Consider the following 107,034-nt stretch of genomic DNA (forward strand, 5'->3'; position numbering starts at 1 on the left):
GGAGGCCCGCATGCCGGTGTTCCGGCTCCTCGAACCGCTCCACGCCGCCGGGCGACCGGAGGGGGGAGGGCCGAGCGGCCCTGCCTCAGCCTGCGCGACGCTCCCCCCGATCGGGGAGGCCCTTGCCACCGCCCGCCCGGGGCGCTACCCGCCTCCGCCCGCCCGGGGCGCTAGCCGCCTCCGCCTACTGGCGCGAGAACGCCTCCTGGTACAGCGCCGCGAGCTCGGGGGAGCTCTCGCCGCTGAGCCCGCACGTCAGGATCGTGTCGCCGTCGGCCGCGACCAGGTAGTCGACCCCGGTCTCGAAGACGATCGGCGCCCCGTCCACCGCGGTCTCCCTGCCCTGGGTGACCGTGACGCCGTCGCCGACCTCGCCCGCGTAGCGTTCGAGCACGTGCAGGGTCACGCTGCTCCCGTCGATCGAGCGGACCTCCGCCCGGAACGCGAGCTGAGCGGGGGCCAGCGCGGCGGCCGTCACCGGCGAGCACGCCGCCATCGGCCCGCCCGTGCTCGGCAGGATCAGCGTCGAGGTGCTGCCCCCGCCCACCCCGAGCGCGAAGGGCAGCAGGAGGGAGGCGGCGGCCCCGGCGCTCAGCGCGCCCACTCCCACGATCAGCCAGGGGGACCGGCGGCGGGAGTGCACCGTCCGCGCGCCCTCGCCGGTGGCGGCGGCGATCTGCTCGGCGAGCTCGTCGCGGTCGAGCGCGGGGAGGCTCCGCGCGGGGTCGACCGTGCGGAGGAGGCGGCGGACGTCCTCGTCGTCGGTTCCGGTCATCGGAGTCCCCCTTCGGGCGCGTGCGGGTCGATGGAGTCGTAGAGCTCGGCGAAGCGGCGCCGCGCGCGGTGCAGGCGGATCGAGACGGCGTTCACCGTGACTCCGAGGACCGCGGCGATCCCGCGGACGTCGAGCTCCTCCCACGCCCAGAGGCGCAGCAGCTCGGCGTCCTGCTCGCGCATCCGGGCGAGCACGAGGCGCACGGTCTCCTCGGCGCCCGAGGCCTCGCCCTCGTCGATCTGCACCTGGGGCGGATCGACGACCGCGATCCGCTGGGCGAGCATCACCTGGCGGCGCTGCATCCGCCGGGCGTTCTGCAGCTGGAGCCGGGCGACGCCGATCGCCCACGGCACAGGATCGTCCTCGGGGACGTCGGCGCTGCGGCGCCAGAGCACCGAGAGCGTCGCGGCGAGCACGTCGTCGGCGGTGGCGGAGTCGGTGCGCCGCCAGAGGTAGCGGCGGACGGGATCGGCGACCGCGGCGGCGACCGCGGCGAACCGGTCGGGACCCGCGAGGGGAGCTGGCATGTGCCTCATGCTCCCTCCTGTCCGGGATCGGCGCACATCTTTCACCGGCGCGCCGGGCGGGACTCCGCGCTCTCCCAGCAGCGCGGGCGCGCGGGTCGGCACTCAGCGCCTCGAGGCGCTCACGAACTCCAGCCACCCGGCCACGAACGGCTCGATGTCGTCCACCTCGTCCAGCGCGAGAGCGTCCAGATCGACTCCGCGGCACTCCAGCGTGAGGACGTGCCCCCGCACCCACGCGGCGGCGCGCACGGCCCCGGCTCCCTCCCAGACCTCGAAGGGCTCCGGAGCCCCGTCGACCGGGATCTCCGCGATCCGCGTGGGCGCGGGCAGCGCCTCCGGCTGCACGAACGAGACGGGCGCCTCCTCTCGGCAGCAGAGCAGCGCGACGTCGTGCCGCGGATCGCCGAGGGTCGTGCGGATCTCGACGGAGGGGCCCGCCCCGCCCGGCACCGCGTCGTCGGCGAGGAACGAGAGCCCCCGCGGGCCGCCGGTCAGCGCCCATTCCGCCAGCAGCCGCGGACCCCTCCAGCCCGAGACCGCCCAGAGCGGGAGGTCGCCGAACGACCCGCGGATCCGCGCGACCCGCTCGGCGAGGTGCGCGGAGAACTCGTCCTCGCCGAGACGCCGCGCTCCGTCCATGGCCCGATCGTAGGTCGGGTGCCGCGGCACGGCCAGACCCCTCGCTACTGTGATCCTCGACCCCCGCCTCCCTTCCCCGCCGAGGAGCCCCATGCCCATCTGGACCCTGCACGGAGACGGCCGCACCGTCGAGCCCGGCGCCGTCGTCGCCCCGGGCGAGCGGCTCGCCTGGCCGGCCACGATCGCCATCGGCATCCAGCACGTCGTCGCCATGTTCGGGGCGACGTTCCTCGTGCCCGTGCTCACCGGGTTCCCGGTCGCCACGACCCTGCTCTTCTCCGGAGTCGGGACGCTGCTGTTCCTCCTGATCACGCGCAACCGGCTCCCCAGCTACCTCGGCTCGAGCTTCGCGTTCATCGCACCCGTCACGGCCGCGACCGCTGTCGGAGGGACGGGGTCGGCGCTCGCCGGAGTCGTCGCCGTGGGCCTGCTCCTGGCCGCCGTCGGCGTCCTCGTGCAGGTCGTCGGCCTCGGCTGGATCGACAGGCTGATGCCCCCGGTCGTCGCCGGCGCGATCGTGGCCCTGATCGGGTTCAACCTGGCTCCGACCGCGTACCTCAGCTTCAAGCAGGCGCCGATCACCGGGACGATCACGCTCGCCGCGATCATCCTGTCGAGCGTGTTCCTCCGCGGCTTCCTCGGCCGCGTCTCGATCTTCCTCGGCGTGGTCATCGGCTACGTCGTCGCCCTGCTGCGGAACGAGATCGACTACTCCGCGGTCGGTGCGGCCGACTGGTTCGGCCTGCCGCCGTTCACCTTCCCCGACTTCGCCTCCGGATCCACGTGGTCGGGCATCGCGATGTTCCTGCCGGTCGTGCTCGTCCTCATCGCCGAGAACGTCGGACACGTCCGCGGCGTCGCGACGATGACCGACGCCTCCGCCAACGCCAGCACTGGCCGGGCGCTGATCGCGGACGGCGTGGCGACCACCCTCTCCGGCGCCTTCGGCGGCTCCGGCACCACGACCTACGGCGAGAACATCGGAGTGATGGCCGCCACCCGCGTGTACTCGACGGCCGCCTACTGGGTCGCCGGCGTCACCGCGATCCTGCTCAGCCTCTCTCCCAAGGTCGGCGCCGTCTTCAACTCGATCCCGGCCGGAGTCCTCGGCGGCGCGACCACGGCGCTCTACGGCCTCATCGGCGTGATCGGCATCAAGATCTGGATCGACAACCGCGTCGACTTCTCGCGCCCGGTCAACCAGTACACGGCCGCGGTCTCCCTCGTGATCGCGATCGCCGGCTTCTCGTTCTCCTCCGGCGGCTTCGAGCTCGGCGGCATCGTCCTCGGCGCCGGCGCCGCCCTCGTGATCTACCACCTCGGCAACGCCATCGCCCGCTGGCGCCGCACCGGCGCCGACGACGGCGGCCCGCTCCCCGCCATCGGCCAGCTCGGCGGCGACCCGCAGGACCGCTGACCGCGACCTGCACGCTCCCCGCGGCGTCCCGGCGTCCGCCGGAGCGGTCCCGGCACGCGCATCGGAGCGGTCTCGACGTCCGCACCGGAGTGGTCCGGCACGCACACCGGAGCTGTCGCGGCACGCACACCGGAGCGACGCACGCGTTTACCACGTTCGGGGCAGTCCGCAACCCGGTGCGCTCCCAGGCGGCTCCCGCCTAACGTCGAGCGTGACGACCGCAGCAGCGGAACGCCGCACACCGAGTGAGACAGCAAGGAGCACCACCGTGCCGCAGATCATCGAGACCGTCGACGTCAACGTCCCCGTGTCCGTCGCCTACAACCAGTGGACCCAGTTCGAGGAGTTCCCGCGCTTCCTCGACGAGGTCGAGTCGATCCAGCAGGTCACCGACACCCTCACCGTCTGGAAGGTGAAGGTCGGCCCCGTCGAGCGCGAGTTCGAGGCGAACATCACCGAGCAGCACCCCGACGAGCGCGTCGCGTGGAACAGCACCGGCGGCGAGACCGACCACGCGGGCGTCGTCACCTTCCACAAGCTCTCCGACACCGAGACCCGCGTCACCGTGCAGCTCGACTGGGAGCCCAAGGGCTTCCTCGAGACGCTCGGCTCGCTCGTCGGCGCCGGCAGCCACGCCGTGAATAAGGACCTGAACAACTTCAAGGAGTACATCGAGAAGCAGGGCACCCCCGACGGTGCCTGGCGCGGCGACGTCGAGGCCTGAGCCGTGACCGACGCAGCCGCCTCGTCCGAGGGCGAGAAGAAGGCGAACGGTCTCGGCGACGACGAGACCATCCCGCACTCCGAGGACGGGCTGGCGGTGGGGGTCTCCGGAGACTCGCACTTCAACCCCGAGGAGGACGCTCCTGCGGAGGAGCCCTCCGAGAGCTGACGCTCTCCTCCCGGGAGCCCGACCGCTCCCCTCCGCGAGATGCCACTTGTGCACGCGACACGCCGCGAGGCGTGCGCACAAGTGGCATCTCGCCGTTGAGCCCCTAGCGCCAGGCGCGCGAGTACTGCGGCGGCACCGGCAGGTCCGCGCCGAGCTCGTGCGCCATCCGCACCGGGGCGTTCGGGTCGCGCAGCAGCTCGCGGGCGAGCAGCACGACGTCGGCGTCGCCGTTCGCGACCACGCCCTCCGCCTGCTCGGCCGTGGTGATGAGTCCCACGGCGCCGACCAGCGCACCGGTCGCCTTCCGCAGGTCGCGCGCGAACGGCACCTGGTAGAGCGGCGCCACCGGGATGCTCGCGTGCACGAGTCCGCCGGTCGACACGTCGAAGAGGTCCACACCCTCGGCGCGCGCCCACTCCGAGACGGTGATCGTCTCCTCCAGCGTCCACCCGCCCTCGGCCCAGTCGGTCGCGGAGAAGCGGACGAGCAGCACGAGCTCCCCGATCTCGGCGCGGACCGCGCGGACCACCTCGAGCAGCAGGCGCGCCCGGTTCTCGAGCGAGCCGCCGTAGGAGTCCTCTCGAGTGTTCGAGAGCGGCGACAGGAACTGGTGGATCAGGTACCCGTGCGCGGCGTGCAGCTCGATCACGTCGAAGCCGGCGTCCGCGGCGCGGCGGGCGGAGTCGCGGAACGCCTCCACGAGGCCGGGCAGCTCGTCCGCGGCGAGCTCGCGCGGCTCCGCGTAGCCCTCGAACGCGACGGCCGAGGGAGCGACGGTCGGCCAGCCGCCGTCCTCCAGCGGCACGGATCCGCGTCCGCTCCACTCGCGGTAGGTCGACGCCTTCCGGCCGGCGTGGGCGAGCTGCACGCCCGCGAGCGCGCCCTGCCCGTGCACGAAGTCGACGATCGGGGCCCAGGCGTCGCGCTGCTCGTCGTTCCACAGCCCGGTGTCCCAGGGGCTGATCCGCCCCTCGGGGACGACGGCGGTGGCCTCCGCGATGACGACGCCCGATCCTCCGCGCGCGAGCCCGCCGAGGTGCACGAGGTGCCAGGGGGTGGGCACGCCGTCCTGCGCCTCCACCGAGTACTGGCACATCGGCGCCGCCCAGAGGCGGTTGCGGGCCGTCCTCGAGCGGAGGGTCAGCGGCTGGAACAAGGCGGTGTCGGTCATGTCTCTCCTGTCGTGCTTCCCCGCGAGATGCCACTTCGGTACGCGACACGCCGCGGAAGGCGTACGCAAGTGGCATCTCGCGGAGGGGGTCACGTGCTCCAACCGGGAGGAGAGCCCGGCTATGCCCGGATCAGCGCGGCCAGGTCGACCCGGGCGCGTCCTGCCAGACGGTGCTCGGCGGAGCCAGCGACTCCAGCTCCTCGAACAGCGCGTCGGGGATCTCGAGCGCGTCGTCGGCCACGAAGGAGTCGTAGTGCTCGGCGGAGGTGGCGCCGACGACCGTCGTCGTCACGCGGGGGTCGCGGGTCGAGAACTGCAGCGCGGCGGCGGCGAGCGGCACGCCCGCCCGGTCGCAGGCCGCTCCCATCGCCGCGACGGCGTCGACGATCTCCCGCGGCGCCGGCTGGTACGCGTAGGAGGCGACGGGCTCCGGCCAGCGCGCGAGCGCGCCTCCGCCGTAGACCGCCGCGTTGACCACGATCACGCCGCGGTCGACGGAGGCGTCGATCAGCTCCTCGGAGGAGCGGTCGACCAGCGTGAAGCGGTTGTGGGTGATCACCGCATCGAACAGGCCGGTGTCGACGTAGTGGCGCAGCATCGGTGCGGGTCCGCCCGAGATCCCGATCGAGAGGGCGACGCCCGCCTCCTTCATCGCGATGAGCGCACGGACCGGGCCGTCCTCGGCGAAGGCCTCGTCGTACGAGATGCGCTCCGGATCGTGCAGGTAGAGCAGCGGGAGGACGTCCATCCCGAGGCGCTCGCGGCTCTCGTCGAGGCTGCGGCGCATCCGTTCGGCCGAGTAGCTGCCGGTGCTCGGGTCGCGGTCGAGCTTGGTGACCACGGTGATCCCCTCGGGGACGCCGCCGCGGGCCTGCAGGGCCTCGCCGATCAGGCGCTCGCTGTGGCCGCCGGCGTACTCGTTGGAGGTGTCGACAACGGACACGGCGCGGGAGGAGGCGTCGGAGTCGAGGACGCGCTCGAGGGCCGGCACCCGGTCGAGGTCGGCGACGCGCTCGGGGCGCCAGGAGGTGCCGAGGGTCAGCCGGGTGACGGTGGCGCCGGACGGGCCGAAGGGCCGGAGGCGGGAGGACTGCGGAGTCATCCGCTCAGCCTGGCAGCGCAGGTGCCCTCTCCGCATCCGGCGGAGGATGAACGGTCAGTGGACGAGGGTGCTCAGCCGGACCACGCCGAAGCCCAGGAGTGTCGTGGCGAGCGTCCCGGCGTAGCGGTGGGCGACCAGAAGGCTGTCACGGAGCGGAGCGGCGCGGCCGCCTCCGAGGTCGACGACGTGACCTGCTCGACGGGATCCGTCCGCGGGGCCTTCCGCTGGGCTCGACGACCGGCGGCGGACCGGCCCGAGGCCACCCTGACGGCCGGGACGCGGGCCGGTGGTGCCGCCTAGGCTCGGCGCGTGACCGTCGAAACCGCCGCCGCCGACTCCTCCGCCCGCTCCGCCGTCCTCGACGCTCTCGCCACTCCGGCGCTGGTGCTCGACGAGGCGGTGCTCGACCGCGACATCGCCGCCGTCGCCGCGGCGGCCCGTGAGCGGGGCCTGGCGCTCCGCCCTCACGCCAAGACGCACAAGTCGCTCGAGATCGCCCGGCGCCAGCTCGCCGCGGGGGCCGTCGGGCTCACCGTCGCGACCGTGTCGGAGGCGGAGGTGTTCGCGGCGGGAGGCGTGCGCGACCTCTTCATCGCCTACCCGCTCTGGCTCGACGCCGAGCGCGCCGGCCGCCTCCGCCGCGTCCTCGCGAGCGCTCGAGTGCGGGTCGGCGTCGACTCGGCGGAGTCGGCCGAGCGCCTGGCCGCGGACCTGCCCGAGCGCGAGGGGCTCGAGGTCGTCGTCGAGATCGACTCCGGCCACCACCGCAGCGGCGTGCTCCCCGCCGAAGCCGGCCTGATCGCCGCGGCCGCCGTCTCGGCCGGACTCGACGTCGCCGGCGTCTTCACCTTCCCCGGCCACAGCTACGCGGCGGGCAACGGAGCGGCGGCCGCCCGCGACGAAGCCCGCGCGCTCGCCGAGGCGGTCGCGTCGCTCGCGGCGTCCGGAGTCGACGCCCGCGTCGTCAGCGGAGGGTCGACCCCCTCGGCCGCGTTCGCCGACTCCTCGGTGCTCACGGAGCTGCGCCCCGGAGTCTCGGCCCTCGGCGACGCCCAGCAGTGGGAGATCGGCACGATGGCGGCCGAGGACATCGCCGTCACCGTCCTCGCCACGATCGTGTCCCGCCGCGGCGACCACCTGATCGCCGACGCCGGCAGCAAGGTGCTCTCCTCCGATCGCGGCGCGGCCTCGAGCGGTTTCGGCCGCCTGCCGGAGCACCCGGAGGCGCGCATCCCGGTGCTCTCGGAGCACCACGCGACGATCACCGGGGTCGACCTTCCGCTCGGGACGCGCGTCCGGATCGCGCCGAATCACGTCTGCGTCGCGGTGAACCTGGCCGACGAGTACCACGTCCTCCTGCGCGACGGCGGCGGCGCCGTCTGGCCCGTCGACGCCCGCGGTCGGAACAGCTAGGCGATCCGCGAGCGCGGGATCCGCAGGCCGAGCAGCGCGCTCGCCGCGAGCAGCACGAAGGCGGAGGCGAAGGCGGCGGTCGGCGACGCGGCGTCGGCGAGAGCGCCCGCGAGCAGCGGCCCGATCACGCCGCCCAGGTCGGACGCGGCCTGGAACACCGAGACCGGCTTGCCGCCGCGCTCGCCCGCCGCGTCCCCGACCAGCGCGCCCGGGGCCGTGCCCATGAAGGCGGCCGCCGCTCCGTAGACGCAGAGCAGCACGACGAGCAGCCACAGCTCCGAGACGAAGGGCATCGCCAGCATCGCCACCGCCGCGACGGAGAAACCGCCGATCAGCGCCGGGCGCCGACCGACGGTGTCGACGAAGCGGCCGGCCGGAGCGAGCGCGATCGTCTGCACCACCGCGGCGATCGCGAAGGCGATGCCCGTCCAGGCGGGCTGCCCGCCCAGGCCCTCGACGACCAGCACGGGGACCAGCGTCGCGCGGACGCCCATCGCCGACCAGCCGAGGGCGAAGTTCGCCAGCACTGCGCTCTGGTAGCGGCGGTCGCGGGCCACGTCGCGCAGCGGCTTCGTCCGCACCGCGGCGGACGGCGCCGCGTCGCGCTCCGGCCGCTGCAGCAGGATCAGCCCGACGAGCCCCGCGATCGCGAGCGTGCCGGCGTAGAAGAAGAAGGGGGCCGTGAGCGAGATCGCCGTGAGCACGCCGCCCACCGCGGGCCCCGCCATGCCGCCGAGCAGGAAGCCGCCCTGGTAGAAGCCGATCGAGCGCCCGCGCCGCTCCGGGCTCGCGGTGCGCAGGAGGAGCGTCATCGCGGCGACGGAGAACATCGCGGAGCCGATGCCGCCGACTCCGCGCAGCAGCAGGAGGTGCGGGTAGTCGGAGGCGAAGCCGACGAGCGCCGAGGAGAGCGCGACGATCCCGATGCCGACGGCGAGCACGACCCGCTCGCCGAACCGGTCGACCAGCGGCCCCACGAACGGATTCGCGACCAGCCGCATCAGCGCGAACGCCGAGACGACCGCGCCGACGGCGGTGTAGTCGACGCCGAAGCTGCGCACGTAGGTCGGCAGCACCGGCACGACCACGCCGAACCCGAGCATCACGAAGAAGGCGACGACCCCCAGTACGAGCACGTCCCGCGGCAGCCGCTCGCTGTCTCGGGAACGCCAGGGGAATCGCACCTGTCGACGCTACCCCCTGCCGCGGGCCCCGCCCGACCCCGGAGGGGAACCCGCCGGGCAGCACGCCGGACGCGCCTGTCGGAGCCGGACCGCGCCGCGGCGCCGGTCGGCGAGCTCGGACCGGATACGGTCCTTCGGTCCGTTCCGGAGGAACCGGTGCACCGGGAGCGGACCGGGACGGGCCCTCGACCGACAGGAGACCCGTGAGACGCACCACAGCTGTGCCGGCCCTGCTGGCGGCCACGCTCCTCCTGACCGGGTGCGGGGAGCCGGGAGGCGTGCAGGAGGCCGCTCCCTGCGTCCCGCTCGAGCGCACGTGGAACGACGACGCGCCGGAACTCGATCCCGTTCTGCGTCCACCGTTCCGCGAAGCCCTCGAGGGCTTCGACGAACGCTCCTCGAACTCGATCGCGTCCGACGCTGCTCGTCTCGCCACCACGAATCCGTTCTCCGCGATCTCCGGGGATCGACGAGCGAGCGAGTACTTCTGGAACACCATGGACCTGATCGGCCGCGAGTGCGCCGAGGCGGGAGTCCCGCTGTCGTTCGACCACCACGGCGAGCAGCTGACCACGGGGAGCGGCGCCGACCACGGGCGCCCGCCCTGGGTGGTCGATGCGCCGTCTCAGCCGGCGAGCGGCACGATCGAGCCGATGATCCCGGAGTAGCTCGCGTAGTAGAGGACGCCGTCGCGGTGGAGGACGCCGCGGCCGGGGTAGCTCTCGTCCGGCCCGTCGGGTCCGTCGAGATAGCCGGGAACCGCGGCGTCGTCGGCGGTGAACCCGTCGGCGAGGAGCGCGTCGCTCCGCTCCGGCCACTCCGCGTCGGGGACCGCCAGCTGCCCGACCACGACCGAGACGTCGCCCTGGCCGGTCCACCGGCAGAGCACCCCGTCCTCGGCGATCTCCTGCACGACGGGGTAGTCGACGTCGTACGCCGTCGCCTCGGGCGCGAGGGCGAGACCGTCCTCGGCGAGCGACGACTCCTCCTCAGCGGTGAGCAGGTCCTCGCAGGGGAGCAGGGCGGTGGCCGGGGTCGCGGTGGGCAGCGGAGTCGCGCTGCCGGCGCTCGCGGTCGGCACGGCACTGCTCGTCGTCGGCGCGCTCGAGACCAGCGGTGGAGCGGTCGTCGGGGCCGTCCCCTCGCCGCCGCTCCCCGTGCAGCCGCTCAGCGCGAGCAGGCCCGCCGTGCAGGCGAGGAGCGCGCCCGCGCCTCTCGTGGTCGACGTCCGGATCATCGCGAGCCCCCTCGTCCCGGCGGCCGCGTCGCCGCCCCTCGATCCTCTCCTCCGCTCTCGCCGGCTGTCCACCGCCCCCGGGCCGGCGCCGAGGACTACCGCTTCGGCCCCGCGCCGATCGCCCAGACCCGCGGCGGCACAGTGCCGTTGACCGCGTGGTCGCCGACGATCCGCGCCTTGAACACCCACGGGTTGTGGCTCGCAGCGGTACGGGCGTTGCGCCAGTGCCGGTCGAGGTTCTTGCGGGTGCTCACCCCGGAGGCGCCGAGCGCGTCGAAGAGGTCGGAGGTCGCCCGGGTGGCCAGCTGCGTCAGCACGATCTGGGCCTGCGCCGTCTCGAGCTCGGCGAGGTCGTTCTGCCTCTCGTCCTCGAGCGGGTCGCCGTCGAGGGCCGCGTCGTGAGCCCGCTGCAGCGCGACCGCCGCGCGCTCCACGATCGCCGCTCCCGCGTAGGCGGCGGCCGAGACCTGCCCCACCACCTGCAGGATCTGCGGATCCGCCGCGAACGACTCGGCGTTCCCGTGCGAGAAGATCCGGGTCCGCGCCCGCACCTCGGCCGCGATCTCGCGCTCGGCCCCCGCGATCGAGCCCGCCAGCACGGCCAGCAGCACCGCCTGGTAGAACGCGGTCTGATAGCGGAACCGGGTCTCGAAGTCGATCACGTCCTCGGCCGCGACCACCGCCTCCGTGAAGGTGCTCGTCCCCGAGCCGGTGGTGCGCTGGCCGAAGCCGTCCCAGTCGTCGGCGTGCTCGACGCCCGCCTGGCGCGCGTCGACGATCGCGATCACCTTCTGGCCGGTGTCGGTGCGCTGGGCGAAGGTGTCGATCCAGTCGGCGAACACGCTGCCGGTGGAGTAGTACTTCGTGCCGGTCACGGTGAACCGCGTCGGGTCGCCCTCGACCGGAGCGACCTTCGTCAGCACGTCGCCGATCGAGACCGTGCCGATCTCGGTCCAGGCGTTGCCGCCGAGCTCGCCGTCGGCGAAGCGGCGGAGCCAGCGCTCGCGGGTCCCGTCTGTCGCGAGCAGCCGGTCCTCGACCAGGGCGAAGTGGCCGCGGAGCGCCTGCGGGAGGTTGGAGTCGGCGGCCGCCAGCTCCGTCAGCAGGCGGAACAGCTGGGGGAGGCTCGCGCCGGCCCCGCCGGACTCCAGCGGCACGCGCACCGCACCGAACCCTGCCTCCGCCAGCGCTCGGATCTGCGCGACCGGCAGCTCGCGCGCGCTCTCCCGCGCCGCCGCTCCCGCCGCGATCTCGGCGAACAGCGGCCGGAACCGCCCCGCCAGCTCCTCGTAGTCCACCTCGGGCACGGCCCGCAGATCGGTCGCGGTCATCGTCGGCTCCTGTTCCGCTGCGCCCACCCCGGGCGGCTCGTGCTCGACGATAGGGGAGGAGCCCGGTCCGCGGTCCGCCGGTGACCGGCCGTGACGCCCGGTGTCCCTCCGTGACGCCCGGTGTCCCTCCGTGACCTCCGGTGTCCCTCCGTGACGCCCGGATCGGGGAATGCCCCGCGCCCTGATCTGTTGGACCAGGGGATGTCCTCCACCACTCCCGTCCCCCCGTCCGACTCCCGCAGCGCCCTCGTCGTCGGCGCGACCGGCATCGGCGGCTCCGCCCTCGTCGACCTGCTCACCGAGCAGGGGTGGCCGGTGACCGCCCTCTCGCGCCGCCCGATCGACGCGCGCCCCGGCGTCACTCCGCTCGCCGCCGACCTGCGCTCCGCCGAGGACCTGGCCCGCGTGCTCGCCGACCAGCGCCCCACGCACGTCTTCTTCACCGCCTGGTCGCGCCAGGCGACGGAGGAGGAGAACATCGCGGTCAACGGCGGCATGGTCCGCGACCTCCTCGCCGCGCTCGCGCACGCTCCCGTCGAGCACGTCGCGCTGGTCACCGGCCTCAAGCACTACCTCGGCCCGTTCGAGGCGTACGGACAGGGCGCGATGCCCGACACCCCGTTCCACGAGGAGGAGGAGCGCCTGGACGCCCCGAACTTCTACTACGCGCAGGAGGACGAGCTCTTCGCCGCAGCCGAGCGCGCCGGGTTCACCTGGTCGGTGCACCGCTCGCACACGGTCATCGGGCACGCCGTCGGCAACGCGATGAACATGGGTCTGACCCTCGCGGTCGCGGCGTCGATCCACCGTGCCGAGGGCACCCCGTTCGTCTTCCCCGGCTCGCTCACGCAGTGGAACGGACTCACCGACATGACCGACGCGACGATCCTCGCCGAGCAGATGCTCTGGGCGTCGACGTCGGAGGCGGGCCGCGACCAGGCCTTCAACGTGGTCAACGGCGACGTCTTCCGCTGGCGCTGGATGTGGACCCGGATCGCGGAGCACTTCGGCGTCGAGCCGGTCGGCCCGGGGGAGGAGCCGCAGCCGCTCGAGCAGCAGATGGCCGGTGCCGAGCCCGTCTGGCGGCGCCTCGTCGACGAGCACGGGCTGATCGAGCCGGACCTCTCCCGGGTCGCCTCCTGGTGGCACACCGACGCCGACCTCGGCCGGAACCTCGAGGTCGTCACCGACATCGGCAAGTCGCGCCTGGCGGGCTTCACGGCGTTCCACCGCACCGTCGACTCGTTCACGGCGCTCTTCGACCGCTACCGCGCAGAGCGCCTGATCCCCTAGCCCGTCGGCGCTCATCCGTCGCCGCTCCGTCGTCCGCCGGACACCCGGCCGACACCCCTCGTCTCCCCGCCGTGCCTAGCGTCACGGCATGGCGGCGAGCGGATGATCGAGCGGGTGGACCCGTTCCTGGGGACGGAGGCGACCGCGCTCCCGGAGCCGACCGGGCTCGCGGCGACGTGGTGGTCGCCGAAGCCGCAGATCGGCAACACGCACCCCGGTGCCACGTACCCCCTCGGCATGGTGTCCGCGTGCTCGTACTCGGGCGCCTACCCGACCGGGTACGGCCGCTACGACCTGGCGCTCGAGGGCGTCCCGCCGACGCTCCACGACGGTCTCGAGGCGAGCGGCTTCACCCACTTCCAGCAGTCCGGCACCGGCGCGATCCGCAAGTACTACAACTACCTGCGGGTCACGCCGATGCTCGAGCCGCTCGACGAGCTCGGCCGCAGCTGGGCTCTCGAGGACGAGGTGGCGGAGCCCGGCTACTACGCCGCGACCCTCTCCTCCGGCGTGCGGGCCGAGCTCACCGTCGGGCCCGCCTCCGTCGTGCACCGCTACACCTTCCCGGAGCATCGCAGCGCCCGCGTGGTGGTCGACCTCTCTCTCGGGGGTCTGGCGATCCCGAGCGGAGCGACGGTGCCGCTGCGCGCGCAGCTGCACTCGATCTCGCCCGGAGTCGCGGCCGGCGAGGTCGTGATGGAGGGGGCGCCGCTCGCGGTGCACCTGGAGTGCGACGCCCTGCAGTGGCGGCAGATGCTCTGGTACGACCGCCGGCTGATGCCGGGCGGGACCAGGCTCGACTTCGACCACATCCGTCCCACCACGCTGCGCCCCTTCGGGCTGATGTGGGCGGGACCCAGTACGGCAGGGCAGACCGTCGAGCTCCGGATGGGCTTCTCGCTGCGCGGCACCGATCGCGCCCGCGAGAACCTGCACCGCGACGTGCCTCCCGCGGGCTCCGGATTCGACCAGCGCCGCGATCGCACCCGCAAGACGTGGCGGAAGCGCCTGCGGACGATCGCGGTCGACACGCCGTCCGCGGAGCGCGAGACGGTCTTCTCGACCGCGCTCTACCACTCGCTCATCAAGCCGTGCCTCGCGCCCTCCGAGAGCCCCTTCTGGCCGACGGACGGGCCCTTCGTCTTCGACATCAGCACGATGTGGGACATCTACCGCACCCAGCTCCCTCTGCTCACGCTGCTCCTTCCCGACCGCGCGATCGAGATCGCGGCGGCGCTCCTGACCATCTGCGAGGAGGAGGGCAACTTCCCGATCGGCTACCGGATGGCCAAGGGCAGCGACCGCTTCTCGCGCCAGGGCAGCGCCCTCGCGCACACCTTCCTCGCCGACCTCTGCCGGCTGGGGCTGCCCGGGATCGACTGGGACGCCGCTCTCGTGCACATGAGCGAGGACCTCAAGCGGATGTACGGGGAGGAGTTCCTCGCCGCGGGGGAGGCGCATCCGATCAGCCACACGCTCGACCTGGCTCACGGCTACTGGTGCACCGCCGTCGTGGCCCGCCATGTCGGCGACCTGGAGCTCGCGGAGCAGCTGGAGGAGCGCGCCGCGCAGTGGGTGAACGCGTTCGACCTGCGCTCCGGCCTGCTCAAGGACTCGACGTACTACGAGGGAACCCGGCACAACTACTCCTTCCGCCTGCTGCACGACATGGCCGGGCGCATCGCCCTGAGCGGAGGAGACGAGGGCTTCGTCACCCAGCTGGACGAGTTCTTCGGCTTCGGCGCCGAGCCGGTCGTCCAGCCCGGGCTGCGCCCCGAGCGGAGCGAGATGCTCGCGGGAGCCGAGCTCGGACGCTTCGAGGGGCTCAACAACGAGCCCGACATGGACTCGCCGTGGGCGTACCACTACGCGGGCCGGCCCGACCGGACCGCCGAGATCGTGCACGGCGTGCTGCACCAGCGGTTCGGACCGGGCCGGGGCGGCCTGCCCGGGAACGACGACTCCGGGGGCCTCAGCTCCTGGTACGTGTGGGCGAGCCTCGGGCTGTTCCCCGTCGCCGGGCAGGGCCTGGTGCTGATCAACGCGCCGAGCTTCGCGCGCGCCTCGGTGGCGATCGGAGGGGCGGACCTCGAGATCCGGACCACCGGCTTCGTCGAACCCGGGCCGGGCGGGCCGGTCCAGTACGTGCAGTCGGCCGAGTTCGACGGGGCGCCCCTGACGGCGAGCGTCCTGACCGCGGCCGCCCTCCACCGCGGCGGCGAGCTGCTCCTGCACCTCGGCCCGGAGCCCTCCGACTGGGGGAGCCTGCCCGAGCACCGCCCGCCCTCGTGGCCGGCCCGCCGGCCCTGACGGCCCGCGACCACCACCTCCGCGACCACCTCCGCGTCCGGCCTCCGCCGCCGCACCCGACCGACGACCCCTGAAGGAGACCCATGGACCAGAGCACGCACGCGAGCACCGTGCAGAACAGACTCGTCATCGTCGTCCGCGCCGATCCGGTGATCTGCGGGCACTCCGTCGAGGCGCGCAACCTCGCCGAGACCGCCCGGGAGCGCGGGTTCGACGAGGTCCGCATCGTCACCTGGCCCATCGACCGGCTCGAGGCCGCCGGCCTCCCGCTCAAGCCGCTCGACGCCGTGCTGCCCTACAGCGACGGCATCGTGGTGGAGCGTCCGGAGCCCGTGGGCGACTACAAGGTCCCGGACGGCCGCTGGCTGGCCGGGATGACCGGGCGCCTGATCGAGCTCTTCACGGACGGCGTCCCGACCGTGTGCCTCTCGCTCTACCTGAGCCCGCACACGCTCGTCGTGGCCGACGCCCTCCGTGCCGCGTGGAGCACCGGCCTCCCGGTCGACGTCACGACGATCGCGGAGGCCGTCGGCTCCGACGTCACCAACGTGGTCCGTCGAGCGGTGGAGGAGGGCCGCCTGGGCGCCGCCGCGCACATCCTCTCCTCCTACCTCTTGCAGGACCACTGCGTCGCCGTCTCGGAGTACACGCGCGACCTGATCATCGAGGAGGCGGAGCGCGTCGACGCGGCCCACGGAACCCGCTTCGCCCCGCAGTGCCGGGAGCGCATCGCCGTCTCCTACCCGGCGATCGACGCGGACGCCTACCTCGATCTCGATCCCGGCGTCGTCGAGGAGGTCGTGCGGGCGCGCGGACTCCGGACCGACGGGTACGTCCTCTTCCTCTCCCGGCTGACCGAGGCGAAGGGCGTGGAGGACCTCATCACCGGCTACGAGCGCAGTGCCGTCCACGAGCGCCACGAGCTCGTCATCGCGGGTCGCGGTCCGCAGGAGGCGGAGCTGCGCCGCATCGCGGCCGCCTCGCCGCTGGCGCACCGCATCCGCTTCCTCGACGACGTCGGCGACGCGGAGAAGCCCTACCTGATGGCGGGGTGCGCGGCGTTCGTGCTGCCCAGCAAGCCGCGGCCCGAGTTCGTCGAGACCTTCGGCATCGCGCTGGCCGAGAAGATGCTCGCCGGTGGCGGGCCGATCATCACCACGCTGACCGGCGGCATCGGCGAGGCGATCGGCGAGCACGCCTTCGTGACCCCGGTCGACAGCCCGGACACGATCGCCGCGCTCCTCGACCACGCCGTCCTCGAGCTCAGCGCCGACGACCGCGCACGCCGCGCGGCGGCCGCTCGGGAGTACGCCCTGCAGTTCGATCGACGGGTCGTGTTCGACCGCCTCTTCGCCCGGCTGGTGCGGCCCGCTGTGGCGACGGCGGCGCTCTAGCGGCGGGAGTCCGGAGAGGCCGTCGCTGCGGCGCCCCTCGCGATGAGCACGTCCGGCGACAGCTGGTGGCGCACGAAGTGGAGGGTGAAGCTGCGGCGGTCTCCTCCGGAGACCCGCTCGGCGAGGACGCGGATGCCGAGGACGGCGACGACGCGCCACTGCTCGGTCTCGTGGGAGACGACGGCGCAGAAGAGGTCGCCCGGGCGCACCTCGTCGACGGTGGTGGTGAGGCTGTTCGTGCCGTGGGTCATCTGGCCGCTCCTGGTTCCGGCGGACCTCGCGGACGGCGCTTCGGGTGCGCCGCGCAGCCGTCCGCCGGTCGCTCGAGAGGGGGGCCCGAGCGGCCGGCGGCCGGTCATGCGTGCGACAGCAGGGACGAGCCCGCCGGAACGACCCCGTGCCGCACGAGCAGTGTAGGACTGCGACCCTGACCGTGGCGCGGAATGTCAACCACTTGCACGCGCGCTCCCGGAGTTCTCAGGCCCGGAGACGACGGAACCCGCCCCCCAGCGGGGAGGCGGGTCGTGTCGGCGGTGCAGCGGCGGAACGTGATCGGGGCGGCTCCGGCGCGGCGGATCAGGCGGCGGGCTCGGCGCGGCGCAGCGGGACGGCGGCGTTGCTCGTCGGCTCGGGCACGATGCGGAGGCCGGCGCCGCTGTTGGCGCGCTCCATGAGGGCCTCGACCCACTCCGGGTTGATCGTGGGCTGGCGGCTGCCCTTGAACTCGAACTGGATCGGGATGGTCGGGTGCATCCACACGCCGCGGCGGCCGGTGCCGGCCTGGGGGCTCGCATCGAGGGTGAGCAGGAAGCGCTCGTCGCGACGGAACTTGTTGATGATGACGATTTGGAGGTGGGCGAGGGCGCGGTCCTCGACCTCGATGGCTGCGGGGGGAGTGCCGTACAGGATGTTGCCCATGGTGTGCTCCGATCTGACGTGCGAGTGGCTGACGTCCGTCACTCTATATCGCTAGAAAGACTTCCTACTAGTTGAGCTAGCTACTTACGTCGCGGACTGCGTTTTCTGTCCATCGACGCTGGACGCCTCGATTCTCCGTCGGATCCGGGGCGCGGCAGAAGACCCTCGGAGTGAACTCCCGGGGACGCACGGCCGACGCCGGTCAGGCGCGGCGCTGCTCCAGCACGCCGTCGGCGTACTCGCCGATCGGCTCGCCCGCGAGCTCCTGAGCGGCGTCGGCCGTCTCGGAGTCGGCCGGGCGCTCGACGATGTCGCGCATCGTCTGCAGGAAGCGGACGACGGTCCCGGCCTCGGAGGGGCTGAGCGTCTCGGCGGCCTCGAGCATGCGGCGGTGCATCTCGTCGAGCGTCTCGCGCACCTCGCGGTGGGAGGTGGGGGTGGCGACGATGCGGATGGCGCGGCGGTCGCTCGGGTGCGGCTCGCGGAGGACGTGCCCGCTCTTGACCAGGCGGTCGATGAGCACGGTCGTCGAGGCGGAGGAGATGCCGAGGTAGGAGGCCAGGTCCTTCGGGCTGACGTGCACGCCCTTCTGCTGCCGGCGCATGAGGAACTGCACGGCCAGCAGGTCGTTCTCGCCCATGCCCATGGATCCGCGGGTCCGGCGGCGCATCGCGGCCTCCGCCGTGCGGAAGGCGCGCATCGCGGCGAGGACCTCCACCGCTCCGGGCTCGGTCGCCTCACCCGAGAACCAGAAGGCCCCGGGTCGCTTCAGCGTGACCTCGTCCATGCCGAACAGTCTAGACAGTCTCGTAGCAAGAACATCTAGTCAAGCCAACCTCCCCCGGGGTGCTTGCTCGGAAGGGCGCCCGACCACTACGAAGGGACTACTAGTTAGACGAGCTAGAGACTCATTCGCGAAGGGAGCTCACCGTGCTGGACGAACTCGACCGCCTGCAGCCGCTCCCCGCCGACGCCGTGGACCCGCTGGTCGGCTCCACTCTGGCCGCTCGCTACCTCGTGCTCGAGCGGGTGGGGGAGGGCGGCAGCGCCGTCGTCTACCGCGCCCGCGACCTCCGCCTCGCCCGCCAGGTCGCTGTCAAGGTCCACCGCGACGTGCCGGACACCCCCAACGAGCGGGCGCGCCGCGAGCGCGAGGTCCGCTTCCTGATCGACTCGCGCCACGCCTCAGTGGTGGACGTCCTCGACCAGGGCGAGATCCCCGGCGAGGAAGGCGACCTCGCGTTCCTCGTCCTCGAGTACTTCGACCGCAGCGACCCGGCGGCCGACTGGTTCGGCTCCGGCGACCAGCAGCTCATCGCGGAGGTCGGCGCCCAGGTGGCTGATGCTCTCGCGCACCTGCACGCGCAGGGCGTCCTGCACCGCGACGTGAAGCCCGAGAACGTCCTCGTCCGCTCGCGCGCCACCGCATCCGGCTTCTCCGCGCACGAGGCCAAGCTCAGCGACTTCGGGATCGCCCGCTCGGTCGACGACGCCCGGCTGACCCGCTCCGACGTGCTGGTCGGCACTGCCGCGTACCTCAGTCCCGAGAGCCTCGGCTCCGGCCCGGTCGGACCGGCCTCCGACGTCTACTCGCTCGGGCTGGTCCTGCTCGAGGCCGTCTCGGGCCGCAGGGCCTACACCGGCACGACGCTCGAGATCTCGATCCAGCGCCTCCACCACGCGCCCGTCGTCCCCGAGTCGGTCCCGGCGGAGTGGCGCGAGCTCCTCACCGCGATGACCGCTCTCGACCCCGCCGACCGCCCCTCCGCCGAGGACGTGGCGCGCCGTCTCTGGGTGCGCCTGGCCGGCGGCCCCGCGGCGTCCGCCCCCCGCAGCGGAGTGACCGGCACGCTCGCGCTCGTCGTCGCAGGCCTGGTCGGAGCGGTGTCGGCCCTCTCGCTCATCGGCGCGCTGGGCTGAGGCCCGCCGGCTCACGCGCCGCTCAGCTTCTTCGCGACCGCGCTCCCGTAGGCTCCCGGCGACCCTCGACCGACCCCGAGCCGCGTCGCCGCGGACCGAACGGAGCCGTTCCATGAGCCCGCGCCGCCTCTTCCGCCTGTTGTCGATCGTCGAGGCGGTGACCTGGACGCTCCTGATCGTCGGGATGCTGCTGAAGTACGCGGCTGGAGCCGGCGACTGGCCGGTGAGCGTCGCCGGGCCGATCCACGGGTTCGCGTTCCTCGCCTACGGAGCCGCGGCCCTGGTGCTCGCGGTCAACCAGCGGTGGTCGGCGGGCGCGACGGCGCTCGCCGTCGTCAGTGCGGTCGTGCCCTACGCGACGGTCCCGCTGGAGCGCGGCTTCGAGCGCCGCGGTCTGCTGGAGGGGCCCTGGCGGACGCACGCCACCGACGACCCGCGCGACCGGCGCGTGACGAGCCGGCTCCTCCGCTGGGCGCTCGCGCGGCCCGTGCTCGCCGGAGCGCTGGTGCTGGCCCTGGTCGCCGTGGTCTTCGCGGCGCTGCTGGTGATCGGCCCGCCCGGGGGCGGCGAGGCCTAGCCCCCTTCGCGAGGCGCCTCAGACGGGGCGCGTCTCCGCGTCGATGAGGATCTCGGCGGCGCGGCGCGCGTGCAGGGCGGCTTCGGGGGTTCCGGCGATGGCCGCGGTGGTCTGAGCGCCCTCGGCGAGGATCGCGAGCTGCGCGGCGAGCTCGGCGCCGCCTCCCGCCTCCCCCGCGAGGGTCGCGAGGAAGCGCTGGAACGACTCCTTGTGGTCGCGCGCCATCTCGGCGACCATCGGGTTCGACGAGCCGAGCTCTCCGAAGGCGTTGATGAAGCCGCAGCCGCGGAACGAGTCCTCGGAGAACCAGTCGAACAGGAAGTCGTAGATCGCGAGCAGCTTGCCGCGGGGTCCGTCCGCCGCGGCGACCCGGGTGGTCACGCCGAGGGTCCACTGCTCGTGCCGGCCGTGCAGCACGGCGACGACCACCGACTCCTTGCTCGGGAACTCCGAGTAGAGGCGCTTCAGCGAGACGCCCGCGGCCGTGCGGAGCTCGTCCATCCCGACGGACTGGATGCCGCGCTCGTAGTAGAGCCGGTCGGCGGCCGCGAGGATCGCCTCGCGGGGAGGGCGCTCGTCGAGGATCGGGGACATCCCTCCATGGTAGGCGGTACCAGAACGCGCGTTCTCGGCCGGAGGCCGCGCTCTCCGCAGGGGGTCCGGGGCCGGGTGCTGCTGCTAGCGTCGCGCTCGGGCGCGCGGGCGCCCGGGAACGGGAGGCGGGCTCATGGTCGTCGCGATGCAGGCCGAGGGATTCGACGGGCCGGAGGCGCTGCGCGCCGTTGAGGTCGATCCGGGGGAGCCGGGCCCCAGCGGGGTGCGGATCGCGGTGCGCGCCGCGGGCGTGAACCCGGCCGACGCGAAGCTCCTGCGCGGGATGTTCGGGCGCGGGCGGGTGCCGGTCCGGCCGGGCAGCGAGATCGCCGGAGTCGTGACCGCGGTCGGCGAGGGAGCCGAGGGACTGCTCGGCCCGATCCGCGTCGGCGACGAGGTCGTGGCGTTCCGGGTCTCCGGCGGCTACTCCGCCGAGCTGGTCGCGCCCGCGAGCGCGGTCCTGCCCAAGCCCGCCGGACTCGGCTGGGCGGCGGCCTCGGGCCTGCTGCTGGCCGGGACGACCGCCGAGCACCTCGTCGAGGCCACCCGCGTCTCCTCTGGGGACACCGTCCTGGTGCACGGGGCGAGCGGAGCAGTCGGCTCGCTCGCCGTGCAGCTCGCGGTCGCCCGCGGAGCGCGGGTGCTGGGCACCACGAGCGAGCGCGGCGAGGAGGTCGTCCGCCGCTTCGGCGCGGAGCCGCTCCGCTACGGCGTCGGGCTGGAGGAGCGCGTGCGTGCCGTCGCTCCCGGCGGCGTCGACGTCGCGCTGGACACGGCGGGCACCGATGAGGCGCTGGACGCCTCCGTGGCGCTCGTCGCCGACCGCTCGCGCATCGCCACCGTCGCCGGCTTCGAGCACGCGGCCCGCCTCGGCGGGATCCTGATGCTCGGCGGCGGACCGGGAGCGGATCCCGGAACCGCACTCCGCGACGCCGCCCGGGCGGGCCTGCTCGAGCGCGCCGGTCGCGGGGAGCTCGAGGTCGTGCTCGGGCCCTCCTTCGCGCTGACCGAGGCGGCCGCCGCGCTCGCCCTCGTCGAGTCGGGCCGCGCGCGCGGCAAGACGGTGCTGTTCCCCTGAACGAGACGTCCTCCCTCGATCTGCCGGCCCTCGGGCCCTTCGACTCCGCCGGCGCCGCGAGCCTCCTCCGCAACCACGCCCTCCCCGGAGTGGAGCGGGTCTCGGCCGACGGCCGGCGGCTGGAGCGCCTGCTCACCCTCGCCGGGGCGCCGCGGCCGATCGCGCTCGAGGTGACGGAGACCGGGCTGCGGGTGGAGGCGGAGCCGGACGTGCTGACGGCGGCGGCGGCGGTCGTCCGCGCCTGGTTCGACCTCGACTCCGACGTGGTGGCGATCGGCGCCGAGCTCTCGCGGGACCCGCTGCTCGCCCGCTCCGTCGCAGCCCGTCCGGGGCTGCGGGCGACGCAGTACCCGGAGGCGTTCGAGGCGGCGGTCATGGCGGTCCTCGGCCAGCAGGTGTCGGTCGCCGCGGCCCGGACCTTCGGCGGGCGGACAGCCACGGCCTTCGGCTCCCCGGGCGAGCGCGGTCTGCTGGCGTTCCCGGCACCCGCCGCCCTGCTCGCTCCGGAGTTCGAGGCGCTGCGCTCGGCGATCGGGATCACCAACGCCCGAGCGCGGACGGTGCGCGCCGTCGCCGAGGCCTTCGCCGCCGGGCCCGTGCTCGACCGCGCGGGCGACCTGCCGGAGCAGCGGCGCGCGCTCCTCGCGATCCCGGGCATCGGGCCGTGGACGGCCGACTACCTCGCGCTCCGCTTCCTCGGCGATCCGGACGCGTTCCCCGCCGGCGACCTGGTGCTGCGGAAGGCGCTCGGCCGGGTGAGCACGGCGGAGGCGGAGGCGGCGTCGCAGGCGTGGCGGCCGCACCGGGCGCACGCGGCGTTCCACCTCTGGGCGAGCACCGGAGCGGTCTGAGCGGACGGACGACCCGGGCTGAGAGGCCGCGCCGGGTGTCGCGGACCGGAACGACCCGGACGGATCAGGTCAGGTACTCGACGTCGTCGTACAGGATCGGCGCGTCCTCCACGTCCGGATCTTCGACCGGAACGTCCTCGTGCTCGAGGATGACCGCGACGCCGGGCGAGACCAGCACGCAGACCTCGCGCTCGCCGGCGACCGTGAAGCTCACCATGTCGCCGCGGTTGCGCACGGCCTCGACCAGGCGCTTCTCGAGCTCCTCGGTGTCGAAGGAGACGGCGAGGAGGAAGCGGCGGCCGTCGATGCTGAGCGTGGTGCGCCGCATGGTCGCCTCGGGCTCGGGGGGAGTGCCGCGTCCGCCGCGGCCCGGCGTGACCGCCTTGACCCGCAGCGACGAGGCGTGCATCCGGATGACGGCGTTCACGAGCCCGCCTCCGGGCGCGACTCGTGGTGGCGGCGGCCGCCGGAGCGGCGGTCCTCCTTCATCTCGGACTCGAAGAGGTGGCGGCGTCCGCCGGCGAGCTCGTCGCGCGCGGCGCGCTCCTGCTCCCGGAACGCGGCGTAGTAGGTGGCGTCGTAGTCCTCGACGATCTGGAAGGTCCAGCGCCCCTCGATGACGTTGCGGCCGACGAGCTCGGCCTCGATCCGCTCGGCGGTCGCGGCGTGGCCTGCCTCGCGCAGCGCGTCGACGGCCTCGCCCAGAGCGAGGTCGGCCGCGCCGGTGAGCCGGTGGAAGCCGTAGAGCAGACCGCGGGCGTGCTCGACGGTCTCGAGCGCCTCCGAGAGCTTCCCGAGCGCCGCCACGGTGGCGTCGTCGAGACCCTCCGGGCGCAGGTGCGCGGAGTCGGGGTGGTCGTGTGAGCTGCTCATCCAGGTGAGCTTAGGCCGACCTAAATGCTCTGTGACCCCCTTGCGCCGCGGCCGGGAACCGTTCGCGCCTTCACTGGCAGGGCGTTCAGGTGCACGTCCCGCAGGGCGCCGTCGTCCGCCGTGGCGGTCAGGAAGGTGCAGGCCGGCCGGCGCCGCCGATCCGTCGGGGAGCCCGGGTTGAGCAGGCGGAGACCCGCCGGAGAGACGGTGTCCCAGGGGATGTGGCTGTGCCCGAAGACGAGCACGTCCGCCCCCGGATGGGCGGCGTCGGCGCGGATCTCGCGGCCGGTCGCCGCTCCGGTCTCATGGACCACGCGGACGTCGAGGCCGGCGATGCGGGCGCGCGCGACCTCGGGCAGGCGGGCGCGCAGCGGCTCCGGATCGTTGTTGCCCCACACTGCCAGCAGGAGCGCCGCCCGCTCCTCCAGCGCGTCCAGCGTCGCCTCGTCGACCCAGTCGCCCGCGTGCACGACCAGGTCGGCCTCGTCGACCGCGCGCCACACCTCGTCCGGGAGGGCCTTCGCCCGCTTCGGGAGGTGCGTGTCGGCGAGCAGGAGGAGGCGGACCGGACCGTCGATCTCCGGCGGAGCGCCGTCGGGGCCGGGCTGGAGCAGGGGCATCAGCGGGCGGGGCCGGGCGTCGGCTCCACTCCGCCGTCGGCGCCGGGCTCGGTCGCAGTGCCGGAGCTGCGGAGGCGGGCGTCGAGCGCCTCGAGGTCGGCCGCGAACCAGAGGTGGTCGCCGCGGTTCGACTCGACGACGAAGGCCTGCAGCGCGCTCGACTCCGCCACCGGTCCGCTGACGTCGCCGAGGATCACCAGCCGCTTGCCGTACGACACGGACTTCTGCACGAACTCCCCGGCGATCCCGGAGCGCAGGCGGAGGAACTCGGGGTCCAGCCGGCCGACGGGCACCACGATCGTCTCCACGTCGCTCCCGTAGGTCTCGCCGATCAGTGCGATCGCATCGTCCGGGGTCGAGAGCGCGGCCCCGTCGTCGTCGACGAGCAGGAGGGGGACGCCCTGGCGGGTCTCGGTTCTCATCGGCCCAGCCAATCACGTCGGCCCGGGAGAGGCGAGCGGCGCCGTCCGGGCTTCCGCTCGGGGCGTCCACTCCCGGGCCGGCCGTGCTCGCGGGGACACGCCGATCAGGCGTCCGGACGGGCTGCCCGCGCCGCCGCTACGAGCCCGGCAGCTCGACGCGGCGCTGGAAGCCCACGTGCGAGTCGACGAAGCCCAGGCGCAGGTAGAAGCGGTGGGCGTCGGCGCGGGCGGCGTCCGAGGTCAGCTGGACGAGCGGCGTGCGGAGCTCGATCGCAGCGACGTCCAGCACCCAGCGCATCAGGGCCGTGCCGATCCCCGCCGACCGCTCGGCGCTCGCCACCCGGACCGCTTCGACGAGCAGACGGGAGCTGCCGCGGCGCGCCATCCCGGGGATCACGGTCAGCTGCAGCGTGCCCACCACGGCTCCGGCGCCGTCCACCGCGACCACGAGGTCGTTGCCCGGGTCCTGCGCGATGCTCCGGAAGGCGGACTCGTAGGCGGCCTCGTCCTCCTCGGCGGCGACGTCTCCGCGCCCGGCGCTGATCGGGTCGTCGGAGAGGAGCCGGACGAGCGCGGGGAGGTCGTCGAGGACCGCCCGCCGGAGGAGGAGGCTCCTCTCCTCGGGGCCGGCGTCGCGGGGGAGGGTCAGGTCGGCGATCATCCCCTCATCCTCCCGCTGCTCCACTCCGGGTGCAGCCGTTCGGACGCCGGCAGCACGCGGCTGAGAGCGGTCGGCGGATCCTGGTGGCCGGTCCGCACGTCCACGCGGCGCACTCCGCAGTCGACGCAGCGGATGTACACGACGGCGCCCTCGCTGGTCCGGTGCGCCGACTCGGTCGTCCAGCCGTGCTCGTGCGGATCCACGGCGGGCGCCGTGCCGGGACGAGGGGAGGGGGAGGAGGTGAGCATGAGGCCACTGTGCTGTCATGGTCTTATGCAGCTCAACCCTTACGGCGAGTACGCGGTCCTGCTCGCCGCCTCCCTCGCGAACGACTGGCCGTCCGACCGCGAGGGCATCGAGGCGCGAACGCGCGATTTCGGCATGACGATGGCCTTCGAGTCCGGCCCGGACGACCACGCCAGAACACGCGACGTGATCGACGAGTGGCTGGACGTGGTCGACGCGCCGACTCCGAGCGACCGGGCGACGTCGCTGAACCGCCAGATGGCCGCGATCGCCGCGTACCCGCGCCTGACCGACCACGACGACGAGGGCTGGCACCTGCACTACCGCGACCAGGACCAGTCGCTGGCGCACGTCCTCCACGCCGTCATCGCGGTGGGCACGGCGCTGCACCTGACGACCCGGGGGATGAGCCGCCTCCTGCGGTGCGAGGCCGGTCGGGCGCCGGGAGACCACTGCAGGAACGTCGTCGTCGACGTGACGCGGAACGGCCGGCAGCGGTACTGCTCCGTCCGCTGCGCGAACCGGGCCGCGGTCCGGCGGCACCGCCTGCGCCACGCGGAGTGACCCCCCGGCAATTCGCACCGCCTGCGCCACGCGGAAGGACCTTCCCGGCCCTGTCGCACCGCCTGCGCCACGCGGAGCCGCTCCGTCACTCCGCCGCGTCGCCGCCCGGCTTCATCCAGAACGGGGAGTAGTGGTACCCGTCGAGGTCGTCGAACTGGCGCTGGTACATGAACGGGTAGTCGTCGGTGTCGCCGATCCGGCCGCCCGCGGCGGCGGCCCGCTCGACGAGCTCGTCGACGGCCTCACGGCTGTCGAGGTCGAACGAGACGGTCACCTTCGAGGGGGTGCCGGGGGCGCCGATCAGCTCCTCGGTGGCGCCGACGCTCTCGTACATCGCGCGGCTCGCGAGCATGACCGACGTGTCGGAGCCGATCGCGAAGCAGGACACGTCCTCGCGGGACATCTCGGCGTTCAGCGTCCAGCCGAGCGCGGTGTAGAAGGCGGTGGCGCGCTCGACGTCGTCGACCGGGCAGGTGATGAAGAGGCTCATGCGCTCACCCTCGCGATCCGCGGGCGGGCCGTCAAGAGCGCCGGGAGGCGACGTCGGACGGCCCGGCGGGACTCAGCGGAACGAGCGCAGCCGCAGGCTGTTCAGCACCACGAAGACGCTCGAGAACGCCATCGCGGCGCCGGCGACCAGCGGCCCGAGGAGTCCGGCCATCGCGAGCGGGATCGCGGCCACGTTGTAGGCGAAGGCCCAGAAGAGGTTGCCCCGGATGACCGCGAGGGTGCGGCGCCCGAGGCGCAGGGCGTCGGGCACCCGGCCGAGGTCGTCGCCGACGAGCGTGATGTCGCTCGCCTCGATCGCCGCGTCCGATCCGGCGCCCATCGCGATCCCCACGTCGGCGGCGGCCAGCGCTGCGGCGTCGTTCACGCCGTCGCCGACGAAGGCGACGTGCCGGCCCTCCGCCCGCAGCCGCTCGATCACGGCGAGCTTCTCCTCCGGCAGCACTTCGGCGACGACCTCGTCGATGCCGACGGCCGAGGCGACGGCCTGTGCCGCACGCGGATTGTCGCCGGTCAGCACCAGGACCCGGAGGCCCCGCTCGCGCAGGGCGCGGACGGTGCGGGACGCCTCCGGCCTCGGCTCGTCGCGGAGGACCGCGAAGCCGCGCAGCGCTCCCTCCCAGCCGACGCCGACCACGGTGCCGCCCTCGGCGGTCGCGCGCTCGGCGCGCTCGGCGAGAGCGCCCGGCGCGAAGCCCCACTGCTCCTCCAGCCAGCGCAGCCGGCCGGCGACGACCAGGCGGCCCTCGACCCGGGCACGCACGCCGAACCCGGTGCTGGAGCGGAACCCGGTCGCCTCGGGGACGTCGAGGTGCGCGGCCCCGGCCACGATCGCCGCGGCGAGCGGATGCTCCGACCCGCGCTCGACGGCGGCGAGCATCCGCAGACTCTCGTCGTCGCTGGACTCGACGACCTGGAAGGCGCCGGTGGTGAGCGTGCCGGTCTTGTCGAGCACGACGGTGTCGATGCGGCGCCCGGCCTCGAGCACCTCCGGCCCGCGGAGGAGGATCCCGAGCTGGGATCCGCGGCCGGTGCCGACGAGGACGGCGGTCGGGGTGGCCAGGCCCAGCGCGCACGGGCACGCGACGACGAGGACGGCGACGGCGGGCGAGACGGCGGCGGCGAGGTCGGCGCCGGCGATCAGCCAGCCGGCGAGGGTGGCCAGGGCGAGCACCACCACGACCGGCACGAAGACGGAGGAGACGCGGTCGGCGAGCCGCTGGACGCGCGCCTTGCCGGCCTGGGCGTCCGAGACGAGGCGGCCCATCCGCGCGAGCGTGGTCGCGGAGCCGACGCGGTCGACGCGCACGGTGAGCAGGCCGTGCGCGTTGAGCACTCCGCCGGTCACGGTAGAGCCGGGGCCGACCTCGACCGGCACGCTCTCGCCGGTGAGCATGCTCGCGTCGATCGCGCTCGAGCCCTCGAGCACGGTGCCGTCGGCGGCGACGGTCTCGCCGGGGCGCACGCGGAGGACATCGCCGACGGCGAGCGAGGACGCGGGCACGCGCTCCTCCTGTCCGTCGGCGGCGACGCGCACGGCGTCCTTCGCGCCGAGGCGGAGGAGCGCCCGGAGCGCCGCACCGGCGTCGCGCTTCGACCGCGCCTCCAGGTAGCGGCCGGCCAGCACGAGGACGGGGACGGCGGCGGCGACCTCGAGGTAGATCTCGTCGTGGCCGGAGCGGCTGCCCAGCAGCTCGAAGGGCATGCTCATGCCGGGCCGCCCGGCGTCGCCGAGGAACAGAGCCCAGACCGACCAGGCGAAGGAGGCGCTGACGCCCAGGCTGATCAGGGTGTCCATGGTGGTCGAGCCGTGCCGCAGCGCCCGCCAGGCGTTGCGGTGGAAGGGGAGCGCGCCCCAGACCGCGACCGGTGAGGCGAGGGCGAGGGCGAGCCACTGCCAGTTCGCGAACTGCAGCGGCGGGATCATCGAGAGCAGGACCACCGGCACGGCGAGCAGGGCGGAGACGCGGAGCCGGGTGCGCAGGGCGCGCCGCTCGCGGTCGTCGTCGCTCTGCTCCTCCTGCTCCTCCTGCTCCTCCGCGGGAGCCGCGTCGCCGGTGGAGGGGACCGTCGCGCGGTAGCCCGCGGCCTCGACGGCGGCGATCGCGTCGGCCGGAGTCGTGCCGGGCGGGAGGGTCAGCGTCGCGCGCTCGAGGGCGAGGTTGACGGTCGCGTGGACGCCGGGGAGCGCGTCGAGGCGCTTCTCGACCCGCGCGACGCAGGAGGCGCAGGTCATCCCTCCGATGGCGAGCTCGAGCGGGGTGCCGGTGGTCTCGGGCATCTCAGCTCAGGGGAGCGAGGCGGTAGCCCGCGTCGGCGACGGCGGCGGCGATCTCCTCGCGGCCGAGCGGCCGGGAGGAGCCGACCGTGACGGTCGAGACCCCGTCGGGGGCGAGCGACACGTCGACCGCCGAGACCTCGGGGTAGGCGGCGAGCTCCTCGGTGACACTGCGGACGCAGTGCTCGCACGTCATGCCCGCGACGCCGAAGCTCTGCACGGACGCGGCCGACAGGGAGCCCTGCGCCGCGTGGCCGGAGTCGGAGCGGTCAGCGCCTCCGTGGCCGCCGCACGCGCAGGCGCCGCCTCCGCCGCAGCCGCAGCCTCCCGTCGATCCGCTCGCGGTCAGGCCGAGGTCGATCCTGGTGCTCATGGGTCCTCCTGTGTCGTGCGTCCGGTCCGATCCGATCGATCGGCCCGGTGGGCGTCCGGTCGGCACGCCCGTCACGGCATACCCCCGGGGGGTACTCCATCGTAAGCCCGCCGGGCGCTCTCGGCAAGGCGGGAGGGCGGAGGAGGGATGATCTCAGGGGCGGCTCGGAGCCGCGCGAGGAGGGAGGGGCGCATGGATCCCGCATCGACGCCGCACTGGGGCGAGCCCCCGCCGCGCACGCCGCCGACGGTCCCGCTGCCCCCGCGCACGCGGTTCGAGCCGACCGCGCTGCTCGCCGCGCCCCTGCCCGCCCCGGCCGCCGTCCGGGCCCGGGTCCGCCAGGCCGCCCCGGAGCGGCAGCGCCGGCTGGCGGCGCTCGCCGCGGTCACCGAGGGGTTCGCCGTCCTGCGCACTCCCGAGCTCGACCGGGCGCTGCGCCGGATCGCGGCACCCGCCTCCGCCGCTCCGGCCGCCGCCGCCGCGGTGCTCGCCGTCGGCCGCGACGGACTCGAGCTCGCCGCCGAGCACGCGGACGCCCTGCGCATCGCCGGATGGGACCGGATCGTCTCGGTGGGCGTCGGCACCTCGCCCTCGGGAGCCCACCGGGTCCGTGCGCTGGTCCTGGCGGTCCTCGCCCCGCCCGCCTCCGCCGTCCTCCGAGCGGCCAGGCGGCGCCCGCGCACCGTCCTCGTGCCCCTGGTCGTCGCCGCACCGGCGGCCCTCGGCTGGCGCGTGGCCGACGACCGCACGTTCCTCCTCGCTCTCGACCGCCTCCAGCGCGCCCTCGAGGAGCGTGCCCGGTGAGGGTGCGGCTCCGCTTCGCGATCGCGGCCGTCGCCGTGCTCGGCCTGGGCCTGGCGCTGCGGTTCGTGCTGACGGGGCTGCTCGCGGACCTCGCCGGCGGAGTGGCCTACGTCGTGCTGGTGGCGCTGCTGATCGCGGTGCTCCTGCCCCGCATCCCGGGCGTGACGGCTGCCGGGATCGCGCTGGCCTGGTCGATCGCGATGGAGCAGCTGCAGGCGATCGGAGTCGCGTCGCGCCTGGTCGAGCTGTGGGCGCCGCTCCGCCTCGTCGTCGGCACCACCTTCTCCTGGCTCGACATCGCCGCCTACGTCGTCGGCGCGGTCGTCGCTGCGGCCGTGCACCTCGCCGTCGCCCCGCGCGAGAGTCCCGCGTGACGCGCGCCTCCGCCCCCGCGCCCCTGATTAGGGTGAAGCCATGAGCGAGCCGGCACTTTCCGAGACGACGGCCCCGCGGGCCTCGGCCCCGCACGACCACCGCCGCGACCGGCGCATCCCCGAGCCGGTCGACCGGTTCGCCACCGGCGAGGAGTACCCCGAGTACCGCGTCGACCTCGAGCGGATCCGCTTCTCGCCGTACTTCGCCCGCCTCTCCGCGGTGACCCAGGTCATCTCGCCCTCGGGCGTCGGGCAGGTCGTGCACAATCGGCTCACGCACTCGATCAAGGTCACCGCGGTCGCTCGGGCGATCGCGATGCAGCTGACCACGACCGATCCCGCTCAGCGCGAGCTGGTCGAGCGGCTCGGCGGCTGCGACCCGGTGGTCGTGCAGGCCGCGGCCAGCGCGCACGATCTCGGCCACCCTCCGTTCGGCCACCTCGGCGAGCAGGCGCTCGACCGCCTCGCGCGCGAGCGGCTGGGGCTCGCGGAGGGCTTCGAGGGCAACGCGCAGTCGTTCCGGATCCTCTCCGAGCTCGACGTCTGCGAGACGGTGGAGGTGGGGCTGAACCTCACCGCCGCCTCCCGTGCCGCCGTGCTCAAGTACCCGTGGGGGCGGACGGTCCACCGCCCCGGCATCGACTCCGCCGACCCGACCGAGCTGCCCCGCGGCTCGACCGCCAGCCGCTGGGAGACCGCGCCGCCGAAGTTCTCGGCGTACACCCTCGACCTCGACGACCTGCTCGACGCCCGCTCCGGCTTCGCCGCGATCGCCCCCTGGCAGCAGACCCTCGAGTGCTCGGTGATGGACGTCGCCGACGACATCGCCTACTCGCTGCACGACCTCGACGACTTCTACCGCGCAGGAGTGCTGCAGCAGGCGGCCGTCGCGGTGGAGTTCCGCGCGTTCCTCCGCGAGCAGAACGCCCTCGCCTCCCTCGACGCGGAGGAGCTGTGGGCGCGGGCTCCCGGGCACTCGCTCGAGATGCTCCGCCGGAGGCTCGTGGCCCGCGACCCGTGGATCGCGAGCGACGAGCACTTCCGCGCCTCCGTCGAGCGGGTGTCGACCGAGCTGGTCGAGGGGCTCCTCGCGCTCCCGTTCGACGGATCGACGCGCACCGAGCGCGCGATCGAGTCCTTCGTCTCCTCCTGGATCGGCCGCCTGCAGCGCTCCGTGGTGGTGCTCGCCGAGCCGAACGTCCGCTCGGGCCACCTCTCGCTGCTCCCGGACGCCTGGCACGACGTGGCCGTGCTGAAGTTCGTGCACACCCGCTTCGTGATCGACCGGCCCGACTTCGCCACCTACCAGCGCGGTCAGTCCCAGGTGCTCGAGACGCTGGTGACCCACCTCGACGCCTGGCTCGAGGACCCCCGCGACGGCTCGCGGGCTCCGCAGAAGCTGCTCGACCTGATCGAGCTCGCGACCGACGGCTACTTCCGCCTCCGCGCCGACCACCCCGACTGGCTCCCGGCCGACGAGCGCGGCCGGCCGACCTCCGACCCGGCGGCGCTGCAGCGGCTCGGCCGGGGACGCGGTGTGGTCGACTACGTCGCGACCCTGACGGACGAGCAGGCGATGGCGCTCGCCGCCCGCCTCCGCGGCGATCGCGAGCCGTGGGCGATGGGGACCTGACGCCCGGCGGGTGGGTTGACACCGCGCATCGCGTGTGGCCTCAGCAGCTCCTCGCCCGTCGTTCCGGGGGAGGAGCCTCGGCCCGGCCGCCGAGGACGCGTTCCGCGACCATCCAGCCGGCGTTCAGGAAGCGCTGCCTGAACGACAGCGTAAAATCACGGAGGCACATGCCAGGATCGACAACTCGACAGGGAGTTCCGTTGGACGGAAACGCAACGACCACGCACCGCAACGTCGCACTGCTGTCCGTCGCGACGACGCTGGCCCCGCGCGTGACCACGTCGGCCGAGATCGAGGCGCGGCTCGCCCCGGCGCTCAAGCGCCTCCGGCTCCCCACCGGGCTCCTCCAGCGCGTCGCCGGCGTGCACGAGCGCCGCAACTGGGGTTCCGAGCAGGGCTTCGACGGAGCGGCGATCGAGGCGGGCAAGCGGGCCCTCGCCGAGGCCGGCGTCCGCGCCGACCAGATCGGCCTGATCATCAACACCTCGGTGACCCGCAAGCACCTCGAGCCCTCGGTCGCCGTGCGCCTGCACCACGGGCTCGGCCTGCCCTCGTCGGCCATCAACTTCGACATCGCGAACGCGTGCCTCGGCTTCGTGAACGGCATGACCCTCGCCGCGCAGCTGATCGACTCCGGCCAGATCCGCTACGCGCTCATCATCGACGGCGAGGACGCCGACGAGATCCAGGTCAATACGATCGAGCGCCTCAGCCGCGACGGCGTGAAGCGCAAGGACTTCATGAGCGAGTTCGCGAGCCTGACGCTCGGCTCCGGCGCCGCTGCTGCCGTGCTCGGCCCGGCCGACGAGCACCCCAAGGGCCACCGCATCCTCGGCGGGATCACCCGTGCGGCGACGCAGTTCAACGAGCTCTGCGTCGGCAGCGTCGACGGCATGTTCACGGACGCGAAGGCGCTGCTCAAGGGCGGCATGGAGCTCGTGCTCTCGGCGTGGAAGGAGGCCACCCGCGACTGGAACTGGAGCGGGATGGACCGCTACATCACGCACCAGGTGTCGGACGTGCACACCGACGCCCTGGTGAAGGCCGTCGGCATCGACCGCAGCCGCGTCCCCACGACCTACCCCACCCTCGGCAACGTCGGCCCGGCGTCGATCCCGATCACCCTGGCCCAGGAGGCCGAGACCCTGCAGCCCGGCAACCGGGTGCTGCTCATCGGAGTGGGCTCGGGCATCAACACCGCGATGCTCGAGATCGCCTGGTGACCGCGCCCCACCCGGCCGAGCGGATCCGCGGAGCGCTCGGCTCCACGGCCGCGGCGCAGCTGCCCCCGGCCGGGCTCGACGGGCTCGACCCCGCGTGGTCGCGCCTGGTCGATGCTCCGGACGCCCAGGGCGTCCCGCGCCGCTGGCACCTGCTCGACACGGGCGAGGCCCTCGGCACGGAGCCGGTCGGCACCGTCCTCTGCGTGCACGGCAACCCCACCTGGTCCTACCTCTGGCGCCGCCTCGCCGCCGCCACCCTCGAGTCCGCCCGCCGCGGGGGGCCCGCCTGGCGGGTGGTCGCCGTCGACCAGCTCGAGATGGGCTTCTCCGAGCGCACCGGCGCCCTGCACACGCTCGCCGACCGCGTGCGCGAGCTCTCGAACCTCACCGACGTGCTCGGGCTCGACGACGTGGTCACTCTCGGCCACGACTGGGGCGGAGTCGTCTCGCTGGGCTGGGCGGTCGACCACCCTCAGCAGCTGCGCGCCGCGATGCTCCTGAACACCGCGATCCACCAGAGCGCCGACGAGCCGATCCCGGCCCCGCTCCGGCTCGCCCTCGCCTCGGGCGTGCTCGGCGCCTCCACGGTCGGCACGCCGGCCTTCCTCGAGACGACCCTCGCGCTGGGGCGTCCGGCGCTGCCCACCGCGGTGAAGGAGGGGTACCGCGCGCCCTACCGGTCCGCGTCGCGCCGCGGCGGAGTGGGCGGCTTCGTCGCCGACATCCCGGTCGACTCCGCGCACCCGAGCGACCCGGAGCTGCAGCGCATCGCCCAGGGTGTCAGCACCCTGACGACGCCGGCCCTGATGCTCTGGGGCCCGCTGGACCCGATCTTCTCCGACCGCTACCTCGACGACCTCGTCGACCGCCTGCCCCACGCGCAGGTCCACCGCTACGAGGGAGCGGGCCACCTCGTGGCCGAGGACGTCGACTACGCCTCCGCCGTCCTCACCTGGCTGGGCGACCTCTCCGACGGCGACGAGCCCTTCGGCGGCGACCCGGCCCCGGACATCCGCCGCCCGACCGCGCCGGTCGAGCCGCTGTGGGCGCACCTCGACCGCAACGCGCAGGACGGCTCGCTCGCCCTGGTCGAGATGGCGCCTCCCGGGGGCGGCGGCCCCCGCTCGGTCTCGTGGCGCCTGCTCTCGCAGCGGGTCCGCGAGCTCGCCGCCGGGCTGCGGGCCTCGGGCGTCTCCTCGGGCGACCGCGTCTCGCTCCTCGTGCCGCCCGGCGCCGACCTGACGGCGCTGCTCTACGCGTGCCTGCGCATCGGAGCCGTCGTGGTCGTCGCCGACGCGGGCCTGGGCCTGCGCGGTCTCACCCGCGCGGTCCGCGGCGCCTGGCCGGATCTCGTGGTCGGCGCCCTGCCCGGCCTCACCGTCGCGCGGGCCCTCCGCTGGCCCGGCGGTCGGGTGTCGACGCAGACCCTGCCCCGCGCCTCCGCCGCCGCTCTCGGCGTGGACACCTCGCTCGGGCAGCTGATCGAGCTCGGCCGCGCCGAGTTGGCCGCGGATCCGGAGGCGCTGGGCGAGCCGCCCGCCGCCGACGCCGTGGCAGCGATCCTCTTCACCTCCGGCTCGACCGGCCCCGCCAAGGGCGTCGTCTACACGCACCGTCAGCTCGCCGGCGTCCGCGACGCGCTCGCCCGCCAGTACGGGATCGGACCGGGCACCGGGCTCGTCGCGGGCTTCGCGCCGTTCGCCCTGCTCGGTCCCGCGCTGGGCACGCGCTCCGCCACTCCGGACATGGACGTCACCGCGCCCCGGACGCTCACCGCGTCCGCCGTCGCCGCGGCCGCCGCCCGGGTCGACGCGACTGTGCTGTTCCTGTCGCCGGCCGCGCTGGCCAACGTCGTGGCCACCGCCGGCGCGCTCGACGCCGACGACCACCGCGCCCTCGCCGGCGTGCGCACCTTCCTCTCGGCCGGCGCCCCCGTCTCGGCGGGGCTGCTCGGCGAGGCGCAGGCGCTCATGCCGAACGCCTCCGCCCGCACCCCCTACGGCATGACCGAGGGGCTGCTGCTCACCGACGCGTCGCTGGAGGGCATCCGCGAGGCCGCCTCCGACGACGATCCGCGCGGAGGCGTCTGCGTGGGCGTGCCCGCCGCGGGCGTCCGACTGCGGATCGCCCCGCTCGACGCCGACGGCCGCGCCGCGGACGAGCCGGAGGAGATCGTCGGCGCGACCGGCGAGATCGTCGTCTCGGCCGGTCACGTCGAGGACCACTACGAGCGCCTCTGGCTGACCGACCGCGCCGCCCGCATCGGCGCCGTCCCGGGCGAGCGCTGGCACCGCACCGGGGACGTCGGGCGGATCGACTCCGCCGGCCGCCTCTGGGTCGAGGGCCGGATGCCGCACGTCGTCGTCACACCCGACGGCGTGGTCACGCCGGTCGGACCGGAGCAGCGGATCGAGGCGCGCGTCGCCCCGGTCGCCCGCGCCGCGATCGTCGGAGCCGGTCCGCGCGGAGTCGCGCAGCTGGTCGCCGTGGTCGAGCTGCGCTCGGGCGCGCGCCGCGTGGCGCTGGCCGAGGAGGCCCTCGCCGCCGAGGTGCGCGCGGCCGTCGGCCGGCCCGTCGCCGCGGTGCTCGTCGTCCCGGCGCTGCCCACCGACATCCGCCACAACTCCAAGATCGACCGGGCCGCGCTCTCGCGCTGGGCCGAGGGCGTGCTCGCCGGCGGTCGGATGGTGGCGCCGTGAGGGTCCTGGTCACCGGCGCGAGCGGCCTGCTCGGCGGCGCGGTGGCCGCGGGACTCGTCGCGCAGGGGCACGAGGTCCGCACCTTCCAGCGCCGGCCCTGCGGGGTCGCGGGTGTCGAGGAGGCACGGGGCTCCCTGACCGATCCGCGGGCGGTCGAGGAGGCGGTCGAGGCGGCCGAGGGCGTCGTGCACCTCGCCGCGAAGGTCTCGCTCGCCGGCGATCCGGGCGACTTCGACCGCGTGAACGTCGACGGCACCCGGCGCCTGCTCGCCGCCGCCGCCCGCGCCGGGGTGAGCCGCTTCGTCCAGATCTCGTCGCCCTCCGTCGCCCACTCCGGCTCCTCGATCACCGGCGACGACGCCGAGCCCGCCGATCCGGATCGCGCCCGCGGCGACTACGCCCGCACCAAGGCCCGCGCTGAGCTGCTGGCCCTCGCGGCCGACGCCCCCGGGTTCGCGGTGGTCGCCGTGCGCCCGCACCTGGTCTGGGGTCCGGGCGACACCCAGCTCGTCGCCCGCATCGTCGAGCGGGCGCGCGCCGGCCGACTGCCGCTCCTCGGGCACGGCCAGGCGCTGATCGACTCCACCTACATCGACAACGCCGCCTCGGCGATCGTCGCCGCTCTCGGGCGGGCGGAGGACGTGCACGGCCGCTCCTACGTCGTCACCAACGGCGAGCCGCGCCCGGTCGCCGAGCTGCTCGCCGGGATCTGCCGCGCCTCGGGCGTCGAGCCGCCGCGCTGGTCCGTCCCCGCCTCCGTCGCCCGCGCCGCGGGCTCGCTCGTCGAGCGCGTCTGGGCCGTGCGGCCCGGTGCCGACGAGCCGCCGATGACCCGATTCCTCGCCGAGCAGCTCTCGACCGCGCACTGGTTCGACCAGCGCCGCACGCGCGCCGATCTGCAGTGGAGCCCGTCGGTCACCCTCGACGAGGGTCTGGCCCGTCTGTCCGCCGCCCGCTGAGGCGCCGGCACCGGAGACGACAGAACGGACGGGACCCCGTCGCCGAGGCGAGGGGGTCCCGTCCGTCCGGGGGCTCCCGCGGCGGAGCGCGGGAGGGGAGCCGAGGTCAGTCGGCGAGGATGAGGTACAGCGCGCGACGGGTCTCGTCGAGCTTGGCGGAGGCGGCGGCGCGCTGCGCCTCGGTCGCTCCGCGGAACTGCTGCACGACGCCCATCAGCTTGCCGACGTTCTCCATGAAGGCGCGGTCGGCGTCGCTCGCGCCAGGAGTGGCCTCCCAGGCCGCGTCGAGCTCGTCGGCGTGCTCGCGCACATAGGTGCCGCCCGCGTCCGTGAGCTGGTACTCGGTGCCGCGGCCCTCGCCGACGGCCGTGATGAGGCCCTCGTCGACGAGCTGCTGGAGGGTGGGGTAGACGGAGCCGGGGCTGGGGCGCCACGATCCGTTCGTCTTCTCGGCGATGGCCTTGATCAGGCCGTAGCCGTTCGAGGACTTCTCGGAGAGGAGGGAGAGGAGGGCCGCGCGGACGTCACCGCGTCGGGCGCGTCCTCCGCCGCGGCCGAAGGGGCCGCCGAAGCCGGGGCCGAAGCCCGGGCCGAAGCCGAAGCCGGGCCCGAAGCCGCGGCCGTGACCGCCGGGTCCGCGGCGCTGTCCGCGGCCGGGGTGCTCGTGGCGGGTGGAGTGGTCGCCGTCGCGGGAGTCGCGGCGGTCGTCGGAGAAGAAGGTCCTGGAGTTCATGGGTGTGCTGCTCTCTGTCGTGAGGGGATCCCTTTCGATCGGATCCGGTCGCCCGTCGGGAGCGGCTGCTTCCGATCTGTCGGCGATGTAGTAACGATATATCGGTGATGGATCGGATGTCAACACCCGGTTTCCCCGTAGCCTGGGAGCTCCCCGTCGATCGAGAGGTCCCGCATGCCGCTGCCCGACTCCGAGCTCGAGGCGTACCTCGACTCCTCCCTCCTCGCCGGGGACGTCCTCACCGGCCGCGCGAGCAACCTCGGCAACCTCCGCCGGCTCGCCGCCCGGGAGCCCGCGCACCTCTACGGGGTTGACGTGGCCGAGCACTGGACGCTCGAGAGCCTGCTCGCCCTGATGGGAGAGCGCGTGGGGATCAGCACCGACCCCTCCTTCGAGAGCGGGCAGGACCGGATCGACGCCCGCCTGACGGTCGCGGGGCTCGCGCGCTACCGCGACCGGTTCGCCGCCGCCGTCCGCGAGGGGGCGCTGCTCCTGTTCGCGACCGCGCACCCCGCGACCCTGATGGACGTCTACCGCCGCTTCGCCGCCGCCGCGGCCGAGCAGGGCGCCCGCGTGATCGACGTGAACGGGCTCCCGTTCGCCGCCCCCGACGGCATCCGCGTCCCTCTCGCGGACGAGCACCAGGCCCTGTGGTGCACCGGCGGGGTCACCTGCGTCTACCGCGGCGGAGGGCTGCAGCACACGCACTCGCCGGAGCCGATGGACGCGCTGCTCGACCGCCTCGACGAGCTCGGCATCCGCCCGGACCTGGTCGTCGCCGACCACGGCTTCGCGGGCGCGGCCGGTCGGCGCGGGCTGCCGGTGATCGCGATCGCCGACTGCAACGACCCGGCGGTCTTCGTCGCCGAGGCTCAGGGCTCGATCGAGGTGGTCGTCCCGATCGACGACGGGCTGGCCGTCCACCTCTACGAGCCGGTGATCGACTTCGTCCTCCGCGCCCTCTGAGCCCGCGCGCACCTGACGGCTCGTAGAATCTCCTTCGGCTCGTCGCGATCCCGGATCCGACGGGCCGACCGCTCTCCCGAGTCCCCGCACTCGCCACCACTGCAGACGGAGCATCCGTGACCCAGCCCCACGACGGCCTCCTCCCGCGCTTCGCCGTCGGCGTCGACATCGGGGGGACGTCGATCAAGGCGTCCCTCGTCGACGTCACCACCGGCGAGCGGGCGGCCCGGCGCTTCGCGGTCGCGAACCCGCTGGGCAAGGAGCCCGAGGACTTCGCCGAGGCGATCGCCGGGATCGTCCGCGACGTCTCGCCGATCGCGGGCACGCCCGTAGGCGTCGGCTTCCCCGGGATCGTCCGCGGCGGCGTCGTCCGCCAGACCACCCACGTCTCGCAGCGCTGGGTCGGGCTCGACGCGCAGGCCCTCCTCTCGGAGGCCACCGGGGTCGACGTCGTCGTCGTCAACGACGCGGACGCGGCGGGGGTCGCCGAGCGCGAGTTCGGCGCGATGCGCGGCCGCGAGGGCCTCCTCCTGCTGACCACCCTCGGCACCGGCATCGGGACGGCGCTCGTCCACGAGGGCGTGGTGATCCCCAACTCCGAGCTCGGGCACCTGCACATCGACGGTCCCGACTTCGAGCCGCAGGTCGGCTTCTCGGCCGTCCGCCGCGAGGGCATCACCCTCGAGGAGTGGGCGGGTCGCCTCAGCGTCTACTACCGGCACCTCGAGATGCTGCTCTCGCCGCAGCTGTTCGTGATCGGCGGCGCGGCGGCGCACGTCTTCGACGAGTTCGCCCGCTTCCTCGACATCGGCACCGAGATCGTCCCCGCCCGCTTCGGCAACGACGCCGGCTTCACGGGCGCCGCCATGGTCGCCGTCTCCCCCGACCGCCTCGCGCCCTGGTACCGCTCCACCCGCGGCGCCCGCCTCGACCCCGGAGCCCCCGCCATCGCCGATTGACCCCCGTCGCCCCTGCCACCTCAGCGGGGCAGGAGGCCGCGGTAGACGGCGTCCAGTCGGGCGGCGGCGGCCGGCCAGGAGTGGGCGGCCGCCCAATCGACGCCGCCGCGGCCGAGGCGCGCCAGCTCCTCGGGGGAGCCCAGCAGGCTCAGGATCGCCTCGGCCCACGCCGCGGGGGAGCCGGAGTCGAGCAGCAGGCCGCTCCCGCCGTCGCGTACCGCGTCCACCAGGCCGGTCGTGCGGCGCGCGAGCACCGGAGTGCCGCTGCCGGCGGCCTCGAGCGCGATCAGCCCGAAGGTCTCCGCCGCCGAGGGCACAAGCGCCAGCTCCGCGCTCCGGAGCCGCTCCGCCACCCGGTCGCGGTCGGCGGCTCCCTCGATCAGCACGCGGTCGCCCAGCGGAGCCGCCGCGGCGCGCACCGCATCGAGGTACGACTCCCGGCCCGGTGCCGCCCCGCCCACCAGCCGCAGCACGGGCCGCTCCGCCGGCGCCATCGCCGTGAGCGCCTCCACCGCCAGAAGCTGGCCCTTGAGCGGCTGCACCCGGCCGACCAGGACGACCCCGGAGCGCTCGCCGCCGCCTGGGCGGAACCGCGCGTCGACCCCGGGCGGCACCACGACGACCCGGTCCGGATCCGCGCCGTACCCGCTGACGACGTCCGCCCGCTCAGAGGCGCCCGCCACCACGATCGCGTCGGCGGAGGCGAGCACGGACCGCTCCGCGTCGACCCGCTGCTGCGGCTCCGCGACGTCGCCCGGGGCGAGCCGGGCGTTCTTGGCGAGCGAGCCCGAGTGCATCGAGTGCACGTGCGGTCTGCCGGTGAGCGCCCCCGCGAGGCCCGACACCCAGTAGTGCGAGTGCACGACGTCTGCTCCCGCCGCGGCCCGCGCGAACTCCGGCGCCGCGGCCGCCAGAGCGTACTTGTCGCCCGCCGGCACCGGCACGCCCACCACCCGCACACCCGGCGCGAGGGTGCGGACGCCCTCGCCGCGGGTCAGCACCTCGATCTCCCAGCCGAGCGCCGCCAGCTCCGGCAGCACCGCCACGAGGTACACGTTCATCCCGCCCGCGTCGCCCGTCGACGGCTGCTCGAGCGGGGAGGTGTGCGCCGAGACGACGGCCAGACGGGGCATCCCTCCATCGTAGGGACGGCCGTGCGTCCTCCACGGATCCCGGCCCGCGGCTCGCGGCGCCTCCGGAATCGGGTTGAATAGACGGATGCGCTCGTTCGAGCGCGGAGAGCGTGAGGTCCATGGCCCGCCAGAGTCCCCCCGGTGAGGTGCTGCCGTCGGCCGCACCCGGGCCGGTGACCGCCGGCCACGAGCCCTTCTCCGAGCAGGACATCCGCGCCCTCGTCGGAACCGCCGCCCTCGAGAAGGGCACCGCGTACGCGGACGAGGGCCGCGTCCGCGAGCTGCAGTGGTTCGGCGGCCGCACCCGCCTCTTCGGCCAGGTCCGCGGATCCGGGCGCTCGCCGTACGCCGTGAGCGTGCAGCTCCGCGACGAGGGCGAGCACTGGACCCTCCTCGGCGGCGCCTGCAGCTGCCCGGTCAAGCACGAGTGCAAGCACGTCGCCGCCGTCCTGGTCGAGGCCCTGCGCCGTGAGCGCGAGGGCGGAGTGGCCGGTCCCTTCCCGGGCGAGGCCGCCGTCGACGCCGTCCCGGAGTGGCGCAGCGCGCTCGCCCCGCTGCTCGCCGGCGCCGAGCGCTCCCACACCGGCATACCGCTCGGCCTGCAGTTCGAGCTGCTGCCCGGCGAACCCGTGCGTCGCCCGCCCGGCCGCTACAACTCCTACCGGCCGCCGCCCGAGCCGCGTCCGCGCCTGGGCGTGCGCCCGGTGCGGATGGGCGACCGCGACCGCTGGGTGCGCACCGGCACCAGCTGGCGCGACCTCGGCTACCTGCACTACAGCCACGACTACGACGAGCGCCAGATCGACGTGATCCGCGAGATGCAGGGCCTGCTCTCCGGGCACAGCGCCTCCAGCTACTACTCGCCCGACACCTGGCTCTACCTCGACCAGTGCCGGAGCGAGGCGATCTGGGCGGCCCTGCACGGCGCCGTCCGCGCGGGAATCGGTCTGGTGATGGGCGACCGCGACCAGACGCCGCTGAAGATCCTCGACACGACGGCCACCGCCTCCATCGACGTCACGCGCACCGCCGCCGGCCTCGAGCTGCGCTCGCTCGTCGCGATCGGCGACCACCCGGCCCCCGAGGAGTTCGGCTTCATCGGCGACCCCGCCGTCGGCCTCTACACCTGGGAGGGCGGCGACGAGATGCGCGCCCGCCCGGTCACGCTCATCCCGTTCGCCGCGCCGCTGCTGTCCTCCGCGCGCACGTTCCTCTGGAGCCGCGAGGCCATCCGCATCCCAGTGGCCGAGGAGTCGGCGTTCCTCACGGAGCACTACCAGCGGCTGCACCGGCTGTTCGACATCGTCTCCCGCGACGGCTCCTTCGAGGCGCCGGCGGTGCCCGAGCCGCGCCTCGGCCTCACCCTCGAGCACACCGACGGCGCGGGCCTGCGCGGCTCGTGGTGGTGGCGCTACGGCGTGGAGGGGGCGCGCGGCGGCGTGGACGCCGAGCGGCTCCCGCTGCGGGTCGGCGAGGACGCGGGCTACCGCGACCCCGAGGCCGAGCAGCGGATCCTCGACTCCCTCGTCGGAGCAGGTCTCGACCCGGAGTCGACGCCGGCCCTGGTGTCCCCGTCGAGCAGGCGCCTGCGCCCCACCTTCGACCTGCGCGGCATGCAGACCGTCGGCTTCCTCACCGGCGAGGTCGAGCGGCTCCGCGAGCTGGGCACCGTCGAGATCGAGGAGATCGGCGAACGCGTCGAGTACCGCGAGGCGCAGACCGCGCCCGTGGTCGCCGTGCAGACCGTCGCCCGGCCCGACAGCCGCGACTGGTTCAACCTCGAGATCTCCGTCACCGTGAACGACGAGGCGGTCCCGCTCGCCGAGATCTTCCTCGCGCTCGCCCGCGGCGACGAGTACATGGTGCTGCCGAGCGGCGTCTACTTCGCCCTCGACGACGAGCGGTTCGGCCGCCTCCGCGAGCTGATCGCCGAAGCCCGCGAGCTCTCGGACGACCCCGGCGAGACCCTGCGGATCAGCCGCTTCCAGTCCTCCCTCTGGGACGAGCTGGTCGAGCTGGGCGTCGTGGAGGCGCAGGCCGCCGCATGGCGCCGCTCCGTGGAGGGGCTCTCCGGCTTCACCGCGACCGGTGCCCTGGAGTCGCGCGCCCTGCCCGAGGGGTTCGTGGTGGAGCTGCGGCCCTACCAGCAGCTCGGCTACGACTGGCTCTCGTTCCTCTACGACAACCAGCTCGGCGGCGTGCTCGCGGACGACATGGGCCTGGGCAAGACCGTGCAGTCCCTCGCCCTGGTCACCCGGGTGATGCAGGAGCAGCGCGCCGCGGCCGCGGAGGCGGGCACCTCGCCGCGCCCGTTCCTCGTCGTCGCCCCCACCAGCGTCGTGCCGAACTGGGTGGGCGAGGCCAAGCGCTTCGCCCCGGACCTGCGCGTGGTCGGCATCGACGAGACGTCGAAGAAGAAGCGGAAGGCGCTCTCGAGCGTCATCGGCGAGGCCGAGCTGGTCGTCACCTCCTACGCCCTGTTCCGGCTCGACTACGAGTCGTACTCGAGCATCCAGTGGTCGGGGCTCCTCCTCGACGAGGCGCAGTTCGTCAAGAACCGCCAGTCGGCGACGCATCAGCTCGCGCGCCGGCTCGACGTGCCCTTCAAGCTCGCCATCACGGGCACGCCGATGGAGAACAACGTGATGGAGCTGTGGTCGCTGCTGTCGATCGTCGCTCCGGGCCTGTTCCCCTCGCCCGCCGGGTTCGTCGAGTTCTACCAGAAGCCGATCGAGCGCGAGGCCGACACCGAGAAGCTCTCGCAGCTGCGGCGGCGCATCCGCCCGCTGATGCTGCGGCGCACCAAGGAGCTCGTCGCCAAGGAGCTGCCTCCCAAGCAGGAGCAGACCCTCGAGGTCGAGCTCGGCCCGAAGCAGCGGAAGGTCTACGACACGTACCTGGCGCGGGAGCGGCAGCGCGTGCTGGGCCTGATCGGCGACTTCGAGAAGAACCGCTTCGCGATCTTCCGCGCGCTGACCGTGCTGCGCCAGGTCGCGCTCGACGCGGCGCTGGTCGACGAGGCGCACGAGAGCGTGCCCTCCACCAAGCTCGACCTGCTCGACGAGCTGCTGGGCGACGCCCTCGGCGAGGGGCACCGCGTACTGGTCTTCAGCCAGTTCACGCGGTTCCTCGGCCGGGTCCGCCGGCGGCTGGACGCGGCGGGCATCGAGTACGCGTACCTCGACGGAGCGACGAAGAAGCGCGACGAGGTCATCGAGCGGTTCCGCTCGGGCGCGGCGGGCGTGTTCCTGATCTCGCTCAAGGCCGGCGGCTTCGGGCTCAACCTCACCGAGGCCGACTACTGCATCCTGCTCGACCCGTGGTGGAACCCCGCCACCGAGTCGCAGGCGGTCGACCGTGCGCACCGCATCGGCCAGACCCGCTCCGTCATGGTCTACCGCCTGGTCGCGAAGGACACGATCGAGGAGAAGGTGATGGCCCTCAAGGAGGCGAAGGCCGCGCTCTTCGCCGCGGTCATGTCGGACGACGGCGCCGCGGCCACAGGCGGGATCACCGCCGAGGACGTGCGCGAGCTGCTGGGCTGATCGCCGCCGCTACTCGCGCACCTGCTCCAGCAGGGTCGTGACGGCGGCGCGGGTGTCGGCGGCGAGTCGTCCGAGGCGGTGCGCGGCGCGGATCGACGCGGGCCGGTAGGGGTGCACGAGCCGCCGGGCCGCCGTGCAGGGCAGCGCGAACGCCGCGACGACGCCCGCGTCGATCCCGTCGAGCCCGCCGTCGTCCCGGCCGAACACCAGCTCCCGGCCCTCGCGGGCGAGAGCCTCCGGCAGGTCGGCCTCGCCGATCGGGAGGCGCAGCACGGCGAGCAGGCCGGCCGCCTGCACGCGGCGCGGCAGCGGACGGCCGAGGCGACCTGCCGCGTGCAGAGTGAAGAAGTCGGCCTGCCGCTCGAGAATGCCGGTGACCGTCTCGGCGAGGCGCTCCATCTCGGGGTGCAGCGAGAGCCGGGCGAGCCGGCGGTAGCCGTGCACCGCGACCCGGGCGTCCACCGCGAGGGCCAGGGCGACGGGGCCGGCGAGCGAGGCCGCGGCGCGGTCGAGGAGCGGGCGAGTCCTGACCGTCGGCTCCGGCGGGCGGATGTCGATGCCGCGGATCTGCGGCGAGGCCGCGAGCACCTCGCCCAGGGCGTCGGCGATCCGGTGCCGCTCGGCGGCCCAGACGGATGCGAACGCGCGGACCTGCTCGTCGGGGTGGGCGCGCGCGACGGGCAGCACCCGGGCGACGGTCGCGTGCTCGATCGCCCGCAGGTAGGCGGTGGCGACGATGGCCTCGCGGTCCAGCGGCACCTCCTCGAACTCGCGCACCGAGAAGTGCTCGCGCAGGGCGCCGTGCGCGCTGCGGTGGTGGTCCTCGAGATCGAACGGTTCCGCGATGCCCACGTCGTGCTCCTCCGCTAGTCCGGTCCCTCCATCCTGGGCCCCCGGTGCGAGAGGCGGAAGAGCACGCGCCCATCCCTGGGACACTGGGAGCCGGTCGTCAGGCGGCCGGGGGAGCGGGGCGGGATGAGCGGGGCGCGGACGTCGGCGATCGGCGCCGTCCTCCTCGCCGCCGTCTGCTTCGGCACGACGGGGACCGCGCAGGCCCTCGGTGCGGCGGGCGTGGATCCGCTCCTCCTCGGAGCGGCGCGCATCGTCCTCGGCGGCGCCCTGCTGGCCGCCCTCCTCGGCGTGGAGGCGCTGGGCCGGCGGAGCCGCTCCCGCCCGACCAGCACCGTCGTGCTCCTCGTCGTGCTCGGAGCGGTCGGCGTCGCCGCGTACCAGCCCGCTTTCTTCACCGGCACCGCGCAGAACGGGGTCGCGGTCGGCACGATCGTCGCCCTCGGCTCCGCTCCCGCCTTCACCGGCCTGCTGGAGTGGCTCGTCCTGCGGACGACGCCGAGCCCGCGCTGGTTCGCCTCGACCTCGCTCGCCGCGGTCGGCGTGGTGCTCCTGAGCGGAGGCGGGTCCGGCGGCGTGACGCTCCCCGGCCTCGCCGCCTCGGCCGGCGCCGGCGCGTCCTACGCGCTCTACGCCGTCTGCGGCAAGCTGCTGCTCGAGCGCGGACTCAGCCCCGTCGCCGCCATGGGCGCTCCGTTCGGAGCCGCGGCGCTTCTCGCGCTCCCGTTCCTGCTGCTGGGCGATCCCTCGCGGCTCTCCGGCTCGATCCCGGCCGTGCTCTGGCTCGGAGTGGTCACGGTCGCCGTGGCCTACACCTTCTTCGCGCGCGGCCTCAGGCAGCTGCCCGCGGCCACCGTCTCGACGCTCACCCTCCTGGAGCCGGCGACCGCGACGCTCCTCGGCGTGGCGGTGCTGGGCGAGCGGCTGACCGCGGGAGCCGTGCTCGGCATCGCGGTGCTGGTCGCGGCGGTGCTGCTGCTGGCGGTGCGGGGGCGCGGTCGTTCCGGGGCGCGGACAGAGGCGCCGCCGCCCTCCGCGGAGTAGCGTCGACTCCCACCGACCCGAGGACGAGGCGGAGCGCATGACCAACCCGTGGCTGGCACGCCCTGGCAGCGGCCGGCGGCGCGCGCTGGTCGAGGAGTCGTGGGAGCGCGCACGGCGGCGGCGCCTGGATCCTGACCGGCTGACCGCGCCGCTCTCGTTCTCGGGGGACGACCTCCGCGAGTACCGCACCGGGCATCCGCTCGCCTCGGTCCTCCCGGTCATCCGCCGCCTGCTGGTGCGCGACGCCGATGAGGACAGCGGCGTGCTCGTCGCGGTGGGCGACGCGCTCGGGCGACTGCTCTGGATCGACGGGGACCAGCACCTCAAGAGCCTCGCCGAGGGGATGTCGTTCGTCGAGGGCGCCGCCTGGGCCGAGCCCGACGTCGGGACCTCTGCGCCGGGAACCGCCCTCGTGCTCGATCACGGCGTGCAGATCCACGGCGCCGAGCACTTCGCCTCGCTCGTGCACCCGTGGAGCTGCACCGCCGTCCCCGTGCACGACCCCGAGACGCACGAGATCCTCGGAGTGATCGACATCACCGGCGGCGCCGACGTCGTCGCTCCGCAGACCCTCCCGCTGATGGAGGCGACCGCCGCCGCCGTCGAGAGCGAGCTGATGGTGCAGCGGCTGCTCCGCCCGCGCCGGCCCGCCGCTCGGAGCACGGCGGCGGCCCGCGCGCCGAGTCTGCGGGTCCTCGGGCGCGAGACGGGGCTGGTGACGGCCGCGGGAGCGACGCTCGAACTCAGCACCCGGCACGCCGAGATCCTGACCCTGCTCGCCTGGCACCGGTCCGGGCTCTCGGCCGAGCAGCTCGCCCTCCTGCTCCACGGCCGGGACGACGCGGTGGTCACCGTCCGCGCCGAGATGGTGCGGCTGCGCCGCGCGCTCGAGCCGACCCTCCCGCGCCTGGCACCTCTCTCGCGCCCCTACCGCCTGGCGAGCCCGGTCGACCTCGACGCCCGCCAGGTGCTCGGCCTGCTCGACCGCGGCTCCCACCGCCTCGCCCTGGATGCGTACCGGGGCGCACCGCTGCCCTCGTCCGAGGCGCCGGGGATCCGGGCGATCGCCGACGAGCTGCGCATGCGGGTGCGGGCGAGCGTCCTCGCCGACGCGGCGCCCGCGACCCTCCTCGCCTGGGCGGAGGGCCCGGACGGCCGCGACGACGCGGAGGTGTGGCGGGAGCTCCTGCGCGTCCTCCCGCCCCGCTCGCCCCGGCGTGCCGGCGTCGCCGCGCGTCTGGAGGCGCTCGAGGCGGAGCAGCGCTGAGCCGACCCGGTCGCTCCGGGAACTGCTGCCCGAGCCGTCCGGCCGCGGAGCCGTCTCGTTAGCCTCGACGCATGAGCACCCTCGCACCACCTCCCCGGGCCCTCGCGAGCGGAGTCGCGGGGGGCCTGCTCCTGATGGCGGTCTTCACGATGTGGTGGGCGAGCGACACCACGGTCGGCTGGCCGGCACCGGCTGCGACGACCGCCGTGACCGTCTGCGCGCTCGCGGCGGTGGTCTTCGCCGTGCAGGCCGTCCGCCTCCTCCTCGCCCGACGGAGGATGGCGGTGGAGCTCACCGACGCCGACCGCGCGGCGAAACCGAACGGCCTGCTCTTCGGTGCGGTCTTCGGCGCGGAGGGCGTGCTGATCGGCGTCGCGGTCGGCGTCCTCACCGGCACCGGGCTCGACCGGTTCCTCGTGCCGGCCATCGCCGTGATCGTGGGCCTGCACTTCTACCCGATGGCGAGGATCTTCGGCCGGACCCTCGACCTCTGGCTCGCGACCTGGACGACCCTGGTCGGCGCGATCGGAGTCGTCGTGGTCCTCGTCGACGGCTCCGCCTGGCCGCAGGTGTGGTCCTGGGTGGGAGCGGGTGCCGCAGCGGCCACGGTGACCTACGGCGTGTACATGAGCCGGATCGCCCAGCGCCTGCTCGCGAGCGTCTGAGGTCCGGGCCGCAGGGCCGTCCTCCTCGGTCGGCCGCGCCCCCGCCCGGCCCTTCCGGCCGTCGTCGTCGCCGCTCCCGCCGGTGCGCCGCCCGGTGCAACGTCGTGCAACCCCCCGGGACGTAGCGTCAGGACCGGGCGCCCACCCCGCGCCCACGACAACGACGTCGATGGAGGTCCACATGACGCTGTACGCCGACCAGGTCGCCGAGCAGGCACCGCAGGAGCCGGGTTCCACGGTCTACGCCAATCCGGGCACGGAGGGATCCCTCGCCTCCTTCCGCTCGCGCTACGACCACTACATCGGAGGCGAGCACGTCGCCCCCGCGAGCAGCCAGTACTTCGAGAACATCACCCCGATCACCGGGAAGCCCTTCTGCGAGATCGCCCGCGGCACCGCCGCCGACGTCGACCGCGCGGTCGAGGCGGGCTGGAAGGCGTTCGCGAGCTGGGGGAAGACCAGCCCCGCCGAGCGCTCGAACATGCTCCTGAAGATCGCCGACCGCATGGAGGCGAACCTCGAGCTGCTCGCGGTCGCCGAGACGTGGGAGAACGGCAAGCCGGTGCGCGAGACCCTCGCCGCCGACATCCCCCTCGCGATCGACCACTTCCGCTACTTCGCCGGAGCGATCCGCGCGCAGGAGGGAGGCGTCTCCGAGATCGACCACGACACGATCGCGTACCACTTCCACGAGCCGCTGGGCGTGGTCGGGCAGATCATCCCCTGGAACTTCCCGATCCTGATGGCCGTGTGGAAGCTCGCGCCGGCGCTCGCCGCGGGCAACTGCGTGGTGCTGAAGCCGGCCGAGCAGACGCCGGCGTCCATCCACGTGCTGCTCGACCTGATCGGCGACCTCATCCCCGCCGGCGTGCTCAACGTCGTCAACGGATTCGGGTTCGAAGCGGGCGCGCCGCTCGCCTCCCACCCGCGCATCCGCAAGATCGCCTTCACCGGCGAGACGACCACCGGCCGCCTGATCATGCAGTACGCCAGCGAGAACCTCATCCCGGTGACGCTGGAGCTGGGCGGCAAGAGCCCCAACGTGTTCTTCGCCGACGTCGCCGCGGAACGCGACTCCTTCTACGACAAGGCGCTCGAGGGCTTCTCGTTCTTCGCCCTCAACCAGGGCGAGGTCTGCACGTGCCCGTCGCGGGCGCTCGTCCAGCGCTCGATCTACGACGACTTCGTCGGAGACGGCCTCGAGCGGGTCAAGCGGATCAAGCAGGGCAACCCGCTCGACACCGCCACGATGATCGGCGCCCAGGCCTCGAACGACCAGCTCGAGAAGATCCTCTCCTACATGGACATCGGCAAGCAGGAGGGAGCGAAGCTGCTCATCGGCGGCGACCGCGCCGACCTCGGCGGCGAACTCAGCGGCGGCTACTACGTCAACCCGACGGTGTTCGAAGGACGCAACTCGATGCGCATCTTCCAGGAGGAGATCTTCGGCCCGGTCCTCGCCCTCACCTCCTTCGAGGACTTCGACGACGCGATCGGCATCGCCAACGACACCCTCTACGGCCTCGGCGCCGGAGTGTGGAGCCGCAACGGCGCCCAGCTCTACCGCGCCGGCCGGGCCATCGAAGCCGGCCGCGTCTGGTCGAACACCTACCACCAGTACCCCGCGCACGCGGCGTTCGGCGGCTACAAGCAGTCGGGCATCGGACGCGAGAACCACAAGGTGATGCTCGACCACTACCAGCAGACGAAGAACCTCCTCGTCTCCTACGCGGAAGGACCCATGGGCTTCTTCTGAGTTGGTGTGCACGGGCTCCTCGTTCCTCGTCGCCCGTGCCGCGGTCGGCTCGCCGACGTGGCCGGGTGGGGAGGAGCGGGGAGCGTCCGCACCGAGACGGATCCGCTGGGACGCGGATCCGCCGTTCGGTGCTCGGCCCTGCGGGCGAGGCACCTGACGACGGGTGTGTGGACGGTGCTCGGCCCTGCGGGCGAGGCACCTGACGAGGCGTGTGTGGACGGTGCTCGGCCCTGCGGGCGAGGCACCTGACGACGGGTGTGTGGACGGTGCTGGGCCCTGCGGGCGAGGCACCTGACGACGCGCGGCCCCCTCATACCGACCGAGGAGGCAGCGCAGCGGGCGCATCGAGATCCTGACCGGACGAGCGTTCGCCATCAGCGGTCGGGCGCACCCCCGACAGTCCGCACCACGAGCGAAGGAGCACCACCCATGACCTCCACGAGGGTCGACGTCACTGCGGAGGCGGCCGACATGCTCCGCCGGATGACGGCGCTGCACGGGCCGCTCATGTTCCACCAGTCGGGCGGATGCTGCGACGGCAGCTCCCCGATGTGCTTCCCCGCCGGGATGTTCCGCACCGGCGCCTCGGACGTGCTCGTCGAGTCGCTCCGGCTCGACGGCCTGGACCCGATCGACTTCTGGATGTCCCGCTCCCAGTTCGAGTACTGGAAGCACACCCACCTCACCGTCGACCTCGTCGACGGGCGCGGCAGCGGGTTCAGCGTCGAAGCCCCCGAGGGCAAGCGCTTCATGATCCGCAGCCGGCTGCTCACCGACGACGAGCTCGTCGAGTTCGGGCTCCTTCCCGCCGGAGCCGTCGGACCCTGAGCCGCCCCCTGGCCCGTACCCCTGACCCCTCACCGTCTCCGATCCTCGCCGATCGGCGGCGCCACGGACCGGCGGTGTCAGCCGGCCGGAGCGGGAGCGGGCGGCGCCTTCCCCGTGCTCAGCTGCACGCCCACCACCGATCCCTTGTCCACGCGGGTGCCCGCGGCGGGACCGGTGCCGGCCACGGTGTTCATCGGCTGCGTCGAGTCGACCTGCGACGTCGCTCCGGGGGTGAGACCTGCTGCCGTCAGCGCCCGCGCGGCGGAGTCGCTGGTCCGGCCCGACAGGTCCGGCACGGTGACCTGCGGCGCGGCGATCAGCGACAGGTCGGCCTGCGGGAAGTCGGAGCCGCCGTAGCGGGAGTCGATCGCCGTCATCAGCGGCTTCCAGATCCGGTGGCGTGCCGAGGGCGCCCAGCCGCTGTCGAAGTCGATCGAGTCGAGGTTCACCCTCGAGCCGTCCTCGCGTGCCGAGATGCTGCCGACCCAGACCGCGAGGGAGGTCTCGGTCGAGGCCCCGATGGCCCAGGTGTCGGCGGAGTTGTCGGTGGTGCCCGTCTTGGTGATGTGCTGGACGCCGTTCTTCGGATCGTCCTCGACGCCCGTGCCCTCCGCGGTCACCTTGAGCATCGTGTACTGCATCGCCGAGGCGACCTTCGACGACACCGCCCGGCTGCAGGTCGTCTCCACCGGCTCGATCCCGCGACCGTCGGCTCCGACGATCGCCGTGATCGCGACGGGAGTGCAGGTCGTGCCGTTCTCGGCGATGCCGGAGTAGGCGGTCGCCATGGTGAGCGGCGCGATCTCGTTGGTGCCGAGGACCGCTCCCGGCGACTGCACGAGCGCGGTCCCGTCCGCGCGGTGCACTCCGAAGGCCTCGGCCTGCTTGCGGATCTCGCACTGGTCGAGCAGGTGCGACATCCCGGTGAAGCCCGTGTTCAGCGAGTAGATCGTCGAGTACAGCGCCGTCTGGGTGTCGGTGTAGCCGCCGTCGCCGGCGTTCTTGGGGTTGTAGGAGTCGTAGTCCCACGTGCCCTCGCAGCTGTCGGCGAAGCCGGTCCAGTTCTTCTGCTTCGAGTCGAACTGCTCGAGCAGGGTGTGCCCGCGGTCGAGCCACTCGGCGAGCGTGAACACCTTGTAGGCGGAGCCGGTCTGGAAGCCGTTGCCGCCGCCCGCGGACGCGTCGACGTTGAGGTTGATCGCCGAGAACTCCGGCCCGCTCGCGATGACGTCCGGGTCCTGGCTGTAGCGCTTGTTCTGCACCATGGTGAGGATGCGCCCGGTGCCGTTCTGGACGGCGACCGCGGTCGCCCCGACGTCGAAACGCGGATCGGAGGAGGGGACCTGCTCGTCCATGAGCTCCTGCGCGGTCCTCTGCAGGTCGAGGTCGATCGTCGTGTAGACCTTGATCCCGCCTTGCTTGATCGCCGCGTAGCGCTCGTCGTCGGTCGCGCCGAGCGCCGGGTCGTCGCGGAGGACGTGGGTCACGTAGTCGCAGAAGTAGGCCGCGCTGCCGGCCGTCTGGCAGCCGGTGGAGGGCGGGGTGATGTCGGGGGTGATCGCCTCGGCGGCCGCGGCGTCGTGCGCGGCCCGGTCGATGCTCCCCGTCTCGAGCATCCGGTCGAGGATGTAGTCGCGCCGCTCCCGGGTCTGCGCGTAGCCGTTCGCCTCGCCGTTGGCCGCGTCGTCCGGCCGGTCGAAGCGGAACTTCTCGGGGTTGTTCACGATCGCCAGGAGCGACGCCGACTGCGCGAGGGAGAGGTCTGCTGCCGGGATGCCGTAGTAGTACTCCGCCGCGGCCTCGATGCCGTAGACGGTGCCTCCGAACAGGGCGATGTTGAGATAGCCGAGGAGGATGTCGTCCTTCGAGGACACCTTCTCGAGCCCGATCGCGAGCCGCATCTCCTTGAGCTTGCGCTCGGCCGTGGTCGCCGTCGCCTCCGCGTACGCACGGTCGCGGTCGGCCTCGTCAGGGATCGACTCGGCCTTCTGCACCAGCACGTTCTTCACGTACTGCTGCGTGATCGACGAGCCGCCCTGGGTGTCTCCGTCGAGGAGGTAGGTGCTGGCGATGGCGCGGAGGGTGCCCTGCAGGTCGATCCCCCCGTGGTCGTAGAAGCGCGGGTCCTCGCTCGCGACGAGCGCGTCCTTCACGGAGTCGGCGATCCGGTCGGCCGGCACCTCGATCCGGTTCTGGTCGTAGAAGGACGCCAGCAGCGTCGGGTCGTCCGGGTCGCCCGCGTAGACGTCGCTCTTCTGCATCAGGCGCCCGACCTCGAGGTAGCTCGGGAGGGACTGGAAGGCCGAGATGGTGCCGGAGGTCGCCGCTCCGGTGAGCGCGGCGGCGGGGGCGACGACGAGCGAGGCGAGCAGACCCGCCAGCACGCTGACGATCACGAATCCGAACAGCGCGCCGAGAGCCCCGTGGACTGTTCGACGGGGCTGGAAGACGGGGACGTTCGGTCGCTTCAGGATGGATCCTCTCGCTGCACCAGCACCCTAGGCGAGGCCTGCGACATCCCCGACGAGGCGCGCCACGGCCGCGCCGGACGCCTGACCGCCCGGAACCGGCGCGACGGCGCCCGCGCCGGCTCGGCTCCCGCGACAGCAGAAGGGGCCGACCCCCGGTGGGATCGGCCCCTTCGCACGACGAGCGACGTCTCTACTCGATCAGGTCGCCGTTCAGGTCCGAGATGTCGTTCGGATTGGCCGGAGCCTTGCCCGTGCTCACCTGCAGGGGGATCACCCCGCCGGCGACCGCCGTCTCCTCCGCGCTCGGCGTCGTCGACACGACGGAGCCCTCCGGGATCGTCGAGGAGTCGACCGACTCGTGCATCCCGACGACGAAACCGGCGGCCGTGAGGATCGCCGTGGCGCTCTCGACCGTCTCGCCCGTGACGTCGGGGACCTCGGAGTTCGCCGCCGATCGAGGCGAGTACGCGAGCATCGAGGCCGGCGGCGCCGTGAAGTCGTCGCCGCCGTACTTCTCGTCGAGCGCCGTCATGATCGGCTTCCAGATGGCGTGCCGGGCGTTGGAGGCGCGGATGGTGCCCTTCTCGCCCGTCAGGCTGATGAAGCGCAGGTTCTGCTTGGTGTTGTCGGCGAAGCCGTTGATGCTGCCGACCCAGACCGCGAGGGAGGCGGCCTTGCTGGCGCCCGCCGTCCACACGTCTGCGGCCTCGTCGGTGGTGCCCGTCTTGCCGATGTGCTCGATGCCGTCGAAGGGGTTCGAGGCGTAGGCCGTTCCGGAGGTCATCACCCGCTGCATCGCGTACTGCATCCCTCGGGCGACCTCGGGCGACACGGAGGGGGTGCACGCCGACGCCGGGGCGGCGACGGCGTTGCCCTCGCTGTCGGTGATCCGGTCGATGACGATCGCCGAGCAGGTCGTGCCGTCGTTCGCGATCCCCGCGTAGGCGTTGGCGACCGTCAGGGGCGCGATCTCGTTCGTCCCGAGGACCGAGGCCGGTCCGTTCGCGAGCTCGCGGCCGTCGGCGCGGTGCATCCCGAACGACTCGGCGGTGGTGCGGATGTCGCAGAGGTCGAGCTGCTGCGCCATGCCCATGAAGCCGGTGTTGATCGAGTTCGTGGTCGCGCCGAGCGCGCTCATCGAGCTCGCGTCCTCCGACGGGTCGTCGTTGCGCGGGGAGAACTTGCCGTAGTAGCCGCCGTCGCCCGCGACGTTGCACTTCTGGGGGTAGGAGCTGAAGCCGGAGGTGGGGGAGGCGAACGACTCGTTGACGGTGTGCCCCGCCTTCAGCCACTGCGCCAGCGTGAACACCTTGTAGGTGGATCCGGTCTGCACGCCGGAGCCGCCGCCCATGTCGAGGTCGACGTTGAGGTTGATCGCGCTGTAGCCGGGGTTCGCGGCGAGGAACTGCTCGTCCTGGCTGTACTGCGTGTTCTGCACCATGGAGAGCACGCGGCCCGTCTTCGCCTCGACGGAGGCGGCCGTCGCGCCGACCTGGAAGCGCGGGTCGACGGAGGGGATGTAGGCGTTGAGCGCCGCCTGCGAGACCTGCTGGATGTCGAGGTCGAGGGTCGTCACGACGTCGAAGCCGCCCTGGCGGATGCGCTGGTAGCGCTCGTCGTCGGTAGCCCCGAAGACGGAGTCGTTGCGGAGGACGTTCAGCACGTAGTCGCAGAAGTACGCGGCGTTTCCGGCGGTGGTGCAGCCGGTCGAGGGCTCCGTGATGCTCGGGGTGATCGGCTCGGCGACGGCGGCGTCGTGCGCGGCCTGGTCGATCCGGCCGTGCTTGAGCTCCTCCGAGAGGATGTAGTCGCGGCGCTCCTTGGTGGCGGCGTAGCCGTTGGCGGCGCCGTTCGCCTCGTCGCCCGGGTTGTCGAAGCGGAACTTCGCCGGGTTGTTCACGATCGCCAGCAGCGCGGCCGCCTGCGAGGTCGAGAGCTGGCTCGCCGGAATGCCGTAGTAGTAGTTCGCCGCGGCCTCGATGCCGTAAACGGTGCCTCCGAAGAGGGCGATGTTCAGGTAGCCGAGCAGGATGTCGTCCTTCGACGCCTCCTTCTCGAGGCCGATCGCGAGCCGCATCTCCTTGAGCTTGCGCTCGGGGGTCGGATCCGTCGCCTCCTGGTAGGCCTTGTCGCGCGCGGCCTCGTCGGTGATCGACTCCGCCTTCTGCACCAGGACGTTCTTGACATACTGCTGCGTGATCGACGACCCGCCCTGCAGGTCGTCGCCCGTCAGCGTGACGGCGATGGCCCGGAGCGTGCCCTGCAGGTCGATGCCGCCGTGCTCGTAGAAGCGCGGGTCCTCGCCGGCGACGGCGGCGTCCTTCGCGGACTGCGCGACGTCGTCCCAGCCGACCTCGACGCGGTTCTGGTCGTAGACGGAGGCGAGGAGGGTCGTCCCGTCGCTCGCGTAGACGTTGGTGCGCTGCATCAGCTGGCCCACGTCGAGGTAGCCCGGCAGGTTCTGGAACATGCCGATCGTGTTGCTCGTCGCCAGGCCCGTCAGCGCGAGGGCCGGGGTGACGCCGACGGTGATCAGGACGCCCGCCACGGCGCTCATCCCGATGAACCCCATGACCGCCCGCAGCGACATCCCGAGCGGCCGGACGGAGCGGCGGGATGCAGTGGGAAGTGCCATGGAGCGGTCGTCCTTTCGACGCGGCGCGGGGCCGCGGAGATCCGGGGGAGGGTGGCGAGAAGCCTCGCGAGCAGTCGCGCGATCCCCCGAGTTCATGGTACGTGACGCATGCGGCCGGGGTGCGTCCTCCTGCGGGTGGAGATGCGGAGCTGGCGGGCGATGCGCAGGAGCGGGCGCGTCCGGGTGCTGACCTCGGGTCGATGCATCCGTATCGTGGGGGGGAGCGCCGCTCCGAGGGGCGCCGCAGCACCCGTTCCACCCACCGCTCCGGGGCCCCGGGCGGCAGGCCCCGGCAGAAAGCGCACACCATGGCACGCATCCACGACGACGTGACCCAGCTCGTCGGCAGGACCCCTCTCGTCCGCATCAACCGGCTGGAGGGGGCCGACCAGGCGACGGTCCTCGCCAAGCTCGAGTTCTACAACCCCGCGAACAGCGTGAAGGACCGCATCGGCGTCGCCATCGTCGACGCGGCAGAGGCCTCCGGCGAGCTGCTCCCCGGCGGGACGATCGTCGAGGGCACGAGCGGCAACACCGGCATCGCGCTCGCTATGGTGGGCGCCGCCCGCGGCTACACGGTCGTCCTCACGATGCCCGAGACGATGTCCGTCGAGCGCCGGGTCCTCCTCCGCGCCTACGGAGCCGAGATCGTGCTCACCCCCGGCAGCGAGGGGATGCGCGGAGCGGTCGAGCGCGCCCGCGCGATCGTCGACGAGACCCCCGGCGCGGTCCTCGCCCGCCAGTTCGAGAACGCCGCCAACCCCGAGGTGCACCGCCGCACCACCGCGGAGGAGGTCTGGGAGGACACCGACGGCGAGGTCGACGTCTTCGTGGCCGGCATCGGCACCGGCGGCACCATCACCGGAGTCGGCCAGGTGCTCAAGGAGCGCAAGCCCGGCGTGCAGATCATCGGAGTGGAGCCGATCGACTCCCCGCTCCTCACCCAGGGCACCGCCGGCCCGCACAAGATCCAGGGCATCGGCGCCAACTTCGTCCCCGCGATCCTCGACCGCGAGGTCTACGGCGAGATCATCGACGTGACGCTCGACGACTCCGTGCGGGTGGCCCGCGAGATGGCCTCTCAGGAGGGCATCCTCGGCGGCATCTCCTCCGGCTCGATCATGTGGGCCGCGCTCGAGGTCGCGAAGCGCCCCGAGAACGCGGGGAAGACCGTCGTGGCCATCGTCTGCGACTTCGGCGAGCGGTACATCTCGACCGTCCTGTACGAGGACCTCCGCAGCTGACCGCCTCGAGACGAGGCGGGACGCCACGCTCCGGCCGCGACGGCCGGCCGGAGCGCCGAGTCCCCTCCGGACCCGAGCGTCCCGGACTCCTCACCCTGCTCCGCGAGGACGTGCGCACCGCCCGGGAGCGCGACCCCGCCGCCCGGAGCGCGGCGGAGGTCGTCCTCTCCTACCCGGGAGTGCACGCGGTCTGGGTGCACCGCGTCGCGCACGCCTGGTGGCGGCGCGGCCTCCGCCTGCCCGCCCGGCTGCTCAGCCAGGCGGCGCGCGCGGCGACCGGAGTGGAGATCCATCCCGGTGCGACCATCGGCCGGCGCCTGTTCATCGACCACGGCATGGGCGTCGTCATCGGCGAGACCGCGCGGATCGGCGACGACTGCATGCTGTACCACTCCGTCACGCTGGGCGGGAGGTCGGCCCGGCGCGAGCGGCGGCACCCCACGCTCGGCGACCGGGTGGTCGTCGGTGCCGGCGCCGTCGTCCTGGGCCCGCTCGTGCTCGGGTCCGACGTCAGCGTGGGCGCGAACGCCGTCGTGGTGAAGGACGCGCCCGACGGAGCGGTGCTCGTCGGCATCCCGGCCCGCGATCTGCGCGATCAGGGCGGGGAGGAGGACCCGCTCGCCGGGTCCGGCCGCTCCGTCTGACCGGCGGGACGCCTCTCGCCGGCGACGCTCAGTCGTCGCCCCGGGGCGTGATGTCGCGCGGGGCGCTCTTGATCTGCGCGAAGGCGTCCAGCGCGTGCGCCCGCGTCTCCTTGAGGTCGACGAGAGGCGCCGGATAGCCGTCCGCGCCTCCGGTCAGCGTGTCCTCGAGCGTCCACGGCTCGTGCACGGCCGCGCCCTCGACGCCGCCCAGCTCGGGCACGTTGTGGCGGATGTACTCGCCGGCCGGGTCGAACTTCTTCGACTGCGTGACCGGGTTGAACACCCGGAAGAACGGTGAGGCATCGGCTCCGGAGCCCGCGACCCACTGCCAGTTCGCGGCGTTGCTCGCCGGGTCCGCGTCGACCAGGGTGTCCCAGAACCACTCCTCGCCCACCCGCCAGTCGACCAGCAGGTTCTTGATCAGGAACGACGCGGTCACCATCCGGACCCGGTTGTGCATGTAGCCGGTGCTCCAGAGCTCACGCATGCCGGCGTCCACCAGCGGGTATCCGGTGCGGCCCTGGTGCCACGCGTCGATCGCCTGCTGGCCGGGGCGCCCCCACGGGAAGGAGTCGAAGCGGGTGTCGAAGTTCGCGGTCGCCAGATCCGGCCAGTGGAACAGCAGGTGGTAGCAGAACTCGCGCCAGAGCACCTCGGAGAGGAACCGGTCGCTGCCGTCGCCGCGGTGCAGGCCCTTCGCGTGCGCCTCCTCCAGGGCGTGCCACACCTGGAAGGGGCTGATCTCGCCCCACCGCAGGTGCGGCGAGAGGTTCGAGGTCGCGTCCTCCGCGGGCCGGTCGCGGCCGTCGGCGTAGTCGTCGAGCTGCTCCGCGAGGAACGCGCGCAGCCGGTCGGCCGCCGCCTTCTCTCCGGGGACCCAGCGCTCGCGCAGCCCTCCCGCCCAGTCGGGACGCGTGGGCAGCAGCTCCCAGTCGTCGAGGGAGTCGGAGGCGATGTCTCCCGTGACGCCGTCGAGCGAGCGGGGGCGGGGGAGTGGCGCGCGCGGCGTCGGCTTCGCACGGCAGGCGCGGGCGAAGGGCGTGTAGACGGAGTAGGGGCCGCCGGCGCCGGTCTGCACGGTCCACGGCTCGAACATCAGCGAGCCCTGGTGGCTCTCGGCCTCGAGGCCGCGGTCGCGGAGCGACTCCTTCACCGCCGCGTCGACGGTGCGCTCGGCCCTCCCGTAGCGGCGGTTCCAGTGCACGGCCCCGGCGCCGATCTCCTCGGCGAGCTGGAGGACGACGGCCTCGGCCGGTCCGCGGCGCAGGATCAGCGGGGCGCCGTGGTCGCGCAGGTCGGCGGCGAGGGCCGCGAGGCTGCCGTGCAGCCACCAGCGGGAGGCGCCCCCGAGCGGACGGATGCCCGCCGACTCCTCGTCGAGCACGTAGCAGACCGCGACGGGACCGCCACGGTCGATCGCGGCGCGCAGGGCGGGGTTGTCGGCCAGGCGCAGGTCGTCGCGGAGCCAGACGAGGGTGGGGGAGGTGTCACTCATGGTGACCCCCATGATCCGGGAGTCCCGCGCCCCGGCGAAGACCTGGCCGGTCGCTGCGGCCCGTGCTAGCGGGGGCGGATCAGGAGGAGGCGATGCCGTCGCGGAGCTTGTCGCAGAGTGCGGTCAGCTGCTTCAGCTCGTCCTCGTCGAGGACGCCGCCGACCTGCTCCGAGATGGTCGTCATGTGGGTGAGCGCGACGCGGCGGAAGAGCGCGTAGCCCTCGTCGGTGATCGCGATGATCGTGCCGCGGGCGTCCGCCGGGTCCTCGCTCTTCTCGACGCAGCCGCGGGCGGCGAGCCGGTCGATCAGTCTGCTGACGCTGGGCTGCGTCAGGAGGACGTGCCGGTTCAGGTCGCGCAGCCGTGCGCGCCGGCCGGGCTGCCGGGTGAGATTGAAGAGCACGTCGTACTCGTTCATCGAGATCTCCCGCGAGGGGAACTCGGTGCTCAGGGCTCGCATCACCTGGACCTGGGCGCGGAAGAGCGACTCCCAGGCGGCGACGGCCTCTCTCGACCCCACTGGTCCTCCTTCTCGGCGCTCAGGAAGCGGCTCCCTGACATCCAGACGCCGCACAGCCTACGCCGGGGTGCTGGGAGGAGGGGAGTCGGAGGAGCAGGGGCGGGGGAACGACAGAAGGCCGGCCGCTGAGGCGAGCGGCCGGCCTTCGTTCCCTTGCACCAAGAGTGTCCTGCAATCACTTCTCGCGCTTCCCGCCACAGCAAACGGTCGACGCACTTGAACTATATAACGACCTGGTAACGGCGCAACCCTCTCTTTCCTGAATCCTCCCTGAGCTCTCCCCGTCCCGTCCGCTGCCGCGCCCGCCAGCGCTCCGATGGCTCTCTCCCGGCCCAGGACGCCCCGTCTGCTCCCCTCCGACCTCCATCCCGGACTGCAGCCCATCCCGGACCGTCCGCGAACACGAGGAGCACCTCCTGCCCTCGTCCCCCGCCGACGCACCCCGGCCCCGTCATCCAGCCCTGCGAGGCGTGACCCGTCCCGGCACGGCTCCGACCATGCAGCGGGCCGTCGAGCAGCCCTCCCCGTTCGAAGGGCGGTCACGCACATCCCCGAGGGCTGAGAGGACTTCCCGCCCTCGAGGCGAACGCGGCAAACGCGTGCCAGCGTTTCCTGCTAGCCGGACGCGACCCGCTCTGCGGAACGCTCCCGCAGGTGGAAGCCGACCGCGGTGTGGAGAGCGCAAGCGCTCTCCTCACAGATCAGAACAGATCCGGCGAGGGCGTCGACGCGTAGCGGATGGCGACGTCGGCGTGGCGGTCGAAGCGGTAGCCGACTCCGCGGACGGTGCGCACGATCTCCTCGTAGCGGCCGAGCTTGGCGCGGAGGCGGCGGACGTGGACGTCGATGGTGCGCTCGTTCGGCGCGTCGTCGTCCGCGGCGCCCCAGAGCGAGGCGATGAGCTCGGCGCGCTCGATGGTGCGGCCCTCGCGGAGCACGAGGTACTGGAGGAGCTCGAACTCCTTGTAGGTGAGGGCGGCGGTCTCGTCGTCGAGGATGACGCGCTTGCGGGAGATGTCGATGACGACGCCGCCGGGTGCGCGGTCGAGGTCGGGCTCGGCGTCGGAGCGGCGCTTGGCGACGGCGGCCGGGTCCTGCAGCGCGAGGCGGACCACGTCCACATCGCGGCCGCCGGCGCCCTGCGGGGCGAGGGCGACGGAGGCGTACGTCTCGGCGTCGGGGGCGAGCTGCGCCGTGACGCGCTTGAGCTCCTCGACCAGGCGGCCGAGGTCGACTCCGGCGGCGCGGGCCTTCGCCTCGTCGATGCCGACGTAGAGGGCGAAGCCGCGGGCCTCGGTGCCCTGGGGGACGGCGCGGAGGCGGGGCGCTGCGGGCGCGACGTCGGCGACGGGCTGGAGGCGGGGCTCCTCGGTCGCGGTGGCGGCGGCCGGGACGGTGCGGGTGTGGAGGAGGGTCATGACGAGTCCTTGGCTGGTCGGATCCGGGACGAGTGTCCGAGGGAGCGGATCCGGGTGTGCGATCGAGCCGGCCCGCGGTACGCGGTGGCGGCAGAGACGGATGCGGGGCATCCAGGGGATCGTCCGCGCCTCGGACGCTCAGCCGATCGTGATCAGCGGGCGGAGGCGGTGCGGGGATCCGGCGAGGTCAGTTCCTCATGCACACATTCGACAGCACATGACGGGGCCACCGGCCATCATCATGCCGGCATTCCCGAAGGCCTCGAGGGAGGTCAGGGCGTGCAGGGTGTCAGTCATGTCCGTCAGTAAAGCGGAGGCCGGTGCGGTGCGTCAACACTTCCGTGGGGATGGACGGCGCGTCGGGGGTGGTTCCGGAGCCCGGGAGGAGGTGCGAGCCGGGACGGGGGGTCTCGAGACGCCCGTTGCGCGGGCCGCTCGATCACCAGGGGGAGCGGCGCCGGCCGGGCGCGGCGGCGGATCCCGACGCTCGGCCGAGCCGGCCGACCGACACGGCTCAGCGGAGCGCTCCGTTCCGGGGCCCGACGCGAGGCCCGCCCGTCCGGGGGCCGGCGGGCTCAGCCCGCGAGGCCGTAGAGGCGGTCGCCCGCGTCGCCGAGGCCGGGGACGATGTAGCCGAGCTCGTTGAGCTTCTCGTCGAGGGAGCCGAGGACGATGGTCACGTCGCGGTCGCCGAAGGCCTTCTCGACGGCGGCCAAGCCCTCGGGGGCGGCGAGCAGGCAGACGGCGGTGACGTCGACCGCTCCCCGGTCGAAGAGGAACTGGATGGCCGCGACGAGCGAGCCGCCGGTCGCGAGCATCGGGTCGAGGACGAAGCACTGCCGGTTCGACAAGTCGTCGGGGAGGCGCTCCGCGTACGTGGTCGGCTCGAGCGTCTCCTCGTTGCGCGCCATGCCCAGGAAGCCGACCTCGGCGGTCGGGATGAGCTTGACCATGCCCTCGAGCATCCCGAGACCGGCCCGGAGGATCGGGACGACCAGCGGCTGCGGGTCGCTGAGCGCGAGGCCGGTGGTCTGCGTCACGGGGGTCTCGATGGTGACGGTGCGGGTGCGGACGCCGCGGGTGGCCTCGTAGGCGAGGAGCGTCATCAGCTCCTCGGCGAGCTGCCGGAAGGTGGGGGAGGGGGTGCGCTTGTCACGCAGCACGGTGAGCTTGTGGGTGATCAGCGGGTGGTCGGCTACGTGGACGCGCATAAGCTCAATCTACTGGCCGCAGCGGCGCCCCACCGGCCGCAGCGGGCCGCCGCAGGAGGGGGAGCGATGCGCGACAGCGATCTCCGTGTCCCCCGCCGCTCCGAGGAGTGGATGGGCCTGGCGCTCGACGAGGCGCGTCGGGCCGCGGGCTGGGGCGACGTCCCTGTGGGTGCGGTGGTCGTCGACTCCGAGGGCGAGGTGGTCGGGCTCGGGCGCAACGAGCGCGAGCTGCGGCGGGATCCGACGGCGCACGCCGAGGTGGTCGCGATCCGCGCGGCGGCCGAGGCCCGCGGCGACTGGCATCTCGAGGGCTGCACGCTGGTGGTCACGCTCGAGCCGTGCGTGCTCTGCGCCGGGGCGATCCTGGCGGCGCGGATCGACCGCGTCGTCTTCGGCGCGTGGGACGAGAAGGCGGGCGCCTCAGGATCGGTGCACGACCTCCTCCGCGACCGCCGGCACAACCACGTGGTCGAGGTGTACCCCGGGGTCCGCGCCGCCGAGAGCTCGCGGCTCCTGCTCGACTTCTTCCTCGACCGCCGCTGACGCCGACCGCCGTCGACCCCTCAGCTCGGAGCGCCCAGCCACTCCGTCAGCGCGAGCCGCGTCGCCGCGTGCATCCGCTCGAAGCGCTCCGCCGCGACGTCGGCGTCGAGCACGGCGGCGTCGTAGCCCGCCGCTCCTGCCCACTCCCCGTCGCCCTCGAGCCAGTGCGCGGCCATCGTTCCGGTCAGCTCGGGGTGGAACTGCACGCCGAGGAGCCAGTCCTCCACCGCGAACGCCTGCACCTCGCCGACCGGCGACGACGCCAGCAGCGCCGCTCCGCTCGGCAGCGCGAAGGTGTCGCCGTGCCACTGCATGACGTCGACGCCGGCGAGGTGCCGGAGCGGGGAGCGGGCGCCCTCCTCCGTGAGCACGACCGGGCGGAAGCCGACCTCGCGGGCCGATCCGGGACGGACGGACTCGCCCAGGGCGGCCGCGATCAGCTGCGCTCCGAAGCAGACGCCGAGCGTGGGACGACGGTGGTGCATCCGGTCCTGCAGGAGCGCGATCTCGGGGCTGATGAAGGGGTGCCGCGAGGTCTCGTAGACGCCGGCGCTGGAGCCGAGCGTGACGACGAGGTCGGGAGCGAGGATGTCGATCGCGTCGAGGTCCGTCCCCGCGACGGCGTCGACGGCGAATCCGCGCTCGGTCAGCACCGGCTCGAGCGCGCCGAGCCCGGCACCGCGCTCGTTGACGATCGCCAGGGCCCGGCGCATCTCAGGCGCTCCCGTGCGGCGCGGCCGGCGGGGAGGCGGCGGGCGCAGCGGCGGCGGGCGGAGCGCTCCCCGCGGCTGCCCCTCCCGCCTCCGTCACGACCGGACGGGACGCCGCCGATCCCGCGCGTCCGCGGTCGACGTCGGGCTCGAGGTAGATCGTGGTGGCGGCGGGAACGGCCTCGCGGATCCGCTGCTCGGCTGCGTCGATCCCGGCGGCCACGTGCTCGAGGGTCTCGGCGGCCGGGAAGGCGAGCTTCGCGGCCACGAGGATCTCGTCCGGTCCGAGGTAGAGGGTGCGCATGTGGATGACGCGCTCGACGTCGCGACCGGCCTCGAGAGCGGCGCGGATCGAGGCGGCGTCGGCGGGAGTCGCCCCCTCGCCGACCAGCAGGCTCTTCGTCTCGACGCCCAGGACGACCGCCACCACGATCAGCAGGGTGCCGATCATGATCGTGCCGATCGCGTCGTAGACCGAGTCGCCGGTGATCACGGTCAGCCCGACTCCGAGCAGCGCGAACGTCAGGCCTGTGAGCGCGGCGACGTCCTCGAGGAGCACCACGGGCAGCTCCGGCGCCTTCGCCCGGCGGATGAACTGGAACCACGACTGCGAGCCGCGGACCCGGTTCGACTCCTTCACTCCGGTGCGCAGCGAGTAGCCCTCGAGGCAGATCGAGATCACGAGGACCAGGATCGGCAGCCAGGCGTTCTCGAGCTCGTGCGGCTCGGCGATCTTCTCGATGCCCTCGTAGAGCGAGAAGACGCCGCCGACGGAGAACAGGATGATCGACACCACGAAGGCGTAGACGTAGCGCTCGCGCCCGTAGCCGAAGGGGTGCTCCTCGTCGGCGGCCTTCCGCGACTTGCGGCCGCCGAGCAGCAGGAGCAGCTGATTGCCGGAGTCGGCGAGCGAGTGCACGCCCTCGGCGAGCATGGAGGCGGATCCGGAGAAGAACCAGGCGACGAACTTCGTCAGGGCGATGCCGAGGTTGGCCGCGAGCGCCGCGATGATCGCGGTGCCGCCTCCGGATGCGCTCACGTGGTCTCCTCGGGCTCGCCGCTGGATGGTCGGGCCATCCTACGAGGCACCGGACCGGCCCCGGACCCCCTTGCCGCGGGCTCTTCGTAGGATGAGCGGCGTGACCGATGCGCCCGTCCTGCTCCCGTCCATCGCCGTCCTCGGCCTCGGCTCGATGGGAGGCGCGATCCTCCAGGGCCTGCTGGCTCCCGGCGTGCGCGTCGAGGGGGGCGTGCGGGTGACCAACCGCGACTCCGCGAAGGCCGCCGCGTGGGACGGGCACCCGGTGGTGACCGCCTTCGCCACCGCGGACGACCCGGAGGCCAACCGGCGCGCGGTCGAGGGCGCGGCGGTCGTGCTCGTGGCCGTCAAGCCGCACATGGTGCCGGACCTGCTCGACGAGATCGCCGACGCGCTCGCCCCGGGCGCGGTCGTCGTCTCCGTCGCCGCCGGCGTGACCTCGGCCACGTTCGAGCGGCACCTGCCCGCGTCGGTCGCCGTGCTCCGCTCGATGCCGAACACTCCCGCGGTCGTGGGCCGCGCCGTCACCGGCCTCAGCGCGGGCACGCGGTCCGGCGACGAGGACCTGGCGCTCGTGCGCCGCCTGTTCGAGACGGTCGGCGAGGTGGTCGAGGTGCCGGAGTCGCAGCTCGACGCGCTCTCGACGATCTCCGGCTCGGGGCCCGCCTACGTGTTCCTGCTGATCGAGGAGCTCATCGCGGCCGCTGTCGCGAAGGGCTTCACTCCGGAGCAGGCGTCGACGATGGTGGTCGGCACGTTCCGCGGCGCGGCGGAGTTGCTCGCCCACTCCGGCGAGGAGCCCGCGGAGCTGCGCCGCCGGGTCACCAGCCCGAAGGGCACCACCGAGCGGGCCGTCGCGGTCCTCCAGGAGGCCGACCTCGCCGCGCTCTTCACGCGGGCGACCGACGCCGCCCTGGCGCGCGCCCGCGAGCTCGCCGCGTCCTGACTCCGGCCTCCTCTCCGCGAGATGCCACTTGTGTACGCGACACGCCGGAGGGGGCGTACCGAAGTGGCATCTCGCGGAGGAGGAGGGGAGGGGCGGGTCAGGAGCCGAGGGCCGCGAACCGCTCGATGTCGCTGGGTGTGCCGCTGACCACGATGAGGTCGTGGTTCGAGACGACGGTCTGCTCGGTCGCGTAGGTGAAGGGCTTGCCCGGGCTCTTGACGCCGACGACGGTCACGCGGTGCTTGCGGCGCACGCCCGACTCCGTGAGCGTCAGTCCCCGGATCGGCTTGGGCGGGTACATCTTCGCGAGCACGAAGTCGTCGTCGAACTCGATGAAGTCGAGCATGCGGCCCGAGACCAGGTGCGCGACGCGCTCGCCCGCCTCCGCCTCGGGGTAGATCACGTGGTTCGCGCCGATCCGCTCGAGGATCTTGCCGTGCGAGCGCGAGATCGCCTTCGCCCAGATCTGCGGGATCTTGAGGTCGACGAGGTTCGCGGTGATCAGCACGGACGCCTCGATCGAGGAGCCGACCGCGACGACGGCGACCTGGAAGTCCTGCGCGCCGATCTGCGCGAGCGCGTCGAGCGAGCGGGCGTCGGCCTGCACCGCGTGGGTGACCCGCTCCGACCACTTCTGCACGAGACCGGCGTCGGCGTCGATGGCGAGCACCTCGCGGTCGAGGCGGTCCAGCTGGCCGGCCGTGGCGGCTCCGAAGCGCCCGAGGCCGATCACCAGCACCGGGGCGTCGTACCTGATGCGGTCAACCAACGATGGGCCTCTCTTCCGGTCGTCTGAACAACTGCCTCCGCTGGCTCGCGGCGAGCGCGGCGGCGAGAGTCACGGTACCAACGCGTCCCATGAACATCGTCAGCGCGAGGATGTAGACCCCGGACGGCGGCAGCTCCGCGGTGAGCCCCGTCGAGAGCCCGGAGGTCGCGAAGGCCGAGATCACGTCGAAGAGCACGTGGTCGAGCGAGGCCTTGGTGATGTGAAGGATCAGGACGCTCGACACGGCGACCGTCGTCGCGCCCCACAGCACGACCGAGACGGCCAGGCGCAGGACGTCGTTCGGGATCCGGCGGCCGAACGCCTCCATGTCGTTGTTGCCGCGGGCCTCGGCGAAGGCGGCCAGGAAGAGGATCGCGAGGGTCGTGACCTTGATCCCGCCGGCCGTGGAGGCCGATCCTCCGCCGATGAACATCAGCATGTCCGTCACGAGCAGGCTCGAGCCGTTCAGGTCGGGGACCGAGATCGTCGAGAAGCCGCCCGACCGCGTCATCGTCGAGAGGAAGAAGGACTGGAAGACGGTGTCCCCCGCATCGAGGCTGCCGAAGGTCCTCGGATTGTCGAACTCCAGCACGATGTAGAGGACGGCCCCGGCGACGAGCAGGACTAGGGAGGTGACCAGCGTCAGCTTCACGTGGACCGACCACTTGCGCGGGCGCCGCCAGCCGCGGGAGAAGGCGTAGATGACGGGGAAGCCGATCGAGCCGAGGAAGACGCCGAGCATCAGGATGCCGAGGAACCAGTAGTCGTCCTCGAACGGGGTGAGGCCTGCGGCGTTCGGAGCGAAGCCGGTGTTCGTGAACGCCATCGCGGAGTAGTAGAAGGAGTGCCAGACGGCCTCGCCGATCGGGATCCCGTCGATCAGCATCCGCGGGAACAGCAGCAGCGCGACGATGATCTCGATCGCGGCGGCGCTGATCGCGACGGTGGCGAGCAGTCCGCCGATCTCGCCCAGGCGCACGGCCTGGCCCTCGGCGACGGGGCCGGAGTGGATCCGCAGCGGGTTCGAGTCGCTGGCGACCATGAGCTTCGCCCGGAGGCCGAGGCGGCGCGAGATCGCCAGGCCCATGATCGAGGCGAGCGTCAGCACCCCCAGAGCGCCGATGTTCACGCCGACGAAGACGATCGAGTGGCCGAACGCCGACCAGTGCGTCGCCATGTCGACCGTCGCGAGGCCGGTCACGCAGATCACCGACATCGCGGTGAAGAAGGCGTCGTGCAGCGGAGTGACGGTGCCCGTGGTGCTCGACACCGGCAGCGAGAACAGCAGGGTGAAGACGAGCACGAGCGCCGAGAAGATGAGGATGGCGAAGCGGGACGGCGAGCGTCCGGCGAAGTCGTCGATGAGGTCGCGGGCCCGCTCGAACCCCGACCAGGGGGAGACGGGCGAGACGCCCACGGGGCTGCGGAACTGCTGCCGAACCACCACGGCGGATCCTCCACTCGATCGCGGCCATGCTACCCGCTCGGTGCCGGGCCCCCGGGGCGCTGACTAGCCTGGGCGCATGGCTGACATCTTCGGGGTGATCGCGGACGGGACCCGCCGGGACATCCTCGCCCTGCTGCTCGAGCAGCGGCGGGACGGCTCGGCCGAGGGCATGAGCGTGTCGCGGATCGTGGCGCGCCTCGAGCTGAGCCAGCCGACCGTCTCCAAGCACCTCAAGGTGCTGCGCGAGACCGGCCTCGTCACGGTGCGCGAGAGCGGACAGCACCGCTTCTACGCGCTCGAGTACGCGCCGCTGGCGGAGGTCGAGGACTGGCTGCTGCCCTTCCTCGCCGAGGACGAGGCGGCCGGCGCCCTGCTCGACGCTCCGACCGCGGCCCGGGCGGAGTCGCTGGGCCGGGCCCTCGCCGAGCGCACCCACCAGGTCAGCACCGTGGTGCAGGACATCCAGCGCGGCGTCAGCGAGGGAGCGACGAAGGTCGCGGAGGCGCTGCGCATCCGCAAGTGAGGGGCGCCGAGGAGCCGGAACCGGTGGAGCCCCGGGTCGTGTAAGCTCGCGGGAGCCAGTTTTTCGTAAGCGGCCGCCCGTCGGGCGGTCGACCCCCTGAACGTTGTGAGGTCTTCGTGGGTTCTGTCATCAAGAAGCGTCGCAAGCGTATGGCGAAGAAGAAGCACCGCAAGCTGCTTCGCAAGACTCGCCACCAGCGTCGCAACAAGAAGTAGGCTCGCGCCTCTTCCCACTCGAGCGTCCGCCCTTCCGGGGTCGGGCGCTCGTCTGCGTTCACGGGGCGGTCCCGCCGGCGCTCGCCGTCCCGGCGCCCGTCGCCGCGGCCGCCGTACACTGACCGCATGGTGGACGTGGAGCTGACGCTCGTGGGCAAGCCGGGCTGTCATCTCTGCGACGACGCGCGGACCGTGGTCGAGCAGGTGGTCGCCGATCTGGGCGGTGAGGCGTCGGTCGCCGTCTCGGAGGTGTCGATCCTCGACGATCCGGAGCTGCACGAGCGTTTCGTCGAGGAGATCCCGGTGGTGCTGATCGACGGGCGCGTCCACACCTTCTGGCGGGTCGATCCCGCGCGGCTGCGCCGAGCTCTCCTCGCCCGCGGATGAGCGTCGACCGGGCCGTTCGGATGGATGCACGGCCGAGACGTCCCTCTGACGGGGGACAACACGGCTCGCGATGGCTCGTCTCTCGCCCGTACCCTCGTGAGGGGGGAGTGCGCTCCTCCGTGCGCGGACGCAGATCGTCGCCCGTGGAGGAAGGAACCGCCATGCCGTCATCCCGCCGACTCGCCCTGCCCGCCGCCGCTCTCGCGGCGCTCGTGCTCGGCCTGGCCCTCCCTGGAGCGGCCGTCGCGGCCCCCTCCGCCTCGACGGTCTCGACCACGGTCGAGCAGCCGGCCGCGACGACGGTCCCCGGCGTGCCGGAGGATCCCGAGCAGCCGGGCGACGGCGGCTCCGACCCCGTCCCGGGCGTCCCCGAGGAGCCCTCCGTCCCCGGAGTGCCCGAGGTGCCGGTGGAGCCCGAGCAGCCCGCTCCCGTCGATCCCGCGCCCGTGGACCCCGCGCCGGTCGATCCGGCACCGGTCGACCCGGCACCGGTCGACCCCGCGCCCCAGCAGCCGAGCCAGCCCTCCACCGGCGGCGGATCGACCGGCGGCGGCCAGCAGGGCGGCTCCGGCGGCGGCCAGCCCTCCACCGGCGGCGGATCGTCCTCCGGCGGCACAGGCTCCGGCGGCGGCACCACGGGCGGCACCTCCACGGGCGGAGGAACGTCCGGCGGCACCTCCGGCGGCGGGACCACCGCCGGCACCACCACGTCCGGCACGGCCGGCTCCTCCGGTGCGGGCGCCGTCACTCCGGCGGCGTCGGCCCCCGGACGCACCGAGCTCGGCACCTCGACCGAGGGCGCGAAGCCGGCGGCGGGCACCGCGACCGCCGATGTCTTCCTCACCCGCGAGCTCGCCGTCCAGCCGGAGGCGCTCACCGTCGAGCTCGCCCGCTTCTACGGCGTCGGCTTCTCGTACACCGGCTTCGCGAGCGGCGAGGCCGTCTCGGCGGTCCTCCGCGACCCGAACGGCACCAAGACCCCGCTGACCCTCGAGGCGGGGAGCGGCACCGCCACCGTGCCGACCGCGCTGATCACCAAGTCGGGCGCCTTCACGGTCGACCTCACGGGCGACCAGGGCTCCGCCGCCAAGGTCGTCTTCCGGCTCGCGGCGTCCTCCGGCAACGGCCTCCTGCTCGAGCCGCGCGAGCTCGGCGACGGCAGTACCGAGGCGCCCCGCGGCGCCGTCTGGGGCTTCGACGCCGACGAGGAGGTCGCCGTGGGCGCCTTCGAGACCTCCGGGGCCCGCGCCGACCTGGCCGCCGGCGACGTCGCCGTGCAGTCCGACGCCATCGGCTGGGCCGAGCTGGCACTGGGCGACGCGGTCGTCGCCGACCCCGATCCCTCCGTCTACTGCGTCGTCGCCTTCGGCCGCGAGTCGCACCGCACCGCGGCCGTGACCGTCTCCTACCGCGACAGCGACACCACGGCCGCGCCGTGGGAGGCGCAGCAGGTCTGCGGCACCGCGATCAGCGCCGCACGCACCGCCTTCATCAGTACGGCCGCCTCGGCGGGACCGGCCGGCATCACTCCGACCACCGCGCTGATGATCGGCGGCGGGGCCGTCGTCGCGTCCCTCGTCGCCTGCGCGGCCGTCCTGGTCGTCATGCGTCGTCGGCGCATGAACACGGACCTCTTCATCGGCGGACCGCTCCCGCGCACGCAGAGCGACTGACCCGTCCCGAGGACGACGGAAGGCCCGCGGGACGCGATCCCGCGGGCCTTCCCTCGTCCTCTGCCGGTGCTCAGCCGGCCGCGGTGAAGCGGAGCAGGATCGTCCGCGCCTCCGGCCGCAGCTGGAAGTCGGGCCACACGTCCGGACCGCACGCGCGCGAGCCCAGGCCGTGCTGGGCGGCGTCGATCACGAGGACCGCGCGCTCCGACTCCGGCAGCTCGTGCGGGTGCGCGGCGGACGTGATCTCCTGCGGCGTGTGCCGCGCCAGGGTGAAGCCGGGGAGGCGCCCGTGCAGGTCGCGCGCGGCCTCGATGCGGAGCCGGGGCGAGCCCGCGTCCATCAGCGTCAGCTCGCGCACGCTGCTGCGGTGACCGCTCTCCTGAGGGCGGGCGTAGGGAGTCGTCAGCCGGTCCATCGCCGCCGTGAAGCGCCCCACCCGCGCGGCCCGGAGGCTGTCGGGGTAGGACTCGAGCGGGCCGGTGCCGAACCACTCCGCGCCGTCGATCGACGCGGGCAGGTCGATCCGGATGCCCAGTCGCGGCCACACGGAGTCCCAGCCCCGGGTCGGCACGAGATCGACGCGGAGGACCGTGCTCTCGCCGTCGACGCTCCAGCGCTCCTCCATCAGGAGTCCCGCGTCGAGGTCCGCGGCCGAGAAGCGGGTCACGCGGCGGAGACCGGCGGAGGCGTCCACCTCCTGCACGCGGCCGACCAGGCGGTCGAGTCCGGCCTCGCGCCAGCGGGCGGCGGAGGAGGGGGCCGGGGTCCCGCGGCCGTCGCCGTCGAAGGGGTCGCCGGCGACGTAGCCGGGGAAGCCCTCGCCCTCGTCGTTGTCGGTCGGGGCGCGCCAGAGCTCGGCGCGCGGTCCGTCGACGGGCAGGCCCGCGAGAGAGGAGAGCCGGCCGTCGCGGAACCGCGCGACTCCGAGCGCACCGCCCTCGAGCGGCGGGGCGGAGCGGACGGCTCGGGTCCATGCGGGCACCGCCGAGGGGGCGGCGAGGAGGTGCTGACCGGTGGAGAGCACGTGGCCCTCCTCCGCCCAGGCGGTCGTGGCGTCGAGGACCGCGTCGACGGTGAGCCAGGTCTCGCCGCCGGGGCGCACCTCGAGCGGAGGGAGCTCCACGTGCACGGCGTCGCCGGCCGCGATCACCGGGGCGTCGAGCACTCCCTCCGCGGTGACCCGCCCGTCCCGCTCGACCCGCCACGCGAAGCGCAGATCGGCGGTGGAGGCGTCGTGCCGGCGGTTCTCGATGACGACGCCGTCGCCGCGGACCGTGAGGCGCACCGGGGCGACGATCTGCTTCCACTCGAACAGGCCCGGGCTGGGCGTGCCGTCGGAGAGCACCATGCCGTCCATCACGAAGTTGCCGTCGTGCACCACCTCGCCGAAGTCGCCGCCGTACGCGTAGTACTCGACGCCGTCCGGCGTGCGCGCCCGCAGGCCGTGGTCGCGCCACTCCCAGACGAAGCCGCCGTGCAGCCGCGGGAAGCGGTCGACGAGGTCCTCGTACTGGTCGATCGCTCCCGGGCCGTTGCCCATCGCGTGCACGTACTCGCAGAGCAGGAAGGGCTTGGAGCGCTGCCGCGCGGACTCGCCGGGGGAGCAGCCGAGCAGCGGAGTGAGCGAGCCGTCGGTGCCGATCCGCTCGGTCTCGGGGATCGAGGAGTACATCCGCGAGTACACGTCGGTGTAGGCGCCGGTGTAGTCGCCCTCGTAGTGGACGGGGCGCTCCGGGTCGCGCCCGTGCACCCAGGCGGACATCGCGGCGAGGTTCGCGCCGGTGCCCGCCTCGTTGCCGAGGGACCAGAGCACGATGCTCGGATGGTTCTTGTCGCGCTCGACGGTCCGCTCGATGCGGTCGAGGTACGCCTCGCGCCACGCGGGGTCGTCGCTGGGGTTGCCGGCCCAGCCGACGCGCTCGAACCCGTGGGTCTCGAGATCGCACTCGAGGACCACCCAGAAGCCGAGCTCGTCGGCGAGGTCGAGCAGACGCGGGTGCGGCGGATAGTGGCTGGTGCGGATGGCGTTCACGTTGAAGCGCTTCATCATCGCGAGGTCCTCGCGGGCGGAGTCCTCGTCGAACGCGCGGCCGCGGTCGGGGTGCGTCTCGTGGCGGTTGACGCCGTGGAAGACGACGCGCTCGCCGTTGACCAGGAAGCGGTCGCCGCGGATCTCGACCGTGCGGAAGCCGAGCCGCAGCGAGACCGTCTCGCCGGCGGAGGCGAGCGTCGCGTCGTAGAGGCGCGGAGCCTCCGCCGACCACGGCTCGACCTCGGGGACCTCGATCGCGGCGATCTCCTCCGCCGAGGCCCAGACCGTCTCGATCCCGAGCCCGGGCACGCGCAGCGTCAGCGGGAACGCATCGGCCGCGGCGGTCACCTCCGCCTCGATGCGGCCCGCGCCGCCGGCGAAGGAGGAGCGCAGCCACACGTCCTCGATCCCGCCGACGGGGCGCGCGAGCAGGTGCACCGAGCGGAAGATCCCCGGCAGCCACCACTGGTCCTGGTCCTCCACGTAGCTCGAGGCCGACCACTGGTGCACGCGGACCACGACGAGGTTCTCGCCCGGGCGGACGACGCCGGTGACGTCGAACTCCTGCGCGAGCCGGCTGCCGGAGCCGATCCCGATCTCGACGCCGTTGACCCAGACGCGGTAGCGGGACTCGACCCCGTCGAAGCGCAGGACGACCGCCTCGGCGGAGTCCCACTCCTCCGGGATCACGACGGTGCGGCGGTAGTCGCCCGTCGGGTTCGCGTCCGGCACGAACGGCGGCTCGGTCGGGAACGGGAACTGCACGTTCGTGTAGGCCGGCAGTCCGTAGCGCCCGTCGCCCTGCAGCACCCAGTGCGAGGGCACCCGCATCAGGTCCCAGCCGGAGTCGTCGAACGACTCGTCCCCGACGGCGTCCACGCCCTCGCCCTCCGGCAGCACGCCGGCGCCGCCCGGGGTCCCCGGAGCGGCGGGGAGCAGGCGGAAGCGCCACTCCCCGTCCAGCGGGAGCGCCGGGGCGTCGGTGTGCAGCCACGAGCGCGCGGCCCGGCGGCGGCCGGAGCCCGGTCCGGTGTCCGTCAGGTAGTGGGAGGTCGTCGGGGGAGTCGTCACTTCACGGAGCCTTCCGTCAGGCCGCCGCGCCAGAAGCGCTGCAGCACGATCATGGCGATGGCGAGCGGGATGATCGACAGCAGGACGCCGCCGGTCGTCAGCTCGTAGAACTCGGGCAGGCGCCGCTGACGCGAGGGAACCCCGGCCCGTCGAGGGAACCAGCTGCTGCTGGCGGCCTCGACGGTCCGGGGTTCCCTCGACCGGGGTCCGCGCCTAGGGCAGCAGGCGGGTCGGGCCGCGGAACAGGTAGGTGACCTCGCGGAGGTTCGCCTGGTTCAGCATCAGCATGATCACGCGTGAGAGGCCCATGCCGAAGCCGCCGTGCGGCGGGACGCCGTAGCGGAAGAAGTCGAGGTAGAACTCGAGCTCCTCCGGCTCCAGGCCCTTCTCGCGGGCCTGCTCGACGAGGACGTCGACGCGGTGCTCGCGCTGCGCTCCAGTCGAGATCTCGACGCCGTTGTAGATGAGGTCGTAGCTGTTGGTGATCGTCCCGTCGCCCTCGCGGCGCATGTGGTAGAACGGCCGGATGCTCGACGCGTAGTCGGTGAGGAACACGAAGTCGTGCCCGAACTCCTCCTGCACGTAGGCCGCGATGCGGCGCTCGCCCTCGGGGTCCATGTCGTCGTCGGCGCGAGGCACCTCGTAGCCGCGCTCGGCGACGATGCGCTTGGCCTCGGCGAGCGGGATGCGCGGGAACGGCGTGGTCGGGACGGTCAGGTCGATGTCGAAGAGCGCCTTGACCTCGGCGCCGTGCTTCTCGACGACGGCGGTCAGGCCGGCGACCATCAGCTGCTCGTGCAGCTCCATCACGTCCTCGTGCGAGTCGATCCAGGAGACCTCGGCGTCGACGCTCGTGAACTCGGTCGCGTGACGCGAGGTGAAGCTCGGGTCGGCGCGGAAGGCGGGGCCGACCTCGAAGACCTTGCCGAACCCGGCGGGCTGCGCCATCTGCTTGAAGAACTGGGGGCTCTGCGCGAGGTAGGCCTTCGTCTCGAAGTACTCGACCTCGAAGAGCTCGGCCCGCGACTCCGAGGCGCTCGCCATGAGCTTCGGGGTGTGGATCTCGATGAAGTCGTGCTCGATCCAGTACGTGCGCAGCGCGTGCTCGAACGTGGTCTGCACGCGGGCGATGAGGTTCTGCTCGGGACGGCGCAGGTCGAGGAATCGCCAGTCCATCCGCTTGTCGATGCCGGAGTCGGGCGCGATCGGCGCCTCCGGGATCGACGCGGCGACGACCTCGAGGGTCTCGAGCTTGACCTCGATGCCGCCGAGCTTCACACGCTCGTCGTGCTTGAGCGCACCGGTGACGGTGAGGAAGGAGCCCTGGGCGAGGCCGGAGATCTCCTCGGTGATCGCGAGGCGCGCGGCCGACGCGTCGTCGCCCTCGACCGCCTCGCGCACGGCCGGGTTCACCAGCTGCACAGCACCGGACTCGTCGCGCAGGACGACGAACTGCACCTTCTTCTGGTCGCGCACGGTCTCGACCCAGCCGGAGACACGCACCGGCCCGTCTTCGAGGGCGGCGAGCTTCTTGACGGTGGTACGGGGGGGGCGGGTCTCGTCGGTCACGGTAGGGGAGTCTACTCGGGGGCCGCCGGGCGGCGATCGGGTGCGGCGGAGCGCGGGCGGGCAGGTGTGTCGTCTGCAGGTGGGTCGGCGATCTGCAGGGGTGCGTGCGATCTGCAGGGGAGTGTGCGCTGTGCAGGTGCGATCTGCAGGGGTTCCGGCGGGGAAGTGCGATTCCGCGGCGCAGAACCTGCCGGAGGAGACCGATCACCTGCAGACCGCACGGGAGCCTGCAGATCGCACGGGGGCCTGCAGACCACACGGGAGCCTGCAGATGGCACGGGGGCCTGCAGATCGCACGCGAGCCTGCGGATGGCACGCGAGCCTGCAGATCGCACGAGGTCCTGCAGATCGCACGCGGGGTCCGCGGGTAGCGTCGGAGCATGAGCACCGCACTGATCACCGGCGCGTCCTCCGGCATCGGCCTCGCCTTCGCGCGGGCGTTCGCGCGCCGCGGCTGGAGCCTCGTCCTCGTCGCCCGCAGCGAGCAGCGCCTCCAGGAGGCCGCGGCCGGATTGCGCGACCTCGGCGCCGCAGCGGTCGAGGTCCTGCCTGCCGACCTCGGCGACCGCGAGCAGGTCGAGCACGTGCGCGCGCGGCTCGTCGATCCGGCCCGGCCCGTCCGCGTCCTCGTGAACAACGCCGGCTTCGGGATCGACGGGACGTTCGCCGAGCCGGACGTCGCCGCCCAGGACCACGCCTTCGAGGTGATGGTGCGCTCGGTGGCCGTGCTCTCGGGAGCGGCGGCGGAGGCGATGACCGCCCGCGGACGCGGCGCGATCCTCACCGTGTCGAGCGTCGCGGGCTTCGTGCACCTCGGTCCCTACTCCGCGGTGAAGGCGTGGGCGACCGCTTTCGCGCAGTCGCTGGCCGTCGAGCTGCGCGGCACCGGCGTCCGCTCCGCCGCGCTCTGCCCGGGCTGGGTGCGCACCGAGTTCCACGAGCGGGCGGCGATGGACACCTCCTCCATCCCCTCCCTCCTCTGGCTCGACGCGGACGCGGTGGTGGAGGAGTTCCTCCGCGACGTCGCGCGCGGCTCCGTCGTGTCGGTGCCGTCGGTGCGCTTCGGGGTCCCGATGGCCGTCGTGCGGCACCTGCCCGGGCCGCTGGTGCGGCGGCTCTCGGCGGCGGTGTCGGCGCGCCGCTGAGGCTCCGCTCAGGTCCGGCTCAGGCGACCCTTTCCCGGCGTTCCCCCACGCCGCGTTCCGTACACTTGACGCTCGTGGTTGCCGATCAGATCCATCTCGTGCGGCACGGCGAGGTGTTCAACCCCGACCGGGTCCTCTACGGACGACTCCCGAGCTTCCGGCTCTCGGATCTGGGCCACCGCATGGCCCGCTCCGCCGCCGACGACCTGCTCGAGCGCCGGCGCCACGTCACGACGCTGATCGCCTCGCCGCTCCAGCGCACGCAGGAGTCCGCGCAGCCGATCTCGCAGGCGTTCGAGCTCGAGATCCGCACCGACGAGCGGGTGATCGAGCCGAGCAACCGCTTCGAGGGGAAGTCCCTCGCCGCGCGCAGCTCCGCCCTGCGGAACCCCAAGCACTGGCCCTGGCTCCGCAACCCCTTCGAGCCCAGCTGGGGCGAGCCGTACCTCTCCATCTCGGCGCGGATGTACGCGGCGATCGAGTCGGCGTGGGAGAGCACCGAGGAGGGCGACGCCGCGATCGTCAGCCACCAGCTCCCCATCTGGACCGTCCACCGCGCCCTCGCCGGCGAGCGCCTGTTCCACGACCCGCGCAAGCGCCGCTGCGCCCTGTCGAGCATCACGACCCTCGAGCGCCGCGGCGACGGCTTCGTCGAGGTCGGCTACTCCGACCCGGCCGCCGGCCTGCAGGGCCTGGCCACCGACGTGGGAGCGGTCTGATGCGCCGGACGGGGCGGCTCCGCGCCGCGGGCGTCCTCGCGCTGGCCGCCGCGCTCGCGCTGACGGGCTGCACCGAGGATCCGCTCGCCGACCAGTACCGCAACGGCAGCAACAAGGGCTACATCTCGGGGGACGGCACCGTCACCGAGATCGCCGCCGCGGAGCGGGACGACCCCATCGTCTTCTCCGGCACCGACGAGACCGGCGCGACGATCGACTCCGCCGACCTCGCCGGGCAGGTCGTCGTCGTCAACTTCTGGTACGCCAGCTGCGCCCCGTGCCGCGCCGAGGCCGCGGACCTCGAGACGGTGAACACGGAGTTCGCCGACAAGGGCGTCTCGTTCGTCGGCGTCAACGTGCGCGACCAGGCGCCCACCGCGGCCGCGTTCGCCGAGACCTTCGGGCTCGGCTACCCCTCGATCGTCGACACCGACTCCTCCGTGCAGCTCGCCTTCACCGGCACCGTCCCGCCGAACGCCGTGCCCACGACGCTCGTCCTCGACCAGGAGGGGCGCGTCGCGTCGCGCATCCTCGGGCAGCTCCAGGAGGCGTCGATCCTCTCGACCCTCGTGGGCGACACGCTCGCCGAGGGGGAGTAGCGGCGTGGGCGACATCGTCGTCAGCGGTCAGCTCCTGCTGGCCGTGCCGATCGCGCTCCTGGCCGGTCTCGTGTCCTTCGCGTCGCCCTGCGTGCTCCCGCTGGTACCCGGCTACCTCGCCTACGTCGGCGGATTCACCGACGCCGACGAGCGGGCGGCCCGCGGGCGCCGCCGGGTCGTGCTGGGCGTGCTCCTGTTCGTGCTCGGATTCTCGCTGGTGTTCGTCCTCTACGGTGCGGCGGCCGGCACGGTCGGCTTCTGGCTGCGCCAGTACACCGACCTGATCACCCGGGTCCTCGGGCTCGTCGTGATCGCGATGGGGCTCGTCTTCATCGGGCAGTTCTCGTTCCTCCAGCGCACGCTCCGGCCCGGGATCCGTCCCGCCACCGGGCTCATCGGGGCGCCGCTGCTCGGCATCGTCTTCGGCGTCGGCTGGACGCCCTGCCTCGGCCCGACGCTGAGCTCGATCCTCGCCCTCAGCTACGGCGTCGGCTCGCCCTGGCGCGGAGCGCTCCTCGCCCTGGTCTACTGCCTCGGACTCGGCATCCCCTTCCTCCTCGTCGCCTTCGGCTTCAGCTGGGTGACCAGCACGCTCGCCTTCGTGAAGCGCCACATCCGCGTGGTCAACATCCTCGGCGGAGCCGCCCTCGTCCTGATCGGAGTCCTGATGGTCACGGGCATCTGGAACACCCTCGTCTACGGATCCCTCTCGGCGGTGATCGATGGCTTCCAGCCGGCGATCTGAGCCCGAGGAGAGCACGCGCCGCCCCGACGAGGCCGCGCAGCGGAAGACGGACGCCTCCTTCCGCCCCGCCGACCACTACGACTCCGACGGCACCGTCACGCAGCCGACCCTCGGCTTCACCGGCTGGGTCCGCTGGATGTGGCGCCAGCTCACCAGCATGCGCACCGCGCTGTTCCTGCTGCTACTGCTCGCGATCGCGGCGGTCCCCGGATCGCTCGTGCCGCAGCGCTCCTCCGACCCCAACGGCGTGACGCAGTACTTCGTCGACAACCCCGACCTCGCGCCCCTGCTCGACAAGGTGCAGGCGTTCGACACCTACACCTCCGCCTGGTTCTCGAGCATCTACCTGCTGCTGTTCATCTCCCTGATCGGCTGCATCGTCCCGCGCACGCGCCACCACTTCCAGGCGATGCGCTCGCGGCCGCCGCGGACCCCTGCTCGGCTGCAGCGCCTCGCCGGCTACACCGTCCGCGAGGTCGAGGGCGCGACGGAGGAGGAGGCCGTCGCCTCCGCCCACTCCGTCCTGCGCCGGGCGGGCTACCGCGTCGAGCGCTACGACGACCCGCGCGGCCGCTGGTCGAGCGTCTCGGCCGAGCGCGGCTACCTCCGCGAGACGGGCAACCTGGTCTTCCACTCCGCCCTGGTCGGCATCCTCGTCGCCGTCGGCGTGGGCGGCGGCTTCGGCTACAGCGGGCAGCGCGTGCTGGTCGAGGGCTCGCAGGGGTTCGCGAACAACCTCGCGGCCTACGACTCCTTCAACCCCGGCCGCTTCTTCGACAGCAGCCAGCTCGACCCGTACCAGCTGACCCTCGACAGCCTCGACGTGAAGTACGAGGAGCAGAACCAGTCGGCGCTCGGCCAGCCCGTCGACTTCACCGCGAACGTCACGACCTCCGAGCGCGGCGGGGGCACCGAGGACCGCACGATCAAGGTCAACGACCCTCTGGCGATCGGCGGCACGAACGTCTACCTCCTCGGCAACGGGTACGCCCCGACGATCACGGTCCGCGACCCCTCCGGCCGCGCGATCTTCACCGACTCGGTGCCGTTCCTCCCGCAGGACGCGAACCTGACCTCCGTCGGCGTCGTCAAGGTGCCGGACGGGCTCTCCGAGCAGCTGGGCCTCACCGGCTTCTTCTACCCGACGCAGGACACGCTGGCCTCCGGGGCGTCGACCTCGATCTTCCCCGACCTGCAGTACCCCGTGCTCTCGCTGAACGTCTTCGCCGGCGACCTCGGCCTCGACGGGGGAGTGCCCACGTCCGTCTACGTGCTCAACACCGACTCGCTGACCCGGCTCACCGGCGGCACCACCGGCGTCGCGCCGATCACCCTGAAGCCCGGCGACACGGCCGAGCTCCCGAACGGGCTCGGCAGCGTGACCTTCGACAACACGGGCGCCGACCCGACGCGGATCGGCACCGACAGCGTCAAGCGCTTCGCCTCGTTCGACATCCACCACGACGCGACCCAGGGCTGGGTGCTGCTCTTCGCGATCCTCGTGCTCGCCGGACTCCTCACCTCGCTGTTCGTCCCGCGGCGCCGCGTGTGGGTGAAGGCGACCGCCCAGGACGACGGCGGACTGCTCCTCGAGTACGCGGGACTCGCGCGCGGCGAGGACCCGCAGCTGGTGCGCGCCGTGCGGACGATCGCCGACCGGCACGCCCCGCTCGACTGACCCGGCACCCGGAGATCCCTCCACGGCCGTCACCCGGCTGGGCAGGGGCCGAGTCTGTGCAACCGCGAAGGGGCGGGCGGGGCGGCGAGCGATTACCCTGAGGAGGTGATCGCGACCCTCTCGCAGTACTCGGTGCTGTGCCTCTCCTCCGCCATGGGCATCTACGCCATGGCGTTCGTCTTCTTCGCGATCGACCTCGCCCGCCGCGCCTCCCTGGCCGACGGCGAGTCGATCGAGGTCGTGCAGGAGGCGGAGCGCGTCGCGTCCGCGGCCGCCGCCGACCGCGCGGCCAGCGGCAAGGCCACCGTCGCCGCCGCCGGCTCCGGACGCACCGCGACGCTCTCCCGCATCGGCAGCCGGGTCGAGGACGAGGTCTACCGCGCCCCCGCCCGCTCGAAGACCATGCGCATCGGGTTCTCGCTCACGCTCCTCGGCTTCGTGCTGCACCTCGCCGCGACCGTCCTCCGCGGCGTCGCCGCCGGCCGCGTCCCCTGGGCGAACATGTACGAGTTCTCCATGACCGGGACGCTCATCATCATCGGCGTGTTCCTCGCCGTCCAGCTGCGCTGGGACCTCCGCTTCCTCGGAGCGTTCATCACCGGCCTCGTCCTGGTACTCCTCGGCATCGCGACCGTCAACTACTACGTCGCCGTCGTCCCGCTCCCGCCGGCACTCCAGTCGTACTGGCTCGTGATCCACGTGCTCGTCGCGATCCTCGGCACCGCCTTCTTCGCCCTCGGCTTCGCGCTCTCGGTCACCCAGCTCCTCCAGGCCCGCCGCGAATCCTCCGGCGACAGCCCCCGCTCGGTCCTCCGCTTCCTGCGCACCCTCCCCAGCTCCCTCACCCTCGAGAACCTCGCCTACCGCGTCACGATCCTCGGCTTCATCCTCTGGACCTTCACCCTCATCGCCGGCGCCGTCTGGGCCGAGAAGGCCTGGGGCCGCTACTGGGGCTGGGACACCAAGGAGGTCTGGACCTTCATCATCTGGACCATCTACGCCGGCTACATCCACGCCCGCGCCACCCGCGGCTGGCGCGGCACCCCCTCCGCCTGGCTCGCCATCGTCGGCTTCGCCGCCGTCATGTTCAACTTCGGCGTCGTCAACGTGTTCTTCAAGGGACTCCACGCCTACTCCGGCCTCGACACCGGCATGTGATCGGCGGGGCCTGGCGGGGCCGCTCGCGGCGTTGTCGGCGACGAACGTAGCGCCGCTACGCCCGACGCCTCCGCCTTGCGATCGACCCCACCAGGCCCCGCCGACCCAGCCCTAGGACGTGGACCGATGACGGCTCCGCTTCGCGGTCGCCGCTGAGGGGGGCTCCGCTTCGCGGTCGGGTTCGGGGGGGGCTTCCGCTTCGCGGTCGAGTGCGGGTGCGCTGCGCCTCGCGGTCGGGACCGGCGGGGTGCGCTTCGCGAGCGAGTTCTGGGGGTTCTGCTCGGCGGACGCGGTCCGACCGGCGTCGGCTCGCGGTCGGGATCGGGCGGGCTCCGCTTCGCGGACGGGCCCGGAAGGGGGGCGGTCGCCGGGACAGGCTGATCGAGCAGCGAGGGCAGTGTGCGCATCGAGATCTCGTGACACGGGCGTGCGGGCGGCTGATTCGAGATCCCGTGGCACGGATGCGCGTGGGCGATGCCTGCTGATCGAGCGTCCAGCAGGGTGCGCGTGTCCGATCCGGGGCGCGGACGGACCGTGGCCGGAGCGGTGCCGGTCGAGTGCCCTCAGCGGGCGCAGCGGGACGCCGGGGGCGCCGGCGGACCGGTCAGACGGCGGTGACGACGTCGATGAGGTGGGGGGCGAAGGGGGCGTCGAGGGCGAGGACGACGCGGGTGCGGGCGTCGGAGGGGTGGACGCCGCGATAGATGCCGCGGAGGTCGGCGACGGTCTGGCCGCGGCCGGGGCCGTGGGTGGCGTCGACCGTGACGTGGACGCGGGGGGCCGAGGTGATAGCGACGGCGTCGACGGCGATCGCGGCGGCCATGGGGTCGTGCATGGCGGCGGTGCGCTCGCCGAAGTGGCCGACGTAGAAGTCGAAGTAGAAGTCGAGCGCCTGCCCGATGGCCTGCGCGAGGGGATCGGGCGACGCGAGCAGCACGCCGCGGTCCTCCTCCGTCAGCAGGTGCCGCATGGTCACGTCCAGGGGCACGAGCGTGAGGTCCCAGTCGGCCGCGACGACCTCGGCGGCGGCCGCCGGGTCGTGCCAGATGTTGGCCTCCGCCACGGCGGTCACGTTGCCGGGGACCAGCGCCGCTCCGCCCATCACGCTCACCGAGTGGACGAGGGACGCGATCTCCGGGTGCGCGCGGAGGGCGAGAGCGAGATTCGTCAGCGGGCCGATCGCGACCAGCCGCAGCTCTCCCTCGTGCTCGCGGGCGAGACGGAGGAGCAGATCGGCCGGATCCTCGTCGACCGGCTCGCCGCCCGCGGGCAGCGCGACCCCGCCGATCCCGTCGTCGCCGTGGACGTGCGGGGATCCGCCGGCGTAGTCCTCCTCGAGGAAGTGGTGCGCCCCCACGGCGACCGGCACGTCGTCGCGACCGGCCAGCGCGAGCAGGCCGAGGCTGTTGACGGCGGCCCGGCGGGCGTCGGTGTTGCCGCTGACCGTGCTGATCCCGACGAGGCGGGCCCGGGGCGAGCGGAGGAGGTAGGCCAGGGCGAGCGAGTCGTCGATGCCGGTGTCGCAGTCGAGGAAGACGGGGACGGTCGATGCGCTCACGGGGCTCCGATGCTCGAGGGTGGGGGACGCGTCGGGCACCGGCGGCCGACCCTCCCATTCTGCCGGAGGACGGAATCCGGACCGGCGCCGGCGCCGACGGTCAGAGCTGCGCGTAGGCGTCGCGGAGCCGAGCCCGCCACCAGACCAGCCGCTCCGGCGAGACCGCGTGGCGGGAGAGGAGCTCCTCCGAGACCTCCACGCGGCCGACGGGGATGCTGCCGTCGACCGGCCGCAGCGGCCGCTCCGTGACGTCCGCGGCGAGGAGGGACGCGGTGCCGAGACCGCAGTCGAAGGGCAGCTCGGGGAGGGCCGCGGCCAGGGCGGCGCCCATCGCGAGTCCGACCGAGCTGTCGATCGCGCTCGAGACCACCGCCGGCAGCCCCGCTTCGGCGACGAGGGCCAGCGCCCGACGCGTCCCCCCGAGCGGCTGGGCTTTCACGACGAGCAGGTCCGCGGCTCCGGCCCGGGCGACGGCGAGCGGATCGGCGGCCTTGCGGACGCTCTCGTCGGCGGCGATCGGGATGCCCATGTACTTCACCCGGTAGCGCAGCTCCGCCAGCTCGTCGACGCTCGCGCACGGCTGCTCGATGTACTCCAGGTCGGACTCCGCGAGGGCGTGGACGGCGTGCTCGGCCTCGTCGAGGTTCCAGCCGCCGTTCGCGTCCACGCGGATCCGGCCCTCCGGACCGAGCAGGCGGCGGACCTCGACGACCCGCGCCACGTCGTCGGCCAGCGTCTGGCCGCGCTCGGCGACCTTCACCTTCGCGGTGCGGCAGCCGTGATAGCTCGCGAGCACTGCCGCGACCTCGCGCGGCGCGACGGCCGGGACGGTCGCGTTCACCGGGATGCGATCGCGGAGCGGTGCCGGCTGCTCGCTCCAGCCGTAGTCGATCGCCGCCCGGAGCCACGCCGCCGACTCCTCCGCGCCGTACTCGAGGAAGGGCGAGAACTCGGTCCAGCCCTCGGGGCCGCGCACCAGCGCGATCTCGCGGCGGTCCACGCCGCGGAAGCGGGTGCGCAGCGGCAGAGCGACGACGCGGAGTCCCGCGTCGATCTCGCCGAGGGAGGGGAGCGGGGAGGCGGGCACGACGTCGTCCATCCGGCCATTGTCCACCGGCCGGGGCGACGCGGCGGCCACCCGGGCGCAGGAGGTCGGCGACGCGCGCGCAAGCCCCCGGGGTCCCTCCTCCGAGCGCCCGCCGAGGTGCCAGACTGACGAGGCTGCCGTTGGAGTCCGGAGGAGTGCGATGAGCCAGATGCCGATGAGCCCGCCGCCCGCGCCCGCCCCGGGCCCGACGCAGGGCTCCGTCCCCTCCCACCGCCCGCTCGGCAGGGGCGCCTGGATCGCGCTGGGCACGAGCCTCCTCGTGGGCGTCGTCTACACCGGCGTGCTCGGCACGCTCGTCGCCGTCGGAGTGGGCGGCGCGCTCGACTCCGCCGCCGGCAGCGCGTCGACGAGCGCTCCGGCCGAGCCGTTCGGCGACCCGACGGACGACCCGTTCGGCAGCGGGGACCCGTCCGATCCGCTCTACGACTACCCCGGCTACCAGGACGGCGACGCCGCGACGATCCTCGGCCAGCCGTCCGCGGAGGACGTGCGCGCGAGTGCCGAGAAGGCCGTCGCGGCCGTCGAGGGCGCCGTCCCCGAGGAGTGGACCTCGGCCGACGACGAGTACTACGAGCAGTCGCAGAACGCCTACGGCGGGCCCTCCCTCCTCTACGACTACATCTCGGCGACCGAGTACGCCGCCGCCGACGTCTCGACCGACGCCGATAGGCAGGCGGCGGTCGACCGCTTCACGGCAGCGCTCTCGCCCCTCGGCTTCGACGACGTCGAGGTGGCCGACACCCCCGAGGAGTGGTCGGAGGCGGGCTACGAGCTCGACGGCGACCTCTCGGACGAGGAGGCCTCGGCCGCGCTCTGGATCGTCACCGCGCGCTCCTCCGCCGACCTCGTGCCCGCTATCGAGCTGGGCCTCGTCGACCTCGACGCCGATCCGACCGGCCTGGTCGCCGACATGCTCGACGGAGTCGGCCTCTCGCCGGACCCGCAGGGCGCGTTCCTCGCGGGGTACGCGAACGGGGTCCTGCAGGACGAGGACCGCGGCGAATTCACCGACCGCCTCGAGGAGTACGGCGGAGTCGCCGCGACCTGACCGGGCGCTACAAGCAAGCCCGTCCGCCCGCAAGCCCGCATCGGCGCACCGCCCGCGCCCTACGGTGAGGGGATGGCTGCACCCCGCTCGACCAGGCCCCTGCGCGACTACGCCGCGATCGGAGACGGTCGCACGGTCGCCCTGATCGCGAAGGACGGCAGCGTCGACTGGATGCCCGTCCCGGACCTCGGCTCCACCCCCGCCTTCGCCGCCCTGATCGACGCCGAGTCCGGCGGCTGCGTCGAGCTCGCCCCCGAGGAGCCCGCCGAGGTCTCGCGCGCCTACATCCGCGACACGAACGTCCTCGAGACCACCTTCACCACCGAGTCGGGCACCGTCCGCGTGACGGACGCGCTCGTCACCGGGATCGCCGGCCGCCTCCCGTGGGCCGAGCTCGCGCGCCGCGTGGACGGCGTCGACGGCGAGGTGCGGATGCGGTGGGCCGTGCGCCCCGGGACGGGTCTCGGCCGGTTCTCCCCGTGGATCCAGAACGCCGACGGCCGCTCGCTCATCCGCGCCGGCGACATCACCATCGGCGTCACCGGCCAGGAGCACGGGCCCGACGGAGACGACGCGCCCTCCGGTGCCGGCGACGAGCTGACGGGATCCTTCGTCGTGACCGCGGGGAAGGACGCGGTGCGGCACGTCCTGGTCGTCTCGGCCACGCACGACGAGCCGCTGCACTTCCCCGTCGCGAAGAACGTCGACCGCGGCATCGACCGCACCATCCGCAGCTGGCAGGACTGGTCCGAGGAGTTCTCCTACGACGGCCCGTGGTCCGAGGCCGTCCAGCGCAGCGCCCTCGCGCTCAAGCTGCTGATCTACTCGCCCACCGGGGCCATCGCGGCGGCCGCGACCACCTCGCTCCCGGAGTCGCCCAACGGCGGGAAGAACTGGGACTACCGCTTCGCCTGGGTGCGCGACGCCGCGTACACGATGCACGCGCTGGTGCGCTTCGGCCTTCGCGAGGAGACGCACGCCGCGCTGTCCTGGCTCCTCCGCACGATCAAGGCGCACGGGCCGGACCTGCACATCTTCTACGGACTCGACGGCTCCATGCCGACCGTGCTCGAGGAGTTCGACGTCCCGGGCTACGCCGGCATCGGACCGGTCGTCGCCGGCAACGGAGCGCAGAGCCAGCTGCAGCTGGGCGTCTTCGGCGACCTCTTCGACATCTGCCGCATCTACGTCGACGAGGGCAACGTCCTCGACATCCAGACCGGCCGGCTCCTCGCCCGCGTCGCCGACACCACCTGCGACCTGTGGCGCAACCGCGATGCGGGCATGTGGGAGCTGGAGGAGGAGCAGCACTACACCTCCTCGAAGATGGGCTGCTGGCAGGCGCTCGACGCGGCCGTGCACCTGGCGGAGCTCGGCCAGGTCGCGGGCAGCCCCGAGCGCTGGCGCTTCGAGCGGGACCGCATCCGCGAGTGGATCGAGGAGCACTGCTGGTCCGAGGAGCTCGGCTCCTACGTGATGTACCCCGGCAGCGAGGAGCTGGACGCCTCGGTGCTCCTGCACGCGCCCAGCGGCTACGAGCGCGGCGAGCGGATGGTCTCGACCATCGACGCCCTGGTGAAGGAGCTGGGCCGCGGCGCGCTGCTGTTCCGCTACTCCGGCATGGAGGGCGAGGAGCACCCGTTCGTGGCCTGCTCGTTCTGGCTCGCCTCCGCCCTGGCCTGCGTCGGTCGGCACGAGGAGTCGGTCGCCCTGATGGACGAGCTCGTCGCCACGGTCCCGAACGACGTCGGGATCATGTCCGAGATGATCGCGGTCGACGACCTGGCCTTCTGGGGCAACCTGCCGCAGGGGCTCAGCCACCTCGCGCTGATCAACGCGGCCATCACGATCGAGCAGCTGGCGCCCGAGGAGACCGATCGCGCGTAACCCCGCCCACGGCCTCCGCGCAACCCGTTGAGGGCCGGCCCCGAGGGGCGTAGACCGGAACCACCCCCTCGCACCGCACCCACAAGGAGCACCTCAGCATGGACCTCGGAATCACCGGCCGCACCGCCCTCGTCACCGGAGGCGACTCCGGCATCGGCCTGGCCACGGCGCAGCTCCTCCTCGCCGAGGGCGCGACCGTCGTGATCACCGACAAGGACCAGGCGGAGCTGGACCGGGCCGCGGCCGGGCTCGATGCTCCGGAGGGACGCCTGCACGCCTTCGTCGCCGACGTCACCAGCTCGGAGCAGCTCGCCGAGCTGCACCGCCGGGTGGCGGGAGCGGTCGGCGGGATCGACATCCTCGTGCAGTGCGCCGGGGTCACGGGGGCGCAGGGCCTCTTCCACGAGATCGACGACGAGGGCTGGACCAGCACCCTCGAGGTCGACCTGCTCGGGCCCGTGCGGCTCGTGCGCGAGTTCCTCCCCGACCTCCGCTCCGGAGGCTGGGGCCGGCTCGTGCTCACCGCCTCCGAGGACGCCGTGCAGCCCTACGACGACGAACTGCCCTACTGCGCCGCGAAGGCGGGTGTCCTCGCCTTCGCCAAGGGCCTCTCGCGCTCCTACGCGCAGGAGGGCCTCCTCGTGAACACGGTCTCGCCCGCGTTCATCCGCTCTCCGATGACCGACGCGATGATGTCCAAGCGCGCCGAGCAGAGGGGCACCTCGGTCGACGAGGCGATCTCGTCCTTCCTCGACGAGGAGCGGCCGTACATGGAGCTGAAGCGCCGGGGCGAGGCGGAGGAGGTCGCAGCCGTGATCGCCTTCCTCTGCTCCGACCGCGCCTCGTTCGTGAACGGCTCGAACTACCGCGTCGACTCCGGATCCGTCGCCACGATCTGATCCCCGCAACCACGGGCCCCGCCCAGCGCGCGCACCCCGCGCGTGCGGGCGCTGTCCAGCCGAAGAAGCCAGACTCGGGGCGGGACACCGCGCCCGGCACTGCAAGAGAAAGGAACGGTCCATGACCACCACCCTCGAACGCCACGTCGAAGCCCCCGCGGGCTCCGGTGCCAAGACCAGCCGCCGCCAGAACGCCGAGAAGGGCTTCAAGGCCTCCAAGGAGCTGCTCGACAGCCTCCAGATCGTCCTCGTCGATCTGATCGAGCTCCACGTCCAGGGCAAGCAGGCCCACTGGAACGTCGTCGGCAAGAACTTCCGCGACCTCCACCTGCAGCTCGACGAGATCATCGAGGCTGCGCGCGAGTTCAGCGACGACATCGCCGAGCGCATGCGCGCCCTCCACGGGATCCCGGACGGCCGCAGCGACACCGTCGCGGCGACGACAACCCTCCCCGAGTACCCGCACGGCGAGATCGACACGGCCGAGACCGTCGACCTGGTCACGATCCGCCTCGAGAACACCGCCGCCACCATGCGCGAGGTCCACGACCAGGTGGACGAGGAGGACCCGACCAGCGCGGACCTCCTCCACGCGATCATCCAGAGCCTCGAGCAGTACGCCTGGATGGTGTCGGCCGAGAACCGCACCACCTCCGCCGCCAAGTAGCGGCGAGCACCGGCAAGGGGACTCCGCGGGAGCGGGGTCCCCTTCCGTCTGCCCGGACGGTGTCGAGCCGCCGTGCAGTCCGGATCAGTAGGGTCGTGGCATGAGCACGCAGGTCTCCGAACTGTTCGACGCGCACCGCTGGGCGGCCGTCGACGGCTTCGACGCACTCGAGGACATCACCTACCACCACGACCGCTCCGGCCGCATCGCGCGGGTCGCGTTCGACCGGCCCGAGGTCCGCAACGCGTTCCGGCCGCGCACGGTCGACGAGCTGTTCCGCGCCCTCGAGGACGCCCGCACGAACCCGCGCATCGGCGTCGTCGTCCTGACCGGCAACGGCCCGAGCCCGCGCGATGGAGGCTGGGCGTTCTGCTCCGGCGGCGACCAGCGGATCCGCGGCCGCGACGGCTACCGGTACTCGGACGGCGAGACCGCCGAGGGCATCGACTCCGCCCGGAACGGCCGCCTGCACATCCTCGAGGTGCAGCGCCTCATCCGCTTCATGCCGAAGGTCGTCATCGCGGCCGTCCCCGGCTGGGCCGCGGGAGGCGGGCACTCGCTGCACGTGGTCTGCGACCTCACCCTCGCCTCCGCCGAGCACGGGCGCTTCAAGCAGACGGACGCCGACGTCGGCTCCTTCGACGCGGGCTACGGCTCCGCGTACTTCGCCCGCCAGATCGGGCAGAAGGCCGCGCGAGAGGTGTTCTTCCTCGCTCGGGAGTACTCCGCGCAGCGCGCCTACGAGATGGGCGCCGTGAACGCGGTCGTACCGCACGCCGAGCTCGAGACGACCGCGGTGGAGTGGGCCGAGACGATCCTCACCAAGTCGCCCACGGCCATCCGGATGCTGAAGTACGCGTTCAACGCCGTGGACGACGGGCTCGTGGGTCAGCAGCTCTTCGCGGGCGAGACCACGCGCCTCGCCTACGGCACCGACGAGGCCGTCGAGGGACGCGACTCCTTCCTCGAGAAGCGCGAGCCCGACTGGTCGCCGTTCCCGTGGCAGTTCTGAGCAGGACGGCGTCGAGGTGACCCGCCCGCTCGCCGGTGTCGACGCGACGGTCGAGGCCGTCCTCCTCGCTCTGCGCGCGGCCCTGGACGGCAGCGGCCCGGCGATCCGCGTGTCCGCCCCCGGTGCTGCGACGGCCTCCGATGACGCCGTCGTGCCGCAGCGCGTCGCCGCTGTCGTCGAGACCTCGGGCTCGTCGGGGCCGCCCAAGCGGGTCGCGCTCTCGACAGCGGCCCTGCTCACCAGCGCCTCCGCGACCCTCGCCGAGCTGGGCGGGCCGGGACGCTGGCTGCTCTGCCTGCCGACGCACTACGTCGCGGGCCTGCAGGTCCTCGTCCGGTCGCTGACGGCGGAGGCCGACCCGGTGGTCCTCCCGGCCGGCGGCTTCGACGCGGCCGCCTTCCTCGCTCTCGCTCGGACGATGCCGGCGGGGGAGCGACGGTACTCCTCGCTGGTCCCGGTCCAGCTCGCGCGGCTGCTGGACCTCGCCGAGCGCGATCGTTCCGCGGCCGAGGCGCTCCGCTCGTTCGACGCCCTCCTGATCGGCGGCCAGGCGACGCCGCAGCCGCTGCGGGACCGCGCCGCGGCCCTCGGCGTGCGCATCCGCCTGACCTACGGTTCGAGCGAGACGTCCGGCGGCTGCGTCTACGACGGCGTCCCGCTCCACGACGTGCGGATGCGCGTCGAGGACGGCCAGGTGCTGCTCGGCGGCCCGACCCTCGCGGTTGGCTACCTCGACGCCGACGGCGCGATCGACCACGAGCGCAGCGCCTCCGCCTTCCTCGAGCTCGACGGGGAGCGCTGGTACCGCACCGGCGACGCGGGCACCGTCGTCGACGGGCGCCTCCGGGTGACCGGCCGGCTGGACCGCGTGATCGTGTCGGGCGGAGAGAAGGTCTCGCTCGACGCCGTCGAGGCCGTGCTCCGCGAGGGGACCGTCCCCGACGCGGTCGTCGTGCGGCGGGCGGACGAGCAGTGGGGCGAGGTCCCGGTCGTCGTCACGGCGGAGGAGGCTCCCGCGCTCGCGGACCTGCGCGCCCTGATCGCCGACCGCCTCGGGCGCGCCGGCGCTCCCGCGGCCGTGCTTCCGGTCGCCCGGATCCCCCTCCTCGCCTCCGGGAAGCCCGACCGCCGCGCCCTCGAGGTGCTCGCCGCGCAGGGCTGACCGGCTCCGAGCGTCGACGGGCCGGTGGGTAGGATTCCCTCCGTGTCGAGTACGAGTCGCAAGAAGAAGTCCTCCAGCGGCCGCCCCGGGGGCAGCCCGCGAGCGGTCGTCGTGAAGCCCGCCGGTCCCCGCGAGTGGATCGCCGGCGCCCGCCTCCGCACCCTCCCGCTGGCCGTCGCCCCCGTGCTCATCGGCACCGGAGCGACCCAGGTCGTCGACGAGGGCTGGCACTGGGTGCGCGCCCTGCTCTGCCTGGCCGTCTCGCTCGCCCTGCAGATCGCCGTCAACTACGCCAACGACTACTCCGACGGCGTGCGCGGCACCGACGCCAACCGCGTCGGACCCTCGCGGCTGACCGGCTCCGGAGCGGCGAAGCCCCGTCACGTGCTCACCGTCGCCCTGGCCTTCTTCGGGATCGCGGCCGTCGCCGGCCTCGTGCTCACCGCCCTCTCGGGGCAGTGGTGGTTCCTGATCGTCGGCGCGGCGGCGATCGCTGCCGGCTGGTTCTACACCGGCGGACGCCGCCCCTACGGCTACCTCGGGCTCGGCGAGCTCTTCGTCTTCGTGTTCTTCGGCCTGGTCGCCACCGTCGGCACCACGTTCGTGCAGATCGGCCGCACCAACCAGGAGTCGTGGCTCGGCGCCGTGGCGGCGGGCCTGTTCGCCTGCGCCGTGCTCATGGTCAACAACATCCGCGACATCCCGACCGACCGCCTCTCGGGCAAGCGGACCCTCGCGGTCCTCGCGGGACCGGCCGTGTCCCGGGCGATCTACACGGGCTTCGTGCTGATCCCGTTCGGCATCGCGGTGATCCTCGCGCTGTTCTACCCGCTGGCGTGGCTGACGCTCTTCGTGCTGCTGATGATCCTGCCGGCCATCCTGATCACTCTGACGGCGAAGACGGCGAAGGAGCTCATCCTGGCACTGCAGCTGACGAGCCTCGGCGGGCTCGCCTACGCGGTCATCCTCGGGGCGGCGCTGGCGTTCTAGAGCGGCGGAAGGGTGCCGGCGCCGGTCCGCGGCCGAGGGCGGGGTGCGGGTGTCGGTCCGTGCCCGGGACGGGGTGCTCGCCGGCCGGGGGTCCCCGGGAAGCGCTCGCCGGCGGTCCGCCCGTGATCGAGGACGGGAGCTCAGCGCTCGTCGCGGGTCGCGTCGACCGCGGCGTCCTCGACGTCGTCGTCGGTCGGGGCGCGCGGGACGTCCTTGCGCCGCTCGTAGATCGCCTCCGCGATGCGCTCACGGGGCCTCCTCAGCAGGATGTACGAGAGGGACAGGCTCGCGATCGCGGCGACGAAGCCAGCGGTGACCGCGGCCGTCAGCTCCGAGTCGACGAAGGTGCGCGCCGGCAGGTACACCAGCACGAAGACGCCGGCGAACATGGCCAGGCGCAGGAGCGAGTAGACGACGACCGCGCGGCTCAGTTTCACCGGGACAGTGTACGTCGGCCCCTGCACGCGCTTCCGTGAGCACCGTGGGAGCCTCCTGTCCAGCGTCCGTGCGGACCCTCCCGGACGAGGGTGCCGGACGTAGACTCGTGTCCATGATCCGCCTCGTCATCGGCCTGCTCGTGGCCCTCGCCGTCTTCACGGTCTACACCGTGATCGACGTCGCGATGAGCAACCGTCACGCCGTGCGTGCGATCCCCAAGTGGTCCTGGCTCCTGGTGGTGCTCATCCTCCCCGTCATCGGTGCGGGACTGTGGTTCTGGATCGGCCGGCCCCGCAAGCAGCGCGCCGCCGGCCGCCGCTACACCGCTCCGGATGACGACCCCGACTTCCTCGGCACGCTCCGCACCGAGCGCGACCCCGAGGAGGAGCGCCTGCAGGCCGAGCGCATCGCCCAGCTCGAGCGCGACCTCGCCGACATGGACGAGCAGGGCGAGGCCGACGGCCCCGGCCGCCGGGATGCCTGAGCACAGGCCGGTCGCCCCCTCCACCCGATTCGCGGTCGACCTCCTCGCCCACTTCGTCGCGCTCGGCGTCCGCGACGTCGTCGTCGCTCCGGGCTCCCGCTCGCAGGCGCTCGCCCTGGTGGCGGCAGAGCTCGAGACCCGCGGCGACGTCCGGCTGCACGTGCGGATCGACGAGCGCTCCGCCGGGTTCCTGGCGCTGGGCCTCGCCCTCGAATCCCGGATGCCGGCGCTCGTGATCACGACCTCCGGCACGGCGACCGCGAACCTGCACCCGGCCGTGCTCGAAGCGGACGCCTCGGACGTGCCGATGATCGTCCTCACGGCCGACCGTCCCGACGAGCTGCGCGGCATCCGCTCCAACCAGACGGCCGAGCAGCGCGAGCTGTACGGGCGTGCCGTGCGCCTGTTCGAGGACGTGGCGGCTCCGGACGACGGCTCCCGGCCCGAGGACGCGCGGGCGCTCGCCGATCGGGCCGTCGCCGCCGCGCGACGCGGGCCGGTCCACCTCAATCTCGCCTTCCGCGATCCGCTCTCCTCCGCTCTGCCGGACATCGAGCGGATCGAACCGGTCTCGTCGCCCGCGATCGGATCCGGGATCCCGCGTGCCGTCGTGACCGCCGGGCCGGGTGAGCCGTTCACTGTCGTCATCGCCGGCGACAAGGCGGGCGCGGAGGCCGAGGAAGTCGCGCGCGCGGGAGACTGGCCGCTGCTGGCCGAGGTCTCCTCCGGCGCCCGCTTCGGGCCGCAGCTCGTCGTCGCCTGGCGGCGCCTGCTCGGCGAGCCGGACTTCGGTGGACGCATCCGCCGGGCGATCGTGCTCGGCCACCCGACGCTCTCCCGCGAGGTCCCCGAGCTGCTGCGGCGCGAGGGAGTCGAGGTGATCGTCGTCGACCCCGTGCGCGAGCAGTTCTACAACCCCGGCCGGCGCGCCCGACGCGTCGGAGGCGTCGACGTGGTCCGCCCCGAGGGGTCGCCGCGTCCCGAGCGCGGCGAGCGCGCCTGGGCCGGATCCTGGGTGTCCGCGAGCCGCGCCCTGACGGTCGATCCCGACGAGCTGGACGAGGTCCCCGACGCGGGGTCGATGTCGGTCGAGGACCGCCGCGGCTACGCGCGCAACGCCCTCGCCGCGATCAGGGCACCGCTCACCCGGGAGTTCGTCGTCGCCGCGGTCTGGAAGGTGACCTGGCCGCACGACCGGCTCCTGTTCGGAGCCTCGCGACTGATCCGCGTCGCCGACGGGACTCTGCCGGGCAAGCGCATCTCCGTTCTGGCGAACCGCGGCCTCGCCGGCATCGACGGCACGATCTCGACCGCGCTCGGCATCGCGGTGGCCTCGCAGGCCACCGAGCAGGGAGCGGGCGGCGTCACCCGCGCGGTCCTCGGCGACCTCACTCTGCTCCACGAGGCCGGCGGCCTCCTCCTCCCGCCCGGTGAGCGGCGACCGCGCGTGCAGCTCGTCGTGGTGAACGACGGGGGCGGCACGATCTTCGACGGGCTCGAGGTCGCGTCGAGCTCGCATCCCGACGCGTTCGACCGCGTGCAGTTCACTCCGCAGAACGCCGACCTGGAGGCTCTCGCGCGCGCCTACGGGTGGGGCCATCGCCGTGCGGCGACGCGCGGCGAGCTGGAGCAGGCGCTGACCTCGCCGGGGGACGGGCCGGGCATCGTGGAGATCCGGCTCGAGCGCTGAGTCCGCACGGGTCCGGTCGGACGGTCCTCCACAGGTCGTCCTCGAGCGGCGTTCTCCCCGGGACGCCTCGTTCGAGCTCCGGAGCCCGTCTGCTGCTGCTTCGCTGGAGGCATGGCTGATGCGGAGACCGTGCGAGGAGAAGTCCTCGCCCTCGGCGACCGGGCGGCGGCGCTCGCGAGGAGCGCCTCCCCGGTGCTCCTGTCCGCCGCGGAGGCGCTGCACGCGGGACACCGCACAGCACTGACCTGTCCCGAGGCGTTCGCCCGAGGCTCCTCGGCGCGCGACGAGGATGCGACGGACCTCGTCGACCGGTCGATCCGAGCCGAATTCGCCGTCGCCCTCGGGATCTCCGAGCGCACCGCCGCCAGGGAGCTGCTGCACGCCTCGCTCCTGATGGAGGAGCTGCCGCGGACCCGTGCCGCGCTCGCCCACGCCAGGATGCGCTGGGAGGCCGGCCAGCTCATCTGCTCCGTCGCGGCGACCCTCCCGGCAGCGGCGCGCGCGGCCTACGACGACCGGGCCGTCGACCTCGCCGAGACGCTGACCCCGGGGCAGCTGCGCCACGCCCTCGCGCGGGTGCGGGAGGAGCTGCACGACGAACCCCTCATGGAGCGACACGCTCGCGCCCGGGAGGACCGCCGGGTGTGGCTGACGGCCGGGATCGACGGCATGGCGACGGTCTGCGCGCACGTCCCCGCGCCTCAGGCCGTCGGAGCACTCGCCCGGCTCGACCGCATCGCGAGGGATCTGCGCGACGGCGGCGAAGGGGAGCGCGATCTGCGGACGCTGGCGCAGCTCCGCGCCGACGCGTGGACCGACCTGCTCTGCCACGGGGACGTGGCGGGGACCACTCCGGAGGGAGCCGCGGCGCCCTCGACGGGGCCGCGGGCCGAGGTGAGAGTCACCGTAGCGGCGAGCACCGCCGCGGGCGACGACGAGGCGGCCGCTGAACTCGACGGCTACGGGCCGATCCCCGCCGAGGCGATGCGAGCGCTGATCGACGACGACGCCGCCTTCACCCCGGTGCTGACCGACGAGGAGACCGGAGCGGTCGTCTCCGTCGGGCGCCGCCACCGCCTCCCGCCGCCGAGAATGAGGCTGCTGGTCCGCCTCCGCGACCAGACCTGCCGCTTCCCGGGCTGCACCCGGCCGGCGTCCTCGACGGAGATCGACCACAGCGTCGAATGGCGCAACGGGGGAGAGACGGCACCCGAGAACCTCGCCTCACTGTGCGTCGCCCACCACCACGTGCGCCACGGCGACCGGTGGACGTATCTGCTCCATCCGGACGGCACAGCGGACTGGACCACACCGACGGGCCGACGCGTGACGACCCGACCGCCGGCGCTGCCCGGGCGTCCGCCGGAGGGCGCAGGACGACGGCCGGTCGTGCCCCGGCTCGACGGAGACCCGGCGGGCTAGGCAGCGGCGGGACAGCGGCCGGGTGGTCGACGGCGTCAGCGACTCCCGACGGACGTCAGGCGAGCGCGTCGGTGATCGGCCGGAACTTCATCCGGGTCTCGGCGAGCTCGGAGTCGGGCACGCTGTCGGCCACGATGCCGGCGCCCGCCCAGGCCGTGACCGCGCCCTCGGCCGTGACCTCGGCGCTCCGGAGGCCGACGGCCCACTCGCCGTCACCGTTGCCGTCGATCCAGCCGACGGGTCCTGCGTACCGACCGCGGTCGAAGGGCTCCAGGTGCTCGATGAGCGCGAGGGCGTCGGCTGTCGGAGTGCCGGCCACTGCCGCGGTCGGATGCAGAGCGTCGACGAGATCGAGCGCGCTGGAGGAGTCGTCCAGAATCCCTCGCACGTCCGTCGCGAGGTGCCAGAGGTTCGGCAGGCGGAGCGTGAACGGGGCGACGCCGGCCGTCAGCTTCCGCGTGTGGGGCTCGAGCTCCCGGACCAGGCTGGCGAGAGCGAAAGCGTGCTCCGAGCGGTCCTTCGGGCTCGCGAGCAGAGCGGTCTCCACCTGGGCGTCGGCGAGCGGGTCCTCTCCTCGGGCAGCTGTGCCCGCGAGCACCCTCGCCGAGATCTCGCCCCGATCGACCGCGACCAGCGTCTCCGGACTGGCGCCGAGGAATCCGTCCACGGCGAAGCCCCAGCAGTCCGGGTAGCGCTCGGTGAGCGCACCCAGCATCCGACGCAGGTCCGCGCCCGGAGGAAGCCGCCCCTGCAGATCGCGCGCGATCACGACCTTGGACAGCTTTCCCGCCCGGATCGCCTCCACGCCTGCGGCCACCGCCTCGCGGTACCCGTCCGGCGACAGAGCACCCGGCGAGAGCGGCACGTGGTACTCCGCTCCCAGCGGCTCCTCGCCCGGCGTCCCCGGTCCCTCCGACTCGCCGATCGTGATCCGCGTCAGCCACGACCGGCCGTCGCGCGTCCCGATCACGGTCCGCGGCACGATCAGCACGCTCGTCGCCTCGGATCGGCTCGAGAAAGCGAAGGTCCCGAACGCGACCAGCCCCGTCCCGGGCAGTCCGACCCGGTCGTCCACCGTCGCCGCGTCGCAGAGCCGACGCCACGCCGCCGCCGCGTCCCGCAGCCGTTCCGGCCCCGAGAACTCGAGCCGCAGGGCCTCGCCGCGTCCGCTGAGGCCGGCGCCGTCGCGCTGCCAGAGGAGGGGCCGTCGCGGGTCGGAGTGGGAGAGGAGCGACTGCGGAGAGTCCAGAGGAGTCGTCTCCGCACGCAGCAGGGGGGTTCCAGCGCCGATGAGCGTCACCTCAGCAGGGTACGCCCGCGCCAGAAGGTGGGACGTCCCACGCCGCGGGGCTCGGGGCGCAGGGCTCCGTTGCTACCGTGATCCGGTCCGGGGCCGCCGCGCGAGGCGGAGCGGGGCGGCCCCGGCGCTTCCCCAGGGGGAGCGCGCCGACCGGGCGCGGGACGGCGGATGCACAGCCGCCGTCCCGCGTCTCGCCGTAGACTTGCGGATCGTGACGAAGGCAGACCTCACCAAACGGCCCGACGAGGTCGCCTCGATGTTCGACACCGTGGCTCCCGCCTACGACCTGGTGAACGGACTCCTCTCGGTGGGGAACGACCGGCTCTGGCGGATCGCGACGACTCGCGCCGTGAACCCTGCTCCCGGTGAGCGCATCCTCGACATCGCGGCCGGCACCGGCACGTCGAGCGCGTCGCTGGCGCGGTCGGGTGCCCAGGTCGTCGCAGCCGACTTCTCCCCGGGGATGATCGCCGTCGGCCGTCGCCGTCAGGCGGGCAACGACCGGATCGAGTTCGTCCAGGCCGACGCGATGGACCTCCCGTTCGAGGACGAGTCGTTCGACGCCGTGACCATCTCGTTCGGTCTGCGCAACGTGGCCGAGCCCAGGACGGCGCTCGCCGAGTTCCTGCGTGTGCTGAAGCCGGGCGGCCGGGTCGTGATCTGCGAGTTCTCGACTCCGCCGATCGCCCCGCTGGCCGCCGCGTACGACTTCTACCTGTCGACCGTCATGCCCGCCGTCGTGCGGCTCGCGTCGTCGAACAATCCCGCGTACGACTATCTCGGCGATTCCATCCGGGCCTGGCCGGCGCAGAGCGTCGTCGCCGCCTGGCTCCGCGCCGCGGGCTTCGAGCGCGTGGCCTACCGCGATCTGACCGCGGGCATCGTGGCGCTGCACCGCGGCGTCAAGCCGATCGCGGCGACCCGATGACCACCGGGGTCCGCACAGGCCGAGACGTTAGGGTCTCCCTGTGAACGCCACTGCGCCCGTCGCTCGTCGCAGCCCGTCTCTGACGGCGCAGCTCGGCCTCTCCGAGCGCATCTTCTCCTCCTCGTCGGACCGGGCTCTCGCCCGCACGATAGACGCGGGACTGGAGCAGGTCGAGGAGGGTCTCGTCCGGCAGCTGTCCTTCGCGGACGCCGTGGCCGACGTCTCCACCCGGTACCTCCTCGAGGCGGGCGGGAAGCGCGTCCGCCCGATGCTCACCCTCCTGGCCGCGTCGCTCGGCCGCGGCAACACGCCGCAGGTCCTGCTCGGTGCGCAGGCGATCGAGATCACGCATCTCGCGTCGCTCTACCATGACGACGTCATGGACGAGGCGGAGAAGCGCCGCGGCGTCCCGTCGGCCCAGACCGTGTGGGGCAACAACGTGGCCATCTTGACGGGCGATCTGCTCTTCGCCCGCGCGAACCAGCTGATGGTCGAGCTCGGCGACAAGGCGATCCGGCTCCAGGCCGACACGTTCGAGCGGCTCGTCCTCGGGCAGCTGCACGAGACGGTCGGCCCGACCGACGGCGAGGACCCGGTCGAGCACTACCTGTCGGTCCTGGCCGACAAGACCGGGTCGCTGATCGCCGCGGCGGGCCGCACGGGCGTCGCGTTCTCGGAGGCTCCGGAGGAGTACGAGGAGGCCATGCGCGTCTTCGGCGAGAAGATCGGCGTCGCCTTCCAGATCGTCGACGACGTCATCGACCTCTCGCCCCAGCCGGAGGAGACCGGCAAGAACCCCGGCACGGACATCCGCGCCGGTGTGTCGACGCTGCCGATCCTGCGTCTGCGGGAGCGCGCCTCGTCAGACAGGGAGGCGGCGGCTCTCCTCGCCCGCATCGAGAGCTACGTGAGCCGTTCGAACGACGCCATCGCGCACACGGAGGAGCAGAGCGCCGACATCTCGGACGCCATCGCTCAGCTGCGCGATCACGACGTCACTGCGCAGACCCTCTCCGAGGCCCACCGCTGGGCCGACGAGGCCGTCGCCGCCCTCGCTCCGCTGCCCGACGGCTCCGTCCGCAAGGCGCTGACGCGCTTCGCCGACACCGTCGTCGAGCGCAACGGCTGACCCCGATCGTCGCGGCGCGCCCTGCGCCGCAGGAATGAGACCGGTTGTGCGCTGCGGCGCCCCGGCAGGAGGAACGCAATGACCAAGCTCAGGCTGGCCATCGTCGGCGCGGGTCCCGCGGGCATCTACGCCGCCGACCTCATGATCAAGGCCGAGAAGAAGTACGACGTCTCGATCGATCTGTTCGAGCACCTGCCCGCTCCCTACGGCCTGGTCCGCTACGGAGTCGCGCCCGATCACCCGCGCATCAAGGGGATCATCACCGCGCTGCGGGAGGTGCTCGACCGGGGCGACATCCGTATCTTCGGCAACGTGCACTTCGGGACCGACATCACGCTCGAGGATCTCAAGCGGCACTACCACGCCGTGATCTTCGCGACCGGCGCCGTCCGCGACGCTCCGCTCGTCGTCCCCGGCGTCGAGCTCGAGGGCTCCTACGGCGCGGCCGACTTCGTCAGCTGGTTCGACGGCCACCCCGACGTGCCGCGAACCTGGCCGTTGGAGGCCTCCTCCGTCGCCGTCATCGGCAACGGCAACGTGGCGCTCGACGTCTCGCGGATGCTGGCGAAGCACGCCGAGGACCTCCTGCCCACCGAGGTCCCGCCGAACGTCTACGAGGGGCTCAAGGCGTCTCCCGTCACCGACGTGCACGTCTTCGGGCGCCGTGGTCCCGCTCAGGTGAAGTTCACTCCCCTGGAGCTGCGCGAGCTGGGCGAGCTGCGCGACGTGGACATGATCGTCGCCGACGAGGACTTCGACCTCGATCCCGCTTCGGAGGCCGCCATCGCGACCAACAAGCAGGTCATGGTCATCAACCGGGTGCTCAACCAGTGGCGCACCCGCGAGGTCGGGGGCGCCTCGCGCCGCCTGCACCTGCACTTCTGGGCGAAGCCTCTCGAATTCGTGGACGACGGATCCGGTCGGGTCGGCGCGATCCGGTACGAGCGCACTGAGCCGGACGGCGAGGGCGGAGTGCGCGGCACGGGTGAGATCCGCGAGGTCCCCGTGCAGGCCGTGTACCGCGCGGTCGGCTACTTCGGCTCACCGCTCGACGGCCTCCCGTTCGACGAGATGCGAGGCGTGATCCCGAACCGTGAGGGCCAGGTCCTGGACGACGAGGACCAGCAGGTCCACGGCGTCTACGCGACCGGCTGGATCAAGCGCGGACCGGTGGGCCTCATCGGGCACACCAAGTCCGATGCAATGGAGACGGTCGCGCACGTGCTCAACGATCAGGCGTCGTGGTGGACGCCCGAGCACCCCGAGGAGGCTGCCGTGGTCGCGCTGCTCGAGGAGCGGGAGATCGCCTACACGGATCTCGACGGCTGGCACCGGCTGGACGAGCACGAGATGGCGCTGGGCGAGCCCGAGGGCCGTGCGCGTGTGAAGGTCGTTCCCCGTGAGGACATGATCGCGATCTCGCGGGCGGAGCCGGCGGCGCTCTGACGCGAGCTCTCCGAACGGCCCTCCGGTGCACTTCGGAGGGCCGTTCGTCGTTCCGGCGCGGACGCCGCGCGCCTCCTCTAGGCTTCGGGCACCGCTCTGGACGGAGACAGCATGACCACGCCCGCGCCCCACGACGTCATCCGGGTGCGCGGTGCGCGCCAGAACAATCTCCGGGGGGTCGACGTCGACATCCCGAAGCGGAGGATCACCGTGTTCACCGGGGTCTCTGGCTCCGGTAAGTCGTCTCTCGTCTTCGGCACCATCGCGGCCGAGTCCCAGCGCCTCATCAACGAGACCTACTCCGCCTTCGTGCAGCAGTTCATGGGGTCGCCCGCCCGCCCGGACGTGGAGTCGCTCGACGGGCTGTCGGCCACGATCGTCGTCGACCAGGAGCGGATGGGGTCGAACGGCCGGTCCACGGTCGGCACGGCGACCGACGCGTACACGATGCTCCGGATCCTCTTCAGCCGGATCGGCGACCCGCACGCGGGCACGAGCGGTGCGTTCTCCTTCAACCTGCCGGAGGGGATGTGCCCCCGGTGCGAGGGGACGGGCCGCGTGTCGAGCATCGACCTCGACGCGCTGATCGACCGCTCGAAGTCGCTCGAGGGCGGTGCTCTCGACGCGATCCCGAACTTCGTCGTCGGCGGCTGGTACTGGAAGGGCCTCGCCGAGTCGGGCCTGTATCCGGCCGATGTCCCGATCGCGGACTTCACGCCCGAGCAGATGGACGCGTTCCTCCACCGTCCCGCCACCAAGATGGCCATCGCCGGGATGACTATGACCTACGAGGGCCTCCTCGTGAAGGTCACCCGCCTCTACCTGGCGAAGGAGGCGGCGCAGCCGCACATCCGCGCCTTCGCCGAGCGGGTGGCCACGTTCGCCGCCTGTCCCGAGTGCGGAGGCGGACGGCTCACCCGGGCGGCGTTGGAGTCGCGCATCGAGGGGTGGAACATCGCCGAGTGCGCCGCGCTGCAGGCGACCGACCTCGCCGCGTGGCTCCGTGGACTGCAGGCGCCGTCCGTCGCTCCGATCGTCGAGACCCTCCTCGGGACACTCGACGCCCTCGTCCAGGTCGGCCTCGGCTATCTGTCGCTCGATCGGGAGTCGGGCACCCTCTCGGGCGGTGAGGCGCAGCGGGTCAAGATGGTGCGGCATCTGGGGTCGAGCCTCACGGATGTCACGTACGTCTTCGACGAGCCGACGGCGGGGCTGCATCCGCACGACGTCTCGCGGATGATCGAGCTTCTGCGCCGCCTGCGGGACAAGGGCAACACCGTCCTGGTCGTCGAGCACAAGCCGGAGATCATCGAGATCGCCGATCACGTGGTCGATCTCGGTCCGAGGGCCGGCGCGCACGGCGGCGAGCTGCGGTTCGAGGGGACGGTGGCGCAGCTGCGCACGTCCGACACTCTGACGGGCCGCCATCTCGGTCACCGTGTCCCGCTGAAGGACGCCGTGCGCCGTCCGACCGGGGCGGTCGAGATCCGCGGAGCCTCCACGCACAATCTCCGTGGCGTCGACGTGGACGTCCCGCTCGGCGTGCTGACCGTCGTCACCGGAGTCGCCGGCTCGGGCAAGTCGTCGCTCCTGCACGGCTCGCTCGCGGGTCGGCCCGGCGTGGTGGTGGCCGACCAGTCGCCGATCCGCGGCTCGCGGCGCAGCAATCCGGCGACCTACACCGGGGTCCTCGATGCGATCCGTGCGGCCTTCGCGAAGGCGAACGGCGTGCGACCGGCGCTCTTCAGCGCCAACTCGGCGGGCGCCTGCCCCGTCTGCAAGGGTGCCGGGATGATCTTCACCGAGCTGGGCCCCGCCGCGACCGTCTCGTCGGTCTGCGAGGAGTGCGACGGCAAGCGGTTCACCGCGGAGGTGCTCGAGTACCGCCTCCGCGGGAGGAACATCCACGAGGTGCTCTCGATGCCGATCGTCGACGCCGCGGAGTTCTTCGCGACCGGACCGGCGCACACGGTGCTCGCCCGACTCGTCGACGTCGGTCTCGGCTACCTCACCCTCGGACAGCCGTTGAACACGCTGTCCGGGGGCGAGCGCCAGCGCCTCAAGCTCGCGATCAACATGGCCTCGACCGGATCCGTCTACCTGCTCGACGAGCCGACGACGGGTCTGCACCTCGCGGACGTCGACACGCTGCTCGGCCTGCTCGACCGGCTGGTCGACTCCGGGAACTCCGTCGTGGTGATCGAGCACCACCGCGCCCTGATGGCCCACGCCGACTGGATCATCGACGTGGGGCCCGGTGCCGGGCACGACGGAGGGACGATCGTCTTCGAGGGGACTCCGGTCGGGCTCGCGGCGGCGGACACGCTGACCGGACGCGCCCTCGCCGAGTACGCGCGCTGACGCACCCGGAGCGGCGACGCCCGAGGGTCAGCGCGAGAACGGGCCGGACAGGGCCGCCCACTGCAGGAGCATGATCGTCTTCGCGTCGACGATCTGCACGCCGATCTGGGTCAGCGCCTCGTCGAACGAGAGCTCGAGGACCTCGATGTCCTCGCCCTCGTCGGCGAGTCCGGCGAATGCTCCGCTGCGCGTGCCCGCGCGGTAGCGCCCGGCGTAGAAGTGCAGCTTCTCGGTGACCGAGCCGGGGCTCATGAACGCGTCGAACACGTGCTCGAGCCGGCCGACCTCGAGTCCCGTCTCCTCGGACGCCTCGCGGCGGGCGCCCTCCTCGGGCCCGTCCTCGTCCAGGAGGCCGGCGGGGACTTCGAGGAGCATCCCGTCGATGTCGCCGTTCACGTACGCGGGGTAGCGGAACTGCCGGATCAGGACGACGGTGCGCGCCTCGGCGTCGTAGAGCAGGACCGCCGCACCGTTCCCCCGGTCGTACGTCTCGCGCTGCTCGGTGGTCCAGCTGCCGTCGCGGTGCCGGTAGTCGAAGCGAGTGGTGCGGAGGACGTACCAGTCGCTCGAGAGGAGGGTGACCTCCTTCACGACCACGTCGGGGTTCCCGACGAGGTCGAGGCCCTCCCGGTCGAGTCCGGAGCGGCCCCGCCGGTCGGGCTCGTCGATGCCGGCGGTCACGCGCGTGCTCCCGAGTGCGCCATCCCTCAGCGGAAGTTGACGAACTGGAGGTCGAGCTCGAGGTCGGCCCCGCGCAGGAGCGCCATGGTCGCCTGGAGGTCGTCGCGGCTCTTCGAGGACACGCGGAGCTCGTCGCCCTGGATCTGCGACTTGACCGATTTCGGGGCCTCGTCGCGGATGAGCTTGTTGATCTTCTTCGCGTGCTCCTGGTCGATGCCCTCCTTGAGGGTGGCCTCGATCCGGTACTCCTTGCCGGAGGCGAAGGGCTCGCCCGCGTCGAGGCTCTTGAGGCTGATGCCGCGCTTGATCAGCTTCGACTGGAAGACGTCGAGGATGGCGTTCGCCCGCTCCTCGGTGTTGGCCTTGATCAGGATCTTCTCGCCGCTCCAGGCGATCGAGGCGCCGACGTTCTTGAAGTCGTAGCGCTGCTCGACCTCCTTGTGGGCCTGGTTCAGGGCGTTGTCCGCCTCCATCTTGTCGATCTTGCTGACGACGTCGAACGTTGAATCTGCCATGGCTCCGAGTTTAGCTTTCAGGCGTGGCGGAGCCCGGCCCCAGGCGCGGCTGGTACCTCTGAGGAGTGCGCCGCCTCCCCGTTCTCGTCCTCGTCCCGCTCGCAGGCCTCCTCCTCGCCGGCTGCGGTCAGCGGCCGCCCGCGCTGACGGTCGAGGAGGGCCTGTCCACCGTTCCTCCCGCGGCGACCGCTCCCGTCGCGGCCGACCCCGTCGTGCTGGAGGATCCCGAGCAGGCCGCGGCGACGCCCGTGCGGCTGCTCGCCGACGAGGCGTGGCTGGGCACGGCGTCCGAGGGGAGCGGCATTCCGCTGCGCGCGCTCACCGCCTACGCGGGCACGGCCCTCCTCACGGCGTCGGTCGACCCCGACTGCCGCCTCGACTGGGCGACCCTGGCCGGCATCGGCTACGTCGAGAGCAGGCACGGCACGATCGACGGCGGCGAGCTGGGCGAGGACGGGCGGCCGACGGAGCCGATCTACGGCCCCCGCCTGGACGGCACGCGCTTCGACCGGGTCCCCGACAACGACGGCGGGGCTCTGGACGGCGACGCCGAGGTCGACCGGGCGATGGGTCCGCTGCAGATCATCCCGGCGACCTGGATGGCGTGGGCGTCGAGCGGATGGGATCCGCAGAACGTGGACCAGCAGGCGGTGACCGCCGCCCGGTACCTCTGCGACGCCGGCGGCGACCTCTCGACGGAGTCGGGCTGGCGGGCGGCGATCGCGGCCTACAACCCGGCCGGGAGCTATGCGGGGAAGGTCGCGGAGGCGGCGTCCCGCTACGCGGCGGAGGCGGACTGAGCCCTCGCGGCACCGATTTCCGATCCGCCGGTCGCGTGGGTATCCTTGCTGAGCGCCTCCGGTTGTGAACACGCGGTCGGGTGCGCCACGGCGAGTTACCCTAGCGGCCAAAGGGATCTGACTGTAAATCAGACGGCGTAGCCTTCGGGGGTTCGAATCCCTCACTCGCCACCGAGCAGGAGCACCCAGCAGACGCCCCGGCATCATCAGATGCGCGGGGCGTTCCGCATGTCGGGGCAGCACCGGTCCGGGGCAGCACGGGTCCGGCGGATCCTCGGTGGGCGGTCCTTCCTGCCGCCGCACCCCGCGCGCCGTCACCTCGGCCTGCGCCGCCGCCTCAGCCCCGCGCCTCCTGCTCCAGGAACCCCGCGAGGGAGAGCGGCGGCCGTCCGGTCAGCCGCTCGACGTCGCGCGAGACGTGCTCCAGCTGCCCGGCGGCGATCGCGGAGTAGGTGCTGACCCAGGCGTCCAGCTGCCAGTCCGGCGCGTTCCAGCGGCGGCGCGAGGCGTACGCCTCCTCGAGGGTCTCGTCGACGAACACGGCGGGACGTCCTGCCGCCGTCAGGGTCGCCGCGACCTCGTCGAGGGTGAGCGCTTCGGGTCCGGTCAGCTCGTAGGCGGCTCCGCGGTGCTCTGCGGGGGACCGGAGGACAGCGGCGGCCGAGCGGGCCACGTCCTCGCGCGCGACGACGGCGGCACGGCCCGATCCCGCGGGTCCGCGGATCGCGCCGTCCTCGCCGAGCATCGCGGGCAGGAAGTCGAGGTAGAGGTTGTCGCGGAGGAACGTCCAGCCCATGCCGGAGCGGCGGATCGCGTCCTCGGTGGCCGCGTGGTCGCGGGCGAGGGTGAAGACCGCGTCGGGTGCGGCTCCGGCGAAGGAGGTGTAGACGACGTGCTCGACGCCCGCGGCGGCGGCCGCGTCGACGAACGCGAGGTGCTCGGCGCGGCGCTCCTCGTTCTCGGAGGCGGAGACCATCAGGAGGAGGCGCACCCCCTCGAGCGAGTCGCCCGCGTCGGCGAAGGAGGAGCGCACCACCTCCGCCCCGGGGAGCTCGGGCGCGCGGGACGGGTCGCGGACCAGCAGGCGGAGGGCGCGACCGGCGTCGGCGAGCTCGCGCGCGACGCGGCCGCCCACGGCTCCGGTGGCTCCGGTGAGGGCGATCGGGGTGCTCATCCCCCCATGATGGGCCCGATCCCTAGGCTGGGGCCATGAGCGACAACGCCCCCCTCCTCGCCATCGCCCGCTCGATCGCCGTCGAGGCGGCGCACCTCGCCCGCCAGCGGCGGCAGGACGGTGTCGAGATCGCCGCGTCGAAGTCGTCCCCGGAGGACGTGGTGACAGCAGCGGACCGGGAGGTCGAGCAGCTGATCCGCCGGCGCCTGGCCGAGGCGCGACCGGACGACGGCTTCCTCGGCGAGGAGTCGGGTTCGGGGGGCGGCACGAGCGGCCTGACCTGGGTCGTCGATCCGATCGACGGGACCGTCAACTACCTCTACGGCATCCCGTCCTACGCGGTCAGCATCGCGGTGGTGGAGGGGGAGCCGGATCCCGCGACCTGGACCGCTCTCGCCGGAGCGGTCGTGAACGGAGCGACGGGCGAGGTCACCACGGCCAGCCGAGGCGGGGGAGCCGAGCGGGACGGCGTCGCCCTGCAGGTCTCGGCTCCCTCCTCCCTCTCGCTCGCGCTGGTCGGCACCGGCTTCGGCTACGACGCCGGCCGCCGGATGCGCCAGGGCGCCGTGGTGCAGGAGCTTCTGGGCTCGGTCCGCGACATCCGCCGCATCGGCTCGGCGGCGCTCGACCTGTGCTCGGTGGCCACCGGGCAGCTGAACGCGTACTACGAGCGCGGCCTGAACCCGTGGGACCTCGCCGCCGGCGCCCTCATCGCCGAGGAGGCGGGCGCGCGGGTCGCGGGACTCGACGGCGCCCCCTTCGGCTCCGGGCTGCTGATCGCGGCGCCGGAGCCCCTCTTCGCCGAGCTGGAGGATCTGCTGCGCCGTTTGCGCGCGGACGAGGTGTAACCGCTCTCCCGCGTCGAGCCGACACGGATTCCGTGCGTCGGCAGGTGGATCGGCGCAGGATCCCGTCGGGGCTCGCCGCGTGCCGTGCCCCGATCACGCCTGTGCGCGGCGGGCTCTGGCCGGATCCCGCCGGCCGTGGTTATCCTTTATGAATTCGTGATGTTCGCACAGGCTGCGCTCACGGAACCGAGCGGTGCCTCTCCCTGGAGGCCCGCTCGTCCCCTGCCCCCGACGGAAGACATCGATTTCGTGAGCCCCGATTCGCCCGCCCCCGCTG

The 107,034-nt window shown here is 73.3% G+C and carries 100 protein-coding genes, 1 tRNA gene and 1 pseudogene; 58 read left to right on the forward strand and 44 right to left on the reverse strand.

Annotation, left to right across the window (positions count from 1 at the left end):
- Positions 1 to 184: 184 nt before the first annotated feature.
- The 3 genes from C5D08_RS08015 to C5D08_RS08025 all read right to left on the reverse strand — a co-directional run bounded on the left by C5D08_RS08015 (position 185) and on the right by C5D08_RS08025 (position 1,941).
- Positions 185 to 775 carry a hypothetical protein gene (locus C5D08_RS08015; protein WP_104276589.1) on the reverse strand — a complete coding sequence of 197 codons (591 nt, stop codon included), beginning with the start codon at positions 773 to 775 and terminating at the stop codon, positions 185 to 187.
- Positions 772 to 1,302: an RNA polymerase sigma factor gene (locus C5D08_RS08020; RefSeq protein WP_181110012.1), complete on the reverse strand. Its 531-nt coding sequence runs from the start codon at positions 1,300 to 1,302 to the stop codon at positions 772 to 774. Before C5D08_RS08020 ends, C5D08_RS08015 begins: the two co-directional genes overlap by 4 nt.
- 102 nt (positions 1,303 to 1,404) lie before the next feature.
- Complete coding sequence (locus C5D08_RS08025; protein ID WP_104276591.1) at positions 1,405 to 1,941, reverse strand: hypothetical protein; 537 nt, start codon at positions 1,939 to 1,941, stop codon at positions 1,405 to 1,407.
- Positions 1,942 to 2,032: 91 nt separating this feature from the next.
- Between C5D08_RS08025 and C5D08_RS08030 the strand changes: the two genes are divergently transcribed.
- The 3 genes from C5D08_RS08030 (at position 2,033) to C5D08_RS16980 (ending at position 4,250) form a co-directional block, all read left to right on the forward strand.
- Complete coding sequence (locus C5D08_RS08030; protein ID WP_104225956.1) at positions 2,033 to 3,358, forward strand: uracil-xanthine permease family protein; 1,326 nt, start codon at positions 2,033 to 2,035, stop codon at positions 3,356 to 3,358.
- 268 nt (positions 3,359 to 3,626) lie between these two features.
- Positions 3,627 to 4,082: an SRPBCC family protein gene (locus tag C5D08_RS08035; RefSeq protein ID WP_104276592.1), complete on the forward strand. Its 456-nt coding sequence runs from the start codon at positions 3,627 to 3,629 to the stop codon at positions 4,080 to 4,082.
- 3 nt (positions 4,083 to 4,085) lie between these two features.
- Complete coding sequence (locus tag C5D08_RS16980) at positions 4,086 to 4,250, forward strand: hypothetical protein (protein ID WP_181110014.1); 165 nt, start codon at positions 4,086 to 4,088, stop codon at positions 4,248 to 4,250.
- 103 nt (positions 4,251 to 4,353) lie between these two features.
- Here the strand turns inward: C5D08_RS16980 and C5D08_RS08040 are convergent, their stop codons facing one another.
- Both C5D08_RS08040 and C5D08_RS08045 read right to left on the reverse strand, forming a co-directional pair.
- Positions 4,354 to 5,421, reverse strand: a complete 1,068-nt coding sequence (locus tag C5D08_RS08040) for an NADH:flavin oxidoreductase/NADH oxidase (RefSeq protein WP_104276593.1) — start codon at positions 5,419 to 5,421, stop codon at positions 4,354 to 4,356.
- 130 nt (positions 5,422 to 5,551) lie between these two features.
- Positions 5,552 to 6,523, reverse strand: a complete 972-nt coding sequence (locus tag C5D08_RS08045; protein ID WP_181110016.1) for an aldo/keto reductase — start codon at positions 6,521 to 6,523, stop codon at positions 5,552 to 5,554.
- Positions 6,524 to 6,832: 309 nt separating this feature from the next.
- Here C5D08_RS08045 and C5D08_RS08050 point away from each other — a divergent pair, with 309 nt between their 5' ends.
- A complete protein-coding gene (locus tag C5D08_RS08050; RefSeq protein ID WP_104276595.1) occupies positions 6,833 to 7,936 on the forward strand; it encodes an alanine racemase in 1,104 nt (367 codons plus the stop codon).
- Here C5D08_RS08050 and C5D08_RS08055 read toward each other — a convergent pair.
- Complete coding sequence (locus tag C5D08_RS08055; protein ID WP_258067357.1) at positions 7,933 to 9,120, reverse strand: MFS transporter; 1,188 nt, start codon at positions 9,118 to 9,120, stop codon at positions 7,933 to 7,935. The genes C5D08_RS08050 and C5D08_RS08055 overlap by 4 nt on opposite strands.
- Positions 9,121 to 9,323: 203 nt before the next feature.
- On the opposite strand from C5D08_RS08055, the gene C5D08_RS08060 reads away from it, so the two are divergent.
- A complete protein-coding gene (locus C5D08_RS08060) occupies positions 9,324 to 9,788 on the forward strand; it encodes a hypothetical protein (protein ID WP_146086061.1) in 465 nt (154 codons plus the stop codon).
- Here C5D08_RS08060 and C5D08_RS08065 read toward each other — a convergent pair.
- Both C5D08_RS08065 and C5D08_RS08070 read right to left on the reverse strand, forming a co-directional pair.
- Complete coding sequence (locus tag C5D08_RS08065; protein ID WP_104276597.1) at positions 9,746 to 10,357, reverse strand: hypothetical protein; 612 nt, start codon at positions 10,355 to 10,357, stop codon at positions 9,746 to 9,748. The genes C5D08_RS08060 and C5D08_RS08065 overlap by 43 nt on opposite strands.
- A gap of 95 nt (positions 10,358 to 10,452) precedes the next feature.
- A complete protein-coding gene (locus tag C5D08_RS08070; protein ID WP_104276598.1) occupies positions 10,453 to 11,688 on the reverse strand; it encodes an acyl-CoA dehydrogenase family protein in 1,236 nt (411 codons plus the stop codon).
- Between the two features lie 201 nt (positions 11,689 to 11,889).
- Here C5D08_RS08070 and C5D08_RS08075 point away from each other — a divergent pair, with 201 nt between their 5' ends.
- The 3 genes from C5D08_RS08075 to C5D08_RS08085 all read left to right on the forward strand — a co-directional run bounded on the left by C5D08_RS08075 (position 11,890) and on the right by C5D08_RS08085 (position 16,685).
- Entirely contained in the window at positions 11,890 to 12,981 is a 1,092-nt protein-coding gene (locus C5D08_RS08075; protein ID WP_104276599.1) for an SDR family oxidoreductase, read from the forward strand.
- A gap of 114 nt (positions 12,982 to 13,095) precedes the next feature.
- The gene (locus C5D08_RS08080) at positions 13,096 to 15,291 is read left to right on the forward strand and encodes a glycoside hydrolase domain-containing protein (protein ID WP_258067358.1); all 2,196 of its coding nucleotides are present in this window, start codon (positions 13,096 to 13,098) and stop codon (positions 15,289 to 15,291) included.
- An 83-nt stretch (positions 15,292 to 15,374) separates the two neighbouring features.
- Entirely contained in the window at positions 15,375 to 16,685 is a 1,311-nt protein-coding gene (locus C5D08_RS08085; RefSeq protein WP_104276601.1) for a glycosyltransferase, read from the forward strand.
- Here C5D08_RS08085 and C5D08_RS08090 read toward each other — a convergent pair.
- The 3 genes from C5D08_RS08090 to C5D08_RS08100 all read right to left on the reverse strand — a co-directional run bounded on the left by C5D08_RS08090 (position 16,682) and on the right by C5D08_RS08100 (position 18,390).
- Positions 16,682 to 16,936, reverse strand: coding sequence for a hypothetical protein (locus C5D08_RS08090; protein WP_104276602.1), 255 nt, complete (start codon positions 16,934 to 16,936; stop codon positions 16,682 to 16,684). The genes C5D08_RS08085 and C5D08_RS08090 overlap by 4 nt on opposite strands.
- A 325-nt stretch (positions 16,937 to 17,261) precedes the next feature.
- Positions 17,262 to 17,603, reverse strand: coding sequence for an ATP-dependent DNA ligase (locus C5D08_RS08095; protein ID WP_104224199.1), 342 nt, complete (start codon positions 17,601 to 17,603; stop codon positions 17,262 to 17,264).
- 202 nt (positions 17,604 to 17,805) lie between these two features.
- Entirely contained in the window at positions 17,806 to 18,390 is a 585-nt protein-coding gene (locus C5D08_RS08100; RefSeq protein ID WP_104276603.1) for a MarR family winged helix-turn-helix transcriptional regulator, read from the reverse strand.
- Positions 18,391 to 18,533: 143 nt separating this feature from the next.
- On the opposite strand from C5D08_RS08100, the gene C5D08_RS08105 reads away from it, so the two are divergent.
- Together C5D08_RS08105 and C5D08_RS08110 are read left to right on the forward strand one after the other, a co-directional pair.
- On the forward strand, positions 18,534 to 19,523 hold the full coding sequence (locus C5D08_RS08105; RefSeq protein WP_104276604.1) for a serine/threonine-protein kinase: 990 nt from the start codon (positions 18,534 to 18,536) through the stop codon (positions 19,521 to 19,523).
- Positions 19,524 to 19,635: 112 nt separating this feature from the next.
- On the forward strand, positions 19,636 to 20,100 hold the full coding sequence (locus tag C5D08_RS08110) for a DUF3817 domain-containing protein (protein ID WP_104276605.1): 465 nt from the start codon (positions 19,636 to 19,638) through the stop codon (positions 20,098 to 20,100).
- Positions 20,101 to 20,118: 18 nt separating this feature from the next.
- On the opposite strand, the gene C5D08_RS08115 is transcribed toward C5D08_RS08110, so the two are convergent.
- On the reverse strand, positions 20,119 to 20,694 hold the full coding sequence (locus C5D08_RS08115; protein ID WP_104276606.1) for a TetR/AcrR family transcriptional regulator: 576 nt from the start codon (positions 20,692 to 20,694) through the stop codon (positions 20,119 to 20,121).
- A 133-nt stretch (positions 20,695 to 20,827) separates the two neighbouring features.
- Here C5D08_RS08115 and C5D08_RS08120 point away from each other — a divergent pair, with 133 nt between their 5' ends.
- Together C5D08_RS08120 and C5D08_RS08125 are read left to right on the forward strand one after the other, a co-directional pair.
- Positions 20,828 to 21,772, forward strand: a complete 945-nt coding sequence (locus tag C5D08_RS08120) for an NADP-dependent oxidoreductase (protein WP_258067359.1) — start codon at positions 20,828 to 20,830, stop codon at positions 21,770 to 21,772.
- A 20-nt stretch (positions 21,773 to 21,792) separates the two neighbouring features.
- The gene (locus tag C5D08_RS08125; RefSeq protein ID WP_258065248.1) at positions 21,793 to 22,623 is read left to right on the forward strand and encodes a DNA-3-methyladenine glycosylase; all 831 of its coding nucleotides are present in this window, start codon (positions 21,793 to 21,795) and stop codon (positions 22,621 to 22,623) included.
- Positions 22,624 to 22,687: 64 nt separating this feature from the next.
- Here the strand turns inward: C5D08_RS08125 and C5D08_RS08130 are convergent, their stop codons facing one another.
- From C5D08_RS08130 to C5D08_RS08155, 6 genes are all read right to left on the reverse strand, one after another.
- The gene (locus C5D08_RS08130; protein ID WP_104276608.1) at positions 22,688 to 23,050 is read right to left on the reverse strand and encodes a hypothetical protein; all 363 of its coding nucleotides are present in this window, start codon (positions 23,048 to 23,050) and stop codon (positions 22,688 to 22,690) included.
- Complete coding sequence (locus C5D08_RS08135; RefSeq protein ID WP_104276609.1) at positions 23,047 to 23,496, reverse strand: hypothetical protein; 450 nt, start codon at positions 23,494 to 23,496, stop codon at positions 23,047 to 23,049. Before C5D08_RS08135 ends, C5D08_RS08130 begins: the two co-directional genes overlap by 4 nt.
- A gap of 20 nt (positions 23,497 to 23,516) precedes the next feature.
- Positions 23,517 to 24,116 carry a metallophosphoesterase gene (locus tag C5D08_RS08140; protein WP_104276610.1) on the reverse strand — a complete coding sequence of 200 codons (600 nt, stop codon included), beginning with the start codon at positions 24,114 to 24,116 and terminating at the stop codon, positions 23,517 to 23,519.
- Positions 24,116 to 24,538, reverse strand: coding sequence for a DUF4180 domain-containing protein (locus C5D08_RS08145; RefSeq protein ID WP_104276611.1), 423 nt, complete (start codon positions 24,536 to 24,538; stop codon positions 24,116 to 24,118). Before C5D08_RS08145 ends, C5D08_RS08140 begins: the two co-directional genes overlap by 1 nt.
- A 136-nt stretch (positions 24,539 to 24,674) precedes the next feature.
- Positions 24,675 to 25,199 carry a GNAT family N-acetyltransferase gene (locus C5D08_RS08150; RefSeq protein ID WP_104276612.1) on the reverse strand — a complete coding sequence of 175 codons (525 nt, stop codon included), beginning with the start codon at positions 25,197 to 25,199 and terminating at the stop codon, positions 24,675 to 24,677.
- On the reverse strand, positions 25,196 to 25,447 hold the full coding sequence (locus C5D08_RS08155) for a hypothetical protein (RefSeq protein WP_104276613.1): 252 nt from the start codon (positions 25,445 to 25,447) through the stop codon (positions 25,196 to 25,198). Before C5D08_RS08155 ends, C5D08_RS08150 begins: the two co-directional genes overlap by 4 nt.
- Before the next feature lie 25 nt (positions 25,448 to 25,472).
- Between C5D08_RS08155 and C5D08_RS08160 the strand changes: the two genes are divergently transcribed.
- A complete protein-coding gene (locus C5D08_RS08160; protein ID WP_104276614.1) occupies positions 25,473 to 26,009 on the forward strand; it encodes a CGNR zinc finger domain-containing protein in 537 nt (178 codons plus the stop codon).
- Between the two features lie 85 nt (positions 26,010 to 26,094).
- Here the strand turns inward: C5D08_RS08160 and C5D08_RS08165 are convergent, their stop codons facing one another.
- From C5D08_RS08165 to C5D08_RS17315, 3 genes are all read right to left on the reverse strand, one after another.
- Complete coding sequence (locus C5D08_RS08165; protein WP_104276615.1) at positions 26,095 to 26,499, reverse strand: VOC family protein; 405 nt, start codon at positions 26,497 to 26,499, stop codon at positions 26,095 to 26,097.
- A 72-nt stretch (positions 26,500 to 26,571) separates the two neighbouring features.
- Positions 26,572 to 28,797, reverse strand: coding sequence for a cation-translocating P-type ATPase (locus C5D08_RS08170; RefSeq protein WP_104276616.1), 2,226 nt, complete (start codon positions 28,795 to 28,797; stop codon positions 26,572 to 26,574).
- 1 nt (position 28,798) lies between these two features.
- Positions 28,799 to 29,167, reverse strand: a complete 369-nt coding sequence (locus C5D08_RS17315) for a heavy-metal-associated domain-containing protein (RefSeq protein WP_104276617.1) — start codon at positions 29,165 to 29,167, stop codon at positions 28,799 to 28,801.
- Positions 29,168 to 29,359: 192 nt separating this feature from the next.
- Here C5D08_RS17315 and C5D08_RS16985 point away from each other — a divergent pair, with 192 nt between their 5' ends.
- The 6 genes from C5D08_RS16985 to C5D08_RS08200 all read left to right on the forward strand — a co-directional run bounded on the left by C5D08_RS16985 (position 29,360) and on the right by C5D08_RS08200 (position 36,859).
- Positions 29,360 to 29,971 carry a hypothetical protein gene (locus C5D08_RS16985; RefSeq protein ID WP_181110018.1) on the forward strand — a complete coding sequence of 204 codons (612 nt, stop codon included), beginning with the start codon at positions 29,360 to 29,362 and terminating at the stop codon, positions 29,969 to 29,971.
- Positions 29,968 to 30,345, forward strand: coding sequence for a DUF2809 domain-containing protein (locus tag C5D08_RS16990; RefSeq protein WP_181110020.1), 378 nt, complete (start codon positions 29,968 to 29,970; stop codon positions 30,343 to 30,345). The genes C5D08_RS16985 and C5D08_RS16990 overlap by 4 nt, the downstream gene beginning before the upstream one ends.
- Positions 30,346 to 30,385: 40 nt before the next feature.
- Positions 30,386 to 31,978, forward strand: coding sequence for a deoxyguanosinetriphosphate triphosphohydrolase family protein (locus C5D08_RS08185; RefSeq protein WP_104276619.1), 1,593 nt, complete (start codon positions 30,386 to 30,388; stop codon positions 31,976 to 31,978).
- A gap of 167 nt (positions 31,979 to 32,145) precedes the next feature.
- Positions 32,146 to 33,201 (forward strand): 3-oxoacyl-ACP synthase III, encoded by a 1,056-nt coding sequence (locus C5D08_RS08190; RefSeq protein ID WP_104276620.1) that lies wholly within the window; start codon positions 32,146 to 32,148, stop codon positions 33,199 to 33,201.
- Positions 33,198 to 35,900, forward strand: a complete 2,703-nt coding sequence (locus tag C5D08_RS08195; RefSeq protein WP_258067360.1) for an alpha/beta fold hydrolase — start codon at positions 33,198 to 33,200, stop codon at positions 35,898 to 35,900. Before C5D08_RS08190 ends, C5D08_RS08195 begins: the two co-directional genes overlap by 4 nt.
- On the forward strand, positions 35,897 to 36,859 hold the full coding sequence (locus C5D08_RS08200) for an NAD(P)-dependent oxidoreductase (RefSeq protein WP_104276621.1): 963 nt from the start codon (positions 35,897 to 35,899) through the stop codon (positions 36,857 to 36,859). Before C5D08_RS08195 ends, C5D08_RS08200 begins: the two co-directional genes overlap by 4 nt.
- 106 nt (positions 36,860 to 36,965) lie before the next feature.
- Here C5D08_RS08200 and C5D08_RS08205 read toward each other — a convergent pair whose 3' ends face one another.
- On the reverse strand, positions 36,966 to 37,592 hold the full coding sequence (locus C5D08_RS08205) for a PadR family transcriptional regulator (RefSeq protein ID WP_104276622.1): 627 nt from the start codon (positions 37,590 to 37,592) through the stop codon (positions 36,966 to 36,968).
- A 174-nt stretch (positions 37,593 to 37,766) separates the two neighbouring features.
- Between C5D08_RS08205 and C5D08_RS08210 the strand changes: the two genes are divergently transcribed.
- On the forward strand, positions 37,767 to 38,558 hold the full coding sequence (locus tag C5D08_RS08210) for a phosphatase (protein WP_104276623.1): 792 nt from the start codon (positions 37,767 to 37,769) through the stop codon (positions 38,556 to 38,558).
- A 116-nt stretch (positions 38,559 to 38,674) separates the two neighbouring features.
- Positions 38,675 to 39,517, forward strand: a complete 843-nt coding sequence (locus C5D08_RS08215) for an ROK family protein (protein ID WP_244229583.1) — start codon at positions 38,675 to 38,677, stop codon at positions 39,515 to 39,517.
- Between the two features lie 20 nt (positions 39,518 to 39,537).
- Here C5D08_RS08215 and C5D08_RS08220 read toward each other — a convergent pair whose 3' ends face one another.
- Positions 39,538 to 40,650 (reverse strand): glycosyltransferase, encoded by a 1,113-nt coding sequence (locus tag C5D08_RS08220; RefSeq protein WP_104276625.1) that lies wholly within the window; start codon positions 40,648 to 40,650, stop codon positions 39,538 to 39,540.
- A gap of 119 nt (positions 40,651 to 40,769) precedes the next feature.
- On the opposite strand from C5D08_RS08220, the gene C5D08_RS08225 reads away from it, so the two are divergent.
- Complete coding sequence (locus C5D08_RS08225; RefSeq protein WP_104276626.1) at positions 40,770 to 44,195, forward strand: DEAD/DEAH box helicase; 3,426 nt, start codon at positions 40,770 to 40,772, stop codon at positions 44,193 to 44,195.
- Positions 44,196 to 44,204: 9 nt separating this feature from the next.
- On the opposite strand, the gene C5D08_RS08230 is transcribed toward C5D08_RS08225, so the two are convergent.
- Positions 44,205 to 45,047, reverse strand: a complete 843-nt coding sequence (locus C5D08_RS08230) for a hypothetical protein (protein ID WP_104276627.1) — start codon at positions 45,045 to 45,047, stop codon at positions 44,205 to 44,207.
- Positions 45,048 to 45,170: 123 nt separating this feature from the next.
- Between C5D08_RS08230 and C5D08_RS08235 the strand changes: the two genes are divergently transcribed.
- From C5D08_RS08235 to C5D08_RS08255, 5 genes are all read left to right on the forward strand, one after another.
- Entirely contained in the window at positions 45,171 to 46,088 is a 918-nt protein-coding gene (locus C5D08_RS08235) for a DMT family transporter (RefSeq protein ID WP_104276628.1), read from the forward strand.
- Between the two features lie 37 nt (positions 46,089 to 46,125).
- Complete coding sequence (locus tag C5D08_RS08240) at positions 46,126 to 47,355, forward strand: GAF domain-containing protein (RefSeq protein ID WP_104276629.1); 1,230 nt, start codon at positions 46,126 to 46,128, stop codon at positions 47,353 to 47,355.
- A 71-nt stretch (positions 47,356 to 47,426) separates the two neighbouring features.
- Positions 47,427 to 48,020, forward strand: a complete 594-nt coding sequence (locus C5D08_RS08245; protein ID WP_104276630.1) for a hypothetical protein — start codon at positions 47,427 to 47,429, stop codon at positions 48,018 to 48,020.
- Between the two features lie 181 nt (positions 48,021 to 48,201).
- Positions 48,202 to 49,776 carry an aldehyde dehydrogenase family protein gene (locus tag C5D08_RS08250; RefSeq protein WP_104276631.1) on the forward strand — a complete coding sequence of 525 codons (1,575 nt, stop codon included), beginning with the start codon at positions 48,202 to 48,204 and terminating at the stop codon, positions 49,774 to 49,776.
- Positions 49,777 to 50,205: 429 nt separating this feature from the next.
- Positions 50,206 to 50,604 carry a DUF779 domain-containing protein gene (locus tag C5D08_RS08255; RefSeq protein ID WP_104276632.1) on the forward strand — a complete coding sequence of 133 codons (399 nt, stop codon included), beginning with the start codon at positions 50,206 to 50,208 and terminating at the stop codon, positions 50,602 to 50,604.
- 77 nt (positions 50,605 to 50,681) lie between these two features.
- Here C5D08_RS08255 and C5D08_RS08260 read toward each other — a convergent pair whose 3' ends face one another.
- Together C5D08_RS08260 and C5D08_RS08265 are read right to left on the reverse strand one after the other, a co-directional pair.
- Positions 50,682 to 53,000: a transglycosylase domain-containing protein gene (locus tag C5D08_RS08260; RefSeq protein WP_104276633.1), complete on the reverse strand. Its 2,319-nt coding sequence runs from the start codon at positions 52,998 to 53,000 to the stop codon at positions 50,682 to 50,684.
- A gap of 265 nt (positions 53,001 to 53,265) precedes the next feature.
- Entirely contained in the window at positions 53,266 to 55,710 is a 2,445-nt protein-coding gene (locus tag C5D08_RS08265) for a penicillin-binding protein (protein ID WP_181110026.1), read from the reverse strand.
- Between the two features lie 308 nt (positions 55,711 to 56,018).
- On the opposite strand from C5D08_RS08265, the gene cysK reads away from it, so the two are divergent.
- Complete coding sequence (gene cysK / locus C5D08_RS08270) at positions 56,019 to 56,954, forward strand: cysteine synthase A (RefSeq protein WP_104276635.1); 936 nt, start codon at positions 56,019 to 56,021, stop codon at positions 56,952 to 56,954.
- A 110-nt stretch (positions 56,955 to 57,064) separates the two neighbouring features.
- Positions 57,065 to 57,598, forward strand: a complete 534-nt coding sequence (epsC, locus tag C5D08_RS08275; protein WP_374953938.1) for a serine O-acetyltransferase EpsC — start codon at positions 57,065 to 57,067, stop codon at positions 57,596 to 57,598.
- Positions 57,599 to 57,626: 28 nt separating this feature from the next.
- Here epsC and C5D08_RS08280 read toward each other — a convergent pair whose 3' ends face one another.
- From C5D08_RS08280 to upp, 4 genes are all read right to left on the reverse strand, one after another.
- Complete coding sequence (locus C5D08_RS08280; protein WP_104276665.1) at positions 57,627 to 59,093, reverse strand: deoxyribodipyrimidine photo-lyase; 1,467 nt, start codon at positions 59,091 to 59,093, stop codon at positions 57,627 to 57,629.
- 79 nt (positions 59,094 to 59,172) lie between these two features.
- On the reverse strand, positions 59,173 to 59,553 hold the full coding sequence (locus C5D08_RS08285) for a MarR family winged helix-turn-helix transcriptional regulator (protein ID WP_104276666.1): 381 nt from the start codon (positions 59,551 to 59,553) through the stop codon (positions 59,173 to 59,175).
- Between the two features lie 761 nt (positions 59,554 to 60,314).
- On the reverse strand, positions 60,315 to 61,031 hold the full coding sequence (locus C5D08_RS08290; RefSeq protein ID WP_104276636.1) for a winged helix-turn-helix domain-containing protein: 717 nt from the start codon (positions 61,029 to 61,031) through the stop codon (positions 60,315 to 60,317).
- Positions 61,032 to 61,606: 575 nt separating this feature from the next.
- Positions 61,607 to 62,242 (reverse strand): uracil phosphoribosyltransferase, encoded by a 636-nt coding sequence (gene upp / locus C5D08_RS08295; protein ID WP_104224850.1) that lies wholly within the window; start codon positions 62,240 to 62,242, stop codon positions 61,607 to 61,609.
- 66 nt (positions 62,243 to 62,308) lie between these two features.
- Between upp and C5D08_RS08300 the strand changes: the two genes are divergently transcribed.
- Positions 62,309 to 62,785 (forward strand): nucleoside deaminase, encoded by a 477-nt coding sequence (locus C5D08_RS08300; RefSeq protein ID WP_258067361.1) that lies wholly within the window; start codon positions 62,309 to 62,311, stop codon positions 62,783 to 62,785.
- Positions 62,786 to 62,805: 20 nt separating this feature from the next.
- Here the strand turns inward: C5D08_RS08300 and C5D08_RS08305 are convergent, their stop codons facing one another.
- Both C5D08_RS08305 and C5D08_RS08310 read right to left on the reverse strand, forming a co-directional pair.
- Entirely contained in the window at positions 62,806 to 63,498 is a 693-nt protein-coding gene (locus C5D08_RS08305) for a gamma-glutamyl-gamma-aminobutyrate hydrolase family protein (RefSeq protein WP_104276637.1), read from the reverse strand.
- A 1-nt stretch (position 63,499) separates the two neighbouring features.
- Positions 63,500 to 64,534, reverse strand: a complete 1,035-nt coding sequence (locus C5D08_RS08310; RefSeq protein ID WP_104276638.1) for a cation diffusion facilitator family transporter — start codon at positions 64,532 to 64,534, stop codon at positions 63,500 to 63,502.
- Positions 64,535 to 64,625: 91 nt separating this feature from the next.
- Between C5D08_RS08310 and proC the strand changes: the two genes are divergently transcribed.
- Positions 64,626 to 65,480 carry a pyrroline-5-carboxylate reductase gene (gene proC / locus C5D08_RS08315; protein ID WP_104276639.1) on the forward strand — a complete coding sequence of 285 codons (855 nt, stop codon included), beginning with the start codon at positions 64,626 to 64,628 and terminating at the stop codon, positions 65,478 to 65,480.
- Between the two features lie 97 nt (positions 65,481 to 65,577).
- Here the strand turns inward: proC and C5D08_RS08320 are convergent, their stop codons facing one another.
- Positions 65,578 to 66,249, reverse strand: coding sequence for a TrkA family potassium uptake protein (locus tag C5D08_RS08320; protein WP_068255410.1), 672 nt, complete (start codon positions 66,247 to 66,249; stop codon positions 65,578 to 65,580).
- Complete coding sequence (locus C5D08_RS08325; protein WP_258065073.1) at positions 66,242 to 67,612, reverse strand: TrkH family potassium uptake protein; 1,371 nt, start codon at positions 67,610 to 67,612, stop codon at positions 66,242 to 66,244. The genes C5D08_RS08320 and C5D08_RS08325 overlap by 8 nt, the downstream gene beginning before the upstream one ends.
- Positions 67,613 to 67,772: 160 nt before the next feature.
- On the opposite strand from C5D08_RS08325, the gene C5D08_RS08330 reads away from it, so the two are divergent.
- From C5D08_RS08330 to C5D08_RS08345, 4 genes are all read left to right on the forward strand, one after another.
- The gene (locus tag C5D08_RS08330; protein WP_104224854.1) at positions 67,773 to 68,219 is read left to right on the forward strand and encodes a helix-turn-helix transcriptional regulator; all 447 of its coding nucleotides are present in this window, start codon (positions 67,773 to 67,775) and stop codon (positions 68,217 to 68,219) included.
- Positions 68,220 to 68,335: 116 nt separating this feature from the next.
- Positions 68,336 to 68,434, forward strand: coding sequence for a 30S ribosomal protein bS22 (locus C5D08_RS08335; protein ID WP_003792170.1), 99 nt, complete (start codon positions 68,336 to 68,338; stop codon positions 68,432 to 68,434).
- A gap of 126 nt (positions 68,435 to 68,560) precedes the next feature.
- Positions 68,561 to 68,821: a glutaredoxin family protein gene (locus tag C5D08_RS08340; protein ID WP_104276640.1), complete on the forward strand. Its 261-nt coding sequence runs from the start codon at positions 68,561 to 68,563 to the stop codon at positions 68,819 to 68,821.
- A gap of 161 nt (positions 68,822 to 68,982) precedes the next feature.
- A complete protein-coding gene (locus C5D08_RS08345) occupies positions 68,983 to 70,494 on the forward strand; it encodes a hypothetical protein (RefSeq protein WP_104276641.1) in 1,512 nt (503 codons plus the stop codon).
- A gap of 70 nt (positions 70,495 to 70,564) precedes the next feature.
- Here C5D08_RS08345 and C5D08_RS08350 read toward each other — a convergent pair whose 3' ends face one another.
- From C5D08_RS08350 to aspS, 3 genes and pseudogenes are all read right to left on the reverse strand, one after another.
- Positions 70,565 to 73,597, reverse strand: coding sequence for a glycoside hydrolase family 2 TIM barrel-domain containing protein (locus C5D08_RS08350; protein WP_219815163.1), 3,033 nt, complete (start codon positions 73,595 to 73,597; stop codon positions 70,565 to 70,567).
- Positions 73,594 to 73,731: pseudogene (locus C5D08_RS17320) on the reverse strand (carbohydrate ABC transporter permease); the annotation flags it as partial. The gene C5D08_RS08350 and the pseudogene C5D08_RS17320, both read right to left, overlap by 4 nt.
- 79 nt (positions 73,732 to 73,810) lie before the next feature.
- Positions 73,811 to 75,166, reverse strand: a complete 1,356-nt coding sequence (aspS, locus tag C5D08_RS08360; protein ID WP_258067362.1) for an aspartate--tRNA(Asn) ligase — start codon at positions 75,164 to 75,166, stop codon at positions 73,811 to 73,813.
- 380 nt (positions 75,167 to 75,546) lie between these two features.
- Here aspS and C5D08_RS08365 point away from each other — a divergent pair, with 380 nt between their 5' ends.
- From C5D08_RS08365 to ccsB, 6 genes are all read left to right on the forward strand, one after another.
- On the forward strand, positions 75,547 to 76,311 hold the full coding sequence (locus C5D08_RS08365; protein ID WP_104276642.1) for an SDR family oxidoreductase: 765 nt from the start codon (positions 75,547 to 75,549) through the stop codon (positions 76,309 to 76,311).
- Positions 76,312 to 76,385: 74 nt separating this feature from the next.
- Positions 76,386 to 77,030: a histidine phosphatase family protein gene (locus C5D08_RS08370; RefSeq protein WP_104276643.1), complete on the forward strand. Its 645-nt coding sequence runs from the start codon at positions 76,386 to 76,388 to the stop codon at positions 77,028 to 77,030.
- Positions 77,030 to 77,629, forward strand: a complete 600-nt coding sequence (locus C5D08_RS08375; protein WP_104276644.1) for a TlpA disulfide reductase family protein — start codon at positions 77,030 to 77,032, stop codon at positions 77,627 to 77,629. Before C5D08_RS08370 ends, C5D08_RS08375 begins: the two co-directional genes overlap by 1 nt.
- A 4-nt stretch (positions 77,630 to 77,633) precedes the next feature.
- Complete coding sequence (locus C5D08_RS08380) at positions 77,634 to 78,374, forward strand: cytochrome c biogenesis CcdA family protein (RefSeq protein WP_244230512.1); 741 nt, start codon at positions 77,634 to 77,636, stop codon at positions 78,372 to 78,374.
- Positions 78,352 to 80,052 carry a cytochrome c biogenesis protein ResB gene (locus tag C5D08_RS08385; RefSeq protein WP_104276645.1) on the forward strand — a complete coding sequence of 567 codons (1,701 nt, stop codon included), beginning with the start codon at positions 78,352 to 78,354 and terminating at the stop codon, positions 80,050 to 80,052. Before C5D08_RS08380 ends, C5D08_RS08385 begins: the two co-directional genes overlap by 23 nt.
- A 153-nt stretch (positions 80,053 to 80,205) precedes the next feature.
- Positions 80,206 to 81,210, forward strand: a complete 1,005-nt coding sequence (gene ccsB, locus C5D08_RS08390) for a c-type cytochrome biogenesis protein CcsB (protein WP_104249832.1) — start codon at positions 80,206 to 80,208, stop codon at positions 81,208 to 81,210.
- A 604-nt stretch (positions 81,211 to 81,814) separates the two neighbouring features.
- On the opposite strand, the gene C5D08_RS08395 is transcribed toward ccsB, so the two are convergent.
- Entirely contained in the window at positions 81,815 to 82,768 is a 954-nt protein-coding gene (locus C5D08_RS08395; protein WP_104276646.1) for a nucleoside hydrolase, read from the reverse strand.
- Between the two features lie 100 nt (positions 82,769 to 82,868).
- On the reverse strand, positions 82,869 to 83,867 hold the full coding sequence (locus C5D08_RS08400) for an o-succinylbenzoate synthase (protein WP_104276647.1): 999 nt from the start codon (positions 83,865 to 83,867) through the stop codon (positions 82,869 to 82,871).
- A gap of 148 nt (positions 83,868 to 84,015) precedes the next feature.
- Here C5D08_RS08400 and C5D08_RS16995 point away from each other — a divergent pair, with 148 nt between their 5' ends.
- The 7 genes from C5D08_RS16995 (at position 84,016) to C5D08_RS08435 (ending at position 91,541) form a co-directional block, all read left to right on the forward strand.
- Positions 84,016 to 84,924, forward strand: coding sequence for a hypothetical protein (locus C5D08_RS16995; RefSeq protein ID WP_181110028.1), 909 nt, complete (start codon positions 84,016 to 84,018; stop codon positions 84,922 to 84,924).
- Between the two features lie 72 nt (positions 84,925 to 84,996).
- On the forward strand, positions 84,997 to 86,811 hold the full coding sequence (locus C5D08_RS08410) for a glycoside hydrolase family 15 protein (RefSeq protein ID WP_104276648.1): 1,815 nt from the start codon (positions 84,997 to 84,999) through the stop codon (positions 86,809 to 86,811).
- A 98-nt stretch (positions 86,812 to 86,909) separates the two neighbouring features.
- Complete coding sequence (locus tag C5D08_RS08415; protein ID WP_104276649.1) at positions 86,910 to 87,710, forward strand: SDR family NAD(P)-dependent oxidoreductase; 801 nt, start codon at positions 86,910 to 86,912, stop codon at positions 87,708 to 87,710.
- A gap of 121 nt (positions 87,711 to 87,831) precedes the next feature.
- Positions 87,832 to 88,377: a Dps family protein gene (locus C5D08_RS08420; RefSeq protein WP_104223596.1), complete on the forward strand. Its 546-nt coding sequence runs from the start codon at positions 87,832 to 87,834 to the stop codon at positions 88,375 to 88,377.
- A 100-nt stretch (positions 88,378 to 88,477) separates the two neighbouring features.
- Positions 88,478 to 89,389 (forward strand): 1,4-dihydroxy-2-naphthoyl-CoA synthase, encoded by a 912-nt coding sequence (locus C5D08_RS08425; protein WP_104276650.1) that lies wholly within the window; start codon positions 88,478 to 88,480, stop codon positions 89,387 to 89,389.
- A gap of 16 nt (positions 89,390 to 89,405) precedes the next feature.
- Positions 89,406 to 90,551 carry an AMP-binding protein gene (locus C5D08_RS08430; protein WP_181110029.1) on the forward strand — a complete coding sequence of 382 codons (1,146 nt, stop codon included), beginning with the start codon at positions 89,406 to 89,408 and terminating at the stop codon, positions 90,549 to 90,551.
- Between the two features lie 42 nt (positions 90,552 to 90,593).
- Positions 90,594 to 91,541: a 1,4-dihydroxy-2-naphthoate polyprenyltransferase gene (locus C5D08_RS08435; RefSeq protein ID WP_374953939.1), complete on the forward strand. Its 948-nt coding sequence runs from the start codon at positions 90,594 to 90,596 to the stop codon at positions 91,539 to 91,541.
- A gap of 140 nt (positions 91,542 to 91,681) precedes the next feature.
- Here the strand turns inward: C5D08_RS08435 and C5D08_RS08440 are convergent, their stop codons facing one another.
- Positions 91,682 to 91,978, reverse strand: a complete 297-nt coding sequence (locus C5D08_RS08440; protein WP_146086062.1) for a DUF4229 domain-containing protein — start codon at positions 91,976 to 91,978, stop codon at positions 91,682 to 91,684.
- 113 nt (positions 91,979 to 92,091) lie between these two features.
- Between C5D08_RS08440 and C5D08_RS08445 the strand changes: the two genes are divergently transcribed.
- The 3 genes from C5D08_RS08445 (at position 92,092) to C5D08_RS08455 (ending at position 95,575) form a co-directional block, all read left to right on the forward strand.
- On the forward strand, positions 92,092 to 92,463 hold the full coding sequence (locus C5D08_RS08445; protein WP_104225908.1) for a PLD nuclease N-terminal domain-containing protein: 372 nt from the start codon (positions 92,092 to 92,094) through the stop codon (positions 92,461 to 92,463).
- Positions 92,456 to 94,153 carry a 2-succinyl-5-enolpyruvyl-6-hydroxy-3-cyclohexene-1-carboxylic-acid synthase gene (menD, locus tag C5D08_RS08450; RefSeq protein WP_104276653.1) on the forward strand — a complete coding sequence of 566 codons (1,698 nt, stop codon included), beginning with the start codon at positions 92,456 to 92,458 and terminating at the stop codon, positions 94,151 to 94,153. The genes C5D08_RS08445 and menD overlap by 8 nt, the downstream gene beginning before the upstream one ends.
- Before the next feature lie 111 nt (positions 94,154 to 94,264).
- Positions 94,265 to 95,575, forward strand: coding sequence for an HNH endonuclease signature motif containing protein (locus C5D08_RS08455; RefSeq protein WP_104276654.1), 1,311 nt, complete (start codon positions 94,265 to 94,267; stop codon positions 95,573 to 95,575).
- A 55-nt stretch (positions 95,576 to 95,630) separates the two neighbouring features.
- Here the strand turns inward: C5D08_RS08455 and C5D08_RS08460 are convergent, their stop codons facing one another.
- Positions 95,631 to 96,875, reverse strand: coding sequence for an isochorismate synthase MenF (locus tag C5D08_RS08460; RefSeq protein ID WP_374953940.1), 1,245 nt, complete (start codon positions 96,873 to 96,875; stop codon positions 95,631 to 95,633).
- 211 nt (positions 96,876 to 97,086) lie between these two features.
- Between C5D08_RS08460 and ubiE the strand changes: the two genes are divergently transcribed.
- From ubiE to C5D08_RS08480, 4 genes are all read left to right on the forward strand, one after another.
- A complete protein-coding gene (gene ubiE / locus C5D08_RS08465) occupies positions 97,087 to 97,803 on the forward strand; it encodes a bifunctional demethylmenaquinone methyltransferase/2-methoxy-6-polyprenyl-1,4-benzoquinol methylase UbiE (RefSeq protein WP_258065067.1) in 717 nt (238 codons plus the stop codon).
- A gap of 40 nt (positions 97,804 to 97,843) precedes the next feature.
- Entirely contained in the window at positions 97,844 to 98,932 is a 1,089-nt protein-coding gene (locus tag C5D08_RS08470; protein ID WP_104276655.1) for a polyprenyl synthetase family protein, read from the forward strand.
- 78 nt (positions 98,933 to 99,010) lie between these two features.
- A complete protein-coding gene (locus tag C5D08_RS08475; protein WP_104276656.1) occupies positions 99,011 to 100,378 on the forward strand; it encodes an FAD-dependent oxidoreductase in 1,368 nt (455 codons plus the stop codon).
- 111 nt (positions 100,379 to 100,489) lie between these two features.
- Positions 100,490 to 102,739, forward strand: coding sequence for an excinuclease ABC subunit UvrA (locus C5D08_RS08480; protein WP_104276657.1), 2,250 nt, complete (start codon positions 100,490 to 100,492; stop codon positions 102,737 to 102,739).
- A gap of 27 nt (positions 102,740 to 102,766) precedes the next feature.
- On the opposite strand, the gene C5D08_RS08485 is transcribed toward C5D08_RS08480, so the two are convergent.
- Together C5D08_RS08485 and C5D08_RS08490 are read right to left on the reverse strand one after the other, a co-directional pair.
- Positions 102,767 to 103,420: an NUDIX domain-containing protein gene (locus tag C5D08_RS08485; protein ID WP_104276658.1), complete on the reverse strand. Its 654-nt coding sequence runs from the start codon at positions 103,418 to 103,420 to the stop codon at positions 102,767 to 102,769.
- A gap of 26 nt (positions 103,421 to 103,446) precedes the next feature.
- Entirely contained in the window at positions 103,447 to 103,935 is a 489-nt protein-coding gene (locus C5D08_RS08490; protein WP_104223606.1) for a YajQ family cyclic di-GMP-binding protein, read from the reverse strand.
- Positions 103,936 to 104,000: 65 nt separating this feature from the next.
- Here C5D08_RS08490 and C5D08_RS08495 point away from each other — a divergent pair, with 65 nt between their 5' ends.
- Both C5D08_RS08495 and C5D08_RS08500 read left to right on the forward strand, forming a co-directional pair.
- Positions 104,001 to 104,735: a hypothetical protein gene (locus C5D08_RS08495; protein ID WP_104247936.1), complete on the forward strand. Its 735-nt coding sequence runs from the start codon at positions 104,001 to 104,003 to the stop codon at positions 104,733 to 104,735.
- A gap of 89 nt (positions 104,736 to 104,824) precedes the next feature.
- A tRNA-Tyr gene (locus C5D08_RS08500) sits at positions 104,825 to 104,906 on the forward strand.
- A gap of 166 nt (positions 104,907 to 105,072) precedes the next feature.
- Here the strand turns inward: C5D08_RS08500 and C5D08_RS08505 are convergent.
- A complete protein-coding gene (locus C5D08_RS08505; RefSeq protein ID WP_104276659.1) occupies positions 105,073 to 105,909 on the reverse strand; it encodes an SDR family oxidoreductase in 837 nt (278 codons plus the stop codon).
- Positions 105,910 to 105,944: 35 nt separating this feature from the next.
- On the opposite strand from C5D08_RS08505, the gene C5D08_RS08510 reads away from it, so the two are divergent.
- Positions 105,945 to 106,757 carry an inositol monophosphatase family protein gene (locus C5D08_RS08510; RefSeq protein ID WP_104276660.1) on the forward strand — a complete coding sequence of 271 codons (813 nt, stop codon included), beginning with the start codon at positions 105,945 to 105,947 and terminating at the stop codon, positions 106,755 to 106,757.
- The last annotated feature ends 277 nt before the right edge of the window (positions 106,758 to 107,034 follow it).

This window comes from Rathayibacter sp. AY1B6, assembly GCF_002932755.1.
Taxonomy (GTDB): domain Bacteria; phylum Actinomycetota; class Actinomycetes; order Actinomycetales; family Microbacteriaceae; genus Rathayibacter.

What these genes read in the sequence shown, in the direction of transcription:
- C5D08_RS08085 (WP_104276601.1), top strand. Translation starts at nt 15,375, where the DNA reads ATGGACCAGAGCACGCACGCGAGCACCGTGCAGAACAGACTCGTCATC.
- C5D08_RS08365 (WP_104276642.1), top strand. Translation starts at nt 75,547, where the DNA reads ATGAGCACCGCACTGATCACCGGCGCGTCCTCCGGCATCGGCCTCGCC.
- C5D08_RS08330 (WP_104224854.1), top strand. Translation starts at nt 67,773, where the DNA reads ATGGCTGACATCTTCGGGGTGATCGCGGACGGGACCCGCCGGGACATC.
- C5D08_RS08100 (WP_104276603.1), bottom strand. Translation starts at nt 18,390, where the DNA reads ATGGACGAGGTCACGCTGAAGCGACCCGGGGCCTTCTGGTTCTCGGGT.
- C5D08_RS16995 (WP_181110028.1), top strand. Translation starts at nt 84,016, where the DNA reads ATGAGCCAGATGCCGATGAGCCCGCCGCCCGCGCCCGCCCCGGGCCCG.
- C5D08_RS08300 (WP_258067361.1), top strand. Translation starts at nt 62,309, where the DNA reads ATGCGCGACAGCGATCTCCGTGTCCCCCGCCGCTCCGAGGAGTGGATG.
- ccsB (WP_104249832.1), top strand. Translation starts at nt 80,206, where the DNA reads ATGGGCATCTACGCCATGGCGTTCGTCTTCTTCGCGATCGACCTCGCC.
- C5D08_RS08150 (WP_104276612.1), bottom strand. Translation starts at nt 25,199, where the DNA reads ATGATCGCCGACCTGACCCTCCCCCGCGACGCCGGCCCCGAGGAGAGG.
- C5D08_RS08075 (WP_104276599.1), top strand. Translation starts at nt 11,890, where the DNA reads ATGTCCTCCACCACTCCCGTCCCCCCGTCCGACTCCCGCAGCGCCCTC.
- menD (WP_104276653.1), top strand. Translation starts at nt 92,456, where the DNA reads ATGCCTGAGCACAGGCCGGTCGCCCCCTCCACCCGATTCGCGGTCGAC.
- C5D08_RS08170 (WP_104276616.1), bottom strand. Translation starts at nt 28,797, where the DNA reads ATGCCCGAGACCACCGGCACCCCGCTCGAGCTCGCCATCGGAGGGATG.
- C5D08_RS08210 (WP_104276623.1), top strand. Translation starts at nt 37,767, where the DNA reads ATGCCGCTGCCCGACTCCGAGCTCGAGGCGTACCTCGACTCCTCCCTC.
- C5D08_RS17315 (WP_104276617.1), bottom strand. Translation starts at nt 29,167, where the DNA reads ATGAGCACCAGGATCGACCTCGGCCTGACCGCGAGCGGATCGACGGGA.
- C5D08_RS08095 (WP_104224199.1), bottom strand. Translation starts at nt 17,603, where the DNA reads ATGGGCAACATCCTGTACGGCACTCCCCCCGCAGCCATCGAGGTCGAG.
- C5D08_RS08020 (WP_181110012.1), bottom strand. Translation starts at nt 1,302, where the DNA reads ATGCCAGCTCCCCTCGCGGGTCCCGACCGGTTCGCCGCGGTCGCCGCC.
- C5D08_RS08205 (WP_104276622.1), bottom strand. Translation starts at nt 37,592, where the DNA reads ATGAACTCCAGGACCTTCTTCTCCGACGACCGCCGCGACTCCCGCGAC.
- C5D08_RS08015 (WP_104276589.1), bottom strand. Translation starts at nt 775, where the DNA reads ATGACCGGAACCGACGACGAGGACGTCCGCCGCCTCCTCCGCACGGTC.
- C5D08_RS08235 (WP_104276628.1), top strand. Translation starts at nt 45,171, where the DNA reads ATGAGCGGGGCGCGGACGTCGGCGATCGGCGCCGTCCTCCTCGCCGCC.
- C5D08_RS08030 (WP_104225956.1), top strand. Translation starts at nt 2,033, where the DNA reads ATGCCCATCTGGACCCTGCACGGAGACGGCCGCACCGTCGAGCCCGGC.
- C5D08_RS08510 (WP_104276660.1), top strand. Translation starts at nt 105,945, where the DNA reads ATGAGCGACAACGCCCCCCTCCTCGCCATCGCCCGCTCGATCGCCGTC.
- C5D08_RS08345 (WP_104276641.1), top strand. Translation starts at nt 68,983, where the DNA reads ATGCCGTCATCCCGCCGACTCGCCCTGCCCGCCGCCGCTCTCGCGGCG.
- C5D08_RS08245 (WP_104276630.1), top strand. Translation starts at nt 47,427, where the DNA reads ATGAGCACCCTCGCACCACCTCCCCGGGCCCTCGCGAGCGGAGTCGCG.
- C5D08_RS08385 (WP_104276645.1), top strand. Translation starts at nt 78,352, where the DNA reads ATGGCTTCCAGCCGGCGATCTGAGCCCGAGGAGAGCACGCGCCGCCCC.
- C5D08_RS08190 (WP_104276620.1), top strand. Translation starts at nt 32,146, where the DNA reads ATGCCAGGATCGACAACTCGACAGGGAGTTCCGTTGGACGGAAACGCA.
- C5D08_RS08285 (WP_104276666.1), bottom strand. Translation starts at nt 59,553, where the DNA reads ATGCGAGCCCTGAGCACCGAGTTCCCCTCGCGGGAGATCTCGATGAAC.
- C5D08_RS08420 (WP_104223596.1), top strand. Translation starts at nt 87,832, where the DNA reads ATGACCACCACCCTCGAACGCCACGTCGAAGCCCCCGCGGGCTCCGGT.
- C5D08_RS08225 (WP_104276626.1), top strand. Translation starts at nt 40,770, where the DNA reads ATGGCCCGCCAGAGTCCCCCCGGTGAGGTGCTGCCGTCGGCCGCACCC.
- C5D08_RS08045 (WP_181110016.1), bottom strand. Translation starts at nt 6,523, where the DNA reads ATGACTCCGCAGTCCTCCCGCCTCCGGCCCTTCGGCCCGTCCGGCGCC.
- C5D08_RS08070 (WP_104276598.1), bottom strand. Translation starts at nt 11,688, where the DNA reads ATGACCGCGACCGATCTGCGGGCCGTGCCCGAGGTGGACTACGAGGAG.
- C5D08_RS08480 (WP_104276657.1), top strand. Translation starts at nt 100,490, where the DNA reads ATGACCACGCCCGCGCCCCACGACGTCATCCGGGTGCGCGGTGCGCGC.
- C5D08_RS08165 (WP_104276615.1), bottom strand. Translation starts at nt 26,499, where the DNA reads ATGAGCCTCTTCATCACCTGCCCGGTCGACGACGTCGAGCGCGCCACC.
- C5D08_RS08135 (WP_104276609.1), bottom strand. Translation starts at nt 23,496, where the DNA reads ATGAGCAGCTCACACGACCACCCCGACTCCGCGCACCTGCGCCCGGAG.
- C5D08_RS08505 (WP_104276659.1), bottom strand. Translation starts at nt 105,909, where the DNA reads ATGAGCACCCCGATCGCCCTCACCGGAGCCACCGGAGCCGTGGGCGGC.
- C5D08_RS08140 (WP_104276610.1), bottom strand. Translation starts at nt 24,116, where the DNA reads ATGCCCCTGCTCCAGCCCGGCCCCGACGGCGCTCCGCCGGAGATCGAC.
- cysK (WP_104276635.1), top strand. Translation starts at nt 56,019, where the DNA reads ATGGCACGCATCCACGACGACGTGACCCAGCTCGTCGGCAGGACCCCT.
- C5D08_RS08120 (WP_258067359.1), top strand. Translation starts at nt 20,828, where the DNA reads ATGGTCGTCGCGATGCAGGCCGAGGGATTCGACGGGCCGGAGGCGCTG.
- C5D08_RS08415 (WP_104276649.1), top strand. Translation starts at nt 86,910, where the DNA reads ATGGACCTCGGAATCACCGGCCGCACCGCCCTCGTCACCGGAGGCGAC.
- C5D08_RS08490 (WP_104223606.1), bottom strand. Translation starts at nt 103,935, where the DNA reads ATGGCAGATTCAACGTTCGACGTCGTCAGCAAGATCGACAAGATGGAG.
- C5D08_RS08040 (WP_104276593.1), bottom strand. Translation starts at nt 5,421, where the DNA reads ATGACCGACACCGCCTTGTTCCAGCCGCTGACCCTCCGCTCGAGGACG.
- C5D08_RS08400 (WP_104276647.1), bottom strand. Translation starts at nt 83,867, where the DNA reads ATGGACGACGTCGTGCCCGCCTCCCCGCTCCCCTCCCTCGGCGAGATC.
- C5D08_RS08250 (WP_104276631.1), top strand. Translation starts at nt 48,202, where the DNA reads ATGACGCTGTACGCCGACCAGGTCGCCGAGCAGGCACCGCAGGAGCCG.
- C5D08_RS08290 (WP_104276636.1), bottom strand. Translation starts at nt 61,031, where the DNA reads ATGACCCTCCTCCACACCCGCACCGTCCCGGCCGCCGCCACCGCGACC.
- C5D08_RS08445 (WP_104225908.1), top strand. Translation starts at nt 92,092, where the DNA reads ATGATCCGCCTCGTCATCGGCCTGCTCGTGGCCCTCGCCGTCTTCACG.
- C5D08_RS16985 (WP_181110018.1), top strand. Translation starts at nt 29,360, where the DNA reads ATGGATCCCGCATCGACGCCGCACTGGGGCGAGCCCCCGCCGCGCACG.
- C5D08_RS08155 (WP_104276613.1), bottom strand. Translation starts at nt 25,447, where the DNA reads ATGCTCACCTCCTCCCCCTCCCCTCGTCCCGGCACGGCGCCCGCCGTG.
- C5D08_RS08065 (WP_104276597.1), bottom strand. Translation starts at nt 10,357, where the DNA reads ATGATCCGGACGTCGACCACGAGAGGCGCGGGCGCGCTCCTCGCCTGC.
- C5D08_RS08265 (WP_181110026.1), bottom strand. Translation starts at nt 55,710, where the DNA reads ATGGCACTTCCCACTGCATCCCGCCGCTCCGTCCGGCCGCTCGGGATG.
- C5D08_RS08375 (WP_104276644.1), top strand. Translation starts at nt 77,030, where the DNA reads ATGCGCCGGACGGGGCGGCTCCGCGCCGCGGGCGTCCTCGCGCTGGCC.
- C5D08_RS08240 (WP_104276629.1), top strand. Translation starts at nt 46,126, where the DNA reads ATGACCAACCCGTGGCTGGCACGCCCTGGCAGCGGCCGGCGGCGCGCG.
- C5D08_RS08340 (WP_104276640.1), top strand. Translation starts at nt 68,561, where the DNA reads ATGGTGGACGTGGAGCTGACGCTCGTGGGCAAGCCGGGCTGTCATCTC.
- C5D08_RS08305 (WP_104276637.1), bottom strand. Translation starts at nt 63,498, where the DNA reads ATGCGCCGGGCCCTGGCGATCGTCAACGAGCGCGGTGCCGGGCTCGGC.
- C5D08_RS08255 (WP_104276632.1), top strand. Translation starts at nt 50,206, where the DNA reads ATGACCTCCACGAGGGTCGACGTCACTGCGGAGGCGGCCGACATGCTC.
- C5D08_RS08115 (WP_104276606.1), bottom strand. Translation starts at nt 20,694, where the DNA reads ATGTCCCCGATCCTCGACGAGCGCCCTCCCCGCGAGGCGATCCTCGCG.
- C5D08_RS08110 (WP_104276605.1), top strand. Translation starts at nt 19,636, where the DNA reads ATGAGCCCGCGCCGCCTCTTCCGCCTGTTGTCGATCGTCGAGGCGGTG.
- C5D08_RS08410 (WP_104276648.1), top strand. Translation starts at nt 84,997, where the DNA reads ATGGCTGCACCCCGCTCGACCAGGCCCCTGCGCGACTACGCCGCGATC.
- C5D08_RS08455 (WP_104276654.1), top strand. Translation starts at nt 94,265, where the DNA reads ATGGCTGATGCGGAGACCGTGCGAGGAGAAGTCCTCGCCCTCGGCGAC.
- C5D08_RS08425 (WP_104276650.1), top strand. Translation starts at nt 88,478, where the DNA reads ATGAGCACGCAGGTCTCCGAACTGTTCGACGCGCACCGCTGGGCGGCC.
- upp (WP_104224850.1), bottom strand. Translation starts at nt 62,242, where the DNA reads ATGCGCGTCCACGTAGCCGACCACCCGCTGATCACCCACAAGCTCACC.
- C5D08_RS08145 (WP_104276611.1), bottom strand. Translation starts at nt 24,538, where the DNA reads ATGAGAACCGAGACCCGCCAGGGCGTCCCCCTCCTGCTCGTCGACGAC.
- proC (WP_104276639.1), top strand. Translation starts at nt 64,626, where the DNA reads ATGAGCGGCGTGACCGATGCGCCCGTCCTGCTCCCGTCCATCGCCGTC.
- C5D08_RS08160 (WP_104276614.1), top strand. Translation starts at nt 25,473, where the DNA reads ATGCAGCTCAACCCTTACGGCGAGTACGCGGTCCTGCTCGCCGCCTCC.
- C5D08_RS08185 (WP_104276619.1), top strand. Translation starts at nt 30,386, where the DNA reads ATGAGCGAGCCGGCACTTTCCGAGACGACGGCCCCGCGGGCCTCGGCC.
- C5D08_RS08220 (WP_104276625.1), bottom strand. Translation starts at nt 40,650, where the DNA reads ATGCCCCGTCTGGCCGTCGTCTCGGCGCACACCTCCCCGCTCGAGCAG.
- C5D08_RS08475 (WP_104276656.1), top strand. Translation starts at nt 99,011, where the DNA reads ATGACCAAGCTCAGGCTGGCCATCGTCGGCGCGGGTCCCGCGGGCATC.
- C5D08_RS08280 (WP_104276665.1), bottom strand. Translation starts at nt 59,093, where the DNA reads ATGAGTGACACCTCCCCCACCCTCGTCTGGCTCCGCGACGACCTGCGC.
- C5D08_RS08090 (WP_104276602.1), bottom strand. Translation starts at nt 16,936, where the DNA reads ATGACCCACGGCACGAACAGCCTCACCACCACCGTCGACGAGGTGCGC.
- C5D08_RS08025 (WP_104276591.1), bottom strand. Translation starts at nt 1,941, where the DNA reads ATGGACGGAGCGCGGCGTCTCGGCGAGGACGAGTTCTCCGCGCACCTC.